Source organism: Halostella sp. PRR32 (genome assembly GCF_034808085.1).
Classification (GTDB): domain Archaea; phylum Halobacteriota; class Halobacteria; order Halobacteriales; family Natronoarchaeaceae; genus Halostella; species Halostella pelagica.
In genome coordinates, this window is the sequence record NZ_JAXHGL010000002.1 from 55,661 (window position 1) to 167,907 (window position 112,247).

A 112,247-nucleotide genomic window follows, 5' to 3' on the forward strand; every position below is an offset into this window, starting at 1 on the left:
CTCCCGGCCTACTCCGTCGGGCTGTTCGCCCGCCTCGCACCGGACGAACCGGCGGCGCTCTACCTCGGGGACGGCGCGGTCCGGGCCGGCATGCCCGAGACGTTCGCGGCGCTGATGACGCCGATGGCCGCCGCCCTCGCGGCGGGCGTCGCCGGCCTGTTCCTGCTGTCGTCGAGCGCCGACGCTGACGCCCGCCTCGTCACCGCGGGCTACCGGCCGACGGAGGTCGTCCTCGCTCGCCTCGGGCAGCTATCGGTCGTCGCGACCGCGGTCAGCGCCGTCGCGGTCGCCGTCGCGCTCACGACGTTCACCCCGGACCACCTCGGGTGGTTCGCCGCGGCCACCCTGCTCGCGGCGCTCGTCTACGGCGCGCTCGGCACGCTCGCCGGGGCCGTGCTGAGCCGAATGGCGGGCGTCTACCTCGTGCTGTTCGGCACCCTCGCCGACCTCTTCCTGTTCCAGAATCCGCTCGCACGGGACGCCCCGGACGGCGCGGCCGCGCTCCCCGGGAACGTCCCGGTCGCGGTCGCGATGGACGCCGCGTTCGCCGGGAGCGCTGACCTCGGCGAGTTCGCCGTCGGCGTGGCGTACCTCCTCGCGGTCGTCGCCGCAGCGGCGGTCGCGTTCTACCGGTCGGCGCGGGGCTGACCGCGCCCACTACCCCAACCGTTTTGCTCTCGCCGTGCGCTCTGGCTCGTATGACGGAGGCCGCGGATCTGATACTCACGAACGCGGAGGTACACACACTGACCGACCCGGACCGGACCGAGGGGGCGGTCGCGGTTCGGGACGGAGAGATCGTCAGAGTCGACAGCGAGTACGAGGTCGAGTTCCTGGAAGGGGTCGAGACGACCGTCGTCGACCTCGACGGCGCGGTCGTTCTCCCCGGGTTCGTCGACGCCCACACCCACATGGAACAGGTCGGGAAGTACGCGGTCCACGCGGACCTCGCGGGGACCGAAAGCAAAGACGACGCCGTCGAACGACTGGCCGACGGGGCTCGCGACGACCGCGAGTGGATACTCGGGTTCGGTTACGACGAGAGCGACTGGGCCGACGAGGGTTATCTCACACGCGAGGATCTCGACGCAGTCAGCGAGGACCGCCCCGTCGCGGCCGTCCGGGTGGACATGCACACGGCGTCACTGAACTCGGCTGCGCTCGACCGACTCTCCGGGGCGATGCCCGACGACGACGTGGTGACTAACGGAGGACGACCGACCGGCGTCGTCGTCGAGGACGCCGTCGAGGCGGTCCGCGACGCGTTCGCGCCGGGACCCGCGGCGACGCGAGAACTGATCGCCGCGGCGCGCGACCGCGCCCACGAACTCGGCGTGACCGGCGTTCACGACATGGTTCGGGACTCGCATGCGCCGCGGGCATACCGCGAACTCGACAGCGCCGGCGTCCTGAACCTCCGGGTCCGGATCAACTACTGGAGCGACCACCTCGACGCGGTCCGGGAGGTCGGTCTGCGGACGAACCACGGGAGCGAGATGGTTCGAACCGGCGGGATCAAATCGTTCACCGACGGCAGCATCGGCGGCCGAACGGCGAAACTATTCGAACCGTACGCGGACGGCGAAGGGACGGGCAAGTGGGTCGTCGACCCCGACGAACTCCGCGAATTCGTCGACGAGGTGTCCGACGCCGGGATGCAGGCGACGATCCACGCCATCGGTGACGCCGCCATCGAGGAAACCCTGTCTGCGCTGGAGGGGACCGGCGATCCGGCGGAAGCGCGCCACCGGATCGAACACCTCGAACTCGCGACGGACGAGCAGATCGAACGGATCGAAGCGGCGGGGATCGTCGCGTCGGTCCAACCGAACTTCCACCGCTGGGCGGACGACGGCGGACTGTACGACCAGCGCCTCGGTCGTGACCGACGGGACCGGTCGAACCGTCTCGGTCGCCTCGTCGAGTCCGATATTCCCGTCGCCTTCGGAAGCGACGTGATGCCGTTCGGCCCGCTGGAAGGGGTCCATCACGCCGTCAACGCATCGAACGCCGAGCAGCGCGTGTCCGTGACTGACGCGCTCTGTGCGTACACGAGCGGCGCGGCCTACGCCGGATTCGACGAGGACCGTCTGGGAACGATCGAGGTCGGCACGGCGGCCGACTTCACGGTTCTCGACCGGTCGCCGTGGGAGCACGAGGACGCCCTACGCGAGATCGACGTGGTCGCGACGGTCGTCGACGGGGAAGTCGTGTACGACGCCCGTTGACTCCACAAGGATTATTTTCTGACCCACCATCATCGGAACGTATGTCCCCCCGCGCCCTCCGTCCCGTCCGCGACAGTCGTGCCCTCGCTCTCGGCATCGCAACGCTCACCGGCCTTGCGGCCGACTACGGTGCGCTCCACGTCAGGGTTCGCGACCTGACGTTGCTCGTGACGCTGTTCGTCGGCGTCGCAGGAACGACGTACTACTCGTTGCATTACGGCTATCCGAACGCGCACTGGACGTTCTCCCGTGGGTTCGTCCGGGCGTTCGGACTCATGTTGCTCATGGGCCTGGTCGCCGCAGACACGCCCGCGCTCCACGACGCCGTCGTCCGGATGGCGACCGTCGTCGCGGTCGGCCTCCTCGTGATGCTCTCGACCTCCGCCGAGGCGATGGCTTCCCCCGCAGACGATCCCCAGACCGGGCAGTAGCCCACGGCGACGCCGCGAGTGTCGTGGCTCCAGATAGTGACCGGCCGCCGTGAGAGCGTGAGAACGCCGTCCGCGGGATCGGCTGGACGTGCCGGATATCGAGTGAGACAGCGTACAGCGCGTGCGAATATTTCCGAACGAATTACTGTCGGAAGATTCTACGCAGGTATATGTTCGAACGCGCCCTCCGGCCAATCCGCCGATCGTACCGACGTGCTCGCCGACCGTTCCGGGAGAGTCAGTTCCTCTCGCTTTCGATATCAGTCGTCCTCGCCGCAGCGGCGGTTAGCCTTTCGCTCCGTGTCGATGTCAACGTCGCGTATCAAATCGCGCTCTTTCTCGGCGTCGCAGGAAGCGCGTACTGCGCGCTCCATCACGGCGGCACGGTACCGTCGCGGGACCGTTCGCACAGCAGGAGGTTCTTCGAATCCTTTAGCGTGAGCCTCATCATGATAGCGGCGGCAAACAGCGTCGACGGGTACTATGCCGGCCTCGTGATACTCAGCGCCGTCGTGTCCGTGTACACGTTCGTCGAGGTGTCGTCCGCCGTCGACACTGCAGTTTCGATGACGCCCGACAATGACTAGCATGCTTCGAAACGGCAGTATCACCGATCAAATCCACTCGGAGTTAGGTTCACCTACTACGGTATGTCATACCCGCCGTGTTTGAACACAAAATTTTTTCAATACGCACTACCGACATAGGATCACCCATAGGATCCAACCAATGCCGGAAATGGAAACTGCGGACATCGAAACCGACCTCAGTCTGTTCAAGTACGACAATCTCGAACAGCTACCGCCGGAGTACCGGGAACTCGAATCAGACGAACGAACGGAGCGTATCGAGGCGGCGCTTTCGACGCTCGGCGACGACGTGGTCATCCTCGGTCACAACTACCAGCGCCGGGAGATAGTCGAGCACGCCGACTTCGTCGGCGACTCCTATCAGCTATCGGTTGAGGCGGCCAATGCTGACGCCGAATACGTCGTCTTCGGCGGCGTGACGTTCATGGCTGAGAGCGCAGACATCATCACCGACGACGACCAGACCGTGATCCTCCCGTCGATGGAGGCGTCGTGTCCGATGGCCGGCATGGCCGAGGCCCTCCAGGTCGATTCGGCGTGGGCGGAGATAACCGCAGCGGCACCAGACGACGACATCGTCCCGATCACGTACATGAACTCCTACGCCGACCTGAAGGCCTTCTGTGCCGAGCAAGGGGGCGCGGTGTGTACGTCGTCGAACGCCCCTGACGTGTTCGAGTGGGCGCTGGAGAAAGGCGACACCGTGCTCTTTCTCCCGGACAAGCACCTCGGCGAGAACACCGCCCACGAACTCGGGATGGAAGACAGCATCGCGGAGTGGGACCCCTGGGACCCCGACGGCAAGGACGCGGCGACGGTCGCCGACAGCGACATCGTGCTCTGGGACGGCTACTGTCAGGTCCACGAGCGGTTCCGCGTCGAACACATCGAGGCGGTTCGCGAGGAGTACAACGGCGCGAAAGCCATCGTCCATCCCGAGTGCCGCCGCGAAGTCGTCGAAGCGGCAGACAAGGCCGGGAGTACGGCGACTATCTGCGAGACCGTCGCCGACGCCGACCCCGGCGAGACGTGGGCCATCGGGACGGAGATCCACCTGACGAACCACCTGCAGCGGTGGCACCCCGAAGTGAACGTCGTCCCCCTCTGCGGGGACGCCTGCATGGACTGTAACGCCATGCGCCAGATCGACCCCAACTACCTGACGTGGGTGCTGGAGGAACTGGTCGCGGGCCGGGAGCGAAACGTCATCGAGGTCGCGCCGGCCGAGAAAGAACTGGCCGAACTGGCCATGGACCGGATGCTCGACATCGCATGACTGACCCGACCACTGCGGACGTCCTCGTCGTCGGAAGCGGGATAGCGGGCTGTAGCGCGGCGCTCGCCGCGGCCCGTGAGGGGGCCGATGTCCTCGTCGTCACGAAAGCCGAGCGACCGGACGGTGCCAGCACGGACTGGGCCCAGGGCGGTATCGCCACCACCCGGGGCGACCCCGAATCGTTCACGGAAGATATCCTCGCCGCGAGCGCGGACACGGCAGACGCAGACGCCGTCGACGTGCTGGTCGAGAACGCGCCCGCGGCCGTCAGCGATGTCCTGGTCGACACGCTCGGTGTCGAGTTCGATACGTCCGGTGCGGGCTATGACTTCGCCCGCGAGGCTGGCCACTCGACGTCCCGGATCCTCCACGTCGACGCGAGTACCGGCGAACACCTTCTCAGACCGTTTCTCCACTACCTCGACGAGCGCGACGGGATCCGGATCCGCGAGGACACCGCCGCGCTCGATCTGATCACGCACGAAGGCCGCGTTCACGGCGCGCTACTGGACAGCGAACCGGGCGGAGAACCGGCGTTCGCGGGAGCGACGGTGCTGGCAACGGGCGGGATCGGCGCGTGTTACCGGCGGTCGACGAACCCGCCCGGCGCGACCGGTGACGGCCTCGCCATGGCGGCGCTCGCCGGGGCCGACGTGGCCGACATGGAGTACGTGCAGTTCCACCCGACGGCGTACGCTGGTCGCGAGGCACAAAGCGAGGGAACGGGAAGCGACGGCACGTTCCTCGTCAGCGAGGCCGTCCGCGGCGAGGGTGCGCACCTCCGCAACGGGGACGGCGAGCGGTTCATGCCCGACTACCACGAGGACGCCGAACTCGCCCCCCGCGACGTCGTCGCCCGCGCCGTCGACGCCGAGCGCACGGAAACGGGGGAAGTAGTCCTTGACGTGTCCCCTCTCGACTTCGCCGGGGAGTTCCCGGATCTAGCCGAGAAGTGCGAGGAACGCGGAGTCGACTGGACCGACGGGATTCCCGTCGCCCCCTGCGAACACTTCCTCTGCGGCGGCATCGACGTGGACGACCGGGGCCGAACCAGCCTCGACCGCCTCTTCGCCGTCGGGGAGTGCGCGCGGACGGGCGTCCACGGCGCGAACCGCCTTGCAAGCACCAGCCTCCTCGAAGGGCTGGTGTGGGGCCTCCGCGCCGGCGAGGCGGCAGTCGGAAACGAGATAATCGAGAGCGAACCGCCCGAACTGCTCGACAGCGACCCGGACCTCCCGGAACGGTTCGCCGACGAGAAGTTCACTCGCCTCCGTCGCGTGATGGAAGAGCAGGTCGGTATCCGCCGGACGCCGGACGGCCTCCGCCGCGCGTCGGCCGTCCTCCGGCGGCTGAAAGGAGAGGTCGACGCCTACGTCCGCACCCGGACCGCTCGGGATCTGTACGAGCTACGCAACGCCAGCGTCACGGCCCTGCTCGTCGCCCGCGCCGCCGCGGAGAACGAGGAGTCCGTCGGCTGTCACTACCTCGAACCGCCGGACGCGACCGCGCCGGTGGACGACTGACCATGCCGGTCACCGACCGGCAGGTCGACCGCTGGCTTCGGGAGGACCTGGGCCATCACGACGTGACGAACGACGTGCCCGGCGAGACGACGGGACGCCTCGTCGCCACGGAAGCGGGCGTCGCGGCCGGTCTCGACGCGGCGACAGCGGTGTTCGAGTATCTCGGCGTCGACGCCGAGCGGCGGGTCGAGAACGGCGACCGCGTCGAACCGGGCGAAACCGTCCTCGTCTCCGAGGGCGACGCCCGGTCCGTCCTCCGCGGGGAGCGCGTCGCGGTCAACGTCGCCGGGCACGCCTCCGGCGTGGCGACGAAGACGCGAGCGGCCGTCGACGCGGCGCGAACGGTAGACGACGAGGTGGCTGTCGCCGGGACCCGCAAAACGACGCCCGGCCTCCGCGGCGTCGAGAAACGCGCGGTCGCCGCGGGCGGCGGTGACACCCACCGACTCGACCTCTCGCACATGGTGATGGTGAAGGAGAACCACGCGGCGGAGATGGGGCTGGAGGACGCTATCGCGCACTTCCGTGAAGAAGCCTCGTTCGCGACGAAGATAGAAGCGGAGGTGGAGACGCCGGCCGACGCGCCTCGCGCCGCCGAGGCGGGTGCCGACATCGTGCTGATGGACAACATGACGCCGGAAGAGACGGCCGAGGCGGTCGAACTGCTTCGCGAGGCGGACCCGGACGCTCTCGCCGAGGCGTCCGGCGGCATCACCGTCGAGGACGTGCCCGCGTACGCTGGGACCGGCGTCGACGTCATCTCGATGGGGTCGTTGACCCACTCCGCGCCGAGTCTCGATTACTCGTTCCGGACGGGGTAGAGCCGTTTCGCCAGCATGATCTCGTCGACGTACGCTTCGCCGACCTTGTAGTGGTCCGTGCGGACGGCTTCGGTTTCCCAGCCCAACGAGTGGAGGAACTCGACGCCGACCTCGTTCGTCGCCGGAAGACTGCTGTACACCTTCTCGTAGTCGTTCGACGCCGCCCACTCCAACGCGCGCTGAAGGAGGTGACTCCCCATACCGTGCCGGCGATACCCGTCGAGGACGCCCAGAGTTACCTCCGCGGTGTGGGCGAGTTTGTCGAACTGGGGCGCTTCGACGTGTGCCCATCCCACCACCTCGTCGTCCACCGTTCCGACGAAGAACACGCGGGTCTGGACGGCGTTGTGCCGGAGCAGCGCGTCCTCGTAGTCGAGTTGTTCCGCGACCGTCTCGGCGACGATGTCCGTCCGCTGGCCGGCCACCGTTCGAATCGCGCCGACCAGTCCGGTCAGGTCGTCCTCTCGGGCCGGACGGATGGTGTAGGCAACGCCCGCCTCACGGTGTTCTTCGGCCTCACCGGGGTCGCGAGCGACCCGCAGTTTCCCGTCTGCGTCCTCCAGATAGCCGTCGCGCTTGAGCACGGTGACGTGATGGTGGAAGCTCTCCGGATCGATGCCGACGGCCGACGCGACCGCGGACGGGTCTGTTTCGCCGTGGCGTTCCACGTATGCGAAGACCCGCTTGCGAGCCTCGGTGTCGAACGCCGGGCGGTCGAACGTCCACATGGACGGGCGATTCGGACCGAGAGAGTATAGAGGTACCCCCACCGCAACCGCTGCGATACAGTCCGAAACTGATTAAGTTCAGAAAAAACGAACGAGAAATCATGAGTGCTGATGCGAACGACGGGCAGGCTGAGCTGGTAGCGAAAGCGTTCGGCGCGTTCGGCGGGGTCCCGTTCGCCTTCGTCGCGTACTTCCTGTTCGAGGACTTCCTGCTCGCGGGAGTACTCCTCCTCGCGGAGGGGATCGCCTCGTATCACATCCTCGCGTACGTTATGTCGCGAGGGGAGGAAGCGGCGAACGTCCCGTCTCTGGGCGGCGTTCACGCGGGAGCACTCGGGTTCGGCCTCTCCGTGGGGACGGTCGCGATGTTCGTGGGGCGCTTCGCCGAGATCAACAGCCCGGTCGCCATCGCCGGTGGCCTGCTCGTCGCGACCGTCGCGTACGTCGTACTCGCCCAGGCACTCCCGCCCGCGGGACGGGAGCGGCCGGCGCTGTAGTCACTTCAGGAGGTTCTCGCCGGTCATCGCGGCCGGCTGCTCGACGCCCAGTAGCGACAGCACCGTCGGCGCGATGTCGCACAGCGACCCGCCACCGCGGATCGCGCGTCCGGCGTCCGTCCCGTCCGGCGAGAGGTAGACGATCGGAACGGCGTTGTAGGTGTGTGCGGTGTGGGGTTCGTCCTCCGTCCCCATGTCGTCCGCGTTGCCGTGGTCCGCGGTGATCAGGACGTTCGCCCCGCGGCCGGTCAGATGTTCGACCAGCCGCCCCAACTGCTCGTCGACGGCCTCGACGGCCGTGATGGCGGCCTCGTAGTTGCCGGTGTGACCGACCATGTCCGGGTTTGCGTAGTTGAGCACGAGCACGTCGGGGTCGTCCGCATCGACGATGCGGATGGCCTCGTCCGTGACGCCTTCGGCGCTCATTTCGGGCTGCATGTCGTAGGTGGCCACTGGCGGGCTCTCGACTATGCTCCGCTTCTCGCCGTCGAACTCCACCTCGTGGCCGCCGTTGAGGAAGTAGGTGACGTGGGGGTACTTCTCGGACTCGGCGATGCGCAGTTGCGTGCGGCCGTGGTCTGCAAGCACCTCGCCGAGCGTGTCCTCGGGCCGGTGGGGCGGGTAGGCGACCGGTAGGTCGAACGTCTCGTCGTACTGGGTCATCGTCACAACCTCGACATCGGGCGGCGATGTCTCGAACTCCCAGACGGGGTCGATGTCGGCCAGCATCCGCGTTAGCTGCCGGGCGCGGTCCGAGCGGTAGTTGAAGAAGACGACCGCGTCGCCGTCCTCCAGCGCCGGTTCGCCCTGGATGAGCGTCGGTTCGACGAACTCGTCGGTATCGCCGCGGTCGTACGACTCCTCGACGGCGGCGATAGCGGAGGCCGACTCGTGGTCGGCCTCACGGTTCACGATGGCGTCGTACGCTCGTTTCGTCCGGTTCCAGTTCTGGTCGCGGTCCATCGCGTAGTACCGTCCGGAGACGGTTGCGACGTCGCCGGTGCCGTGTTCCTCGATGACTTCTTCGAGGTCGCGGAGATAGCCCGCGCCCGCCGTGGGGTCCGTGTCGCGGCCGTCCATGAACGCGTGGGTGACGGCCTCGATGTCCCGCTTTGCCGCCATCTCGATCAGCGCGAACAGGTGTTCGTAATCCGAGTGGACCCCGCCGTCGCTGACCAGTCCCATGAAGTGAACACGTCCGTCGTGTTCCTCGGCGTACGTCGACGCCGACTGGAGCGCGTCGTTCGTGTAGAACGACCCGTCCTCGATAGAGTCCGTGATACGCGTGTACTCCTGTCTGACGACGCGTCCGGCACCGATGTTCAGATGGCCGACCTCGCTGTTACCCATCTGTCCCTCCGGGAGGCCGACCCGCCGCCCCGTGACGTTCAGCGTCCCGTATGCTCCCGCCTCGGCGTAGCCGTCGAAGTTGGGCGTGTCCGCCGCCTTCACGGCGTCTCTCCTCGCGTGATCACCGAGGCCCCACCCGTCGAGAACGATGACTGCAGCGTCCATACGCGACAGGTCAGTGCGGTGCGGTAACTACTCTTCGCTTGCGGCCGATCCGTCTCCGGCCGAAAACGTACAGTATACCACAGGTATCTCCGCTGGCTTTTTCGTAGTGGGGGCGAATCGGGGTGACGAATGACGCTCGACCCGGTGCACTTCGAGGGCATTGCGAAACTCGCCCGCAAGATAAGCCAAGACGTCGACGACGGCGACCACCGGGAACTCGCGGAGCGAGTGTGGACGGACTTCCTCGACCCCCTCGTCGACGACGCGGGTCGGCGGGTGGTGGAACCGATCGGAGAGCGACGCCGCCGCTGTATCGACGTGGAAGCGGCCGCCCTGCAGGACCCGCCGTTCCCGTCGACGCACGGACTCGACTCGGGGACGATCAACCCGACGACGTTCAAGAACGGGCTGGTCCTAGACGTCGCGCAGGCCGCGATGAGCGGTTGCCCCTCGGACCTGGACCTGCACCGCTCGCGGAGCCTCGTGGCGACGGTCCACGCCAGCGACATAACCGTCCAGTTGCCCGAGAACTGGGTGCAGTACGACGACGGGTACAGTCGCCGGCGCGTCCTCCAGGCGCCGCGGGTGAGTCGGTTCACCGAGGGCGTCGTCCACGCGCTCGCGCTGTATCTCGCGGAGAGCGAGCACGCGCTGGAACACGCCGACCGCGTCTCGGATCTGCTTGTGCTCGACGGCCCGCTGTATCCGAAAGAGCTGCTGAACTGGCAGGACCGGGACGCCGAACTCCGCGAGTTGGCTCACGACGCCAAACCGAACGCCATCGTCGAGAACTACGTTCGACTGGTCGAGCAGTTCGTCGACGAGAACACGCCGCTGGTCGGGTTCGTGAAAAACCCCTCCGCCAAGCTGATCACGCGGACGGTCGGTGAGAAAGGTGTCGCCGCGCCCTGGGTCGACGACACCGCCTTCTTCACCCGACTGCTGGAGCGACGAGACGAACCCGGCGGGACGCGCGACGCGTCGAACCGCGAGTCGTCGGACGAGGCCCCCGGATCCAACCGCCGTACCGACCAGTTGACGTTCACCAACTGGTTCGTCTCCCGCGGCGGGTCCGACCGCACGCTCGCCGCGGACGGCGACGCGCTCGGCATCGAGCGCGAACTCGACCCCGAGGCGTACGAGGTGACGTTTTTCGTCGTCTACGACCCTCGTGAGGATGTCCTGTACAAGATCGAAGCGCCGTACGAGTTCACCCGCGACGCCGAGACCCGCGGCCGCCTCGAACGCCAGATACTCGCGGAGGTGGCAGCCGAGCGCGGGCCGCCGGCCGCGGTTCACAAGGCCGACGCGCTGGCGCGGATCAGCCGTGAGGGGAAACAGTCGCTCCGTCGGGCGTTCGAGCGGTCGTTAGGGTCCGAGGAACTCCGGAGGTACGACGACCTGCGGTGGAACGAGGAGTGACCGAGCCCCTCCTTGCCCGTCTCGAGATCGGGATCCGACCTGCGAAACAGATCAGAGCGCCGACGTGATGGCGATACACAGTGCCGGTGACAGGACAGAGCCTCTGTGTGCGAGCGATTCGCCGTGTCTCCGACCCGTCTCTGACGGTCGCAGATCTATCTATGCCAGATTTATACACATATCCGCAGAGAATACTGTACGAATCCAGTTCGATACGGCGATCTACTTTGCTACCTTAAGTTTTATTTCGCCTGGCGGCTTTGCAACGGAGGATGAGCGACGGACTTCGAGCGAGGGGCCCGGACGACGCCACCGCGCCCGGTCTGGCGACACGGTACGCCACCGGGGGCCACATCGCACGTCGTCCTCTCGACACCGACGGCAACGCCCGAAGGGTGAGAGACATCCCCCGTGAACCGGACGTGTCGACGGATCGGACTCGCGCCCGACTAGCGTCCGTCGGACGGCGAGAGGGCGACAGTCGAGTCGCGTCCGGACCGTGGACGTGGGCGACACGCTCGTTCGCGTTTCCGGGAGGGCGGTCACGGTGAGTGAACGGGCCTGTTCGCACGACTCGGCGGACATTCTGCTCGTCGAGGACAATCCGGGCGATATCCGACTCACGAAGGAGGCGTTCAAGGAGGGACAGATATCCAACACGCTCCACGTCGCGACCGATGGGATCGAAGCGCTGGATTATCTGTACCGTCGTGACGGGTACGAGGACGTTCCCATGCCGGATATCGTGCTTCTCGACCTCAATCTCCCGCGCAAGAACGGTGACGAGGTGCTCGAAGAAATCAACGAAGACCCCTCTCTCTCGTCGATTCCCGTGATCATCCTGACGAGTTCGGACGCCGAAGAGGACGTCATCAGGTCCTACGAACTACAGGTGAACGCGTATCTCACGAAACCGGTCGACCCGGACGAATTCATCCGAACCGTACGGTCGTTCAAAGCGTTCTGGCTCTCGGTCGTCCGGCTACCGGCACACGAGGAGGCATAATGCAGGAAAGTGAACTCACAGTCCTCCTGATCGAGGACAACCCCGGCGACGCACGGTTGTTCGAGGAAATGCTTCAGGACTCGGAAGAACTCCTCCAGCGCGTCGACCCTGACGAGGCGGATCCAGTCGTTCCGAACGTACGACACGAAAATCGCCTCTCCGACGGCCTGGAGTTTCTGTCCGAAAACGCTGCCGACGTCGTCCTCCTCGACCTGAACCTACCGGACAGCACCGGACTCGACACCCTGTCCGAGATGGTCGAATCAGCGGAGATGACGCCGGTGATCGTTCTCACGGGGTTAAACGACCGGAGCGTCGGCGTACAGTCGATCCAACACGGCGCGCAGGATTATCTCGTGAAAGACGACGTGACGAGCGACGCGCTGGTTCGCTCGATCCATTACGCTGTCGAACGATCCCGTCAAGCGCGAGAGCGCAGGCGTCGGAACAAGCAACTGGAGTCTCTGAATCGCCTCAACAGGATCAGCCAGGACATCACTCACAGCGTCATCACGACGTCGTCGCGCGACGAACTCGAAGCGGCGGTCTGTGAGCGACTGGTCGAATCGGACGCCTATCATTTCGCGTGGATCGGGTACATCGACCGCGGAACCAACCAGGTCACGCCCCAGGTGGCGGCGGGAGTCGAAGAGGGGTATCTCGACGATATCACCATCACGGTCGATGACGATACTACCGCCCAAGGACCGACGGGAAGGGCCGTCGAGATACACGAGGTACAGGTAATGCAGAACGCACAGACGGACCCCGAGTTCGAACCGTGGCGCGAGCAGGCGAAAGAGCGCGGCTATCGCTCGTCGGCGGCGATCCCGATCGGTCACGAGGACCTGCTCTACGGCGTCCTCAACGTGTACGCCAAATCCGCAAACGCCTTCTCCGAACCGGAGACGCAGATCCTCGGGCGACTTGGCGACGTCGTCGGGCACGCGATCACCGCCATCGAGCGAAAGGACGCCTTGATGAGCGACACCGTCTTCCAACTGGAGTTTCAGGCCGACGGGTTCGCCGAGGAACTGGTTCGTCTCTCTACCGATCAGTCGTGTCAGATAAATATCAGTAACCTGCTGCACAGCAACGAGATTCTCACCGCGTACGGAACGGCGAGCAACGTCTCCCCGGATCAGTTCGGAGACGCGATAGAGCGGTCAGAGACGGTCGACAACTACCGGCTCCTGGCGGAGCGAGCCAACGAGATCGAGTTCGAACTGTCGACTTCCGCAGGTCGCTCACTGTACGAGGCGGTCGCCACCCACGGCGGTCGCCTCCACTCTGTCACGATCAGCGACGGGGAGTTCAGGTTCCTCGTCGAGTTCCCCCCGGGCCGGGACACGCGCAAACTGACCGACCTGGTGGTGGAACACTGTCCCGGAGCGACGCTTCTCGCGAAACGAACAGCCCAGCAACACGACGAGGAGGTGGCTGACCCTCGTTCGATACTCGAAACCCGACTCACGGAGAAGCAACGAACTGCGCTCGAAACAGCGTATTTCGCCGGACACTTCGACTGGCCGCGAGCCAGTACCGGTGAGGAGGTAGCCGAAAAGCTCGACATCTCGCCGTCGACGCTCGCCCAGCACCTTCGGACAGCCGAACGGAAGTTCTTCGACGCCGTGTTCGAAGACGGGGCGGACGAAACAGACTCCGGACAATGACATCCTCCCCAGCGTTCACGCCGGGACTCTCTCGCCGTAGGAGGTCGGTCGTTACACTTCCGCTCCGGGTTCTTCTTTCTCGACTGTGACCTCGACGTCGTCACGGCTGACGCCGATGCGGGCGAACTGCGTGCGGATGTACTCTTTCGCCGCGTCGAGCCCTTGCTCGCGCGTGTCGAACCCGCGCGGCATCGGCGACTCGAAAGCGATCTGGAGTTCGCGCCCGTTTATCTCCTGTGTCGTGCCGCCGCTCTCGACTTCGTAGAACTCGTCGCAAACCCACACGTACGGGGCGTCTTCGTCGGGCGCACCCTTGAACGAGGGTGCGCGCTCGCCGCGCTCGTACAGCGTGCCGGTCAACTCGGTGCCGCCGGCCTGGCCGCGGACCAGTAACATAGCCCGGCGTATGTCAGGGCGAGGAATAAGGCTATGGATGCTCCCGATGCGGTGGCGGTCTCCCCGCTCGGACACCGAGTAACACAGCGCCTGCGGCCCGTGCTGGCGCGACGGCGATACACCCCGCACAGCTGATAGGGTCGTGCGTACCTATCGGAGTCACTGACAGTCACTGCACCCTGATCGCACGACGCCGATGTGATCAGCGTGTAAACCGTTGCAGTGACTACTGTACTTTCGCCCATTTCCACCCGGTGGGCCGCTCGTGTGTCGGATCACGAGTGATCTGACAGCGTGGCCGAAAGAAACACGCAGACCCTATCGCGACGTGAGAAAGGTTTTAACAGAACGTTCGCATGTCAGGGGTATGCCCGACCTGGGAGATTACACGGAGTACGACTCCGCGGAGGACGCGGAGGAAGCGTCTGCGGACGACACTGCCGACGCCGCGGCGGCCGCGGGCGACGAGACGGACGCGTTCGAGGAGGTCGACGCGAGCGTCGCGGGCGAGGACCGCGGCGTCGGAACGGTCGCCGTCTCCGAGGGCCTCTGTATCGGCGAGGAAGCGGACGAAACGACGCTCCGTGCGTACGTGACGGCCGCCAACCGCCCCAACGTTCGCATCGGGAAGTACCTGCTCGTCCCCTACCCCGACGAAGGCGGAGGTCGAGGGACGGCCGGCGAGAAGTTGTTCTGCCGGATCACCGCCCTGGAGTACGTCCAGGAGTACCGGAGCGACGACGCCACGGAGATCCACGCCCGGCGGGCGATGCGTAGCGACGGCATCGACGAGGCGGACTACAAGTTCCTGGCGACGCTGGAACCGGTCGCGATCCTGTACGAAGACGGTGACGAACTGAAGCGCCGGATGACCGACCGCGTGCCGAAACCCGAGACGCCCGTCCGCGAAGCGACCGACGCTTCCGAGATCAAAACGGGTCTGAAGATGCCAGACGACGGCGTGTTTCTCGGCCACCTCTCCGTCGGCGGCGAGAAGGTCCGGACTGCCGCCGAACCGCCGACCATCGACTACCGCCTGAAAGACGATTACGAGGACGGCGACCCCCTCGTCTTCCGGCACACGCTCGTCGCCGGTGGGACAGGGTCCGGGAAGACTCACGCATCGAAGAACGCGCTCCGACAGTTCCTGTCCGAGGAGCGCACGTACGAGATGGACGACGGCCGGCAGGCCCGCGCCGCAGTCGTGCAGTTCGACCCGCAGGACGAGTACGCCCAGATGCACGACGACAACCCGGCCATCGAGGACGCCGACCGCCGCCGCTTCGAACGCGAGGGGATCGCTCACGGCGGTCACGACGACACGAAGGCGCTGGTTCCGGTGGTCGACGGGACGAGTTACGGCGCGGACCACCACCGCGCCGAGCAGGTCGAGTTCACCATCCCGTTCTCGATGGTGAAGGCGAACCGCTGGCTCATCGCGGGCGGACAGTTGAACGACAACCAGTTCAACGCGCTCGACGTGCTGGTCGACCGCTTCTTCCGACAGTACGGTGACGGCGGCACCTACGAGCAGTTCCGCTCGTTCCTCGACGACCCGGCGCTACGCGAGGAACTCCACGAGAGCGGGTCCGTCCACGAAGCGACGTTCGACGCAGTCAAGCGCCGGGTCCGTGGGTTCGGCGACGTGTTCGACGGCGACGCCCGCCCGATCACCGAGCAGATATCGGAACTGGTCCGTCCCGGCGGCCTCACCGTCGTTCCGACGTACCACGTCAACGATACGCGGGCAACCGAGGTCATCGTTCTCGCCGTCTCCAGCCTGCTCATCGACCAGAAACTGTCGAACGCGCCGACGTACGACCGGATCAAGGAGACGCCGCTCGTCGTCGGGATGGACGAGGCCCACAACTTCCTCACGGACGCCGAGAGCGTTCAGGCCCGGAAGGTCATCGGGAAGTTCACCGAAGCGGCGAAGCAGGGCCGCAAGGAACGACTGGGGCTCTTTCTCATCACTCAGGACCCACAGGATATCGCGGACTCCGTGTTCAAGCAGATAAACACGACCGTCGTCCTCAATCTCGGCGACGAGGACGCCATCTCGTCGGTTAACATCCCGTCGAACTTAGAGGGGAAGGTTCCGTACATGGAGAAGGGCCAGATGGTCGTCTACTCGCCCGACAACTCCGAACCCGTCGAACTCATCGGCCTCCCGAAGTGCCTGACCAAACACGGGCGGGAGTAGGGGCTTTTACTTCTCGGAGAGCGTATACGAGTACATGACGAAAAAAATACTCATAGCATACGACGGGTCGCCGCAGTCGGAAAGCGCCCTCGAATACGCGCTTGACGAGCATCGGGACGCGACCCTGGTCATACTGAACGCTATCGACCCGGGAGAGGCAGGGTACGGTTCGCAGGCCGCGGTGCCGAGTTACCCCGAGGAGTGGTACGAACAGGCACGAGACTCGGCCAAAGAGACGCTCTCAGAGGCCGAAAAGCGGGCGAACCGCGCCGGCGTGGACGTCGAGACGACAGTCGAAGTCGGCGGTCCGGCAAACACCGTCGTCGAGTACGCGGAGGAAAACGACATCGACCACATTATCACGGGAAGCCACGGTCGGACCGGCGTTTCCCGTATCCTCCTCGGAAGCGTCGCTGAAACGGTGATCCGGCGCTCACCGGTTCCGGTGACTGTCGTGCGCTAGCCCTGCGGTTTCCAGCTTATCTCCAGCGATATCGTCTCGCGGTCGCCCCGCAACAGCGTCGACCGCTCGACCACCTCGATGTCGCAACTGATGGCCTCCGCGGGGTGAAGTTGGACTCGTCGGTTAGCGACCGGGACGCTTATCGGTCCCTCGTCGGCCATCTGTTCGCCGAGGCGCTGCAGGTACTCCCCCATCTCCTCCCGGTTCATCCGCTGAGTTGCATCCGTCCGCTGAACCATGTCGTGGGATACGACGAAGACCCGGAAAAGAATGGACCCGTTACACGTTGGCTCCGAGGGCTGGCGGGGGTGAACACGGAACGTTGCGGCCGGGAGCGCGGCGCGAGGCAGAGCGCCGAGCGTTGCGCGACTCGGGGGAGGGCAGGCCTGCGAACGAGTCAGGCAATAGATCCGCGAACGAGCGAAGCGAGTGAACGGCCTTTTTTGATCGATGTTCTTTGGCCGAGTGGTGTGCTCGCTGAGCGAGCACGCCCGAGGCGAAAAAAGTCGTCTTAAAAGATATTCGCCTGCCGATACACGCTCAGCCCCTCGCCGGTGATCTCGTAGGGCTTCGTCTCCCGGGAGTGGTTGGCGTCCCGGATCTTCTGTATCTCGATGGCGAGGCGGGTTTCGCGGAAGTCCGAGGGGCGGACGTACTGGAGGACGAAGACGGCGTCGGTGAGGTATTCGACGATGCCGTGACGGGAAGCGTAGTCGTTGTCCTCGCTGGCCTCGCTCGTCATCAGCGTCGTGATTCCGGCGCGTTTCAGGCTCTTGGTGAAGTCGTATATCTCGTTGCGGCGGGTGGCGCGGTCGTCGTACATCATCTCCAGCAGGGAGACTGAGTCGAGGACGAGGCGAGTCGCCTCGAACTCCTCGATGAGTCGCGGCAGTTCGCTCCGGATGGAGGCGAGGCTGTTTGCCATCTCGATAGGGTCGATAGCGACGACCGCTAGCTGTCCGTTCTCGACGTACTCGTCGAATTTGAACCCCTTCTCGGTCGCGCTGTTGACGACGCGTTCGCTGCTCTCTTCGAGCGTGATGTAGACGGCGCGTTCGTCCTGTTCGAGCGCCTGGTGGAGAAACTGTAGCCCGAACGTGGTCTTTCCCGTCCCGGCGCTCCCGATGGTCACCATCAGCGAGCGCTCCGGGACGCCGCCCTGGATCATCTCGTCTAACCCGTCGATTCCGAGGTCGATCCGGTCGAGTTCAGACTCGAACTCCTCGTCGTCGAACTCGTCGCCGAACCCGCCGCCGCTACCGAAGTCGGTACCGCCGAACCCGCCGCCGAGGTCATCGTCCCCGAACTCACCGCCCATACCGAAATCCTGGTCGACCGCTGGGTCGTCATCCACGGCCAGAGATTCGCCGAACCCGGCGGCGTCGTCCGTTTCGCTTTCGCCGGTTACCCCATCCGATTCGGAGCCGGTGAGTGCGGACGCGAAGTCATCCTCGAACAGCGGCTCGTCCGTCTCGTCGTTGTCCGTCTCGTCGTTGTCCGAATCTGTCGACGGATCGTCGGGCGAATCATGGTCCTCGACCGTCGTCGAACTGTCGTCCATCGTGGGTTCGTCGCTGCTCTCCTCGGACTCCCGTTCGTCCGCGTCTGACCCGATGGCTTGCTCGAACCAGTCGTCGGCGTTCTCGGTCACGGCGTCCACCCCGACAGACCGACAAATCCGCAGATGCGGGCACGGTCGTCCGGTCGGACGCGTGAGGTTTCTCTCAGCATGACGGTTCGGGGGACACGAGCGGTTTGGACGTGTCCGTACTACGTAAGCGTAGACTTCTGTAACTAAATAACCCTTGTTGCCAGCGGGGAGTTTTTCACCCAGCGCCGGCAACGGCGATACATGCACGTCGGGTTCGTCGGGCAGAAAGGCAACGATAGCGCCGCGGAACTCGTCGGTGAGATCCGGGACCGGCTGGTCGACGAGGGCGTCGAGTGCTTGATAGACGACGCGACCGCCCAGCGTCTCCGGGTCGAGGGCGTCCCCGCCGAGCGCATGCGCGACTGCGACCTCGTCGTCAGCATCGGCGGCGACGGGACGTTCCTGTTCGCGGCCCGCGGCGCGGGGTCGACGCCTATCATGGGCGTGAACCTCGGTGAAGTCGGGTTCCTCAACGCCGTCTCGCCCGGTGACGCCGTCGATGCCGTCGCGGAGGAGGTGCGGCGGCTTCGGGAGACGGGGACGGTGAGACACCGCGAGGTACCTCGGCTGCAGGCCGAGAGCGAGAACTGGTCGCTCGACCCCGCGATCAACGAGGTCGTCGTTCAGGGGGAGCAACGCGGGCCGGGACAGGGGGCCGATATCACCGTCGAGGTCGACGGGGCGACGTACACGAGCGGTCACGCGGACGGCGTTTTGATCGCCACACAGACCGGGAGTACGGCGTACAACCTGAGCGAGGGCGGGCCGCTCGTCAGGCCCGGCCTGGGCGCGCTCGTCGTCACGGAGATGTGTGCAGCGGACGGGATGCCGCCGCTGGTCACCGGCGACGACAGCGAGGTAACGGTACACGTCGACGACGCGCCAGCGGGATACGCGATAAGCGACGGCCGAACTCAGCGGGAACTGTCGCTGCCCGCGACAGTCCGTGTGTCGAGAGCCGACCGGCCAGTTCGGATCGCCGGGCCCGAAGTCGACTTCTTCCAGGCGCTCGACAAACTCGACTGACCTCGCGCCGCTCGATATAGCAGTCACTGAAACGATTCACACGCTGATCGCATCGCTGTCGTGCGAGCAGGTGTGCAGTGACTTTCAGTGACGGCTATAACAGGGGACTCGACAGAACTCCCGGTTTCGAAAGGCCTAATCGGATACTTTCCTTAGGCGTATTCAATGAGTGAGCAACTGCCGGACGTGCAGGCGTCGCGGCCCGACGTCACTGTCGGCCTGAGTCAGGTCGGCGTCACCGGCGTCGACAAACTCGTGAAGATCGCGCGAAACGGCAAGCGGCCTATCGTTCTGATGGCGGAGTTCGAAGTGTTCGTCGACCTTCCGAGTTGGCGGAAAGGTGCGGACATGTCCCGTAACATGGAAGTCATCGACGAGGTGCTGGAAGAGGCCGTCAGCGAGGAGACGTACCGCACCGAGGACGTCTGCGGCGACGCCGCCGAGCGACTACTGGAGAAACACGACTACACAAGCAAGGCCGAGGTGTCGATGGAGGCCGAGTTCGTCGTCAAGGACGAGACGCCCGAGAGCAAGAAACCCACGCAGGGGACCGTAGACATCATCGCCAGCGCCACGGCGACCGAGGACGGCACGACCGAGGAGATCGGCGCTCGGGTCACGGGCATGACCGTCTGTCCCTGTTCGCAACGCATGATGAGCGAGCGCGCTCGGGAGAAACTGGAAGACCTCGGCGTCGAAGAGAGCGAGGTCAAGGAGTTCCTGCAAGCGGTCCCGCAGGCCGGCCACGCCCAGCGCGGCCACGCCACGCTGACCGTCGAGAGCGAGGGCGCACCCGAAGTCGACCTCATCGACCTCATCGAGGTCGCCCGCGACTCCATGAGCGCCCGCATCTACAACCTCGCGAAGCGGCCCGACGAGGACCACATGACCTACGAGGCCCACGCGAACGCGAAGTTCGTCGAGGACTGCGTCCGCTCGATGGCCGAGGGGGTCGTGACCGAGTTCCCCGACCTGCCCGACGACGCCGTCCTCACGATGAAACAGTCCAACGACGAGTCGATCCACCAGCACAACGCCCACGCCGAGCGACAGGTCGAGATGGGTACCGTCCGCCGCGAGATCGAAGCGATGCAGGAGTAATCCGGTTCTTCTCTCTACCTATCACTGCGGTCGTGTAACGTCGCCCAGCGACAGTCGAACCGTTTTCCAGTTTGGTCTTGACCGTATTGGTCACCAGATCGGTCGCCAATCCATCAGAAGGCGCGGCCACGCTGTCCTGCGCGAACGGAGTGAGCGCGGTCAGAAGACGGGGGAGGGCAGGCACTCAGAGCGTGCGCCAGCGGCCGCCGGCGTCATCGCGAGCGGAGCGAGTGACGGTTCGGGAGAGCGTTGCTCTCCCGGAGACTCGCGCAAACTGGCGGCCCGTAGCGAGAATCGCGAAGCGATTCTGGTGGCGGTGCTGAAAAACGCCGAAGGCGTTTTTCGCATGCCAAAAACGGCGCGGTGCGCCGTTTTTGAGCACATTAAAAGGGCGCAGCGAGGCCTGCCAAGGCCGAGCAAGGGCTTTCTTTAGAACGAGAGAGGTTCCGCCTCCTCCCACCGCGGCAGGAACTTCTCGTGAATGTCGGCGGCGAACTCGGGGTCTTTCAGGTCGATCATCGCGAACGGTTCGTCGGTATCGAGGGGGTTGGGAACCTGAATACAGACCTCGACGCCGTCGAGGAGGTTGAACGTGCCGCTGATGTCGGAGTTAGTCCGAACGCTGAAGTCGGGATGAGTCGATAGCGTCCGGCGGTATCGCTTGCCGACTGTTTCGGGGAGCGAGTCGACGAGGCCTGGCGTCATCAGGAGGTCTATCTCGACGCCGCGGTCGAGCGCCTCTTCGAGTTGGTCCGTGATGAGGACGCCCACGTCGCTGATGTCGAACTGAGGCGAGCGGTGGGTAGCGACCATCACCAGCCGTCGGTCGGCCGCCGTGAGCCGTTCGAGCAGCAGGTCGGTCGTCTCTTCGGGGCCGACGGCGGCGGTCCAGAACTGCTCTTCGACGGGGTCGGCAGCGTCGAGTTCGTCGCTCAGGTCGTCAACGATAGACTCGTACTGTTCGGCCTGTTCGTCCAGTTCGCGCTTCTTGTCCTCCAGCAAGCGGTCGAGCGCCGTCGACGGTTCGACGGCGACGTACTTCTTCGGGCGACTCGCGGTCTGACTCCGGACGAGGTTGTACTGTTCGATCGTGTTGAGAACGTCGTAGATACGTCCCATCGGCACGTCGCTGGCGCGTGACAACTCTTTTGCCGTTGTCGGACCGGTGTTGAGCAAGGCTCGATACGCGCGCGCTTCGTACTCAGATAGCCCGAGATCCCTCAAACTCGACATATTGGAGGAACGGGGCCGGAGAAACATAAACGCACCGGAGGTTTGTATTCGGGATTATGTTTCAGTCGACGCGCTCGGCGACGAGGGCGGCGAGTTCCTCGGGCAACGCCGCGGGGTCGGAGACGCCGTCGTCTGTCACTACGTAGGCGTTACCGCGGTCGTACGCGTCGCCGCTCGCGTCCGGGATCACGACCTTCTCGTGGTCGGCCATCCGAAGGGCAGCACGGTGCAGGTCCGACCCCGCATCGTCCGCGACGGCGATGGTGAGGTCGGGACGCTGCAGGCGGGTCGCGACCGCCGCGTAGTGGGCGGCCTGGGGCCCGAACCGGTCGCTCGCGCCGGCGAAGGCCTCGACGGCGTCGCGGGCGGCGTCACGGTAGCGCTCCGTGCCGGTGAGCGCGTGCAGGTCGAGCAGCGCGTCGGCGAACTCGACGTTCGCGTCGAGCGGCCGAAGCGGTCGGTCGAGGAGCGCAGGTCCGCTCGCGGGACCGTCCGTGAACGACCCCGCTGAACGCAACTCGTCGAGCGCGTAGTCGGCGAGACGCTCGGCCGCGTCGAGGGTGTCCGCGCCGAGAACCTGCCGGGCCGTCGTGAGCGCCGAAACGACGCGGGCGTGGTCCGAGAGAAGGCCGCGTTCGCCCGTCTCGTCGCCGTCGCGGTAGTGGATCACGCGGTCGTCCGCGATCAGTTCCGTCTGGACGTACTCCAGGGTTCGCTCCGCGTACTGTCGGGCCCGGTCGTCGTCGGTGTAGGCGTAGTACGTCAGGAAAGCGTCGACAGCGAGGGCGTTCCAGTCCGCAAACACCGTGTCGTCGACGGACGGTTCCGGCACGTCCTCGCGCTCGGTCGGGTCCAGCGCGTAGTACTCCGCGCTCTCGCCCGCGGCCTGACTGCCGGCGAACGCCTCGCCGGTCCACAGCGTGGTCGTCAGGAACTCCAGAGTCTTCTCGGCGGGGTCGCGATACTCCTCTTTCCCGGTGTAGAGATAGGCGTTGGCGAACGCGCGAACGAGAGACACGTTCGTGTCCAGCACCTTCTCGTACTGGATACCGCTCCAGTCGCTCTCGGTCGCGTACCGGTAGAAGCCGCCCGCGTAATCGTCGAGCAGGTTCGCGCTGATGGCGTTGAGACTGCGCAGCGCCTGGTCGCGCTCCCGCTTCAGCGCGAACTCGACGGTCCGGGGCATCGGGAACTTCGCGTCGCTCCCCCACCCGCCGGCGGTCTCGTCGTACGCGGCGCGGAGCTGGCCGACCATCCGACCCTCGACGTCGTCGGTTATCTCACCCGATGGCGTGTCGTTGCCCTGCACCGAACGTGGGACGCTCCCCGCCGAGATCCCTTTGGCGTCCCACATCTCCCGAACGCTGTCGATGACTTGGCGCATCCCGTCGGAACCGAGATAGCCCGCGCCGGTGAGCACTTCGCCGTCGGGCGTGAGAAACACCGTCGACGGGAACCCGCCCATGTTGTACCGCTCGCTGACCCGGGGGTGGCGGTCAACGTCGACGCGGACCGGAACGAACCCGTCGTTGACGTTCGCGGCGATTCGGGGCTCGGAGTACGTCGTCTCGTCCATCTCGTGACAGTGGGTACACCAGGTCGCGGCGAGCGAGAGCAACACTGGTTTGCCCATGCGGTCGGCCGCCGCGAACGCGTCCGGTCCCCACTCGCGCCACTCGACCCGCGTGGCCGCAGCACTGTCGTCCATATCTCCGGGTTGGTTCGCCGCGGCGTAAGGGCTTCGCACCGCGACCGCTCGCCGCTGGCGCTTCGCGCGACGGTCGGGATAAAGGGTTTTGAGGCCGGCACTGGAAGTAACATGCATGCTCTGGTGGCTGCTGGCCCTGTTGTTGATCCCACTGCTAGATGCGGTGTTTCTCGTATACGTCGCCGTTGCACTGCTCGGCGGCCTGGAGACGGTGCTCCTCGTCGTCCTCACTGCGCTCGTCGGCATGCTCCTCGTCCGCGCGGAGGGGCGACGGACCATGCGGAAACTACAGACGACGCTCGGCAAGGGGAGTCCCCCGACGAACGAACTGCTAGATGGCGGCCTTCTCATCGCCGCCGGAGCCTTCCTGCTCACCCCCGGCCTCGTCACTGACGCCATCGGCTTCCTGCTCGCGATTCCACCGACCCGGGCGCTGATCCGCGGCGCGCTCAAGCGCTGGGTCGTCACGCCGTACATCGAGGACAAAACCGGCGGGTTCGCGACCGGTAACGTGTACACCTTCGGGTTCCCGGATTCCGACGACGGCAACGCGTCCGAGGACACCTACGACCTCGGCAACGACGCTTACGATGTCGATCTCGACGACGACGAGACGGCCCGATAACACACCGACGGCGGACCGGTCAGCGACACTGCAAGAAGGAAACTCTTAAACAATACCACCGACAACCGCTAAATGCGTTCGAACGGGCCAATAGCTCAATTAGGTTGAGCGCTCGGCTGATAACCGGGAGGTTCGCGGTTCAAATCCGCGTTGGCCCATCATTTTCCGTCGAATTACCTCGTGAGTACCGCGTATCATATACTCGCGATACTGAGTCCTCGGGTTGTGTACTTGAACGGATGTGAAGGACCCGTCTCAGCGCAAACGAGGTAAACGACCGTCTGGGTTAGTTCGAATTCGCGTTGGCCGACCGTTCCAGCACCACAACACGGAACTGACACGCCGAAGAGACAAACTCACCGAACACCCTCTGGAACGCCAGCCACACCACCCACACCACTAGTCACTCGCAGGTGCTCCGCCAGCGCGTAGCACATCCACGCCTGGCACCAGCGCATCAGCGTCGTCCGCTTCGTGTAGAAACGCCCTTTCCGGTGGTAGAACCGGCCGTCGCCGGCGTACAGTTCGTCGAGCGTCCAGTCGAGGATCCGCCGGGCGAAGTCAGCCTCGCCAGCGTAGGTGAAGACGAGAATCCCCTGCGAGCAGGCGTGAACGTCGCGGGGGTACGCCGACGACTCGTCCCAGTCCGGCGCGCCGGAGGCGTCGAACAGCGTCCGGTAGAACGCGAGGGCGTCGTCGATAGTGTCGTCGTACCGCGAACCGACGAGGTCAGCGTACCGGAGAAAGCACTCGATGACGAACCCGTTGTGGAAGTTGTCCATCGAGAGGTGGGAGGCGTCGGGCGGGTCGCGGTAGTGCCACCCGCCGCGGTCGGTCTGGAGGTAGGCGACGTGGTCGAGGATAGCGGTCGCCCGTTCCCGGAGTTCGTCGTCGCCGAATCGCTCGTACAGGTCGAGCAGGAGGCGGGCGGCGATAGCGCCGGCGTTGACGGTGTAGTACTCGTCGGAGTCCTGCACGTGGTAGTCGACCACCGCACCGGTGTCGGTGTCGCGGTACCGCAGGTCGTCGACGACGAAGTCGGCGGCGGAGCGCGCGATGTCGGCGTACGAGGGGTCGCGCTCGGCGGCCCCGAGCAGGGCGCGTACGGCGGGCGCAGTCGAGACGACCGAGGGGTCGTTCGGCCGTCCGAGCGCGTCGAGCGTCTGGATGCGGTGCTTGTGACCGCCGCAGAACCCGCTGTAGCCCGTGGACCGGTTGTCGACGAGCCACCGGACGAGCGACTCCGCCTCGGCCCCGTAGTCCACCCCACCCGATACCCGGAGGACGCCGGCGTCGGCCAGGCGTTCGGCGACGAGATTCGCCGTGGCGAACAGGCCGGCACCCATGAAGTTACGCCGCTGCTCGACGAGAAACAGCGGCCGAACGTTGACCGGTGAGCGCTTGACCGTCTCCTGAACTACGACGTTGAGCCACTTGTTCTCGACCGGGAGCGCCCGCAGGAAGCGGCTGCTCAGTCCGTCGCAGTAGTCCCACCCGGTGTACTCTTGCTCTCGGGAGTAGGCGAGCGCGTCGCGGAGCGTCCGAGCGGCGAGTTCGTCGGACGGGACGCGGCCGGTGCGGTCGGTGCGGTCGGTGACCACGGCGTTAGTCATGCTCGGACCTCGGGTCGGTGCCGGTGAGACGGTTCGACGGCCCCTCGTCCGGCGAGGCGGTAGCGTCCTCGTCTGACGTACTCCCGTCCCCGGTCGGTGCGGATCCCACTTCCCCGGTATCGGCCTTGTCGGTCGGGAGCGTGAACCAGGACCGGAAGTCGTGTAAGTGCACGTCCCACTGCGCGGGCGGCCACAGCATCGTCACGGCGGACCTGAACAGCGATTCGTCAGCGTGCGTGAGCGCGAAGTGGAGTTCCCGTAGCGGGAACACCATCTCGCCGGTCTGGTCCGGACTCGTCGGACTGTCCCAGGAAATGTCGAGCGTTTCGGCGACCATCGACGAGACGAACCGGTAGCCGGACTGGCTGGCAAGCGCGTAGGACGCCCACAGCTTCGGATTCACTTCCATCAGAACGTACGAACCGTCGTCCGCGCGCTTGAACTCGACCAGTGCGAACCCGGACCAGTCGAGCGCCCGGAGGAGCCTCAGCGAGGCCGCTTCGAGCCTCGGGTCGCGGAAGATACCGACGCGCGTCCCGCTCCCGCCCTGGCGAGGGACGGACCGTCGTTCCTCGTGTTCGAACAGCATCTGCAACGACCCGTCGACGAAGAGGACGCCGCAGCCGTAGGTTCGCGGGTCGTCGATGCACTCCTGAACCAGAACGTCGTCGTCGGCCCGGGCCGCCAGCTCTTCGTACGTCGACCAGAACGACGACGCGTCGTCGACGACGGCGGTGACGTTCTCTCCGCACTCGTGGCGCGCCTTGAGAAACACCGGATACGGGAGGTCTCGAACTGCGTCGGGGGTTCGTTCGTCTGCGTTCACGACGACGTCGGTGTAGTCGGTCGGGGTGTCGATGCCAAGTTCCGACGCTAGTTCCAGCATTCGCTGCTTGTCGACCGCCGCCGACAGCGCCCGCGATGGCGGGAGACAGCGCGCCACGCCGTCCGGCAGGCGGTCGCAGACCTCGTCGAGCGCCGTCACCGAACGGTAGCCGACCGGGATCACGATGTCGGGGCGGTACTCCCTGACGAGGTCAAGCAGCGCCTCGCCATAGCCCTCGCCCGTCGTCGGAACCGTCGCGCCGACATCGCAGTATTTCGAGCACAGCAACCTGCTCTCCGTCGAGGTCCCGACGCCGATGACGACCGCGTCGAGGTCGGACGAGACCTCCGTCGCGACCTGGATCGCGTTGTCGTAGTCGCCGTCGAGAACCATCACCCGCGGCGCGGTGTCCTGCATAGTCAGAAGCGGTCCTGTTCCGCGAACGTGATCTGCCAGTTGTTCTCGTCTGCGAGGACGGACCGCGGGAGCGGCGGGGTCTCGCCGTCCGAGGAAAGCGGCCGCGCCGCCAGATCCGTCTGCGTGCAAACTCGCGATGCGAGAGGGACGCCGTCCGGAACGAACCCCGATGCCAGCAGGAGATCACGGGGTAGCGTCGACTCGGCAACCGAGAGGACCGCGGCATCACCGTCGTCGTCGATCCAGCTCCGGAGCAGCGCCCGGAACGCGTCCCGGCGGTCGACGGCCAGCGGAAGGGCGTCCAGCAGTTTGACCTTGTCGCCGTTCCGGGTCCGGGTGACGAGAGCGGCGACCGGCCACCCGTCCCGGCGGGCGACGTATGCCGTGTGGTCGAAAGACGGATCCCCGATCCACCACCGATAGAACTCGGCGTCACGCCTGACGTGGATCCCCTCGGGGACAGCGCTCTCGTAGACGGTGGCGAGCGTCGATGGCGGTGCCGACTCGTACGTCTCGACCGTCACCCCCTCCGGCTCCGAACTCGCCGTTTCTCGGACCGCGTCACAGAGTTCGAGGTATCCGCGCGCGAACGGTTTCGCGACGCTGGCGAGAATGCTCGTGGGCCGGTCGGATGAGACGAGCGGCGTCGGGTCGTGTACGCGGTAGGCCGTGCCGACGCTGTCGACGGCCGACCACCCCATCCCCTGCTGAGCGGCCAGCGCACCCGGATTCGGGAAGTTGAAGAAAAAAGACGGTTCACCCGGCTCGTACCGCTCGATCGCCTCACGCGTCATCCGCGTGTACAGGCCGTTCCGGCGATGGTCAGAGTGGACCACGGCATCTGCCGGCTGGAGCGCGAGCGTCTCGCCGTCGCGCCAACGGACCGGGAACGGAACGTACGCCTGCGACCCGACGACATCTCCGTCACGCACAGCGACCGTCACGGGCACGTGTGACAGGTACGGGTCGTCGACGTACTTCCAGTCGAACCACTCGCGAGTCGGCCGCCACCCCCACTCAGTCTCGTACAGGGAACGGATCCCGTCCCGGTCGCACTCGCGGTACCACCGGACGACGTAGTCGTCCGCGTCACGACGCTGAGCCGTCTGGTTCATTCGCTATCCGGCATACCCCGCCCAGGGGTTTTGTAATGCAGACGTTAGATCCGCTTCCGGCGGGTCAGCCGGAACTGAGGCGGCCTTGACTATCCGTCCGCGTCCTCTATCGCGTTCAGAAAGCCCGTGAGCCGACGTAAGGGGGTCCATTCTACCCGGAAGTGATCGGAGAACTGGTGTCTACCACCGCCGTCCGTGGCGACGAGGCAGAGAGCGGATGGCGTCCTCTCTGAGAGACGTGTGGAGTCGGGAAACGTCGGCGGCGGCACGTGGGTACGAACCTCGGTTTCACCGGCGCGCGCAACGGTGAGGTCGGTAAGCGGTATCTATAGTCGCGCTTGCGAGCAGTTCCACCCTCGACCACTAGACACGTACGATCAGATGTGAACACTGTTGCAAGGGCGACTGCGGTTGGTTTGCAAGGGAGACTGTGGTTGGTCTTCGTCTCCGAACGGATATCGCGCCACGGTACAGATAGTCTGTGCGCCCAGTCGACATCTGCGAAATACCAGCCGAGAGCCCACGGAGTGTACTGGCCGCAACCGAACGGTACGCGGCGGTTCGGGCAACGTTATTTGGTCGTGGATATCTAATAACCGGACGGACGCACGTGTCACACGCTCCACGGTGCGTCCACCCCTTTGTGAGACGATACGCGCTCGACGAAACCGGGAGATTCACCTCTCCGGGCGACGAGGAAACAGGTATGTGCGAACCTGTGACCGAGAGCCGGCAAGGAGGTGCCTAACAGTGGTCTCCGATAAGACTGCGTTCGCGGTCGTTCTCGCGACCGGCGTCATCATTCCGGGCCTCGCGAAATACTTCCTCTCAGCGGCAGGCTACCCGGCGCTCGGCACTATCATCTGGGTAACCGGGTTCGGAACGATGGTCTTCGTCGTCTGGTACTTGTGGATCCGACCGCTCGACATCACCGGTCCCGTTGGCTCAGAATAACAAGTTTAAAGACCGAATCGGAGGCAGTATCACCTAGGAATGAACGGGACACTGCTGCAGGCGCTCGATAACTTCCTGCTCGATTACAACATCGGGCACGCCGTATTTCTCCTGTTCGTGCTGTCGGTCCTCGGGACACTCCCGCTGAAATCACAGAAGGTGCTGTCGCTGAACGTACTCGCCTTCGGCCTCATCTTCATGTTGATCCCGAGCAGCGAGGCACCGATACAGTTCACGTACCTCGGTATCGTCTTGCTCATCATCGGACCGGTTCTGTACGCGACAGCCCGCCGATAACGCGTCTCCCGTCTCCGACGGCGACGACGCTTCCGACCCCACAAGTCCGTAATGATTTTGCCGCCAGCCACGTAACACGAGGACACAATGAGCGGTAGCCCCGACGACGACGAACTCGACGAGCTTCGACGCAAGAAGATGGAACAGCTCAAAGAACAGCAACAGCAGGGCGGCAACGAGGAGGCCCAGCGACGCCAGCAACAGCAGGCCGACGCACAGAAGCAGGCGGTCCTCCGCCAACACCTGACTGACGGGGCGCGAAAGCGACTCAACTCCGTGAAGATGAGCAAGCCCGACTTCGGCGAGAAGGTCGAACGTCAGGTCGTCGCGCTCGCCCAGAGCGGCCGGATACAGGGCAAAATAGACGAGGAGAAGATGAAGGATCTCCTCCGCGAGCTAAAGCCCGACTCCCAGAGCTTCGACATCAAGCGCCGGTGAGATGGAGCTCGCGCTGCTCTACAGCGGCGGTAAGGACTCGACTCTCGCCGCGCTTCTCCTCGACGAGTTCTACGACGTGACCCTCGTCACGGGCCATTTCGGCGTCACCGACGAGTGGAAACACGCCCGAGGAACGGCGGCGACGGTCGGCTACGAGTTCCGGCGGATGGAACTCGACCGCGAGGTCGCGGTCGAAGCCGTCGACCGGATGTACGAGGACGGCTACCCCCGAAACGGCATCCAGCGCGTCCACGACCACGCGCTGGAACAGGTCGCCGGCGACGGGTACGACGCCGTGGCGGACGGGAGTCGGCGCGACGACCGCGTCCCGACCGTCTCCCGAGCGGAGGCCCAGAGCCTGGAGGACCGCTACGGCATCGACTACATCGCACCACTGTCCGGCTTCGGCCGCGGCGCGGTCGACCGCCTCGCCGACGCGACGCTCGAACTCGACATCGGTCCGAGCGAAGTCATCCAGCGCGCCGACTACGAGGGCGAACTCCGCGCCTTGCTCGCCGAGCGACACGGCGAGGCTGCCGTCGCCGAAGTGTTCCCCGACCACGACCAGACGCGAGTGACCGGCATTCGGAAGTGAGGTGGGCGATGTTTTGAGATCGAACCGTCGAATTCCTACGAGACGTCCGCGAGAGTCGACGATCTGAAGACCTCGAAAGTCCCGCCCTTTCCGGTAAGTCAATCTACATCAGGTGAACTTTCGAGGTGTTTTCGCCAACGAGTGCAGTAGCCGGTAGCACAGATCACGTCCAGTGGAATCGTGTTCATGTACCTAGCCGCAGATAACAGGTTTCAAGCGCACGCTGGCACAATTCGGGTGTATGTACGACCGACTCAAGGGGTTCAGGGATTTCTACCCCGGCGAAATGAGCGCGCGGCGGGAGACCATCGATACGCTCGAAGAGACCGCCAGCCGGTACGGGTTTCGCGAGGTTGGAACCCCCGCGCTCGAAGGGACGCAGATGTACGTCGACAAAAGCGGCGAGGAGATAGTCGAAGAGCTGTACGCCTTCGAGGACCGAGGCGGGCGCGAGGTTGCGATGACGCCGGAGCTGACGCCGACGGTGGCTCGGATGGTCGTCCAAAAACAACAGGAGCTGTCCAAGCCGATCAAGTGGGTCTCGACGCGGCCGTTCTGGCGCTACGAAGAGCCCCAGCAGGGGCGGTTTCGGGAGTTCTACCAGACGAACGTCGACATCTTCGGCTCCAGCGATCCCGCCGCCGACGCCGAGATCCTCGCGTGGGCGGCCGACGCGCTCACGGGACTGGGCCTCACCGGCGAGCACTTCGAGTTCCGAGTCTCCCACCGAGACATCCTCGGCGGCCTGCTGGAGTCGTTCGATGCGGATGTCGACACCGAGGCGGCCATCCGCGCCGTCGACAAGAGCGACAAGATAGAGAAAGCGGAGTACCACGGGCTGCTGACCGACGCCGGACTCAGCTACGACCAGGCGGAGCAGTTCGACGACCTCCTCGCGGTCGACGCAGACGACCTCGACGAACTGATCACGTTCGCCGACACCGACCGCGTCGAGGCGGCCGTGACGAACCTGCAGGACGTACTCGCCGCCGCGGAGGACTTCGGCGTCCGCGAGTACTGCACGCTCTCGCTGGAGACGGCGCGCGGCCTCGACTACTACACGGGCGTCGTCTTCGAGTGCTTCGACTCCACCGGTGAGGTCTCTCGCTCTATCTTCGGCGGCGGCCGCTACGACGACCTCATCGAGAGCTTCGGCGGCCAGCCCACTCCCGCGGTCGGCGTCGCCCCCGGTCACGCGACGCTATCGCTGCTCTGCCAGCGGGCCGGCGTCTGGCCCGAGGAGGAACTCTCGACGGACTACTACGTGCTACAAGTCGGCGACACGCGACCCGTCGCCGCCCGCGTCGCCCGCGACCTGCGCGAGCGCGGCCACGTCGTCGAGAGCGATGTCGCCGGGCGGAGCTTCGGCGCGCAACTGGACTACGCCGACTCGATCAACGCCGAGACGGTCGTCATCGTCGGCGAACAGGACCTCGAAAACGATGAACTGACGATCAAAGACATGGAGAGCGGCGACCAGACGCAGGTGCCGGTCGACGAGTTCCCCGGCGACGACGACGCGCCGACGTACGAAGACCTCGGGTAGTGCTTCCCGTTACAGGACTGTTCGTCCCGCGACTGGGGTTTTAGCGGTTGCTCAGTTCTCTCCGATGGAACGGAAGACAATGAAAGCCAAGTACGGGCGACGGCTAACCGGGAATTCGGGGACCGTAGTGACGACCAGCCCTCGCCGGATATCGAATGGGGTACCGATCAGGAACGGTCGCTGGCGGTATCGTACTGGATGACGGCTGTTACGAACTGGTAGTTAAATCGTGGGGAGCGCCGGGGTCCGGTTCAGTAACAGCGCGGTGTACGTTCACAGAACCTGATCTGGAGTCCCCAGTGCCCGTTGGAGCGACGGAATTCAGCGACGATTCTGCACTCGGCAGGTTATTTGTCGTATGCGGCAGTATCGCCGGATATGAACGCTCGAAACGCGATAGATCTGGTCCTCGACCCAGACATAATCGTCTTTCTCGTCCTCGGAGTGGGGATCACGGCCGCCTTCTTCGACCTCTGGTTCGCCGGTCTGGTCTTCGCGCTCGGATTCGGGGTGTTACTACCTCTGTCGGATGTCCTTTCGAAAAAACTCGGGACGGACGAGGAGAGCGACACTCATGACAAACGGTGGGACCAGCACGATATCGGGGAGGAAAGCGACGAAGTCGACGAATCGGCCGCCCTCGAAACCCTCCGCGAGCGCTACGCCCACGGAGAGATAGACGAGATCGAGTACGAGCGCCGTCTGGAGGACCTGCTGGCGACCGAGAGCGTCGACGACGCGCGAGAGTACGTCGCGGAGCGGCGCAGTGGCGGGGAGCGTGACCGAACCGTCGACCGCGACAGGAGGACGGAGCGCGAGCGGCGCTGATGGACGCCTACCGGATCGCCTACGACGGCCGGCCGTACTACGGGTTTCAGCGTCAGCCAGACGTTCCCACGGTCGAGGACGCGCTCTTCGACGCCCTGCGCGACCTCGGTGTCCTGTCGGGCGACGCGCCGCCGGGGTACGCCGCCGCGGGGCGCACCGATGCGGGCGTCTCCGCCGTCGCCCAGACCGTCGCGTTCGACGCACCGGAGTGGCTCTCGCCCGCCGCGTTCAACGGTGAACTCCCCGCGAGCGTTCGAGCGTGGGCGCGGGCCGACGCGCCGCCGGGGTTCCACGCGACGCATCACGCGACCGCCCGGGAATACGTCTATCACTGCTTCGCTCCGGACGCGGACGCGGAGCGAGCACGGGCCGCGCTCGACCGACTCCGCGGCGAGCACGACTTCCACAACCTGACGCCGGACGACGACGGGACGGTCAGGGACCTGTCGGCATCGCTGGCGGTCGACGGCGGGTATTTCGAACTCGCGTTCCGCGCCGACGGGTTCGCCCGGCAGTTGGTCCGACGGCTCGTCTCGCTGGTCCGCGCCGTCGCCACGGGCGAGGCGGCGATGGAGAAGATAGACCGCGTTCTCGCGTCCGACCCGCTTCCCGGGCACGAGGGCGTTCCACCCGCACCGGCGTACCCGCTGGTGCTCGTCGACGCTGAGTATCCGGATCTGGAGTTCGCGGTCGATCCGGACGCTGCGGCGAGCGCGCGGGTCGTGTTCGGCGAGAAGCGGGCAGAGTGGCGGACGCGGGCGCGAGTGGCCGGAGAGATAGCGGACCGGATCTAGTCCCACTCGTCGGGCCAGACGCCGGCCGCACGCATCCCGGACTCGTACGCCTGTTCGCGGAACGCCCCGCGGAGCGTCGCCGCGTCGACGCGGGGGAGGGCAGCATCCAGGTCGGCGAGTTCGCGCACGAGCAGAGCGGCGAGCATCGCGTGCGTGCGGAGGTTCCGGCGGTCGACCTTGTCGCGGGTGTCAGCGCGGGTGTGGGTCCACCCGCGACCGCGCTCGCCGACCGTGTCCGCGGACGCGCGGTCGCTGTGTAACTGGAGCGCCGGCACGCCGTCGCGCAGGAACGGCCAGTGGTCGCTGAAGGGGTGCGGCTCCGGGTTCTCCCGGACGGGGTGGCCGGATTCGTCGCCGACGCGCTTGACGACCTCGCTCATCGCGTCGGAGGCGTGCGTGAATGCCCGCAGGTCCCGGAATCGGCCAGCGCCGTCGACGTTGACGACGGCGCGCACGCTATCGAGATCGAGCGCGTCGGCGAGCGCCTCGCTCCCCATCAGGCCGAGTTCCTCGCAGCCGACGCCGGCGACGCACACGCGGCAGTCGAGGTCCAGTTCCGCGAGGATCCGCGCCGCGCCGACCAGCACCGCGACGCCGCAGCCGTTGTCGAGCGCCCCCTCGCCGACGTCGTGGGCGTCGTAGTGGGCGAGGACGACGACCTCCTCGTCGGCGTCAGCGGGGCCGAGGACGCCGCTGACGTTCCGGCTCTCGCCCGAGTCAATCGCCGCGTCGACGTCGAGACGGACGGTCGCGCCGCGGTCAGCGTACTCTGTCAGCCACGCGCCGGCCTCCTTCGAGACGCCGACGCCGGGGACTTCGCCCGCGGCGTCGAACCGGAGCGCGCCTGTCGGCGGCAGTTGCCCCTCGACGTGGTTCGCGAAGACGAACGCCGCCGCACCGGCGTCGACCGCGTGGCCGTACTTCTCCATCCGGTGGAGGAAGCGCCGGTCCGGCGGCGTGTCCGTGCTCGCGACGACGACACTCCCGTCGACCGCAGCCGCGTCGATCTCCTCGGGCGTGCCGTAACCGGCGTCGACCAGGTCGGCCGTCACCTCACCGGCGGGCGAGTACGGGAGCGCGACCGTCTCGAAGGAGCGTTCGACCGGGTCGGTCACCGAGAGCGATGCCGTACCGCGGGTCCAGCGCGTCATCGGGAACGACCGCCGGGTCACGTCGCGGACGCCGGCGTCGTCGAGCGCCTCCGCGACGATGTCGGCGGCGCGACGCTCGCCCTCGTGTCCCCCGAGGCGGGTCGGGAGTTCGGCGAGGCGGGAAAGCACCGTCCACGGGGCGTCGTCGCGCCAGGCGCGACCGAGCGCGCGGTCGAGTTCCGTCTGCGTCACGGGTCGAGATCCGACCGCCGACCGGATAATGATAATGAAAGATAAGCCTTACCTCCCGGGTGCCCTAATTGAAGGTCATGAGTTCGGTACCAGAACGCTCGGAGATAGACGCCGAGTACAAGTGGGACTTAGAGAGCATCTACGCGGACGACGACGAGTGGGAAACCGCCTACGAGAACGTCGCCGAACGCGTGGACGAACTGTCGGCCTACGAGGGCCGAGTCACGGAGGACGGCGACACCCTCCTCGACGTGCTCGAACTTCGGGACTCGATCATGCGGGACGTCTCGATGGTGGCCGCATACGCCCGGATGCGCCGCGACGAGGACACGCGCGACCAGGAGTACCAGGCGCTGACCGCCCGCGCGCAGTCGCTTCACTCCGACGCCGCCAGCGCGGCGAGTTTCATCTCCCCGGAGATCCAGAAACTCTCCCAGGACGACATCGATGAGATGGTCTCGTCCACCGACGGCCTCGAGAAGTACGACCACTATCTCGACGACGTGTTGCGGATGAAAGAACACACTCGCTCGGCCGAGGTGGAAGAACTCCTCGCCGAACTGGGCGAGGTGACCCACGGCACGGGTGAGGTGTACAACATGCTGGCGAACGCCGACATGGAGTTCCCGACCGTCGAGGACCCTGACGGAGACGCCGTCGAGATCACGCTCAGCAACTTCACGAAACTGCAGAAGCGTCCGAACCGCGAGTTTCGGCAGGAAGTGTACGAACTGTTCTACGACGACTGGGCCGACGTGCGCAACGCCGTCGGATCCGCGTACAAAAACAGCGTGAAAGCGGACGTGAAAGAGGCCCAGGCACGCAACTACGACACCGCACGCCAGGCCGCGCTCGACGGTCCGAACGTCCCCGTCGAGGTGTACGATAACCTCGTCGAGACGGTGCGGGACAACCTCGACAAACTCCACCGCCACGCCGAACTCAAGCAGGAGGCGCTGGGCGTCGACGAACTCCAGATGTGGGACGTGTACATGCCCATGACGGAGACCGAGAGCCCGGATGTCGAGTACGAGGAAGCTAAAGAACACATCGTCGAAGCGGTCGGGGCACTCGGTGAAGAGTATCAGTCTCGCGTTGCGGACGGGCTCGAGTCGCGCTGGGTCGACGTGTACGAGAACCAGGGCAAGCAGTCGGGGGCCTACTCCAGCGGCACGTACGACACACAGCCGTTCATCCTGATGAACTATCAGGACGACATCTCGTCGATGTACACCTTGGCCCACGAACTCGGCCATTCGCTGCACTCCCAGTACACCAGCGAGACGCAACCGTACGTGTACAGCGACTACGAGATATTCGTGGCCGAGGTGGCGAGCACCGTCAACGAGGCGCTGCTGACGCACCACCTCCTCGACACGGTCGAGGACCCGCAGTTCCGCCGGCACGTCCTCAACGAGTATCTGGAACGGTTCCGGTCGACGCTGTACCGCCAGACCATGTTCGCGGCGTTCGAACACCGCGCGCATGAACTCGAGGAGCAAGACGAGGCGCTCACGCCGGATCGCCTGGACGAGATCTTCGGCGACCTGAAGGCGGAGTTCTACGAACCCGCCGTCGTCGACGACCGTATCGCGCGCGAGTGGATGCGGATTCCCCACTTCTACCGCGCGTACTACGTCTACCAGTACTCCACGGGCATCAGCGCCGCTGTCGCGCTCGCTCAGGGGATCCTCGACGAAGGAGAGACGAGTTCGGGCGAACCGAACGAGGCGTCTCGTCGCTACATCGAGTTCCTCCAGCGCGGATCGCGCGAGTATCCGCTCGACCTGCTCCGACACGCCGGCGTCGACATGCGCTCGCCAGACCCGATTCAGCGGGCCTTAGACGCCTACGACGAGCATCTGGACGAAATGGCGTCGCTGATCTGACCCCGGACGGCGCACACTCACTATCGACCGCGACCCAAAGGCACATTTAGGGAGCATTTCTTAACCGTTCATAACAGATGTCTCGTAGCCCTTCGCTCCCGGACAGACCACGACTCGAACTCGACCCGGAGATGGACGACGAGGAGCGCCTCGAAGCGCTCCGCGAACACTTCGCGGATATCGTCGGCGTCCACGACGAACTCACCGAACAGCTAGACGCCGCCGACGCGCGCCGCAAGGACCTCAAGGGAGACGTCGACAGGCTCGAACGCGAAAACGAGAAGCTGAAAACCTCCTCGCTGTACGTCGCCACGGTCGAGGAGGTCGCCGACGACGAGATAGTCGTCAAGCAACACGGCAACAACCAGGAGGTTCTGACCGAGGTTTCGTCGCGGATGCAAGAGAAGCTAGAGGCCGGCGACCGCGTCGCGGTCAACGACTCCTTCAGCGTGCAGACGCTGCTCGACAACGAAACCGACGCCCGCGCCCAGGCGATGGAGATAGACGACAGCCCCGAGGTCCGCTACGAGGACATCGGCGGCATCGACGAGCAGGTCCGCGAGGTCCGCGAGGCAGTCGAGGAGCCGCTCGTCCGCCCCGAACAGTTCGAGGAAGCGGGCATCGACCCGCCGAGCGGCGTCCTCCTGCACGGCCCGCCGGGCACCGGTAAGACGATGCTGGCGAAAGCGGTCGCGAACGAGACGGACGCCACGTTCATCAAGATGGCCGGCTCCGAACTCGTCAGGAAGTTCATCGGCGAGGGGTCGCGGCTCGTCCGGGATCTGTTCGAACTCGCCTCCGAGCGCCAGCCCTCTATCATCTTCATCGACGAGATAGACGCGATCGCGGCAAAGCGGACGGAGTCGAAGACCTCCGGCGACGCCGAGGTCCAGCGGACGATGATGCAACTGCTCTCGGAGATGGACGGCTTCGAGGACCGTGGGAACATCCGCATCATCGCGGCGACGAACCGCTTCGACATGCTCGACCGCGCCATCCTCCGGCCCGGCCGCTTCGACCGACTCATCGAAGTGCCGGAGCCGGGACACGAAGGGCGCGTCCAGATCCTCGAGATCCACACTCGTGGCATGAACATCGCCGACAGCGTCGACTTCGACGACCTGGCGAACCGCACCGAGGGGTACAGCGGGGCCGAGATCGAATCGCTGACGACCGAGGCCGGGATGTTCGCCATCCGCGGCGAACGCACCGAAGTCCGCATGGAGGACTTCGAGGAGGCGCTCGACAAGATGGAGGACGAGGACGGTGCCGGCGATACGGTGACGAGCGGCGGCTACCCGGATTACGCCTACTGAACCGACCTTTTGCGCTGTCGTTCGGAAATCGCGGAGTGATTTCCGTGATGACGAGACGACGAAGGCGTCTCGAACCACGCGAGTTGAGTGGTCCGCCACGGGCGGGCACGCTCGCGAGGCTCGGCAACAGCTCGACCGAAATCACACCTCCTTCACTTCGCTTCACTCCGTCCAGTCGTCGGACCGCTCGCTCCCTGCGGTCGCTTACGGATCTACTACTTGCAGATTGCCTGCCCTCCCCCGTCATCGCGCGCCTCGCCGTCGGTCATGGCGAGACGCGCTCTCGGCCGTGGGACTCGCCTCTCGCCGAACCGCAACGCCTTACGTAGTCGGGCGTTATCTCCGGATATGAACACGATTCGCGTCGTCTGGGGGACGGCGACGGGACCCACGGAGATGGCGTCGTACGACGCCGCGCTGGCCGAGGCGAACGTCCACAACTACAACCTCGTCCCCGTTTCGTCGGTGATTCCGGCGGACGCGGAGGTAGAGGCAGTCGGGGACGCGCCGGACCTCGGCCCGGCCGGCGAGCGCCTGACGGTCGTCGAAGCGAAGGCGACGGTGGCCGGACCCGGGCGTGCGAGCGCCGGCCTGGCCTGGTCGCCGTCCGAGGAGGGCCCGGGACTGTTTTACGAGGCCGGCGGCGAGACGGGCACAGAGGACATCCGCGGACGCGTATTGGAGGGTCTTTCGACGGGGCAGGAACTCAGAGACTGGACGTTCGAGTCGACCCATCACGAGGTCGTCACGGCCCCCGCCGAACCCGGCATGTACACCTCGGCGGTCGTACTGGCGGTGTTCGGCGATTCGGACTCGCTGTTCTGACGGCAGAGTACCCCGGCCGATCCCTTTTTACGAGGGAGGACCGTATCACAGATACCGAGATTCTCATGAACGGAAATACGCCGTACGCTGGGAACCCAGGTATGACCCAGGCTGGCAAGCGTGCCACGGCTGATCTCCCCGAACTGACACAGGATCAGCGACGCGCACTACGTCAGGACGTCTCCCGTATCGCGGCGCGAACGCGGGAATATCTCCCCAGCGAGTACATCGTCGACTCCGAAATCTCTCACGGGTCCGGCGGCCCACAGGCGACCGTCGCCGTCCGTCCGCCGGTCGGCCACCCCGTCTCCGCCGGATTCACCCCCGACCAGGACGACCTCGACGGCGAAGACCTCATCGCCGCGGAGGACCGCAACGAAGTCGCCCGCGGTCTCGCCGCGAGTGCCGCCCTGCAGGTCAAACAGGCCATGCAGGAGGGCGTGACGCCGACCGCGCGGTAGATTAGTCCCTTTTGCGAGGAGAGAACGCTTCGTTAGCGACCGCGTCGTTAGCGTGTACTGATGGCCGGGAGCGCGGTGCGAGCCCTCGCGGCGAGCGCCGCGCGACTCGGGGAAGGGCAGGCTTTCGTCAAGCATTGCATCCGCGAGCGAACGAGTGCAACGAGTGAGCGGTCCAAGGAACCGTCGAGGGAACGCAGCGACCGAGGAGGTGACGTAGTCCGAGACGACTTCGTCGTCTCGTCATCACGGAAATCACTCCGCGATTTCCGAACGACAGCGCAAAAGATCGTCGCGTTACTTGCCCCAGAACGGATCCCGCTTCCGCTGCTTGTCGAGGTACTGCTGGAGCGCCTCGAACTCGTCGGCCGGAATGTCGTCGGAGAGTTCCTGTTCCAGTATCTTGGCGTGTTTCTCGGGGAGTTCCACCCAGAGCTCGTCGCCCTCGTGGATCTGGCGGCCGACAGTGGGGCCGTCGATGGCCACGCTGACGCGGTCGCCGCGGCGGGCCTCGTCGACGTCCTCGCCCTGCTCCTGAATGCCTTTGATCTGGCCGATCCTGTCGGGCTCGTTCCCCTCGAACAGGACGACGCGGGAGTTGTTCTTCACGGTGCCCGAGACGACCTCGACGCCGACGACCGCGGGGTCGTTCTGGCGGAAGGTGTGGTCCGGGAGGATCTGGAACCGCGCGGGACGAGTGATGTTTTCGAGGACGGTCTCCTGTTGAGCCTTCTCGATCTCTTCGACGTACTCCTCGTACTCCTCGATGAGTTGATAGATGACGTCGCTTGTAAAGAGGTGGACGTCGTCGCGTTCCGCCTGGTCTTCGGCGTCGTCGAGCACGTCGACGTTGAAGCCGAGGAGGGTGCGGTGTTTGTCCTCGTCGGCGGTGTCCGCGACGCTGATGTCCCGCGGTGCGACGTCGCCGACCTCGGCGCGCATGATCGGAACTTCTGCCTCTTCGAGGGCGTTTGCCATCGCTTCGAGGCTACCGAGCGTGTCGGCTTTGATGACGACGCCCTCCTCGCCGGTGCTGACGGCGATGTCGGAGAGTTCCTCCTGGACCTCGCCGATGACCTCGTCCACGTCGCGGTCGCGGACCACGCGGACCGGCGCGCCGGCCATCGCCTCGTCCAGGTCGGGCGCGGCGATCTTCACGCCTGACGCGGCAGAGATGGAATCGACCGTGTCGAAGCGGCTCTCGGTGCGGATCTCGGCGAGCGGGCGAGGTTTCAGCAGCGCGCGGACCTCCGTGACGATAGGTTCGTTCTCGCCACCGATGACGACAGTGTCGTTCTCGCTGACCGTGCCGTCGTAGAGGACGACGTCTATCGTGGTGCCGAACCCCTTCTCCTCTTTGACTTCGAGGACGGTGCCGACGCCGGGGCCTTCCACGTCGATCTCCATCGCCTCCTTCATGTAGCGCTGGGAGAGGCCCATCATGACGGTGAGGAGGTCGGGAACGCCCTCGCCGGTCATAGCGCTGACCGGGACGACGCCGACGTTGTTCTGGAAGTTCTGGACCCGCCAGTACATGTCCGCGGAGAAGCCCTCGTCGGAGAGGTTACCGATGATCTCGTAGAGGCTCTCGTCCAGGTCCGAGCGGACGCGGTCGCTTTGCTGGTCGTAGGTCTGCTGGATCGGTGTGTCCTCGTTGGGGTTCCAGCCGGGGACCGTGTCGATCTTGTTCGCGGCGACGATAAAGGGGGTCTCCGAGCGCTTGAGGATGTCCAGCGCTTCGAGCGTCTGCGGCTGGAAGCCGTCGTTGACGTCGACGACGAGGATGGCGATGTCAGCCAGCGCGCCGCCGCGGGAGCGCAGCGTCGTAAAGGAGTGGTGCCCCGGCGTGTCGATAAAGAGCAGTCCGGGCAGGTCGAAGTCGTCGGGATCGACGAGTTCGCCGGCGATCTCCGAGATGACGTCGAGCGGAACGGCCGTCGCGCCGATGTGCTGTGTGATCGCCCCGGACTCGCCCTCGATGACGGCGGAGCCGCGGATCTTGTCGAGCAGGCTGGTCTTGCCGTGGTCGACGTGGCCCAGGACGGCGACGATAGGAGTACGAAGGGATTCTGACGGGTCGCGTGTATCGGTATCAGACATAGCTAGCCACCGGAGAAGGTTCTTGTGTAGGACTACTCTGCGCACCATTTAAGCGTATCGTCATCGGTCCCCCGGGACGCGGGAGCGGCCGCTCACGACGGCGGCGTCGGCGACCACGGCGAACGGTACCACCAGAGCGAGCCAATCGACGGTACTCACCCCTGCCATGTTCGTACGTGACAATAAGATCGTGAATAAACGTGCAGGTCGATCGGCGTACGAGACACGAATCTAACAGGTCGGCGGGGTCCGCAGCGTCAGACGGCCCGTGGCGTTTATAGTTCATTAGTTGAAAAGGGATGGTATGTCCGGCATACTCGCCGAAAACCTCTCCGGGAAAGCTGTCATGGGGTCTGACGGCACTGAACTCGGAATGCTGTACAACATCACGATGGACCTTCGTACGGGCGAACTCGACAATATCGTCATCGACCCGACGGAGGACACGCCGACCCGTAGCATCGATCTCGAAACCGACAGTGGCGGCCGATACCGCGTTCCGGTGTCGCGCGTCCAGGCAGTGAAAGACTACATCGTCGTCCAGCGGTAAATGTACGTTCTCGATTCGTCTGCGTTCATCAACGAGTATCACACCGACGAACAGATGGCAACCATCCCGATGGTCCGGGAGGAACTCGAAGACGAGAGCGCCTACCGGTTCGACGCGATGGAGGGGTCGGGGATGCACATTCACATTCCGGGCGACCAGACGACGGAGAAAGTCCGCCGGGCCGCACGGGAACTCGGCGACCTGGCCGAACTCTCCGACACGGACGTTCGCCTCATCGCGGCCGCGTTCGAACTCGACGGGACGCTCGTAACCGACGACTACGCGATGCAAAACGTCGCCGAACGGTTGAACGTCCAGGTAGACGTCATCGCACAGGACGGTATCACAGAACAGCGTTCCTGGCAGTTCCAGTGTCAGGGTTGCGGGCGCGAGTTCGACGACAACAAGGACCGCTGTCCTATCTGCGGCAGTTCACTTTCGCGGAAGAACCCATCGAACGCGTAGCGGTCATCCGTCCGGCCGCTGGTTCTCGGTCCGTTCTAACCCCTGTTCGATCAGCTGCCGCAGAACCTCCTCCTCCGTGAGACCGTACTCGCGGGCGAGCGACTGGACGCGCTCGCCGATGTCGTCCTCGCAGACGATGGAGTACTGTCTGACCATAGACCTGTTTGACCGACGATTAGAATAAAACCCTGTCAGACGGCCGTCAGACGATCAGCCCCGGCGCGTACCCGGATATCTCGACGTAGAGCAACGCGAACTGAACGGCGTTCAGGGTTCCGTGGATGAACGCCGGAACGAGAACGTTGTCGGAGAGCGCGTAGAACGCGCCGAGCACCAGCGAGAGCGTGAAGATGGTCGCGAGACTGCCGATGACGCCCGGCGTGAAACCGCCGTAGGCGGGAATGTGGACGGACGCGAACACCAGGCTTGCGACGACGATAGCGGTCGGACGGGAGAACGCGTCGTACATCGACTTCTGGACGATGTTTCGGAACAGCAACTCCTCGCCCGGTCCGATGATCAGAAACGACACCGGGATGAGCAAAAGGAGGATGTCGGCGTTCCCCTGCCGGGCCTGTTCGACGGTGGAGTGACTGGAGGAGGGGACGCCTATCAGTTGCAGGGCGTAGCTCAGGCCGATGAGGCCGCCGAAGATAACGACGATCCCGAGGACGGCAAGGCCGACATCTCGGGCGGAGGGGACTCGGAGGTCGAGGAAATCGATCTCGCGGTCGGAGAGACGGATGTAGGCGAGCGCGGTCACGCCGGTTCCGATACCCAGTCCGAGCGCGCCGACGAGTTGCTGTCGCATCGCCGTCATCTCCGACCAGACAGTGAGCCAGAGGACGAGATAGACCAGAAGCGAGGCGACGTTGAGCGCCAGGTAGCCGAGAAATCCGACGCCCGAACTGACGACCGTCGTTCGGGTCATGCTGGTGAGGCGGTCGTCGGAGATGGCAAGCCAGTCGGCGACCGCCGCGAGGACGCCGCCGATGCCGCCGACGATGACGCCGAACGAACTGATATCCAGTATCGAAAGGCCGAACGCGAGGTCAGCGGTCGGCGTCCCGCTGACGAGCGCGTACCCGCCGACTCCGACTGCCGCGAGACTTGCGACCGCGGCGATGGGGGCTGCGAGTCGCCGGTCCAGCACGTCGTACCGCCGGGCGAAAAAGGCACCAGCCGCGATAGCTGCGACGGCGACACCGAGCGACGTGACCGTCACTGCGCCGCCGAGCGAACCGATCGACACGTCGTCGGCAACGCCGTCGATCAGCAAGAGCGATGCCGCGAATAGCGCGATTCCCGTGAGCGAGGCCCCGATGTCCGACGCGAGCGACTCCTCGGACCCGCTCGCGTAGTCGCTCGGGGCTGCCGTATCATCCATGTCCAGGTATTCGTGTCCCGAAAGTAAAGCCCTCCCCTTACTCGATGACGAGCCGCTCCTTCTCGGCCACCGCCTCGGCCTCCTCGAAGCGTCCGCCCCCCAGCAGTCCGCGGGCCGCGCGCTTGCCCCACTCGACGGCCGGCTGGACGAACGTGTCGACGTTGTACAGTTCCCCGGCCAGCACGCAGGCGGCCTCCATGCCGTACAGCAGTTCGCCCAGGCCGCGTTCGTCGACGCGGTCGAGTTCGACTCGAACCGACGGGCGGCCGGCGGCGGCGAGGCTGGCCTCGGTCGCCTCGAACTCGGCGTCTAGCAGTTCACCGAGCGAGGACCCCCCGAGATACGACAGGCCCTCAAGGTCCGTTTCGGGGATCGCACGGTCCTCGCGCTCGCGTGCCCGTACCATCGTGACCATCTTGTCCCGCGGCCCGGCGCGGTACAGTTGCAACTGCGAGTGCTGGTCCGTCGCACCGAGGGCGCGGGCCGGGGTCTGCCCAAGCCCGTCTTTCCCGAGGCTCTCGGCCCACAACTGGGCGAACCACTCGGCGTAGGTCTCCAGCGATTCCGCGTACGGCATCACGGCGTTAACCGACGCACCGCGCTGGTCCAGCGCGTACGCGCCGGCACCGTAGGCGTACGCAGGCGACTCGAACAGCGACCCCGAGAGTCGGTTGGCTTCATCGCGAGCGCCGTCGAGGATGGCTTCGATGTCGTGACCCCGGATGGCGGCCGATGCCAGCCCGACCGTCGAGAGCGCCGAGAACCGGCCGGGGACGCCCGCAGGAACGTCGAGCGCCGGCAGGTCGTGTTTCTCGGCCAGGCGTCGGAGCGGCCCCTCCTCGCCGGTGGTGACGAAGGTTCGCTCCGTCCAGTCGACGCCGGCACGCTCCATCGCGTCGCGGACGACCAGGAAGTTCGACAGCGTCTCCGCCGTCGTGCCGGAGCGCGAGACGGCGTTGACGACGGTAGCGGACAGGTCGAGCGAGCCAAGGAGCGAAGCGACGCGCTCGGGGTCGACGTTGTCGAGGACGTACGAGTCGACGCCGGATTCCAGCGCGTCGGCGATCGTCGCCGCGCCGAGGGCGCTGCCGCCGATGCCGACGGTGAGTATGGCCGCGGGGTCGTCGAACCGGTCGACGGCCGTCCTGATCGCGTCCGGGTCCGCCGTCTCGGGCAAGTTAAGCGCGGCGTAGCCGTGGTCGGCGTCGGCGCGGCCCGCTTCGATCCGCTCGTGTGCCGCCGCGACGTCATCGTCCAGTCGTTCCAGCGCCTCCCGGGAGACGCCTGGCGAAGCTACCGACGAGAGCGCGTTGCCGAGGTCGACGTACATACCCGTGATCCCGCCGCCACGGTATAAGTCAGTACCGCGTCGTTTATTCCGATGTCGCCCCAACCGCCGGCAATGCCAGACGCTGACGAGGAGCGGACGTACGGCGGCCTGCCGGGAGCGTTCCCCTACGCCTTCCGGTCGAGCGATTCCCGGGTGTTCCGGAGCTACGCCGTCGTCAGCGCGCTGGTGACGGTCGGCGTCACGCTGCTGCTCGGCCTGGCGCTCGTCGTCCTGATCGGTAACACCGTCGGCGGAGCCGGCGGGTCGCTCACGCTCTCGCGCTCGTTCTACGTCCTCGTCGGCCTGCTCGTCGTCGTTCCGATGGTCGCGCCGGTGCTGCTCGTCGCCCGACGACACCGCCGCACGCGGAGCGAGACGCGGTACGACCGCCGCCTCGCGGCCGCCGGGTACCTCTTTCTCGCGTCGCTGTACGCGGGCCTCGTGATCACCGTCCCGCCGTCCCAACAGACGCCGGCCTCCGGCCCGCTCGCGCCCGTCGTCGACGCCATGTACGCGCTTCCGGGGATGGCCGGCATCGTTCCGCCCCTCGTCGCGGCGCTTCTCATCGGCCTCGTCCACTGGCGGTCGGACGATAGCGGTCACTGAAACGGGTGACACGCTGATCGCATCGCTGTCGTGCGAGCAGGTGTGCAGTGACTGTCAGTGACTGCTATAGGGCGTTTCCGTACCGCGACCGACACGAGCAAAAACCCCGCGAGCGTACCACCGGCCATGTCGGAGAAAACCGGAACGTTCCTCGTCACGCACGCGGACGAGGAGTCGGCCGTGTTACGCAACGTCGAAGACAGCCAGGTTCACACGCTGTCGTCGAACCCGGGCATCGAGGAAGAGGAGGTCCTCTCGGCGACCATCGCGCCGGACCCGCCGCTGGAGGTGACGTGGAAGGTGATCGACGTCGGAGAGCGTCGGACGGTCGAACTGGTCGACAGCGACCTCTCGCCGACCACGCAGGCGATGGAGATCGCAAAGAGACAGGACGTGGGAGAACTGGCCCGCGAGGAGCGGGCCGGCACCGGCGAGATACACGTCCTCACGGTCCCGGAAGGCACCGCCGACGAGGCCGCCGCGGACGTGCTCGACGACGAGGCGACGCTCGCCCGGGCCGCCCGCCTGGACGCCGTTCGCGTCGAAGTCCGGTCGGACGACGACGCCGGCGTGGTGAACGTCCGCTACCTGCCCGACTAGGCGTTCGGCCCGCCCGCGCTCTGGATGCGCCAGTTCCCCTGAATGCCGCAGGCCTCGCGGACGGTGAACTCGACGGCCGTCCCGTCGCCGATCCGTTCGGGGCCGTCTATCTCCTCGACCCGAAGCGGCACGTCCAGTTCGCTCCCGCAGCAGCCGGTGCCGACGAACTCCTCCCAGACGTCGCCGACCGCGACCTCGTCGCGAGTCTTCCGCAGGAACGCGCGAAACGACGGTTTCTCGACCTGAAACCGACCCCAGTCGCTCAGGTCTTCGGGGTACGAAACGACGACCTTGCTCGCGGTGTCCCGGCTCATACTGTCGGATACGTTCTCGACCCGTTTAGACGCTCGGCCGGTGCGTAACCGACCAACGGACTGAGCGTTCGGGCCGTGGTCGTATCGACAGAACACCGCGATCACCCGGTCGTGTTAACCGCTCACAGACCGCAGGAGGGCGTTTTCGAGATAAGAAAGCTTATTCGGGACGGATACGGATTCGCGGCCATGGTAGAGATCGAAGTACCGGAGATCGATTACACCCGGTACACGAATCGCCAGTTGGCGGCCATCCCTCTCGCCGTTCTCGCGGTCGCGCTGGCGATCCTTCTCGGGTGGTATCTGTTCACTGGGGCACCCGTCAACCCCGGCACTGCGTTCACTGGCGGGGCGGAACTCACGATTCAGACGGATCAGTCCGAAGACGCAATCCGTACGGCGTTCGACCAGGAACCGTCGAACGTGCGGTCGATCCGCGGCGAAGAGGACACGTATATCGTCGAGTTCCCGCCGTCCGACATCGGAGCTCTGGAATCCCAGGCTGACGACGCGGGCTTCGAGGTCCTCTCTAGTTCCTCGACGTCGCCCAGCTTCGGCTCTCAAGCTCAGACCGAGGCGCTGTACGGCGTCGTCATCGCCTTCGTCGGGATGAGCGTTCTCGCGTTCGCCTTCTTCCGAACGTTCGTCCCCAGCATCGCTATCGTCATCTCCGCGTTCAGCGACATCGTGATCCCGCTTGCACTGATGAACGTGTTCGGGATCGATCTCACGCTCGGGACTATCGCCGCACTCCTGATGCTCATCGGTTACAGCGTGGACTCGGACATCCTGTTGAACAACCACATCCTGCGACGGTCCGGCGAGTTCTACGACAGCACCCATCGTGCGATGCGGACCGGTGTGACGATGACGCTCACCTCTATCTCCGCGATGGCGGTGATGGCCATCGTGGCCACGCTGTTCGGGATCGACCTGCTCAGCGACATCGGTCTCATCCTCGTCTTCGGGCTCACCGCGGACCTGATGAACACGTACATGCTCAATCTTAGCCTGCTTCGATGGTACAAGTTCGAGGGGGTCGCTCGATGAGCGCACTCAGCGCTATTCGGTCGAACTGGCGCGTCGTGATGCTCGTCATCCTCCTGTTGCTCAGCGTGTTCGCCCTGTTTGTTCCCGGCGCGACCGTCGGCGACGACAGCGCGAACGTCCAGAGCGACGGCCCGACCAATCTCCAGTACGGCATCGAGCTAGACGGCGGTGCCCGGATCCGCGCGCCGGTGATCGGCATGACCGCTGAAGACGCGGAGTTCGAAAACAAGGCCCAGGTCGAACGGGACGTAGCTACCGAACTCGGAATCGAAACCATCGACGTCAGCGCCAGTCGCACCTCCGACGCGACGACCGTCGAAGTGTTCGACGAGAACGTCAGCGAGAGCGAGTTCGAGAGCGCACTCGCCGCGGCGAACGTCACCCACGGCGAGATCCGCAACGGCGTCACCGCAGATACGAGACAGACGATAGTCGAAGTCCTCGACAGGAAGATAAGCGAGTCCGGCCTCGCCGGCGGGACGGTAACGCAGTCGACGACGGCCGGCGGCGAACGGTACATCGTCGTCACCGCTCCGAACCGCGACCGCGAGGAACTCCGGAGCCTCATTCAGAGCCGCGGCGAAGTGCGGATCGACGCGCTGTACCCCGAGCAGAACAACGGCTCGACGGAGTACCGCCAGGAGTTGGTGCTCCGCGGCGAGGACATCGACCCGGCAAGCACCGTCAAGCAAGACGAGCGCACCGGCGAGTACTTCGTCTCGGTGACGGTCAACAACGACGAGGCGGCCAACGAGATGGCCACCACGCTCGACGAGGCCGGATTCACGAACCGGCAGGCGTTCAGCAACTGTCAGTACGACGCCCAGCGCGAGAACAACACGGATCCCGGCTACTGTCTGCTGACCGTCGTCGACAACGAAACCGTCTACGGTGCGGGCGTCCGCCGGGACCTCGCGACGAGTTGGCGTCCCGACGGCGACTTCACCCGGGACCCGCAGTTCCGGATGACGGCGAACACGCAGGAGGAGGCCCGCAACCTGCATCTGAGCCTCCAGGCCGGTCGCCTTCCCGCGCCGCTCGACTTCGAGCAAGCGCAGACGCAGTTCGTCGAACCGTCGCTCGGTGACCGGTTCAAGACCAACTCGCTGATCACAGGGATCATCGCGGTCATCGCGGTCTCGCTCACGGTGTATCTCCGCTACGGCAACGCCCGCGTCGCGGCACCGATGGTCGTCACCGCACTCTCGGAGGTCGTTATCCTCCTCGGGTTCTCGGCGGCGATCCAGTATCCGCTCGACCTCTCGGTGATCGCCGGGTTCATCGCCGTCATCGGTACGGGGGTGGACGACCTGATAATCATCGCCGACGGGGTGATGTCCGAGGGCGATGTCAACTCCAGTCGCATCTTCCAGAACCGCTTCCGGAAGGCGTTCTGGGTCATCGGTGCGGCCGCCGCGACGACCATCGTGGCGATGAGTCCGCTCGCGGTGCTCTCGCTCGGCCAGCTACAGGGCTTCGCTATCATCACCATCCTGGGCGTCCTGGTCGGCGTTCTCGTCACCCGGCCCGCCTACGGTGACATCCTCCGCGCGCTGGTGACGGACCGCTAGAACTCCTCTAGCCCCGCCTGCTCGGCCGCCGCGAGGATATCGTCGCAGGTCGACCACGACTCTCGTGCGAACGGCGGCAGACAGCCCGTTTTCTCCACGTGGGACGCGAGAAACTCCCGCGTCGTCGCGTCGCTCGGATAGCCGCTGCCGACCGCGCCGTACTCCTCGGCGTACGCCGCCATCTGGGCGTCGCGTTCGACCTTCGCGACGACGCTCGCCGCGCCCGCGGCCGCGTGGGCCTCGTCGGCACCGTGTTCCGCAGTCAGGTCGACCGCCGCCGGAAGCCGGTCCGCGACGCGGCGACCGAACCGCGATTCGCTCGTGTCCCCGGCGTCGACGACCCCGCTCATTCCGTCCGCGACGACGCCCGCGAGTGCTTCCGCCTGGGCGACGACGGTGAGCGTGTTCATATCCGTCTCCGGCGCGTCGATCCGTTCGGGCGTGATCTCGGCGACAGCGATGTCGACGCGGTCGTCCTCGCGGAGCGATTCGGCGAGTGACTCGCGCCGTGACGGCGACAGTTTCTTCGAGTCGTCGATCCCGTCCGGTAGAACCGCAGGGTCGTCGACGGCTACAGCCGCCGCGAACATCGATCCGAGGACGGGTCCCTTGCCCGCTTCGTCAGCGCCGAACACGGCAGTCATAGCCCATCGTCCGGCGGGCGAGAGAAAACAGTTTGCGGTGTCGCACCGCGCTCAGCCCGTGAGGTCGGCAAGCACCTGCTTCAGTTTCGAGCCCTCCGCGCGGCTCTTGAGTTTCTGCAGGGCATCTTTCTCGTCGTTCAGGTTGGCCTCAAGCGCGTCCGTCACGTCGTCGTCGACGTCCATCTCATCGGCGAGTTGGATCATCCCCTCGTACATCGATATCTCCATGCGCTCGGTTTTGATGCCCGCACCGACGAGAGCGACGTTCCGGAGTTCGTCGTCCCGGATCTCCGTCGACAGTTCGTTTTTCTCTTCGACGAGGCCGTCGAGGGCTGCCGATTCACTCATCGTCGGTTCCCTGCCGATCGACTCGAAGACGGTTTCGAGCCGCTTGACGTGTTGTTGTGTCTCTTCCTCGTGTTCCTGGAAGTCCTCGAACAGTTGCTCTTCGGTCACCTCGTCGGCCATCACCGCGAGGTTGTCGACGAGTTCGTTCTCGACGTAGTAGGCTTCTTTCAGGTGGTGCTCGAACAGGTCGTGCGGTGTTTCGATAGCCATTGTCCCCCAGTGATCGATCCGGACGACCGCTCATAATCACCCCGGGTAAACCACAGGAGTGCAATACGATCGTTGACGGACCTATATAAAAACGAACGGGTGAGCGAACTCAGTCGTCGGCCGGCGGAACGGCGGGACCGATCTCTTCGAACTCCTCGCTCTCGTCGAGGTCTGCGACCTCGTCGTCGTCGTCCGATTCCTCTTTCTCGGTTTCGTACGCGAACTCGTACTCGGTCAGGCGTTCACTCTCGTAGTGGTGGCACATGGACTATCCCCCATGATATGCTAGGACGTACCGCGCAAAAAGTTTCGGCCGACTACCCGGACGATGGTTCGGAGGCCGGTCCCGTCCGCGAACGCCGGAACCCGCTCACTCCCGGAGGTACTCGGGGTCGTCGAAGGGTTCGTCCTCGCCCTGCACGTCGACCACGTCAAGCGCCGTCACCTCGGCGTCGACGCCGAGCAGGTCGGCGAGACTCGGCTCCGTCCGTCCGTTGTCGCCGCTGACGAGTTCCTTGACGTAGAGGCCCCCCTCGCCGTGGAGTTCGATGGTGGCGCGGGTGTCATCTTCCAAGGACCCCTCGATATCGTACACCTGTCGCGTCCGCGTGACGCTCGCCCGGCGATGGTCGACGCGCTCGGGCGTGTACTGCTCGATCGTCGCACCGTCGAGGTCGTCGAGTGCGCCGTCCAGTTCCTCGGCGGAAACCGGTTCCGCGAACTCGACGTCCATCCGGTAGGTCTTGCTCGCGTCGAGTTCCTTGACGCGTTCGACCATCCCGTGTGTCGCGAGCGCGAGGTCGGTCACCTCGACCGACCCCTCGGCGGCGTCGTTGATCGCCGCTTCGAGTTCGTCGACATCGGGCGAGCGGAACCCTGGTTCCTTCACTTCGACGACGAACGGGCGGCCGCGTTCTATCATCCGCGCGTCGACGTCCTCGCGGCCCGCGCCGTGGAAGACGGCCTCCTCGCCGTCCATAGCCTTGCGGACGTGTGGCGCGACGAGTTCTTCGACGCTCTCGTCGTACAGATAGCCGCTCCCGCCGCAGTAGTCACAGGGCTCCTCGCCGGCGTCGCCGAGTTGCTTGCCGCTGCCACCGCACTCTCTGCAGGGCCACTCCGTCTGTGGAATGTCACGCTCTAACTTGCGGTAGCGACCGTAGACGAACGCGGGGTTGACCTGGATCTCCACGTCGCCCTCGCGTTCGAGGTTCAGAAGCGCCAGCACGTCCGGACGGTTGAAGTCGACCATCGTATCGGTGAGTTCCCCCACGCGCTTGCCGACCTCGCGGTTGAACTCCGATTTGAACCGTTCGCCGGCGTCGTCCGTCTGGGTGGGCGATTCGACTTCGTCAGCGGTGTCGTCGAGGCCCGCCTCCTCGCGGAGCAGTCGCTCGTTCTCCTCGATGAGCGGCGGCGTGCGCGTGCCGACCTGATATGTCTCGAAGTGGAGGCCTTCGACGGCCTCCGCGACGCGTTCGGCCCACTCGTCAAACTCGCCGGAGCGGCCCTCGCAAACCCAGCACTCCTCGGGGCTCACCGGGTCGTACTCCTCGTCGTCTTCCAGAGCGGCGGTCACACGCAGCGCCTTCCCTCGTTCGCCGTTCGTCAGGCCGAAACTCCGGTCCGCGAAACAGCGGCCGAGGCAGGCGTCGCAGACGGGGCCGGCGTCGATGACCCCGCGGGCGTCCTCGATGACGGTCATGTGTCCCACCAGGCCCGGCGGGGGTAATTGCCTTGCCATTCCGATGAACGTATGGACGATCACCCGTACGTCACGGTATGCGCCAGTTCGTTATTCTCGGTCACGACGCTCCGACGACGCCCGACTTCCCACTCGACGACATCACCGGCGGTGCGGGCCGCCTCGACGTGCTCTGTCGCTGTGTCAACTCCGCGTTTTTCCTCTCGCACGACATCCGCGAAGACGTTCGGGTCCACCTCGTACTGGCGGACGAGTTCACCGTCACGTTCGAGGGGAGCGACCTGCGCCGACTCAACCCCGACGAGCGCTCCACCGCGGCCCTGATACGAAACGCCCTCGACGAACGTGAGGAAGCTATCGGACACATGCCCGTCGAGTCCAGCCCCGGCGTCTCGCTCACGCGACGCGGGTTCGAACCGGTTCTTGAGGACGTTGCCGCCGAAAGCACCGTCGTCCAACTGCACGAAGACGGCGAACCCGTGGTGGACGTTTCCCCGCCGGAAAACCCCGCGTTCGTTCTCTCGGACCATCACGACTTCGAGGCGGACGAAGCGGACCTGCTTGCCGACGCGGCGGACCACCGCGTCCGCCTCGGTCCCGAGCGACTCCACGCCGACCACGCTATCACCGTCGCGCAGAACTACCTCGACACCGGCGGATACGAGTCCTACTGATCGCCGGCCGTCACCCGTTTCGGAACTGTTAAAAACGACACCGCCCTTGTCTCTCGTGCGGGCCGGTGGGGTAGCTTGGTATCCTTCGGCCTTCGGGTGGCCGTAACCGCGATTCGAATTCGCGCCGGCCCACTTTTCCCGCACTTCGCAACGGCGAGCGTAGCGAGTCGTCCGTAGTGCGTGGAAAATTAACGCCAAGCGAATTCGAGCAGACGAGACGCGCGCAGCGAAGCGAGCACGTCTCGGCAAGTTCGACATTCGCGCCGGCCCACTGCCTACTTAATCCTTTCCCTGACAGTTAGCGGCCGCTTTGTCGCGGTGGGACGAGGCTGAAACCTCGTCCTTCGGGGTTCCGGATTCTGCGTGGACTGCGAAGGATCTCCTGCGGTTCTTTTCTTTGATTGCGCCTGTTGAAACCTTTTGTAGGCGATAGATTCAGCGCCCTCGGTGGTAGATACAGAGTAAGCACTGACCATTGGAGAAACCAAATTTCAAGTCTGTTATCGACATAAGATATTTATCTGATCGTCGGAGACTGCTATACAGTATGGCTCAGTCCTCACCGTGGCGCGTTTTCTTTGGTCAAGAGGTGTGGATCGCCTTTCTCCTCATACTTGGCGCGTATTTTCTCCCACCCTTACTTTTCGGCACTCAGTTGTTATACGGTTCACCGGACACCTATCTGGAATTTATCACAACAAACAAGCAGCATCCTAGGATGTGGATCACTTTCGTGTGTGCCATTGGTTCTAACGATGTTTGTCATATACACGTATCTGCTGGCGGTTGCCGTCAGCACCGTGTACCGAGTAGAATCGAATAGATCCCAATATAGTGTCTAAGCTTGAAGAGAAATCATGTCTCTTACTAATAAACTCATGCTCCGAGGAATACTCTTTATAAGATATTGACTGTATTCCGCAGAATTCGTTTTTTGACCAGCGTACTTGGGTTCCTTCTAAAGAAGGGTTGTGCACGGCATGACCGTGTTAACGCGATTCCCGTGACCGATCATTCATACAGAGTGTCGCATAGGTGTGTACAAAACGAAATTACTCGGTACCGACCCACTTCCACGTAAGTGCGGCGTCAGATGCGATGTGGATCGTCCAGACGTATTGCGTTGGGATGTCGATCCACCGTTCGATCGTCTCTCCCGTTTCCAGTTCTCCTGTCGCCTTCACGCGACCGCTGCCTTCGGATTGAGCAATGGACCCCACCTTCGTGACAGAGTCCGGGGCTACGGTGTAGCGGTCGTTGATACGGAACTCCGACATCGCGTCTGCCGTCGGCGTGTTCGAGGTGGTTTCAGCACCCTGGACAAACTCGGAGATTCTTACGTGGACCGTGTGCTCGATCGTATCCTCGTTTTCTATCCGCACATCTCCCCTCTCACCTTGTTCGCTGTCCGTGCAACCAGCGAACGAGCCGACACCGGTCGCCAACAGGCTTTGGCAGAACGTCCGGCGTGTTGTTCTGAACATACGAGGGGGAAGAGTTTAGTCTATTGTAGAATCGATATTGCTGATCGCTTCAACGGAGTAAGAGTAGTCGTGGTGGTCCTGGAAGTCGTCTGTGTCGTTTTTATAATTGGACTTTTGGGACGCCCCGCAGTCGAAATGGGAGAAGTTATCCCAACCAGAGGTGCTGTACTGCACATCGTTGTTTCCGTTTTCGCCGTACACGTATCCAGTGGCCATCGGAGTGATATTATCAGTCATGGGTTCATCGTGATGATTGTCCCAGCGGATATCATAACAGCCATCATTGTGTTCATTCCCCATTATATGTCCAAGTTCGTGCCAGACGAAATGCCGACTCTCATTGTCGTTCACGTATGCACCGGAGTACACCGCGACACCATGAATATCAAGGCCATCATAGGTGATGTGGGTTTCTGCACCACCATAACCGTAATTCCAGTACCCGTGAGCGATAATTACGTGATCGCCGTGCAGAAGATCACCGTTGTCCACGAGGTTTTTCAGACTTCTTTCGACGAATTCTTCTTCACTCCTTCCCCATCTGGCGTTTACGCCTGTACTCCCCCTATTCACCATTGTCATACGGTGGGAGGTATTGTTCGTGATATAATTGGTAGCCGATTGGGCCTGTGTTTCGACGAGTGGGTAGCTCCCACCCTGGCTTGAGTGTGCGAAAACAGTACGCTCGCGATGATACATAATCACTCACCCCCACTTTGGGGTTGAATGATCGGCATTTCTCCTAGATTCCGAGCGGTGACGATGGGTGTTACTGGACGCGACATAGATTCCCCTTCACCGCTGTAATCCCTGCCTCTCACGTTTCGAGGCTCCAACTCCAGCGTTCCGGCCGAGCCACCCTGTAGATTAAGTGATCTATCGGCCACGGATACGATAGCGGTCACGCCGTCGAACCGCACTCTGGGTCTCGGCCCCCGATACGCCTCTTCCAGCATCATCCGATATCCTCGCCTTACGGGAAGGAACTCCTGTGGGTTAGGCCCGGTCACCGTCGCAGGAGCCTCATATATGGATTGTCCATTCACACTCACGAGGGGATTATCACTGAGGAACTTCTGCTTTTGTTCTTCTGTCACGGTTTCAGAGACATACACCTCATCTTCGTGGGAATTGTACTGATATGGTGCGAAGTTATCGGTGTGAGAGGGTGGGAAATTCGGAACATCCCCGTGTTATATATCGATTTCGACGAAGGGTCGCCCACCGGAACTCGCTGAGGCGGGCTTGGCGATACCGAGTGTTACTGCACCGGCAGCACCAGCGGTCGCCAGTAATTCCCTTCTATTCTGCATCCAGTTACTATCCTCTTTTTCTCTTTATAGCAACAATATTATTTGTATTTAATATATATAAAAAAAATACCGTTAATGATTAATTGGATATAATTTTAAATGTGTTAATATGATCTTGACCGTTGGTTTAATCTATCGATTTACCTCGACTAACAGGCCGAGTTGTTATTCTGAGCAATCTAAACAGAAGGCTGAAATACGGCATAAGGGAGGCACCCATCTTTGCCCCCCTCACATGGGGGTAAACACGGAAGGCCGACCGTTCGCCCCCGAGCGGAGCGACGGGGGCACGACCTTGCTGTCGCTGTCAGCATGAATGAGCGAGCGGAATACCCGTTTGGGACCCCCGGAGGCGCGAGAATACGGCGTTTCTTGCGCGAGTGAGTGATTCAATGTTTCTGTTCGTATCCCCGCACCGCGTGGGCAATCTGCTCAATTGAAGCATCCTTTGTTGCGAACGAGTATGTCTTATTAGGGGTGTGTAAGTAGAGCACCCTTCGACGGAAGAGTAATCCCAGTATAAACGTGATTCCAGCAATTACAATAACAAACAACCCGAGCTCCTCCCCTATTCCCATGGGAATTCTATCAGATAAAGAATACAATATCAGTCCGATTAACAACTCTATCAACCCATAATTCAGATATTCTTCTGGATATGATGGCAGTTTATATTCGACCGAATTGATTGCATTTAGAGATATATCAACTACCTTTTTATCCCGAGTGAACACAAGACGATTTGTTGTACAGGCAAGAGTTCCCTTTTTATCATTTGAGATTGCGTCTTTTCCCTCGTATGCAGAAGATTCAACTACAATATCTTCGGTGTCCTTGGTGTAATTATCAAGGTCCATGTGTCACAATTAGGTATATGACAAAGACGTTCACAAAACTGTTCTCTTTCTGGGATATGGCTGATGAGCTGCATCAATCTCCCCTTCAAGGTACAGCCGGCCCCATGTAGTAATCTCGTATGCGTTCCGATGGATCGGTGCAATCAGTCCAGCGTCGGCCAGCAGTTTACATCGGTCCCTGATTGTCCCTTCCGGTGCTTCGATATACACAGAAGAGGCTATCAGGGACGGCGAGGACCACGATTCGTCTGCGAGGTGTTCGAGTATCCGGTCGTCTAGGAGGGTCATCCACGTATCCGACCGTCGGAAGGGCATTATTCAGTTGTCTCGTTGGTTCCGTTCGCGTTTCCATTTCCGTTGCCGTTCTCGACCTCTATCGGGTCGTCCTGTGAATCTCCACTGGTGATGTCGACTATCTCGACACCTTCAGGTTACAACTACGGCCACACTCGCGTGAGCGTTCAGCGGGTTCGATACCGGGAATCTCAATCACGAGTGTTCTCGATAGCGATCCAGCTTTCCTGCTTAACGAAGGTCTCGATCCCGTCACGTCGGTCGAAATCGCAGTATCCGACTCCTTCATCGAGTTGAGCGACAGTCTGGGCTTCGATGCGGGTTACGTTCTCAGCGTTGAGGACACAGTGGTTCGCCGCCGTATCCGGACGTAATGCATAGAGCCAATTCGAGCCATACGGTCTCACGACGACGTTGTAGGCCTCCGTTGTTCCATCAACGAAGTGGACCGTCGTCGGGTCGTCTTCGTCACCGTTTGAATCACTCATTTGTATCAGCCCTCCTCTGTTGAAGTTCGTCGTGTCGCGGCTTAGTAGTTCCCACCGCTGTAGAACACAGTCCGTCGACGACAGTCGGTACACCATTCGATTCCACCGATGCTGACTGAGTAAGGGTTGATTCGCGAACTGTTCGACCTTCTGTACAGCCCTGTTCCGACTCGGATCGAAAATTACAGCCTGTTAGGCATGTTTTCCGGCGGTAAGACTCCTCCGCCGTTCCGGGCGATAACAACACTGCGGATCCGACCACTTTCAACTGGGTAGCTATAGTACTGCTAGAGAATGCCCGGAACGCTGACGCAGGCGCTGTCGTACACGATGATAGCCGTCGTGGCCGCACTCGTCGGCGGACTCGTCGCAGTCTATCGTCCACCGGGAGCACAGATGGAGAGTAACGTACAGCACTTCGCCGCGGGCGTGGTGTTCGCCGCTGTCGCCGCCGAACTTCTGCCGGACGTTCACACGCGAGCGCCGAGCGTGGTCGTCGTCGGCTTCGCGATCGGCGTCGCAACGATGCTCGGCATCCATCAACTCAGCAAGTACGTGGAGAAACGCGGTATCGGCGGGAAGGCCGCGGGGGCGTCCGGTCTGCTCATCACCGTGAGTATCGACATGCTCATCGACGGCGTCCTGATCGGCGTGACGTTCCTGGCCGAGGCGGCCACTGGGATCCTCATCGTCGTTGCGCTGGCGATAGAGGTCCTCTTTCTCGGCGTGACCGGCGTCATCGCGCTCCCGGAGAAGACTGGGACGCTCAAGAAACTCGCCGTCCCCGCCGCGTTCGGACTCCTGTTACTCGGCGGGGTAGCCGCCGGCGTGCTCGTCTTCGACGGCGTCACGGGAACGCCGATCGCTCTCGTGCTCGCGTTCGGGTCGGCCGCCCTCCTCTATCTGGTGACCGAGGAGCTCCTGGTCAAGGCCCAGAAGGTGCCCGAGACGCCGACCTCGACGACGCTGTTTTTCGCCGGGTTCCTCCTCATCTTCCTGCTCGACATGCTCCACTGAGAGGTCGAAACGGAGGTATTTCGGCCGCGACAGATATCCCGTCGAGCCGTACCGCTCAGTCTCCGCCGTCGACCGCTCCCGATACTGATATGTAAGTCCCGTCTGATCGTAGAGAGGAATGAGTGTCGACCGCGTTTTCGAGGGGCCAACCGAGGATGGTACCGATGGCTGACACCGGATCCGCGACGGCGAGAGAGACGGCGGCCGACCATCCGCAACTGGTGGTCGTCTGCGGGCCACCGGGCGTCGGGAAGACGACCGTTTCTGAGGGGGTTGCCGACCGGATCGACGGGGAGTTACTCCGGACCGACGTGGTTCGTGAAGACGTCGCTCCTGACCCGGAGTACACTGATGCGGAGCGAAAGCGCGTGTACGATGAACTGTTCGCTCGCGGCCGTAAAGCGGTCCGGCGCGGCGAGAACGCGGTGCTCGACGGGACGTTCCAGTACCGCCCTGTTCGGGAGCGGGCGCAGTCGCTGGCTGACGAACTGGGGGCGGAGTTTCGGTCAGTGAAAGTCGAATGCGCCGAACCCGTCGTCAGAGAGCGGATAGCGGGGCGAACCGACGACGAAAGCGACGCCGACTTCGAGGTACATGCGATGATCCGCGAGCAGTTCGACCCCCTCTCGGTCGACCACGTGACGGTCGATAACTCCGAGACGCTGGCCGAGACCCAGCGGCAACTCGACCGACTCTTCTGAGCCGTGTATCGGCGGACGCCGCCGCCGGACGATGCCAGAAAACCTTTGCACCGACAGTAACTGGTCGAGCTATGAGCCAGACGTTGAACGAACTGTCGAGAGCGCGTGCCGCGACCGACCGAGAGGTAGTCCGAGGCCCGTGATCGACCCGGGAAACCTGTCCCGTCGCGACCTGCTGAAAGCCGCCGCCGGAACGGGAGCGGTCGGCGCTGGTGCGCTCGCCGGCCTGCAGTTCCTCGGCGGTGAGGACGCGCCGACGACCGAAGTCGACGACGACCGGGCACGTGAACTGGCGGAGCGGTTCGCGCCGACGCTCTACTTCGACGCCGCCGAGCGGTGGTTCCCGACGGACCCGCGGCCGTACGAGAGCGAATTAAACGGTGAGACGGTCGTCGACGGGTTCGATGCGCTCGACGGCTACACTGAGCGGTTCACCGACTCCGAGGCCCCGCCGGACCCGACCGTGTTCTACCGCGCGATCCGGTACGAAAGCTCGCCGCTTGCGGTCGTGCAGTTCTGGCTGTACTCGGCGTTCGACCAGTTCTCGACGAACTTTCACTGGCACGACTGGGAGGCGGTTCACGTTTTCGTCGACGTCGAGGCGGAGACGCCGCAGCTGTTCGTCGCCAGCGCCCACTCGCGGAAAGTGCCGAACAACGAGTTCCTCGACCCGGATCCGGACGCGTTCCCGCGCATCCTGCCGGAACTCGGCTCGCACTCCAGCGGCCTCTCTGTCAACGAGAACCGCGATAGCTTCCAGCGGTTTCCACTGCCTGACGCCGTCGCCGACGTGACGAACCAGGTGTTAGCCGGCGTCGAGGTCGTCGACGAACTGCCCATCGCCTACGGACTCCCGCGGGACGAAGGGACACGGCTCCCGTTCGTCGTCCCCGAACTCGATGGCGAACCCATCTACGACCACGACCGCTTGCCGGCGGTCGGCCGGTCCGACCTGATCCCCGCCGGCCTCACCGTCCGATCGTTCGAGGACCTGGCGTCCCCGCCGAACGACCTCCCTCAGCGGGAGACGGGGCTGGTGTTCGGCCACGACCACGAGGACGCCGCGGACGTCCGATACGCGCTGGAACCGACTGCCGACGTGGAACACGTCGGCGAGTTCACCGGTCCGCAGTTGAGTTTCGAGTTCGCCGTCCCCGAGTTCGCGGAGGACAGGGTCGCCGGTCACATCACGTCGACGGGCGTGCCCTGGGACCAGCCACGGTACGACAACCCCGCGGCGGATATATCCGACCCCTCGCACCGGTCTACGCTTGCGGATCGATACGACGCCATCGCCGGCCCTGACGGGGCGGGTCTGGTCGTCGCCGCGGTGCAGGAAGCCGTCGAAAGCGCTGACGCGCCCGACGGCGAGGGCGTGACCACGGCGGACCTCGGTACCGAGGCCGTGGTGCTGGTCGAGAGCGACCCGGAGGCAGTCCCGACGTTCGGCGGCGTCGCAGTCGCCGCGGACGTGCCCGCCGGCGACCATCGAGTCACGGTCAACGGCGCGGGGGTCGCCCCGCACAGCGAGCGCGTGACGGTAGACGAGAGCGACACGGCGACGACGGCGGGCGTCGACGGCCGGATAGCGGTCACGGCCCGCGAGGACGCCGTCAAACTTCGCGTCGATGCGGACGGGACGGACGCGGATCTGCGGGCGCTCGCGGTGGAAGACGACTTCGGGGGTCGGCTGTACGATGCACCGCTTTCGGGGCGGGACTCAGTGTACGTCCACGGCGGCGGCGCGTACACGACGGAGGTTCGGGACGCGGACGACGAGGTCGGCGCGTTCCGTGTCAATCCCGGCGAGGAGAGCGAGGTGACGATCGACCGGCCGCGGACCGGCAAAGCCTCGCTCGCGTCGTTTCTCGCCGCCCTCTCAGAGGAGACGGCGAGACGGGTGCGGGCGGAACTCGACGACGATGACGACGGAGATGACCGAGACGAACCGGGCGACAACGGCCGGGGAGTAGCGCGAGCGCTAGAGGCGGTGGCCGACGCCGCGTCCCGCGCCGCCGAGCGGGCAGAGGACGGCGACGGGAACGGTGCGGACCAGCGTCTCGAAGCGGTCCGAGACCGACTCCACCGCGTCGCGGAACGGCTGACAGAGACGGACGACGACCTTCCGGACGCCGTGACCGCCGCCGTCGGGCGGCGGGTCGAACAGGCACGGCGGCGCAACGAGCAGGCGCTCGACGCCGGGAGCCTCTGAACAGGAGTTCGAACCGTCGGCCGGCGAGGAGACCGGTCGCCGCAGAGAGCCGGTCGCCCAGCGGAACCCGTGGCAGCGGCACCCGCGTTCGACGCGCTTTAGCCGCCGAGTGAGGGACGGTACGGTAGATGCCACGGGCGATCGAGACGCAGGACCTGGTGAAGGAGTACGGCGACTTGCGCGCCCTCGACGAGCTCTCGATCAGCGTCGAGGACGGCGAGTTCTTCGGCTTGCTCGGCCCGAACGGGGCCGGAAAGACGACGTTCATCGAGATACTCGTCGGGCTGGTCCGGAAGTCGGGCGGCGAAGCCCGGGTGTTCGGCCACGACGTCGTCGACGACTACCGCGAGGTCCGCGACGCCATCGGCCTCGCACCGCAGGAGTACAACGTCGACCGCTTCTTCCCGATCCGCGAGGTGTTACAGCACAAAGCCGGCTATCACGGTATCCCCGAAGACGAGGCCGAGCGCCGCGCGGACGAGGCGCTGAAGACAGTGGGGATCTACGACAAACGCGACGAGCGCTTCGACTGGCTCTCCGGCGGGATGAAGCGACGGCTACTGCTCGCGCGGGCACTGGTCACGGACCCGGACCTGCTCATCCTCGACGAGCCGACGGCGGGCGTCGACGTCCAGTTGCGCCACGACCTCTGGAACATCGTCCAGGAACTCAACGAGGGGGGTACTACCGTCCTGTTGACGACGCACTACATCGAAGAGGCGGAACGGCTCTGCGACCGCGTGGCGATCATCAACGAGGGGCGGAAACTGGAGGTCGCCAGTCCGGACGAACTGATGGACCGCGGGACCGACACGATTTACGTCCGGACGCAGACGACGCCGTCGACAGCGCCCGACCTCACCCATCTGGACAGGGTCGAGGGCGTGACGATAGAGGACGGCCGGCTTGCGGTGCGGGCGAAACAGGGCGGCCGCGTCGCGCCGCAGGTCCTGAACGAACTAGAGGCTCGCGGCCACGAGATCGTCGACCTGGAGATCACCCGTACGTCGCTGGAAGAGGTGTTCGTCGAGTTGACGAACGACGACGGAGAGGGGGTACGGAGCGGCGAGGAGTCCGCCGGGATCCCGGGAGGTGACTCGGCGTGAGGTTCCTGTCCGTGAGCACGTACGCGCTCGTAAAGCGGGAGATACTCCGGTACGTCCGTCGGCCGTCGAACACCTTCCTCCCGCCGCTGATCACGAACGTACTGTATTTCTCCGTGTTCGGCGTCATCCTGGGGGACCGCATCGACAAGATTCAGGGGTTCGATTACATCGTGTTCATCCTCCCCGGCCTCATCGTGCTCGGAGCCATCTCGAACGCGTTCGAGAACGCCTCGTTTTCGATCTTCCACGGGCGGTGGAACGAGTACATCCACGAAACGCTCACGTCGCCGATGTCGTACACGGAGATGGTGCTCGCCTACATCGGCGCGAGCGCGCTCCGCGGACTGGTAGTCGGGGTCATCATCGCGTTCGTGGGGTACGCCTTCGAACCGGTCGGCGTCGCGCGACCGTTCTACCTCGTCGCCTTCCTCGTCGTTATCTCCGTGCTGTTCGCCAGCCTCGGCGTCGTGGGTGGCCTCTGGGCGGAGGACTTCGACTACCTGACGGTGATGAATCAGTTCATCGTTCGTCCGCTCGTGTTCTTCGGCGGCGTGTTCTACTCACTGGAGATCCTTCCGCCGCTTTACAGGACGCTGTCGCTACTGAACCCGATGGTGTACATGGTCAACGGCGTCCGGTACGGCTTCCTGGCGTACTCGGACATCGACCACAACGTCGCTCTGGCCGTCCTGTCGGCGTTGACGCTGGCGGTCGTGCTGGTAGACATTGCGCTGTTCAAACGCGGCTACGGACTCACCGACTAGCGGCCGAGCGACGGACCGTTCGGCGCACTTTTGCGGGCAGTAGCCGTACTGGCGTGCATGGACGCTGACGACGGCTCACGTGACGGGACGAACGACAGCGGGTCTGCCGACGACTGGGACAGTGACAGCGGTTCTGTCGACAGCGACGGTGACAGCGGTTCTGTCGACGACGGTCTGGCGTGGGAGACGCTCGATTCCGGCGTCGCCTACTCCTGTCCCGGGTTCGACGTTATCAAGGAAGACGCGCGTCTCCCGGACGGCACCGAGACGGACTTCGACTACCTCACGGAGGGCGAGAGCGTCGTCGTTCTCCCCTTCACCGCCGACGGCGACGTCGTTCTGGTCGAGGAGTGGCGTCAGGCCGTGAAACGAGTCAACCGCGCGCTCCCCGCGGGCGGTCTGGAACCGAGCGACGACGACCTGACCGCCGCGGTCCGACGCGAACTGACCGAGGAGACGGGCTACGAGGCCGGCGAGGTCGAACATCTTACCTCGGTCGAACCCGCAAACGGCATCTCGGACGTCGTCTTCCACTACTTCCTCGCGCGCGAGTGCGCGCCGACCGCCGAGCAGGACCTGGACGACAACGAGACGATCCGCGTGACGACGGCGGAGTTCGACGACCTCCGGGAGGCCGTCCGCGAGGGGGAGATATCCGACGGCCGAACGGCGCTCGGCGTGCTGTACTACGCGCTGTTCGAATAGGCCGGCGGCCGCACGCCGACAGCGGGACACGTTACCCGAGCGCCGGAGCGAGCGCGTGGGTAAACGCCGCGACCAGCAGCGTCGCGTAGCCCGCCGCGACAAGTTGGACGGCCCGCACAGGTCGCGCAAGTCGGCCGTTCTCGCTCGCTTCGGACGCGAGATAGCCGGCAAGCGGGAGCGCCTGGAGCGCGTGGAGTCCGAGGAAATGCGCCGCTCGGAAATCCCCGCCGGCGTTCCAGCCGACCACCGGAATCGCCGGACTGGTGCCGACCGCGCTGGCCTCCAGCGCGACCATCGCGCCGCCCTCGTACGACCCGACGACGAACAGCGCGATGCCGAGGCGGATGCCCCATTCGTACGCCGGGGCGACGGAGAACTCCCGCCTCCAAGCCCGGACGAGTAGCCACGCGACGACCGCGACCATGGCGACGATAGTCAGTCCCATGACGGCGTATACGGCCGTGTCGAACGCCGTCGACTGGTTGAAATGCGATTCGACCCCGCGTGCCGCCTGCCCGGCGATGAGCGTTATCTCGACGACGCTTGCCGTCGCCACGACGAGCGACGCGCGCCGCAGGGTGCTATCGGCGACAGGGAGGTGGTGACCTATCCAGCCGAGCGTCGCGGTGAACAGCGCTATCGAGCCCGCGAACTTCGCGGGTTTGAGCCAGACCGGCTCCCCGCCGACGGTCCGCGGATCGAGGGCGATTCCGGCGGCGAATCCAAGGAACAACGCGGCGTTGAGCGCGGCGACGGCGAACAGGAGCGAGTTTCGTCGGCGGAGCTCCGCGACGACGGTTGCGGGACGGTTCCAGCGAGCGTACGCGGCAGTGTTGCGGATCACTGCGTGAAGATCCGGCCGAAGCCGAGGAATCAATTTGCCCAACATCTTGGTGTTGGACGCCGATAGCGACAGATGATACGAGATGATCAGAGCTCAGTTCCACGTTCAACTCCCCGAGGGCACCTGGGTCGCTGAAGTGTCGCGCTCGTTTCCGGAGGCGACGTTCCGGCTTCTGACGGGGTTCAGGGCCGGTTCGACGGCGATCGAGCTCGGCGAGGTGGAGGCAGACGACCCCGACGCCGTGTCCGCTGCCATCGACGACCACCCGTCTATCGTCGCGTACCAGCGTCTGGAGCGCGCCGACGAGACGGTCGTAGCGAGATACGAGACGACGGACATCGGACTCTACGAGGCCGTCGAGCGGTCGTCGGTGCCGCCCGAGTATCCGATCACGGTTCGGAACGGCTGGATCGAGTACGAGTTCACCGGCTCGCGGGAGGTGCTGGACCGCTTCCGGACGGCGGTCGAAGCGGCCGGCCTCTCGTACGAGCTACGCTCCGTGGTCGGAAACGAGAACTCGTCCGGGCTCCTGACCGACCGACAGCGGGAGGTGCTCGCCGCGGCCGTCCGGGAGGGGTACTTCGAGGTGCCGCGGGAGTGTACGCTCGCGGACCTCGCGGCCACGCTGGAGGCGGACAAGTCCACGGTGAGCGAGATCCTGCGGCGCGGCGAAGGGAGCGTCGTCAAGTGGTTTCTCACTGGAACGGACGGTGACACCGAGTTCTGACCGCAACGACGCGGAACGGAATCCTTACCCACGCGCCGGGGCTACCGCGAACCAATGCGCGATCACTTCGAACTCCGCGACGCGGACGCCGCGGGCCGCATCGGGGAACTGACCGTCCCCCGGGCGGGGGTGACAGTCGAGACGCCGGCGCTGCTGCCGGTGATAAACCCCAATCTGGATACGATCTCCCCGTCGCGACTCGCCGAGGAGTTCGGCGCGGAGATACTCATCACCAACTCCTACATCATCCACGGGAACGAGGAACTCCGCGAGCAGGCACTGGCCGAGGGCCTGCACGAACTGCTTGATTTCGACGGCGCGATCATGACCGATTCGGGGTCGTTCCAGCTGTCGGTGTACGGCGAGATAGACGTGACGCCGCCCGAGATCCTCGAGTTCCAGCGCGACATCGGCTCGGACATCGGCACGCCGGTCGACATCCCGACGCCGCCGGACGCCTCGCGCGAGACCGCCGAGATCGACCTGGAGACGACCGAGGAGCGCATCGCCGAAGCCGAGACGATAGACACCGGCGACATGCTCGTCACCGCGCCGATACAGGGGTCGACCTACGCGGACCTGCGCGAGGAAGCGGCCCGGACCGCCGACGCGTCGTCGCTCGACGTGTTCCCCGTGGGCGCGGTCGTGCCGTTGATGAACGACTACCGGTTCGACGACATGGTCGACGTGGTCGCCGCGTGCAAGCGCGGCCTCTCGGCGGACGCGCCGGTCCACCTGTTCGGCGCGGGCCACCCGATGATGTTCGCGCTCGCCGCGGCGCTCGGTTGCGACCTGTTCGACTCCGCGGCGTACGCGCTGTACGCACGCGACGACCGCTACCTCACCGTCCGCGGCACGCAGCAGTTAGACGACCTCGATTACTTCCCCTGCTCGTGTCCGGTCTGCGCCGAGTACACCCCCGACGAGGTCCGCGCGCTCGGCCGAAACGCCCGCGAGGAGGAACTCGCCGCGCACAACCTCCACGTCACGTTCGCCGAGATACGGCGGATCAAGCAGGCGATCCGGACGGGGAACCTGCTCGAACTCGTCGAGACACGCGCTCGCGGCCACCCGGCGATGCTGGACGGCTACCGCGCACTGCTGGACCACGCCGAGCAACTGGAGCGCGAGGACCCGACCTCAAAAGGCACGTTCTTCTACGTCTCCTCGGAGAGCGCGCGCCGGCCGGAGGTGCTTCGCCACCGCGAGCGCCTCGACCGGATCGACGCGCCGGCGGGCGACCTACTGCTCACGGAGGGGGCGGACGTAACCGGCTACGACGAGACGTGGCGGCTCGTCCCACCGTTCGGCCCCGTACCGCCGGCGCTCGCCCAGACGTATCCGCTGACCGCGGAGACGCCGAGCAGGGCCGACGACGAGGCCCGCCGCGCCGCCGCCGAGGCCGTGGCGCGATTCGCCGAACTGAACCCCGAGACGGCGGTCACCGTCGCCCACTACGACTGGCCGGACCACGTCGTCCGGCGGTTGCCGGACGGCGTCGAGCGGATCGACCTGGCCGAGCGACAGTAGTTCGCCGAAGCGCGGCCGGCGAGCGCGCCGAGCGGAGCTACGTTTCGGCCCGCATCCGCTCGTGGGCGCGCTGGAGGAACGAGTCCGGCAGCGCCTCCACGTCGCCGACCTGTACCCGCCAGAGGTTAGCGTAGAGGCCGTCCGCGGCAAGCAGTTCCTCGTGACTGCCGCGCTCGACTATCTCGCCGTCGTCGAACACGAGGATGGTGTCGGCGTCACGCACTGTCGAGAGGCGGTGGGCGATGGCGAACGTCGTGCGGTCCGCGGTGAGGTCGCCGAGGCGCTCCTGGATGACCGCCTCCGTCTCGTTGTCGACGTGGCTGGTCGCCTCGTCGAGCACGAGGACCTCGGGGTCCTTCAGGAGGGCGCGGGCCAGCGCGACGCGCTGTTTCTGGCCGCCGGAGAGCTTCACGCCGCGCTCGCCGACCGCCGTCTCGTAGCCGTCGTCGAGGTCGGTGACGAACTCGTGCGCGCCGGCGTTTTTCGCCGCGGCGACTACCTCGTCCCGCGTCGCGTCGATCCCGTAGGCGATGTTCTCCTCGACCGACCCCGTGAACAGGTACGGCTCCTGCGAGACGTAGCCGACGTGCTCGCGGAGGCTGTCCAGAGTCACGTCGCGCACGTCCCGCCCGTCGATCCGCACCGCGCCATCGTCCACGTCGTACAGGCGCGGGAGCAACTTCATCGTCGTCGACTTGCCGGCCCCCGTCGGACCGACGAGGCCGACGAACGACCCCGGTTCGGCCGCGAAGGAGACGCCGTCGAGTGCCGGTTCCTCGCTCCCCTCGTAGCTGAACGTCACGCCGTCGTACTCGACGCGGCCCTCGCGGACGGTGAGGTCGTCGGCGTCCGGGCGCGTCCGCACGTCGCTTTCGCCCTCCAGCAGGGTGACCACCCGCGCCGCCGCGGCGCGGGCGTTCTGGTAGCCGTCGAGGACGCCCGCGAACTGGTACATCGGGAACTGGAACCGGTTGCTGTACAGCAGGAACGTGACGAGCGTCCCGACCGACAGCGACGCCGTGAAGAAAAGCGGCGGGCCGAACAGCACCCAGTAGCCGCCGACGAGGAAGGTGACGGCGTACCCGACGGAGGTCAGCCCCGAGATGGCCCCGATCAGGCCGACGCGTTCGAGGAAGGCGCTCCACGCGATGTCGCGGTAGCCCGCCGAGGAGTCCTGCACGCGCTCTCGCTCCTCGTCCTCGGTGCTGTAGGACTTGATCGTCTGGATGCCGCCGACGTTGTTCTCCAGCCGGCCGTTCAGCTTGCCGACGCGGGACCGTTTCTCCTCGTACTTCGGCGAGACGCGGCGCTCGAACAGCCGCGTCACGCCGAAGAGAACGGGCAACACGAGCAGCGCGACTGATGCGAGTTGCGGATGGATCCAGAGCATGAACGCCGAGATGCCCGCGGTCATCACCAACACCCGGATTCCCATCGAGACGATCTGGGTGAAGAAGTTCTCCAGTTTGTTCACGTCGTTGTTCAGCACGCTCATCACCTCACCCGTCTGCGTGTCGTCGTAGAACGCGAGTTCGCGCTCCTGTGCGGCCTCGTAGGCGTCGACCCGCACCTCGTGTTGCATGTGCTGGGCGAAGTTGCCCCAGAGGTAGTCCGCCGTGGTGCCGAAGACGAGCGCCGCCGTCGACAGCACGACGATGAGGCTGAGCGTGAACCAGAACTGGCCGGTCCGTTCGGCGGGTATCCACGCGTCGGGGAGAAACCGGATCGAGTACTGCTGCGTGCCGGTAAACAGCGCGTCGATAGCGACGCCGAGAATGTACGGCATCACCTGCGACACGGCTACGGTGAAGACCGTCAACGCGATGCCGAGAGTAAGGTGGACTCGGTAGCCGTCGCCGTACCGCCTGACGAGGGCGAGGAGAGCGCGACGGCCGTCCCTGTCCGTGTCTAATTCGTCCATAGATAGGGACGCGCTACCGGTTCAAAAAACCTTGTGGGGGTGTGCGAACTTCTGGCAACCGAACCGCGGCCGCGTCGACAGCGCCCGGGCCGTAACGACACGCTCATTCCGGCGGGGCCACTCTCGACGGGTATGACCGACTACTTCGAGGTCCACGAGCGCGACGGGGCCGCCCGGGTGGCGGAACTCCGCCTCTCGGACCCGGTGACGACGCCGGCATTAGTCGACGAAGTGGACCGCGGCGGCGACCCGAGCGCCCGCTCTCACGGGATCATCGAGGACGCCGGGAGCCTCTGGCCCGAGGAGCGCGAACTACCCGAGGGCGACGAGTCGACGCTCACCGTCCTCCCGCACCGCGCGTTTCCCGGCGGCACCGCGGACGAGGTGCAGGAATCGTTCGCCGTCGACCACCCCGAGGTCGAGTATCCGAACGCCGTCGTCGTCTCGCCGGACACCGCGGCGGACCACGCGGCGGACGCCTACGTCGTCTCGGGCGCGCCGGGGTTCGTCGGTCACGGCGCGGCGTTTCGCGAGGCGATAGTCGACATCCGCGAGGCTATCCCCGCAGACAGTGCGCTGTATCTGCCCGGCGCGGCCACGCCGAAAAACGTCGCCGTCCTCGCCTACGCCGGCGTCGATCTGGTTGACCCGGACAGGGCCGTCGTGAAGGGGACGCAAGGGAAGTACCTCACCAACGACGGCGAGGCGTTCCTCGAAGACCTGACTGAACTCCCCTGTGCCTGTCCCGCCTGCCAGCGGTCGGTCGAGGAGTTCGACCGCGAGGACTGCGCCCGGCACAACGTCAACGCACTCGCCGCGGAACTCGGACGCGTCCGCGAGCGCATCCGCGCCGGTCGCCTCCGGGACTACGTCGAGGGGCAGGCCCGTCACGAGCAGTGGCTCACCGCGGCGTTTCGCGAGTTCGACCAGCAGTGGGGGTACGTCGAGGAGCGCACACCAGTCTATCGAACAGCGGAGATCACCGCCGCGACGGAAGACACCATGCGCCGCGTGGAGATCCAGCGCTTCGCCGAGCGCGTCACCTCGCGATACCGCAACCGGTTCGACAACCCGCTGGTCCTCGTGCCGTGTTCGGCCCGCAAACCGTACAGCGAGTCCCAGAGCCACGGGCAGTTCCACGACGCTACCCAGTTCCGCGCCCACACGGTGTCGATGACCTCTCCGATCGGCGTCGTCCCGCAGGAACTCGAACTCACGTACCCCGCCCAGCACTACGATTCGGTCGTGACCGGGCGGTGGTCGGCCGAGGAGAAACAGTTCGTGAGTACGATCCTCCGGCAGTATCTCGAACGGAACGAGTACCCCCGCGTCATCGCACACGTCCCCGGTGAGGGGTACCGCGACATCTGCGAGCGGGTCGAGGAGTCGCTCGACGTGGAGTTCGAGTACACCGTCGAGGACCACCCCACGACGACCGAGTCGCTGGCCAATCTCTCGTCGACGCTGTCGGGCGAACTCAAGTTCTCGAAGCGGGAGCGCGAACACAACACCGTCCGCGCTATCGCCGACTACCAGTTCGGTCCCGGTGCCGGCGACGACCTGTTTGGCGACATCTCGACGCAGAGCCGCTACCCCAAACTCCGCGTACACGACGACGGGGGAGAGCAACTCGCGGCCATGGTCCCGCAGTACGGCGTGCTCGCGTTCACCCTCGCCGGCGCGCGCCGCTGGGTTGACAGCGACGCGGCGACGAAACGGGTCGAGATAGATGGGTTCACCCCGCACGGAAGCGTTCTCGCACCGGGCGTGCTAAACGCCGACGACGACATCCGCGTCGGCGACGAGGTCGTCATCGAGGGCCCGGCGGCGTTCGCGGTCGGCCGCGCGCAGATGACGGGACCGGAGATGGCAGAGAGCACTCGCGGCATCGCATGCTCGGTTCGTCACGTCGACGAAAAGTAGCGCCGGTCGGCGAGAACACGCCGAACTGGACAGTCACTGAACGATATGTTCCATCGTCGCGGCGTCGCGCGTACAGACGCCGTCGACGACCTCCGGGAGGCAGATCCGCCTGTCCCACCCCACCCGTTCGAGTTCCGCGTTTACCTGTTCCATACACGACAGTACCCGTCGCATCGCGTCGTCGCGGGTCGAGACGGCCCCGATATCGGTCACGTGGTGCGCCTCGCCGCTTCGCTGGTGGCCGCGTATCTTCCAGATGCCCCTTTCGCGGGTCACGCTCAGAGCGAGGTCGCCGCCATCGTGGGCGACGACCAACTCGTCGTCGCCCTCCTTCCGCACCGCCCAGCCCGACGGCAGATCCGGGCCGTCGTTTCCCGCGGCGACGGTCCGCTCCTCCGAGTGGTCGCGGCGTGTCATCGCGCGTCGCCACCGGTCGGAGCCGGGGTCGTCGTGTCGATCACGTTTTCGTTCGATCGCCGCGTCTTCTGTGAATTTCACGCCGGTAGGAAGTATACGTAGATGAGTGATAAACTGCTGATACCGTTACGGACCGTTTCGATCCGGTGGAATCAGCCTACCGATGGGGACCGCCCGACCAGGGAACTGCGAACGGATGCCATCGCCGATTACTATCGTGTCAGTTCGGTGAATGCAGTGATTCGAACAGGCGCAGAGAGGCGTTTAAGCGGCAGTTAGTTTCGGAGGCTCACGGAAAGCGCGACTTACGAACATATCGCGAAGGGAAGCGAAGCCCTCGCCCGGTAAGCCGTTCGTAATTGGGAGCAGTGAACCGAGTCGATCACTACCGAACACGTCGTTCGTTTTTCGCCCGCGGCGAGCGTTTTTGGTGTAGCGGTCCGGAACGTACGGCATGGACGAAGTGTCACTCGCGGTTCCGAAGCCGATCGTCGACTCGCTGCCGGAGGACGGCCAGAGCGCCGCGACGGACATGCAGCGGGCGGTCGAAGGATGGGAGTCACGGATAAACCGAGCGATAGCGGAGGCCGACGACGACCGCGAGGCGGCGGGGTACGTCGCCGACGCAGTCGAGCAGTTCGACGACCGCGCGGAGACGTTCGACGAGTTCGTGCCCGAACTCCGGGCGTGGGGCCAGTCGCCGATCTACGCCATCGGCTGGCGAAACCTCTACGCAGACCTGATAGAGCAGATCTACGAACGCGACGACATCGCCGACGAACTCGACCGGGAGCGAAACGCCCGACTCGTCGAAGACGGTATCCGCCTCAGCGACAAGTACTGAGAGAGACTGTTTTCCTTTAGTTCGGTCGTTCGCCGACCACACGTCGGCGGACACCGGCAAACGGTTACAGAACACCGACACAGCATGCGGGCGACCAATAGCGGCCAATACGGCTCTGCGGCGGAGGTTTAAGCGCGTCGCACACTAGTGCCGCGACATGGAGATCGAGTTGCGGACCTTCGCTACCTTCCGGGACGCCGTCGGGCAGAAGGAAGTCGCCATGGACGTCGACGGCGACCGGACCACCGTTGGGTCGGTCCTCGCGACGCTAGAGGACGAGTACGACGGCCTTACCGGACAACTGCTTGAGGACGGAGATATCCGACCGCAGTTGAGCATACTCAAGAACGGCCGGGAGGTGATCCACATGGACGGGACGGAGACGGTCCTCGAGGACGGCGACGAGTTGTCGCTGTTCCCGCCGGTCGCCGGCGGAAGCGAGCGGGTAACGCGCACGCGTTCGTTCCGCGGCATATCGCGCCGCTTGGCGGTCCGGTATCTGGAGAACCTCGACGGGGAGCGGGTGGACGACGACGCCGTCGAGGGCGGGGACTGGCGCGCGACCCTGTCGGCCGACGACGTGGCTATCGGGCCGTCGCTGACGCTGACGGAGGTGACCGTCGAGTTCGAGGGCGACCCCGCGACGCTCGATTCGCTCGTCGACGAGTTCGCACAGAAAGCGATGCGGGCCGGCGGATGACCAACGCTCGCGCTCGCTCCGGAGGGATGCCGTGACGGCGGACCCTATCGAGGGGCAGGTGCTTCTCGTCGCCGGCGCGAAAGCGAGCGTCGCGCCCGAACGCCTGCCGGCGCTCGTCGACCAGGTGCAGGCGGCGCTCGAACCCAGGGCCGACCGCTACCGACGACAGTTCGAGTGCGTCCACGAGGACGAGGACCGTGCCGTGTTTCTGGCCGACCCCGACCACTGGACGACGCTCGGCGAGGACCTGGGCTTGCGAGAGCGAGAGCGCGACGCGATCCGACGCGCACACGAGGAGCAGGTTCACCGGATCGGCCGCCGGACCGACCGCGAAGCCGAGTTCGAGACCGCTCTGGAGATCCGGACACCCGTCGTCATCGGACTGTAACGGCGCTCGCGCGTCGGCCGAGAACTCCCGTCACAGGTCTGGCTGTTCGACGGTGGCCTCCCAGAACTCGTCGCGGAGATATCGCTCGTCGACAGCGCAGTGACCGAAGGCCTTGGCGACGCGGCCGACAGTGGCCCACAACACACGCTGGACGGCAAACGGTGCGGACGGGATCTTCGTTCCCTCGCGGATGGCTTCCGCCATCACGAGTCCGTGAACGAACCCTGGCTCTCCGTACCCGCCGTCTGTACCGAACTCGCCGTCGTGGTCCTTCCCGCAGACGGTACACAGCGTCTCGGCGGTTTTCATCCACGGGAGTTCCACGTACGTCGCAACGAAGTCGTCAGTGTCGTTCCGGAAGGAATGCGACTGCCCTGGCTGTACCGTGACCTCCTCACCGGGGCCGAGACGCTGCGGTTCCCCCTCGACGACGACCGTGATCTCGCCCTCGACCGTCCGGAAGTACTCCGCTTCGTCTGGATGGCGATGGGGAGGAAGTGCAGTCGCGTCGGGAGCAAGCCACAGCAGGATCGCCGGGCGCTCGTCCGAATTCTCGTCGGGAGTACGCAACAGGGTGAACCACTGACCAAGTCCGGGACTGGAGACCAGAGGGCGCGAAGCGTTTCGGAGCAGGTCGGCCACGGGCCCGTTGGGTTCGACCTCTATTCCCCGGCCGTCGGTCGGTTCGCCGTTTTCGTCAAGCGGCCGTCCGATGATCGTTCCCATTCGGGAACGTGTGATATAAAACGTCATAACGCTGACGGAACGTGCCGCAGTTAGTCGACGGGATGGTACGTGCCGGTGATTCGACCGGGAGAAAGAGGCTCTCCGCGCGACCAGGCGTACTTGAACCACCGAGGTTCCCGTCGCCCGGAGTACACATTAGGGCAGAAGACGACGTTAATCGTGGGTTCTGACGGATGGCTCGGACGGCGTTTGGACCCCCTCGACGGCCAGCGATTCCTCGAGCGAAGCGACTTCCTCGCGGAGTGCGTCGATGCGGGCCTCCAGACGCTGGAACTCCTCGCTGTTTTCGAGTTCGGCCGCCGTTTTCTCCACGGTGAGAACGTTCCGACGGACGAGTTTCGCGGAGAGTTCTCGCTGCCGCTCGTCGTACTCGCCCCGCGTGCGGAACCGTTCGACGGTCCGGATCAGTTCCTCGCTGGTGACCGGTTTGACGACGTAGTCGTCGACCGGTAGTTCCACGATGTCGAAGTCGGGGTCGACGGCAGTGACCATCGCCACGTGAGCGTGATAGTTCCGGTTCTGCATCCAGTAGAGAACCTCCTCCCCGGAGGTGTTCGGCAGTTTTCGGTCGAGGAGGACGATGTCTACTTCCGGCCCCATCAGTTCGCGCGCCTCCGCCTCGTCGGAAGCCGTTCTCACGGCGTACTCGTCGTCCAGATACGAAGCGTAGAGGGACGCGAGACTGTCGTTGTCTTCGACCACGAGCACCGTGGCGAGATCGGGCATTGTCGAATAGTTGATCGTCCTCCGATATGTTTCCTGCGGCCAGAATCCGACCGAACCCGGCGACTGAAGTGGGATGGGTCTACTGAAACGAAATACATCGAATCTCCGGTTGGACCCTCGGTCAGCCGTCTCCTCGCACCGGAGAAACCGCTGCCTCGGGATGAAACCCTCGGCCGATCAGTCGTCTCCTCGCACCGGACACACTGCTGCCTCGGGATGAAACCCTCGGCCGATCAGTCGTCTCCGGTGGCCGCCGCTCCACCGCTACTGACGCCCGTTCCGGGACCGATATCGATGCCGAGTTCGTCGAGTTTCTCGTCCGGCACGACGCCGTACTCCCAGTCGCGCACGTCGTAGTACTCCTCTTTCATCTGTTCTAGTTCGCAGAACTCGCCTTCGCTTGCGCCCTGTCCGGGGATGCCCTCGTCGCCCGGCAGGAACCGTTCGGGCAGGGAGTCGTCATCGCCGTCGAAGCCGACGAGGTTGTTGTAGTACCGCTCCAGATTGTAGATACGCTCACCGGCCTCCAGCAGGTCGTCTTCCGAGTAGTCCAGGCCGGTCATGCCGTTGTACTGGAGGACGTACTCCTCGATGCCTTCGGCGAAGGCGTTGAACTTGCAGATGTCGAACGAGTCGGAGATAGCGTGCATGTCCTGGAACGTCGCGGCCAGTTCACCCTTGCCCTCCCACTCGTAGGGGTCGACCTTCTCGGGGATCCCGAGGATCTCCGCCGCTGGGGTGTACGCACGGAGGTGACAGGCGCCGCGGTTCGAGGTGGCGTAGCCGATGCCCATCCCCTTCATGCAGCGAGGGTCGTACGCGGCGATAGCCTGGCCCTTCACGTCCAGACGACAGTCGTGTGCGCCGATCTCCTCGGCCATGCGGCGCTGGCCCTCCGCGAGCAGGTCCGCGAGGTCGTCCTCGCGCTTCGCGACGCGTTCGATCATGTCGATCATGGTCTCCTCGTCGCCCCACTCCAGCCCTTCACCGAGGTCGTCGAGATAGCCTTTCTCTGTCGCCTCCATCGCCATCGCCATGATGTTGCCTATCTCGATGGTGTCGACGCCGTAGTCGTTACACCGGTCGATCATGACGGCGACTCTGTCGCGGTCGTCGTTCATCGAGTTCGGCCCGAGCGCCCACGCCGACTCGTACTCGTAGGACTCCATCCGGACGTTCATGTCCTCGCCCTTGTGGTTGACGTCGACCTCGACCTCCTTCTTGCACGCGACCGGACAGGAGTGACAGGTCGGTTCGTCGACGAGGATGTTCTCGCGGACGTTCTCGCCCGAGACGTTCTCGGAGTCGATATTGGGCTCGTCGGGGGATTCGCTCGCCTCGGACCCGGTAGAGGTGTACCGGGCGTTCTGCGTCGGGAGGCCGTCCATCTCCTCCGTGATGTTCATCAGGACGTTCGTCCCGAACTGCGAGAGGCCGCCCTCGTTCGGCGCGGTGACGTCCGACTCCTGGATGGCCTGCATCGCCTGCTTGTGGCCCTCCATGAACGTCTCCTTGTCTTTCGGCTTCGGCATGTCCGTCCCCGATTTGACGACGACCGCCTTGAGGTTCTTCGACCCCATCACACAGCCCGTGCCGCCGCGGCCCGACGCGCGGTCGTCCTCGTTGACGATGCAGGCGTAGCGGACCTCGTTTTCGCCACCCTGGCCGATAGCCATGGCCGAGAGGTTCTTTCCGTACGCGCCCTCGACCTCGTCTTCGAGGGCCTCTATCGTATCGTGGACGCCCTGTCCCCACAGGCTCGACGCGTCGCGGAGTTCCACGTTTCCGTCCTCGACGTACGCGTACACGGGGTCCTCTGCTTCGCCTTCGAACAGCAGCCCGTCGAAGCCGGCCCACTTCAGACGCGCGCCGGACCAACCGCCGTGGTGCGAGTCCGTCACGGTTCCCGTCAGCGGCGATTTCGTACAGATCGCGATTCGGCCGCTCATCGTCGTCTGGGTCCCCGTGAGCGGGCCGTTCGTGAACGCTAGCAGGTTCTCCGGACCAGTGGGGTCGACATCCGGGCCTTGCTCGAAGACGTATTTCACCCCCAGACCTCGCGCGCCGATGTACTTCTCGGCGTCCTCTCCGTCGATACCCTCGTACCGTACGTCGCCTTCGGACAGGTCGACCCTGGCGACTCTGTCCTGAAATCCTCCGATATCAGTCATTGTAATTCACGTTCATTACATACGGACTATAACGTGTTAGACGTTCCCATACTAACGTAACCGAAACCAGTTACTCCGACGCCGCCAGGCGGTCGGTTGCCATCGGGGACGGCGGAAGTCGAACTGACACGGCATCAGTCGCCTTTTGCCGACGGACGCCCCGAGTGGAGGGTGTGTCCCGACGCTGGTATCCGGCGGTCGCCGTCGCGGTCGCGCTGTTTGTCGCCTCGGTCGTACCGGTCGATGCCGGCGGCGGTAGCGGCCCCGTCGGCGCGGATAAAATCGCCCACGTGGTCGGCTACGCCGTCCTGACCGGCGCGCTCGTCGTTGCCTTCCAGGTCCGACACCGAACGGAGGAGAGCGCCGCCGCCAGCGCCGCCGTGGGAGCGGTCGCTTACGGTATCGGCATCGAACTAGTGCAGGCCGGGATCACGTACAGGGCGTTCTCGGTCGCGGACATCGCGGCGAACGGGGCGGGAGCGATCGCCGCAGGGATCGCGTGGGTCGCAGCGCGTCGGTTCGGATAACCGTCACACCTCGTTTCTCTCGTCGGCGTTCGGGTCCGACCATTCGAACTCGTCCGATTCGCCCTGCCACTCGAACTCCTCCGCCAGGTCGCCGTTCGACCCGGTCCCGTCCGATGCCTCGTCGCGTTCCGGCGTCGAACCATCGTCGTCGGACGGAGCGCTTGACGGTGTCGCGTGGCCGACCCTCGGACCGTCAAGGGCGTCGTGGCTCGTCGCACGTTCCGAGTGATACACGTACACCACGCCGTCGTCGACGACGTAGAACGCCCCGGTTCGTTCGTCCTCGATCACTCGCCTGTCGCTGTCGATTCCCACGTCGACAAGCCCCGAGAGCGACGAGACGGTCACCGTCGGCCCGGTCCGGTGTTCGGCCGGAACTCGACCGGTCGTGATCCACTCGTCGAGGGCGTCGCGCTCGCGGGCGGTCGTAACGGCGCGGTGAACGCTCTGCGGCGGGCGAAGCGAGTCCGTCGCAGTCAGACCGACGACGAGAGCGAGCGAACCGAGGGCACCGGCGAAAAGCAGTACGCTGCCGTACGACGCGAGGGGGCCGTACTCCCGCGAAACGCGACCGGTTTCGGTGACTCGCTCCGACGCTGATCTGCCCGCGCCCTCTACGGTGTACGTCGACCCGGTCGGGACGATCGAAAGGACGTGCGTCTCGGTAGTGGTGACGCGCTCGCCCTCGACGGTCGCGGTGACGCTCGTCTCCGCGACGACCGCGATCTCCGGGTCCCCCGGTGAGCCGCCGAGTTCGTTGTCCGTCCGGGCGATGGTCCACGCCGCCTCGCTGACGTTCACCTCGAACGGCACGGCGACCGTACCGCTGTCCCCGGTGTCCACGCGGGGGTCAGTCAGTGGTTCGGTAGTGCTCCAGTACTCCCCGCCGTCGTCGGCGGAGCGGAGGCGGAGGCGGAGCGTCGTCTCGGCTTCGATGTCCTCGCCCGTGGCCGCGTACTCGTGGGTGAACGTCCCGTTGAGAACCGGGGCGACGGAGCGGAAATACCGATGCCGGTCGGTGAGTACGCTCCCGTCGGGATAGACGGGGTTCTCCGAACGAACCACGGCACCGTGCTCGTACGAGCCCTCGGTCTCGACGCTTCCGACCGTCTGCTCGGTCGGTTGCATCGGCGGGTTCACGTGCGCGCCGTATGCGACCCACCCGCCGACGGCGGTCAGGAGAACGAGAGCAACGACGACGAGCCCCAGGTTGTCGGCGACGCGCGAGCGAACGGCGGCCGCTGTCCCCGGCCCTGCGTCGCGGCCCTCGTCGACGTCGTCGGGTCGGTCGGTGTGAGTCATGTGCAGTCGATAGATAGCTTCTGGTTGGTCGTCCGTTGCAGGTCGACGGTTTCGTCGCCGGTCGCAGTCACGGAGACGGTGACGTATCCCGTCCCCTGGTCCGTCGCCCCGTCTTTGCACTCTAACTGGAGCACGTAGTCGTGCGAAGTCGTCAGCCCGACTGCGTCCGTATCTCGAACGGTCGCGTACACGCCGGGATCGGTGTCGGTCGTCCCGTCGTCGTAATCGATCCGGTCGACCGCGGTATCGAACGCCGAAGCGCCCCCGAACGCGGCGGCGTTGTCGTCGAGGAAGTAGGCGTTCCCCGTGTCGTTCCCGCCGCTGATGCTCGCCGCGGAGTCAGCCGAATTGTCGGTCACACCTAGATACGCGTCCGGATCGTTTGCGACCGTTATATTGCCCGGTCGGTCGGCCATCACGTCGGCGAAACCGACGGAACCAGTAACGAGTAGCGCCGCGCCGCAGAGCAGCAACACCGCGCCCAGGCGCTGCCGCCGGTCAACCACGGTCGACGACTCCCGCGCGTCGCTCGTTCCAGTCTCGCGCGCGCCGACCGACTCGCGGTCCGATACCCTCGGTTCCAGTCACTACCGAAGGGGTACGAATCCACGCCCCTTTAACGACTCGGCCAAACATCATGTTGGATTTTTAATAACCCAAACTATATAGGCCCGGTCCCGGCCTCCACCCTTCTCAGTTGGGCATCACCCTATTACCGGGAGACTGTCAATCCAGGTATGTGACATCGGACGGAAAACAATTGCGCGAAGTCGAACCTCGAACGGAACGGCGCGTTCCGACGAGGAGGACTGTATCCGTCCGGTCGAGCGGAAAACACAATGAATCGTAGAACATTCGTCATCAGCGTAGGTAGCATCGCAGCGACGGGCGGCGCGGCACTCGGATCGGGCGCGTTCGACCTGATCGAGGCCGACCGTACCGCCGATATCACACTCGCAAGCGACTCTGCGGCCTTGCTCGAACTCACGGACAACGGTACCAGTCAGTTCGTTGACTCAACCGGCGGTACGGACGGCGACCTGTTACAGCTCAAGTACACGGGCTCCGGCAACGCGTCCGGTGCCAACAAGAGCGCCGTTACTACCATCGAAGCCGGGTTCAAGATCGGAAACAACGCCTCCCAGGGCGTCGGCGTGAAGATAGCACACGACGCAGCGGACCCCTCCGCGGTCAACCTCTACGGCGATACCGGGAAAACGACAGCGGTCGAGTCGTTACCCACTGCGAACGGCGATCCGCACAACCTAGACGCGTACGATAGCGCGAACAGCACCCAGGATAGTTTCGACGTGACAATAGAACTCGACACGACCGTCACGGATCTCAGCGGCCTGACGACGATCACTGTCACCGCGGATCCGTCCGCCTACACCTCCTCCGCCTAACGTGACCGCACGCGTCCCGCGACGGCCAACACACGGTGTGTGGGAGCACTGGGGTACGAGGGTTGGGCCGTCGGGGACGGTATCGGTCGCACACGCGACATGAAGGACCGACTCGAAACCGCACTTCAGTTGGCGCTCGTTTTGCTCGTCGTCGCTCTCATCGCGGGGCAGGCGATCGGACAGCCAGTTCTCCTGAGTTACGTCGAAACCGGGAGCATGGAGCCGACGATAGAGGCCGGGGACGGCTTTCTCGTGGTCCCGGCGGTACTCGCCGGGTCGGTCGAAACGGGCGACGTGGTCGTCTTTCAGGCTAAAACGCTCGACGGAGGGTCGGTGACGACTCACCGCGTGGTCGGAGAGACAAGAAACGGATACGTTACGCAAGGGGACGCGAACACCTTCCCGGACCAGGAGGGAGACGAACCGCCGGTGAGCGAGGACCGGATCCTCGGAAAAGCGGTCACTGTCAACGGCGACGTGGTCGTGGTTCCAGGGATCGGTCGGGTCATCCAGAGCAGCGAAGAGGCGGTGGCAAGCGCCGTTCCGTCTGGCTCCGGCCTGCCGGGCGACGCCGGCGGAACCGCTATCGCGTTTCTGGGAGTCGGACTCTGTCTCGTCGGCGGCGGCCTGTTGCTGGGGTACGGCGGTTCGAAGAAACGAGAGGCAAACAGGCCAAGCCGCCGCGCCGAGAGTTACGAGGGGAGGCGAGTCGTTCTCGTCGTAACCGTCGCTATCGTTCTCGCGGCGACGGCCGGAATGATGTTTGCCTCGGGCGGCGTCCAGTACACTCTCGTCGCGGCGGACGACCCGGCCGACGACCCGTTCGTTCTCGAACGTGGAACGACGGGGACGGTCACGCACGACGTGAAAAACGGGGCGTTCGCGCCGGTCGTCGTCGTTCGCGAGTCGACGAGCGAAGACGTTCGTGTAACGCGGCGATCCACGGTCATCGGGCCGCGGTCCGCGGGCGAGACGACGCTCCGAGTCGATGCGCCTGACGGCCAGCAGCAGTTCGAGCGGACGGTCTCCGAGCGGCGGTACGTGGCGGTCCTGCCGCCGTCGCTGCTGGTCGCGCTTCACTCGATCCACCCCTGGCTCGCTATCGTCGCAGTCGACGCTGTGATCGCTGTCTGTGTCTTACTCGCGGGAGCATTCCTGTTTCCGGGCCGATACGTTCGGGTTCGGACCGACGCCGGCCGGTCGCCGTGGCGGCGGATCGAACGGCTCTGGGAGCGACAAGGTTGAAAAGGTCGCCGCTCAGAGAGGTAATGAGAATGGGACATCCGATCCGCGTCCTCTGTGTCGACGACGATCCGTCCCTCGCGGAACTCGTCGCGACGTACTTACAGGAGGACTACGACGATATCGCTGCGGTTCCGGAGACGGACCCGCACGTCGCACTCGATCGGGTCCGCTCGGAGACGTTCGACTGTATCGTCAGCGACTACCAGATGCCGGGGATGAACGGCCTCGAACTCCTCGACGAGGCCCGGGATCTCCGTCCCGAGATCCCGTTTATCCTCTTTACCGGGCAGGGGAGCGAAACCGTCGCGAGCGACGCCGTTTCCGCAGGCGTGACGGACTACATTCGGAAAGCGACGGGCACCGAACAGTACGACCTGCTGGTCAACCGCGTCAGAAACGCCGTCGACAGACACCGCGCCGAACTCGACTATCAGACTATCTTCGACGGCGTCACTGACGCGATACTCGTCGTCGACCCGTCGACCGGTTCGGTCATCGACGTCAACCGAGCGTTCTGTGAACTCTGGGGGTACGACGAGACGAACGCTCGCTCGCTCTCACCCGCGGACCTGACAGTGGAAGACGCCGGGGCGGAGCGGTTGTGTGACCCGTCGAACGAGAAGCGGGATATCGAATGCGTCACCGCCGAAGGCGAACGGTTCTGGGCCTCGGTGAGCGTCAAACGGGCCGACATACGCGGCACGGAGCGGATACTGGCGATCGTCCGGGATGTGACCGAGCGCCACGAACGCGAGGAGGCGCTCTCAGCGCTGGTCGGAGCCGAACAGACGCTGTTGGAGGCCGAAACGTCCGCTGCCGTCTGCGAGCGAGCGACCGAACTCGCCACGGATGCTCTCGGGTTCGATGCTGTGCAGTTGTTGCTCCGTGACGAGACCGGGACGTTACGAACGGCGGCGTCCGTCGGACCGGTCCCGGTCGACGACGAGGTGTTTGCCGCCGCGCGTCGTCAGATAGCGGCCGACGTGCTCGGAACCGCCGAACTTCAGACCCGGCGCGACATCAGCGCCGTCGGACGGTATCCGAACGACTTCCCGATGCGCTCGGAGCTCCGCGTCCCGATCGGAGACCACGGCGTTCTGGTCGGCAATACGAGCGACGAACGGGCGTTCGGCCCGTACGAGCACGACCTGGCGCGGGTGCTTTCGACCAACGTCACCGCCGCACTCGAACGGACGGACAGAGAGGAACTACTCCGGGAGCGGGAGTCGGAACTCGAACGCCAGCGCGACGAACTCACGTCGCTGAATCACACCAACAGGGTGATCCGGAAGATAAACCAGACGCTCGTCGAAGTGTCGAGTCGGGACGAGATCGAACGGGTCGTCTGCGAGCAACTCGCTGCCGCCGACCAGTATCGGATGGCGTGGATCGGGGAGTACGACCTCGTTACCCGGGAGCTAGATCCGAAAGTCTGGGCCGGGATCGAGGACGGCTACCTCCGCGGACGAACCGTCTCGGTCGACGAGTACGAGTCCAACCCGTACCGAACCGCGGTCGACCAGCGGTCTATCGCCGTCCAGCCGCTAACGCCGGACACAGTGCCCCAGGCGGAGTACGAGAGAGCGACCGAACGCGGCTACCGCGCGGTCGCGGTGATACCGCTCGTCCATCAGGGGACGCTGTACGACGTTCTCGGCGTGTACGCCGGCCAGAGCGACGCGTTCGGGGAGACGGAACGGGCCGTCCTCTCGGAACTCGGAGAGACCATCGGCTACGCGATGCACGCCGTCGAACAGCGGCGGACCATTCTCACAGACAACGTCACCGAACTGGAGATCGAACTGCGGAGCGAGGAGTCGCTACTCGTCCAGTTAGCGGCCGCGACGGGGTGTCGCGTGGAACTCGACGGACTGATCGCCCAGTCCGACGGGTCCTTGAAGCTGTTCGTAACTGTCGAAGGCAACCCGTCGGCCGACGCCGTAACGACGGCGGAAGACGTTGACGCGGAGTGGACCGCGATCACGGAGACCGAAACTTCTTCGCTGTACGAACTCACTCTTAGTCGAGCGCCGATCATCGATTTCCTCGCCGAAAACGGCGCGACCCTCAGAACGGCCAGCGCGGAGGGCACCACGGGCCGCCTGGTGATTCAACTCCCCTCACAGACGGACAGCAGGGAGCTACTGGACCTACTCGCGGACGTGTACGGTGATGTAAACCTTCTTACACAGCGCGAGCGCAGCCGAAAGCCACAGACGACGACGGAGTTCAAATCGGCTCTCCAGGCCGACCTCACCGACCGCCAGCACGAGGTCCTCCGGACGGCACATCACGCCGGCTTTTTCGAGTGGCCGCGCGTTACGTCCGGCGAGGAACTCGCGTCGTCGCTCGGCATCTCGCAGTCGACGTTCCACGAACACCTCCGAGCGGGCGAGCGAAAACTCGTCGGAACGTTCTTCGACGGAGACGAGAGCGACTACACCTGAACGAAGCGGATTTACGCCCCCGACGACTACGGACCGCCAATGAGCAAGCCGAGCCCCGACGTGTACGAGCAGGGCAAGGGGATGGACGCCCACAACAAGGTGATGCGAGGTATCCGTGCCGAGAAGGAGGCGTCCTACGATCCTCACGAGCCCACGCGGGTGTGGATCGACGAGGACAACACGCCCGACGGAGTCTACCAGAGCCTCACGATCATCCTGAACACCGGCGGGTGTCGCTGGGCGCGGGCCGGCGGCTGCACGATGTGTGGCTACGTCGCCGAATCCGTCGAAGGCGGGAGCGTCGCCCACGACGCGCTGATGGACCAGATCGACGCCTGTCTGGAACACGAAGCGGAGAACGCGGAGGAGCAGTCCGGTCTCATCAAGATCTACACGAGCGGCTCCTTCCTCGACGAGCGAGAGGTCGCAGCCGAATCGCGCCAGGCCATCGCCGAGGCGTTCGCCGACCGCGAGCGGATCGTCGTCGAGAGCCTGCCCGACTTCGTCGACCGCGAGAAACTGGCCGACTTCACGGACGTGGGCCTCGAAACCGACGTGGCGGTCGGCCTCGAAACCGGCACCGACCGCGTGCGCCACGACTGCGTGAACAAGTACTTCGACTTCGAGGCGTTCGTCGAGGCCAGCGAAGAAGCCGACGCGGCCGGGGCCGGCATCAAGGCGTACCTGCTGATGAAGCCGCCGTTTCTCAGCGAACCAGAGGCCGTCGAGGACATGAAGCGGTCGGTCCGCAAGTGTGCGGAGTATGCCCACACCGTCTCGATGAACCCCTGTAACGTCCAGCGGTACACGATGGTCGACGAACTCTACTTCCGGGACGGCTATCGGCCGCCCTGGCTCTGGAGCGTCGCCGAGGTGCTCGAAGACACTGCTGACGCCGACGCCATCGTCGTCTCCGACCCCGTCGGCCACGGCAGCGACCGCGGCCCGCACAACTGCGGCGAGTGCGACGACCGCGTCCAGAAAGCGATCAAGGACTTCGACCTGCGGCAGGACCCGACCGTCTTCGAGCAGGTGTCCTGCGAGTGCGAACGGACCTGGGACGCCGTGATGGCTCGCGAGAAGAGTTACAGCCAGCCGCTGACGCGATAGGCGTCGGTTTCTCATACTGTCGGCTGTACCTTCGGAACGATACTCGGATCTCCGGGGAGCCGATATTCTGCAAGGGAGTACAGCCGACAGTATCAGGCGTCGGACTCCTCCGAACTCGTTTCGGCGGCATTCACGTCCAGTTTCGCCCGCGGGACCCGCAGTGTCACGATGCTGCCCCGCGGATCGTTGTCGTCGAACGAGAGCGTTCCGCCGGACTGCTGGATGACCCAGTTGACCAGCCAGAGACCCAGGCCGCCGGCGTGTCGTAACTGCGTTATCTCGCGGTTCTCGACGAGCAACTCCCGTTCCGTCCGCGGGAGTCCCGGGCCGTCGTCGCGGACTTCGACCGCCACCGAATCGTCCTCGCGACGAACCGTCACGTCGACCTGCGGCGCGTCAGAGTCGTTGTGGATGACGGCGTTCTGGACGACGTGGTAGACGGCGGTCTGGAGGAGCGTGTCGGCGTTCGCGGACGCGCTATCCGGATGCGAGTATTCGACGGTCGACTCGGGGAACTCGTCTTGCACTCTCTCGACGACGGCCGTGACTGCCTCGATGACGTCGACGGGACTGCCCGTTCGGTTCTCGTTTCCGAGCGTCTGTTCGACCAGCCGCGTTTTCTCCGCCAGTTCGATCAGGTCCGTCGCTCGCTCTTCGATGGCATCGACCGGCGTAGAGAGCGTCTCCCGAACTTCCCCGCGGAGCATCTCGGCGTTCCCCCTGACGATGTTCATCCCGTTCCGGAGGTCGTGGCGGAGGACTCGATTCAACACTTCGACCCGCTTTCTGCGCTGCTTACGCTCCGTGATGTCGGTGAACACCGCGTACCGCTCGGTGTCGTTCGCGCCGACGTCGACTGGAACGACGGTCAACAGGAACTCCCGCAGTCCGTCGGCAGTCCTGCGCGTGACCTCCCGCTCGACCGTCTCACCGGCGGTCGACTTCTGGTTTATCTCCCGGTGGGTTTCTATCCTGTCCGGCGGAACGAGGTACTCCTCGACCGGACAGCCGCGTATCTCGTCGGCGGTGTAGCCGAAGACGCGCTCGAAGGCTTCGTTTACGTCGGCGATCACTGCCTGACAGTTCTCCGTACGGACGTTCGCAACCGGGTCGGGGACGTTCTCGAACAGCGCCGCGAACCGGTCCCGTTCCTCCCGGAGTTCGCTTTCGAACTGGACGCGGTCGAGAGCGTTTTCCACGTGAGAGACCATCAGTTCCGCCAGTTCCTCGTCGCTTTCGTCGAACGCTCCGGTCGAGGTCGAGATGGCCTGAAACACGCCCATATCGCCTATCGGGACGCTCAGGGCGGAGTGGTACTCGTCCGAGATGGGAGTTGCGACGGCGTCCTCTCTGACATCGTCGACGCGATAGGTTTCTCCGGTTCGGTGGGTCAGCGCCGTGAGATCGTTGCCGAGTTCCCGGCGTCGCTCCTCCCCGACCGGCAGCGACTCCGACGAGAAGGACTCTATTACGACTTCGTCGCCGTCTATCCGCTGCGTCGCACAGAGATCGAAGTTGAGAACCTGCTGTGCGGCCCTGACGGTGTACTCGTAGATCGCAGAGGGCGTCGCGCAGGTGTCTAACTGTGACGCGACCTCGTGGAGGTTGCGCACCTTCCGCTTTTGCCGCCGCAAGGCCTCCTCGACGGTCTTGCGGTCGCTGATATCTCGGACCGTTCCGACGGTACCGACGAATTCGTCGTCTGCCGGTAGTAGCGACAGGTTCACCTCGCACGGTATCCGTTCGCCGTCTTTCGATCGTATCGCTAACTCGTACGTGACGACGGACCGGTCTTCGGAATCGCGCAACTCGGAGATGAGGCGGCGACCGCGTTCGACGTCGTCCGGGTCCATCAGAACGGAGACGTGTTCGCCGAGCAGTTCGTCGCGAGTGTAACCGGTGTACGACAGCAGACTATCGTTGACCGCGGTGTATCGCCCGTCGGCGTCCAGAGCGTACACGCCGTCGCCGACCGCCTCGACGACAGATTCCATCTGACGGAGTTCCGGCCGCCATTCCGACCGGCCTTCCGCCGTCTCGTCGTCGAAGAGAGCCTCGACCCGGTCGAGGAGTGTCTCGACGCCGTCGCACTTCGGAACGTATCCGTCGGCACCGCTCTCGATAGCCCGCCCAGCGGCCGATTCATCGCCGGAGTCGGTGTAGAAGACGAACGGTAGATCCGCGGCGTCCAGCAGGTCGAAACCGGTCCCGTCCGGCAGTTCGGTTTCGCTGACGATGCAGTCCACCCCGTCGCTTTCGAGTACGTCGAGCCCCGTCTCGTAGTCCGTGACGGCTTTCAGCGACGCTGATGCCGATTCGAACGCCGCTGCGACGGACTCCCGGTCAGCGGCGGACGGGTCGACGTGGAGCACCGTTATTTCCTCTGACATCGGTCTATCGTTCGAAAACGGCCTATCCGAGAGACGAAGGCCTGGTTCTTTAATCTTCCACCAAAAAGTTTAAACCGATTGTTACTCTGCGGCGCGTTCGAATCCGCGGAGGATCCCCGCTCCATCAGTCCCGCCGATGTCGGGGAGAGTCGCACGTTCGGGGTGCGGCATCAGGACTGCGACCGTGTCGTCCGCGCCGAGGACTCCCGCGACGCTGTGTTTCGAACCGTTGGGGTTTGCGTCCTCGGTGAGTTCGCCGTCGGCGTCGCAGTACCGAAAGAGGACGCGCCCGTCCGCCTCTAGTTCCGTCAACCGCTCGTCGGTCACCTCGTAGCGCCCCTCGCCGTGGGCGATAGGCACCTCGATCACGTCGCCCTCCTCGTACGCGGCCGTCCACGGCGTGTCGGCGTTCTCGACACGGAGGTGGACGCGTTCGCACTGGAACCGCGCGCTCCGGTTCGTGGTGAACGCGCCCTCGGTCAGCCCGGACTCGCATCCGATCTGGGCACCGTTACAGACGCCGAGGACGGGAACGCCGTCGGCGGCGGCCGCGCGGACCTCCTCCAGTATCGGCGACTGTGCGGCCATCGCTCCGGCCCGCAGGTAGTCGCCGTACGAGAACCCGCCGGGGAGTACCACGCCGGTCGTCTCCGCGGGGAGACCGTCCTCGTGCCAGACGATCTCCGCGTCGATGTCGAGGTTGTCAAGCGCACGAGCGGCGTCGCGGTCGCAGTTCGACCCGCCGAATCTGATGATGGCGACCGTCATCGCTCGTCGACGGTGATATCGTAGTCGTGGATGGTCGGATTCGCCAGCAACCGCTCCGCCATCTCGTCGACGCGGTCGGTCGCGTCCTCGGCCGATTCCGCATCGACGTCGATCTCGAACCGGTCTGCCGAGCGGAGGTCTTCGAGTTCGAAGCCGAGTCGTTCCAGCGAACGCTGGGTCGTCTCGGCCTCGGGGTCAAGCACGCCGCGTTTCAGTCGCACCGTCACCGTGGCGGTGTAGGCGGTCATTATCTGAACTCCCGTATTCGTGTTCAAAAACTCTTGTGACTCGGCGCCGGTGTCCACGTTCGTGGATAGGCAGTAGCTACACGGAAACGAAGGCTTTTGCCCTCGGATGGCGGAGAACTCCCCGATGACGCCGCTCGACACCGACAGGAGGGAGTTACGATGACGACCGATCTGACCGAGATCACGGTTATCGGAGACGACGACACCGGACTCATCGCGCGAGTGACGACGCTTCTGTTCGAGCGGGGAGCAAACATCGAGGACCTGGACCAGGCCGTTCGCGACGGCCTGTTCCGCATGACGATGTCCGTCGACACGACGGGGATGGTGTGTACCGACGCGACGCTCAGGTCGGACCTACACGACCTCGGCGACGAACTCGGCGTCGACGTACAGGTCCGGTTCCCGACCGACCGCGAGACACAGCAGATAGCCGTCCTCGTCACCAAGGAGTCGCACTGCCTCGAAGCGCTGTTCGAGGCCTGGGCCAACGGCGATCTCGGCGCGGACATCGGCGTCGTCATCGGCAATCACGACGACCTTCAACCGCTCGCCGAGCAGTACGGCGTCCCGTTCCACGACATCGGCGACGGGAAGGGCCAACCGGACGAGGGCGAACTGTTGGACGTGCTGGCGGAGTACGACACAGACCTCATCGTGCTGGCGCGGTACATGCGGATCCTCAGCCCGAACGTAGTGTTCCGATACGAGGACCGGATCATCAACATTCACCCGAGCCTGCTACCGGCCTTCCCCGGCGCGAAGGCCTACCGACAGGCGAAAGAGGAGGGCGTCCGCATCGCAGGCGTCACCGCCCACTACGTGACGACGGACCTGGATCAGGGGCCGATCATCACTCAGCGCGCCTTCGACGTTCCCGACGACGCTGTAGTCGATGACCTCAAACGTCGCGGCCAGCCGCTGGAAGCCGACGCGCTGCTGGAGGCGGTCAAACTCCACCTCGAAGACGGCGTGAGCGTCCACCGCGGCCGCACCAGCCTCCGGGACGAGGCCGAGGGCTATCAGCTCGGCCTCACCGACGCCGCGTCCGAGGCCAACCCGGACCGACCGCTCGACGGCATCGGCGAGGCTGTGGCGGAGAACGGGTCGGTGGAGGAATCCGCCGACGATTGATCGGCGACGAGTGTCTTTCGTCGCTGCGATCGCGGCGGATACAGCCGACGATTGATCGGCGACGAGTGTCTTTCGTCGCTGCGGTCGTCGCCGATGAACGTCGAACGGGTGCTCACTCGTTCCGCCACTCGTCCAGACAGGCCTCGCTGCAGAACTGCCGACGGTCGACGGCACCGTCGACTATCGTCGTGTGAACGCGGCGGTCCGCCGCCGGGACTGTCGACTCGCCGCAGTTCGCACAGTTCGGCGCGTCGTCCGCGCTGACCGCTTCGCCGAGATCCGACGTTGGGTCGACCATAGGCACGAACGGTAGCGAGGGTCACACTTCAAACGTCGTGTTGGTGCAGATGACGACGGGACTCGTCGAACCGGCCGTTACAGCCGCCAGACCTCGCCGACGGCCGAATCGAGCTGGGGCGCGTCGAACAGTTCCCGGCCGACGTACGCGTTCGCACCGGCGGCGTACAGGTCGCGAGCGATCTGGATCACGTCGTCGTCGAGCGGTTCGGGCGCGGACTCGCACAGCGATTTCCAGTCGGCGATGTCCCGGCGCTTCGCTTTTGCCTTCGCGTCCTGGACGGCTTCGACCCACTCCGGTTGGGTTCGCTTGTGGTACTGGCGGATAACTTCCTTCGATATCTGCGTGCCCTCGTAACTGAAGCGGTTCTCGTCGAACGTGCCGACGACGTCCGCGACGCGGATCTCTCCCCGGTAGTAGAGACACTCGATCTTCCCGTCCTCGTGGGTCAGGCCGGCGTCCTCGGCGCGGTCGGTGACGGTCCGGTTGACCCCGAGCGCGGTCGCTTCGAGGTCGTCGATCGACGCCGTGCCGGCTATCGCGTCGGCCTCCTCGCGGGAAAGGTAGCGGTCGCTCTCCTCGTATTTCGTCGAGAACTCGACGATGGGGTCATCAAGGTCGACCCCGTCGTCGGGCCACGTTTCCATGTCGAGACCGTGGTCCGCGGGGTCGGTCCTGCGGCGCAGACTGGATCCGACGGGGACGCGATTGCGGAAGACGATTTCGAGCGGGACGAGGTAGTTCTCGCCCGCCGCCTCGTGGTACGCGTCGTAGTCGTACTCCCGGCCTTCGTGCGGGAGCTCCGGTACCTGCGTCAGATCGATGGCCATCTCGCGCGGCGGCTCGTCGACGTCGGCGAGCGGAACCGGGTCGTCCGAACCGGCGGGGATCACCCCCCGGTAATGAGTCGGAATGCCCTCGTCTTCCAGCAGTTCGAAGTTGTACGCGCCCATCGAGCAGAGGCTAGCGCCCTTCTCCGGGATGGTGTCGGGCATCTTCCCCCAGTCGAACACGGAGTAGTCGTCCGTGAACACGAACGACCCCGCGCCGAGTTCGTCGTCGCTCGCCGGTTCCTCGATACGGAACTCCTTGACGCTTGTCACGCGTCGACCACCACGGTCATAGTTCCATTGCCGGGGGCGCGGATTATGAAGGTTTCAATCGGCGCGCCCGCGGAGCGGTCGTCGGCTCGGGAATGACCGGCGTCGACGCCGGCTTCGTCCGTCTCGTGTGGTTCCAGCACGAAGTGCCGGACCCGCTACCCTTTTGCACTACGGGAGTAGAGAGACGACAATGACCGACGGACCCGCGACTGGACCGGGCGGCCGCGAGACGATCCGGTTCGAACACCGCCCGGAGACGGACCAGTCGTTCGAGAACGCGTTGCGAAAAGCCCGCGACGGCGAACGGCTCACAGTCGCCGACGGCGTCGAACTCATGACCACGGGCACCGACACCGACGGGATCGACCGAGAGCGCAGAGAGCGCGTGCTGGCGGCCGCGGACCGCCGCCGCGCCGAAGAGGTCGGCGAGGAGGTGACGTTCGTCGCGAACGTCAACAATAACGTCACGACTGCCTGCAACACCGGATGCCTGTTCTGTAACTTCAAAAACACCGCGGAGAACTTCGAGAACGGGAGCGAAGGGGAGCACGCGGGGTTTACCAAACGCCCCGCCGAGTCTCGCGAGATAGTCCGCGACGCCGTCGAGATGGGCATCTACGAGGTCACTTCCGTCTCCGGCCTTCACCCGGGGTTCGCGCTGGACGAGGAACATCTGGAGATACTGGAGACGAGCGACCGCGGCGACCTCAACTACAAGTCTCCGAACAGGTACGAAACCGACCCCGGCACGTACTGCGAACAGATCCGGGCGATGAACGTCGACGGCGTCCACGTCCACTCCATGACGCCGGAGGAAGCGTACCACGGTCGCCGCGGCACGGACTGGTCGTACGAGGAGGTGTACGGTCGCCTCGCGGACGCCGGTCTCGACAGCGTCCCCGGCACCGCCGCCGAGATCCTCGTCGACGAGGTCCGCGACGTGATCTGTCCCGGCAAGATCGGCACCGACGAGTGGATAGAGGCGATCGAAGCCGCCGCGACCGTCGGCCTCGACACCACAGCGACGATCATGTACGGCCACGTCGAAAACGAGATGCACCGCGTCATGCATCTAAAGCGGATACGCGACCTGCAGGACCGCACCGACAACATCACCGAGTTCGTCCCCCTCTCGTTCATCCACGAGAACACGCCGCTGTACGAGTACGACATGGTGGAAGGCGGCGCGAGCGACGCCGAGGACGAACTGATGATCGCCGTCTCGCGGCTCTTCCTCGACAACGTCGACCACATTCAGGCGTCGTGGGTGAAATCCGGCGACGCGAAAGGACTGAAACTGCTCAACTGCGGAGCCGACGACTTCATGGGCACCATCCTCTCCGAGGAGATAACGAAACGCGCCGGCGGCGAGTACGGCGAGTACCGCTCGTTCGACGAGTACGTCGACATGATCACCGCCATCGGGCGCACGCCGGTCGAGCGCTCGACGGACTACCGGCAGCGCCGCGTCATCGACCCCGACGACCGACCGCACGGGCCGAAGCTAGGGCCGAAAGCTGACGGAACGCCGATGCTAAGCGGCGAAGCGCGGGCGGCGGACGACTGAAAAAGGGAGTCGCGTTCCCTGTAGAGGAAACCGGCGACCGCACACGTGGGGGTCCCCTGGTCCGAGCGAGCGGCCGTGAGTGTACCGCGGCGAGATGTCAGGAGGTATGTCGCTCCTCGGAAGAGCCTGGCATCCGGGAGAGGAGGAGCGGGTAGCCGCCCCCGAGTACGGCCCCAAAGACGACGTGGCCGGCGAGGAAGGCCAGGTCGAAGTTCGGTATCGGTGGAGAGCGCGACGTTACCGCGCTGATCCAGGTCGGCATGAGAACCGATGCCGCGACCAGCCAGACGACGACGCTGAACGCGATCCCGACGGCAACTCCGGGCCCCACCCGGGTAGCGAACCCGTGCAGTGGCTCGTAACTGACCACTCGCGCGTAGACGATTCCGAATACGATACTGTGGTTGAGATGTAGGAACAGACCGATTCTCGGACTCCCTGCCAGCCCGTACAGTAGTCCGACCTTTTGTAGCTGCTCGGGCGTGGTCCTCGCGGTCAGCACGGCGAAGGCGATTCCCCCGATCAAGCCTGCGACCCCTGCACTGATGAGGTCGTCCGGCCCCATTCGGGACGACCATTCGCGCCGGGAGTTGCTGGCCATGCTGTACGGAGGTCGTTCATACGTATACGAAGATCCCAACCTGTCCCTGAGACAGCATCCCAGTCGCGCGTCGCGTCGCCGACTGTAGGTCGCTACTGAACCGAAATCGGTCGATCTGTCGGAGTTCGGCTGCCGGTGCAAACTGACACCCGATCACCGCGTTCGCCAGCAACCGGATCTACGAACCCCCGTCTCCGGAGTCGTCCGTCAGAACCCCGCCCCACGCGAAAGGTTTAGTCGACGCTGGTAGTATAAGACGCATGAACAAACTCGCTCCTGCGGGCGAAAACGCGTGGGAACTCCCGCGACACGCCCGAATCGTCGTGTACGACGAGCGAGAGCGCGGATTACTCACTATTTACGACTGCGCGGCGGCGCAGAAACCGCCGACTGCGCAACTGCTAGGCCGCCTTAACCGGGTAAGCGCCGATTGCGAGCGCGAGGCGACGCCGACGGGCGAACGCGTCACCCTGCGCGAACCGGCCGTGCTGGAGAGAACGGGCGAGGACTGCTGGAACGTCGAGCGCGGGAGCGGAGCGAACGGCTGAGCCGATCCTGTCGACGGCAGCGACTCGTCAGCGGGACTGGCTGCCCGCACTTGTCAGTGTTGCCGCCGATGGCGTGCGGTGACGTGGTGCGAAGGCACCTCCGGCCGTAGACGGGGTCGTCCGGACTTTCGAGAGTTCCTCTATAGCATCGGACTGGCGAAATATAGGCGCGAGAAACGCTATAGGCACCCCCGACGGTTTGAGGTTGGCGAGTGTCGAGAAGGTATGGCGGACGAACACGCCACTCGATGTGAATACCAACTCGAGATCGGACTGATCGACGACGATTTCTCCAGCGAACCTTGCGACCGCCCCACCTGGGAAGACCACGATTACTGCGTCTGGCACGCCAAGGTCGACGGGAAAACCAAGGAGACAATCGAGGAGGCCCAAGAGGAATCATCGGTGGACGTCGACGGGGCGTATCTCCAGGGAGCGGAGCTCGCCGGCGTGGACTGGTTCGCCGAGTCGTCGATCGTCGGCGCCGACCTGACCGGTGCCGACCTGCGCGGGGCCGATTTCTCCGAGGCGGACATGATGCTCACGACCCTGACGAACGTGAGCGCGATAAATACGGACTTCTCGGAGGCGAATCTCGAAGGGGCCATCTTCACCAACGCCGACCTCCGTCGGGCGACGCTCCAGAACGCGCTCCTCAACGACGCAGTTCTCACCGACGTCCACATCGGGGGGTCGACGGACCTGGGGGACGTATCTGCCTACGAGCACGATTCCGTCGAGCCGAAGCTGAGCAACGTCCATCGGTTAGAGGCCGCCGCCTGGGCGTATCGCCAACTCGAACAGCTGTATCAAGACAACGCGCTCCCGAGGTTGGCCCAGCGGAGCTACAACCAGGAGAAAGACGCCCGCCGTAGGCTCGCGTGGCAGGAGGGCGACTACGGGGAGGCGATCAAGTGGTCGGCCTCCAAGTGGGTGATGAAGTACGGGAGCAGCCCGTATCGGATCCTGCTGGTGTCGCTCATCGTGATCACCGCGTCCGCGCTGCTGTACCCCCTCACCGGCGGCATACGGGAGGTCGGGGACGAGTCATCGATAACGTACTCGATCGATAATCCGCAAGAGGCGCCCACCTGGTGGATCGCCAGGGTCATGTTCAAGAGCTTCTACTTCAGCGTGGTGACGTTCGCCACGCTCGGCTACGGCGACATACAGCCTATCGGCATACTGGCACGCTTGCTGGCCGGCGTCGAGACTATCCTCGGGACGCTCTTGGCTGCGCTTCTGGTGTTCGTGCTCGCCCGGATCGTGACGTGGTGAACGGACCGCGTCAGGTGGGTCGGCCGACGACCTATCGCTCGCGGACGGTCATCTCGGCATCGCCCTTCGGCTGGAGCGTCACGGCGGCCGACAGGTCGAGGTCGTCGTACTCGCGTTCGAATTCGAACGCGGAACAAAGCGTCGCAAGCACCAGTTGCGCCTCAGTCATCGCGAACTGCTGGCCGATACACCGGCGCTTCCCGCCCCCGAACGGGAAGTACGCGAAGTCCGGGCGGTCGTCGCCGTCGAGCCATCGCTCGGGGCGGAACGCCTCGGGGTCGTCCCAGTAGCGGTCGTCGCGATGGAGCACCCACGTCGGCAGGACGAGCAGCGCGCCTTCGGGTACGCGGTACTCGCCGAACGTCACGTCCCGAACGGGTTCCCTGCGGATCTCGTGGGCCGGCGGATAGAGCCGCATCGACTCTCTGACCGCCGCGTTCGTGAATTCGAGCGCGTGGAGGTCCGTCATCTCGGGGCGGCCGTCGACCGCGGCGTCTATCTCGGAGCGTACGCGGTCGGCCGCTTCCGGATTGCGCGTCAGCAGGTCGAGGGTGAAGGTGAGTGTCAGGGCGGTGGTCTCGTGGCCGGCAAACAGAAAGGTGAGCATCTCGTCGCGGATCTGCTCGTCGTCCATCGCCGCGTCGGCCGAGAGCAGCATCGACAGGAGGTCGTCGCGGTCCTCGTCGGCCGCTCGGCGCGTATCGACGATGTCGTATATCTCGTTTTCGAGGTGTTCGAGCGCGCGGTTCCCCCGGCGGATCATCGGGATCGGGGCCCAGTCGGGCGCGAGGAACGTGATCGGCTGGTTCTGCGGCTGCATCGGTTCGCGAAGCGTCTCGGCGGCGTCGAAGATCCCCCGGTCGTCGAGGTCGATGTCGGACCCGAACATCGCCGCGGTGAGTATCTCCATCGTTAGACGCATCATCTCGGGTTTCATCGCGCGGGTCTCTCCGTCGGCCCAGTTAGCCGTGCGCGCCGCCGTCCGGTCGACCATGATGTCGGCGTACCGCTTGATGTGGTCCATGTAGAACGCCGGCTGGATGGCCTCGCGCTGGCGCTCCCACAGGTCACCCTCGCTGGTGATGAGCCCGTTGCCAACTATATCGCGCAGCTGGTCGGAGCTGCCCTGATGCTTGCGAAACTGGTCGTCCTCGTTCAGTAGCACGCGTTCGATGTCGTCCGGGTCCGTCAGCATGTACGCGTCCATCCCGATTATCTCGTAGTTGACGACGCGGCCGTACCGATCCGCGCAGCGCTCTTTGAACGCGCAGGGACCGCGAACCCACTGGTGGGTGTTTCCCACGAGCGGCAGTCCCCGCGGTCCGGGTGGGTCCCGCACGGGCGGTCTCTCGGGGTCGGTAGCGTCGCGTGGCGCACCCTCGGACGACAGCCTCGTTTCGGGCATACAGTGATATCTACGCGCCGAACGCGGGTAAGGAGACTGCGCGGCATTCGGGGCCGGTTTAAGTTCGGCACCGAGGACCGACCGCAGACCACGTAGATATTTGACACCGAACGAGGAACTGCCGGGTATGCGTTACGTCACGGTCAGGATCACGCCGAAGGAGGGGACGGCGTTCCATCCGCTCGGACAGGCGTTATCTGACGAACCATCGGTGACGCGGGAGGCGGTCCACCGAAACGAACTGCTGGACGACGGTACGTGTGCCATGCTCGCGGAGGCGCGCGGCGACCGCAACCGGTACGAGGAGATCTTGGAGGAGTCGCTTCACGTCCTCGACTACGCGGTCACCGGGACGGACTGCTGGTGGTACTCCTACACACACTACGAGCCGACGGACCTCACCCGCAGGATGCTAGAGCAGCGGGGCGAATCTGAGGTGATGATGGAGATGCCGTACGACGTCGCCGAGGACGGGTCGATGGAGATCACGTTCGTCGGGGACGAGCAGACGTTCGCCGGCGCGATGCCGATGGGCGGTGACGCGTTCACCATCGAAGTGTTAGAGACCGGCGACCACCACCCCGAGGTCGACGACCTGTTTGGAACCCTCACCGCCCGGCAACAGGAGATACTCGACACCGCCGTCCGTCTCGGCTACTATCAGAACCCTCGCAAAGCGACTCACGAGGAGATCGCCGACCAGGTCGACGCCTCGCCGAGCACCGTGGGCGAACACCTCCGAAAGATCGAATCCCACGTGTTCTCCGAGTTCGTACAGACCGGTGCTGCGGGCGACACGCGGCGACGGCCTAAATCATAACGGCCATCAGCAGGGCCGTCAGCACCAGGTTGGCGAACGAGAGCACCAGCATCCCCTTCCACCCGACGCCGATCAGTTGGTCGATCCGCATGCGCGGCATCGCCGACCGGGCCCACTGCGTGAACAGGAACACGGCCCACAGTTTGATCAGGAACCAGACGATCCCCGGGAGGACGGGCCCGGCGGGACCGCCGAGAAACAGCGTGATGATGAGGCCGGCCCCGAGAAAGATGTGCAGGAACTCGCCGAGGTACAGGAGGACGAAATACACCGACGAGTACTCGGTCTGAAACCCGGCGATGATCTCCGTCGGCGCTTCCGGCGTGTCGAAGGGGTTGCGACCGACCTCCGCGAGGTTTGCGACGACGAAGAGGACGAACGCGAACGGGTTGACAAAGGCGTACCACGCCGGGATCGAGAGACCGGCGACGGAGACGAGCGTCCCCTGTTGTGCGGCAACTATCTCGCTCGTTTGCATCGTCCCCGCGAGCAACACGATCGAGGCAGCGGTGACGACCAGCGGGATCTCGTACGCGATGTTCTGTGCAACGGCGCGTAAACTGCCGAGCAGAGAGAACTTGTTGTTCGAGGCGTACCCCGCCATCGTCATCCCCAGCGTCGCCAGCGAAGCGACTGCGAAAGCGAAGACGATCCCGGTGGCCGGGTCGGCCACCTGGATCCCGCTTCCCATCGGTATCACGGCGAAGCCGAACAGCGCCGAGAACGTGACGAGCAACGGCGCAACGTCGTACGCCGGACGGTCGGCGCGCTCCGGTACGATCAGTTCCTTCGAGATGAGACGGACCACGTCGGCGACGATGATCAGGAGCCCCAGCGGCCCCATCCGGTTCGGCCCTTTCTTCCCCCAGATGGTCGCCAGTACTCGGCGCTTAGCCCACGGTCCGGCGACCGCGGCGTTCGTCAGAAGGATGACGGCGACTGTGGCGGCGGCGAGCAGTCCGCCCACGGCAGTCCCGGCGGGCCCCGGGTCCGCGCCGAATCCGAGGTCGCGTGCGAGCCTCTCGGTAAGCGTCAGTATCGACATTGTCCGAGAGTTCGCAGGCCAGGTGCGTAATCCCGGTGCAGGGGATACGCGGCGGATTTAAGTCGGCCGTGTCGTCGACCCGCCTCGGCGGGACTCAGTCCGCCGCCAGCGAGGTGCCGCCGACGACCGCACGGTAGCGTTCGCCCGCGGCGTCGTCCGCGTTCAACGCTCGCCGGATCGGGTCGGGGAGCCAGTCGTCGCCCGGCGCGGGGTTGCCGTCGAACCCGGGCGACCGGAGATCCTCGGGGAGATATCGCTCGTACACCGGTAGCCGTTCGTGGAGCGGCACGTCCGCATCCGCGGCAATGTCTTTCAGTTCGCGCAGCGCGGGCCACTCGTAGTCCGGGTTGATGTGGTCGTCGGTGATCGGCGAGACACCGCCCAGGTCGTCGATGCCGCAGTCGACCACGTCCCGTGCCGGCGCGAGGTTCGGCGGGACCTGGACGGATATCTCCTCGGGGAGACAGTGCCGGGCCATCGCCACCGTGCGCCGGAGCGTCTCGACGTCCGGCGACCCGCCGTGCCAGCGCTCGTTTTCCACCACCGGCTGGACGATCAGTTCCTGTATGTGGCCGTACCGCTCGTGCATCTCCCGGATGGCGAGCAGGCTCTCCGCACGGTCGCGCCAGTCCTCGCCGACGCCAACGAGGATCCCGGTCGTGAACGCAACGTCGAGTTCGCCCGCGTTTCGGATCGTGTTCAGGCGCTGACCGGGGGTTTTCGTCCGGGGACCGCCGTGGGCTCCCACGTCGGCCGTCGTCTCCAGCATCACGCCCATGCTGGCGTTTACCTCTGCGACCGTCGCCATCTGTTCGTACGTCTGGTCGCCGGGATTGGCATGGGGGAGCAGGCCCTCCTCCAGCGCTATTTCGCAGACTTCGCGGAGATACTCGTGGATGGAGTCGTGACCCCACTCGTCCAGTTGCCCGTGGATCGCTTCGTAGCGGTCGTCCGGGTCGTCGCCGAAGGTGAACAGCGCCTCGGTACAGCCGGCGTCAGCGCCCGTTCGAAGCGTCTCGCGGACCGCCTCCGTGCTCATCAGCGTCGCTTCGCCCGGCGGGTCGAAGTAGGTGCAGTAGGTGCAGGTGTACCGGCAGGCGGTCGTCAGCGGAACGAACACGTTCCGACAGAAGGATAGTTCGTCCGCCGGAGAAACGTCGTCCGGGGAGACCCCGAGTAGTTCTTCGACTGCAGCGTCCGCTATCGCGAGGTCGATATCGTACTCGTCGATCCCCGGTATCATAGCCACCGGTTGCACGCGTGACGATAAAAACATGTTACTCTCAACTTGTGTATTCTCTCTAATTCCGGTAAGATTAAGTCCAGGCCTCGTATTCGAAACCGTATGTCAGAAGGAAATAAGGTCGCGGAGCAGCAGGCGGCCGACACCGCGGGGGAGCGCCGCCGTCAACCAACGACAGACCAGGGGTTCTTCTCGAAACCGGTGGTTCGCCGCACGCTCGTCACCCACGTCGCGGCGTACCTGCTCGTCGTGGTCGGCATCCTGTTGCTCACTCGGTTCGTCCCCGACCTCGCTGTGTTACTCGGCGTGGAAGGTGAACTGGCGTCGGTCAGCGACCGCGTTCCCGCCGTGGCGAACGCCGTCGGCGGCCCAGCCATGATCGTCCTCGGTCTGTTCGCGTTCCTGCTGTCGGTGTTTGCGGGTCCGGTCGTCGCCGGCATCGTCGGAGTCGCAGTCGGACTGAAAGAACGCGCCGAGCGGAAGACGCTGACGCTCGCGTCCGGTCTGGGCGGGTTCGTCGGCTACCTGCTCCCGATCGTCACGCTGTTTCTGCTCGTGGATTCGCAAGTTCCGACGGCGAGCATCGGCTTCGGTGACGCCCTCACCAACGGCATCGCGATGAGTCTCCCGAGCGCGCTCGTCGCCGCCGGAATGACGTATCTCACCACCTGGAACTAGCGGGTGACGGTCACGCGACCATCCGTCGCGACGAGTTCGAATCCGGCGTCGCGTAGCCACGCTGACGCGTCGCCCTCGCCGTGAAGCAGGAGTTCCGCAAGGTCGGCACGCTCGTCGATGTCCGTCGCGAGGCGATGCGAGTCGACCACGGAAAACGCAGCGCCGAGGTCGCCGGCGCGCCGTCGGTGGTCGCGGAATGAAACGCCGTGATAGTCGACGCGGAACTCGGGGTGGCGCACGACGAGCGCGTTCGTCCCACCGCCGCGACCCGGCGCGGCGACGACATCGCCGCCTGTCGCGTAGAGGCGTTCCAGCGCCGCCGGCGAGGCGAGGCCGAGGTCGGCCATGACGACGGCGACCGGGCCGTCGGCCTCGCCCAGAACGGCGTTGACCGCGGTCGAGAGCGACCGGTCGTCGACGGTGACTGGCGCGTCCGCGTCGACGGGGGCGGTCGACAGTATCGTCGGGTCGCCGCCGGCGGCCCGGACGCTCCTTAGCACGTCCGAGAGCATCGTCCGGGCGAACGCCGACCGCTCAGCGGACGAGAGGACATCGGCGAGACGGGTCTTCGGGTCGCCGGCGGCGAACGGAACCACGGTACGCATGGCTCGGCGTTACGTGTGCAGAGAGAAAAGTCGGGCGTTCGCCGACGGATCGTCGTCAGCCCAGTTTGTCGTAGTCGTCCTGCTGTCGCTGGTAGAGAACGTACCCGCCGCCGGCGAGTACTATCAGAGCGACTAGTCCGACGACGCCGTACAGGAGCATGCTACGGGTTTCGGCGCTCGATTCCGACTGTTCGGCCGCGTCCTGTGCGGAGTTCGCGTTCTCTATCGCCTTGTCGAACTCCCCCGCCTCGTAGAACCCGATGGCGTTGTCGAGGTCCGACTTCGCGTCGGATACGTCCGCACCGTTGCTCTCGGCGTCGTCGATGGTGGTCGCCGCCTCGTCGATGGCCGTTCGCGCATCGGCGCTTTCCTCCGTGTAGTGGTGGGTGTCCCAGCTATCGATGGTGGACGTCCCGCCACCGTCGCGGACTTCGGTGAACTCGGTCAGGAGGAAGGTTTCCGCGGGGTCGTAGCTGAAGTTCTGGACCTCGGGAACGGTCCCGGAGACAGTCACTTCTACCTCTGCGACGTCGTCGTCAGCGCTGACCTGTTGCTCGAACGTGTCCCCGCCGTAACTCTCGGTCTCGCCAACCTGGTCGCCGGCGTTGTCGTACATCGTTATCGACCAGGACGCGTTCGTCAGGTTCGTTTCGCCCTGCAGTGTCCACTGCCGGGGGGTATCGCCCTCGTAGAGGTCCGAGAACGTGTACGTAACGGAGACGTCTTCACCGACCTGTGCCTCTTCGGGAGCGTCGTCGGCCTGAACGGTCGCGAGTGCTGCAGCGGGGGCAACCGCAGCGAGCAAGACGGCCAGAGCGACGAGCAGCGTCGTTAGTTTAGAAGAGCGGCTCAAGTTCATCATCGTCATCTTCGACTAGGCTCTCTAAGTTATCTTCGCTTTCCTCCCGGATCTCCTCGATGTTGTCCTGCGCTTCGATGGCGACCTGCTGGAGTTCCTTGATGCGCGGAACGTCGTTGACGCCCGACAGCAGGATCACACTCGCCACGAAGTTCGAGGACGGGACCGGGTAGTCGCCGCCGCGGACCTCCATCGATCCGGTCTGCTCTTCGAGCCACTTGCGCCCGCGCTCTATCCCTTTCCGGTTGAGATGCTGGGGTGGACCGCTCATGACGAGGAGGGCACGCTCGGTCCCCTCGATCTCGCACGGGAGAGTCAGACGGCCGAGCGCGGCCTTCCGGACGAGACTCGTGATCCGGTTAGTGGTGTGTGCGGTGTCGATCCCGTCGTCCTCGTCGCCGGTGAAACGGGAGAGGAGTCCGCCGCTGTCGCTCTCGTTTTCGACCTCTTCGCGGGCGTATCCGACCGTGGAGACGCCGCCGCCGGAGAGCGTGTTGATTATCTCGCTGGAGTCGACGACGCTCTCGGCGACTTCGTCACCCTGGCCGACCTCGCCCGCACCGAACAGGATGCCGAAGCGCCTGACTATCTCGTCGTTTATCTCCTCGTAGCCGCCCTCGACCGATTCCCCAGCCTTGCGCCACGAATCGTTGTCGAAGACGAGGAGGTTGTCTACCTCGCGCACGAACGTCTGGAACGAGCGCGCGGCGTTTAACGTGTATATTCCCCCTTCGTCGCTGCCCGGGAGGACGCCGAGTCCGTAGACCGGTTCAGTGTAGATGCGCTTGAGGTGTTTCGCGAGGACGGGAGCGCCGCCGCTGCCGGTCCCGCCGCCCATCCCGGCGATAATGAGGAATGCGTCGACCTCGTGAACCGGAATGTTGTCTATCGCGCCCTGTACTTCGTCGATATCCTCTTCAGCCACTTCCGCGCCGAGTTCGTTGTCGGCACCGACGCCGTGGCCTTTCACCCGCGACTGTCCGATGAGTACGCGGTTGTCCTGAGGGATCCGCTCCAACCCCATCAGGTCCGCTTTCGCCGTGTTTACCGCTACGGCCGACCGGACGATGCCGCTGCCCGATCGCTCGTCGTATTCGAGGAATTTATCGACGATTTTCCCGCCAGCCTGTCCAAAACCGATCATCGCCAGTTTCATGCTTAGTATCCGGGGCCCCGTTGCACAGAAACGAGTGCGATGATGAATATAAGTTTTGTGATGGTGCAAACCGCTGTCGCAGGACTAGTCACCGACTAAATCCGGGCACGGAAGCGTTGTATAAGCCTTCATTAACACTCCCGCTGATAATTTCACCACGCAAAGTTAGTCCATTTTAAGTTTCGTACGATCTGCTTACTCGGTCAATCCGAGATACGACGACAGCGTAGTGAGCGACGCCTCGTCTCGCCCGAAGGCGTCAACGCCGTTATCGTTCGTCGTGTTGTCGAACTTGAGCGACCGGTACTGGTCCGCGCCCATCGGGAAGCCGGGGATCGCCCCGGCAACCGTCAGTCCGACACCGGCGAGCGCCATCGGAACCGGAACGACGGTGACGCTCTGGCCCGCGGCGCGGCGGGCCCGCTTGGCGACATCCGCGAGCGTTAGCACTTCTGGTCCGCCGATTTCGTACGTCTCGCCGACGTGAGACTCGTCTTCGACCGCGTCCGCGAGTATCGGAACCATGTCGCCGACCCATATCGGCTGGAACCTGCTTTTGCCGCCGCCGGGAAGCGGCGCGAGATACGGCGGCGTGAGCTTTTTCGTGAACGAAACGAACTCGCCGCCCTCGCCGAAGACGACGGACGGCCGGATGATCGTCCAATCGAGGTCGGAGTCCTTGACGACCGTCTCGGCCTTGCCTTTCGCGCGAATGTAGGCGGTCGGACCGTCCGGGTCCGCGCCAAGCGCGCTCATCTGGACGAGACGGCCGACGCCGTGATCTTCGGCCGCTCGGACGACGTTTTCCGTTCCGCCGAGGTGGACGCTCTCGTGGGTCGCACCGCCCTTGGGCTTGAAAAGCGGTGACAGCGCGACGAGATTCACGACCGCGTCCTGGTCCGTAAACGCCCCTTCTATCGAGTCGTACGCGGTTACGTCACCCATCGCCAGTTCGACTGTCTCCGGGAGATCCGCCTCGTCGGGACTGCGTGCGAGGGCGGTCACGTCGTGGCCGCGGTCGTCGAGTTCACGGCACAGTTTCTCGCCGATGAATCCCGTACCGCCCGTGACCAGAATCTTCATGTGTCGAAGTAGCCGCGGAATCGTCCTAAAGGTACCGGGGGAAACATGTGTGAATCTATGGGTCAGAGGCCCGCGCGCCCCAAGCCGGACGACTGATATGCCAGCGCCCGGAACTCCCGCGCATGCTCGTGACGCTGGAGGGGTTAGACGGGAGCGGCAAGACCACTGTATGGGAAGCCCTCCACGACGCGTATCCGGACGCGACGTTTACCCGCGAACCGACCGAAAGCTGGTACGGCGAGGCCGTCGAACGGTCGATAGCCGACGACGACGCGGACCCGCTCGCCGAACTGTTCCTGTACACGGCCGACCACGCGGCCCACCTCGCGAACACCGTTCGGCCGGCGCTCGCCGACGGCGGACTGGTCGTCTCGGACCGCTACTCCGACTCGCGCTACGCCTACCAGGGTGCGACGCTCGAGGGTGAGATCAAACGACCGATGGAGTACATCCGCGGCGTCCATCAGCCGTTTACCGTCGAACCGGACCTGACGATCTATCTGGACGTAGACCCCGGGACGGCGGCGGAGCGAAGCGGCGGCACGAACAAGTTCGAACGGACGGAGTATCTCTCTCGGGTACGGGAGAACTACGAGACCCTTATCGAGAACGACCCTCAACGGTTCGTTCGGATCGATGCCACTCGCTCGCCCGAACACGTCGTCGACGCGGCCGAGGACGCCGTCCGGACGATGCTCGACGCCGGTAACAGTCGATAGCGGCCCAGCTTTGTGCAGAACTCTCTGAGAAACTCGCGGTCAGTACAGGGGCCCCTATTCAAGCGGATCCAGTGTCTGTGCGAATAGATCTCAAACAGGGAGAATCTTCATACTGATCGGCTTGATTGTACGAATCCGTGAGATGATAACCGTTCATTCGAGTATCCCGATCGACCCGGACCACTTTGACGAGGCGAAAGAGTTGATCGCTACTCTCACAGAGCGGTCACGAGCGGAGGACGGAACGGTCCGGTACCGGGCAATGATCGACATCGAGGACTCCACCACCGTCCGGTTCTTTGAACAGTACGAGGACAAAGCAGCGTGGAAAGCACATACCGAATCCAAGCATTACGAGGAGTTCACGAGTAAACTTCCGGATCTGGTCGACGGCCGGATGGAAACGATCAACGTCGTGGACGGAGAAACCCACGTTCACCGCTTTACTGTGGAGGACCTCGACGAGAATTCGTCCTGACGTGCAGTTGCGATCCCCAGCGAACGGCTGCCGTTCGCTATTTCGGCGTTCACAACGCTAGTTGGAAATCGACGGGGTCACACACCGACTTACCGAATACGGCTGTTCTCTTCCGAGGGCACCACCGAACACGAAAACCGCAGTACTGCCGTCCGATATCGAGTCTCTCCTGCCTGAACTCGCCCTCTAACCCGTTACCGCCGGTCGCGCGTGGTGTCCGGAAGATCGATCTCCTCCGGCGACGGCAGCCAGAACAGGTCGATCGAGTACCCGAGCGCGAGCGGCAGCAAGACGACGACGAACAGCGCGGTGTTGCGGTCGCCCAGGTTCCCACCGAGACCGAGCATCCCGGACAGAAACAGCGTTGAGACGACGAGGACGAGCGGAGTGAGTAGGAGAGCGAAGATAGCCGATCCCCACTGGGTTTTCATCCGAACGCGGAAGAATCGCGTTGCGACCGTCGCGATGAGGGTGTGGAGGCCGGCGATGACGAGGAAGCCGACGAGTGAGGCGACCGAAACCATACCGGGCGTTCGGACCGGACGGCCTTTGGCGTATCGGAACGGCTTTCAGGAGTGCGGTCGAGTCGGCGTCCATGCACCGAGTTATCGGCGAGCGAGACCTGTCGTCGACCTCGTTCGACCCCGAGACGGCACGGACGATGTACCGCGATATGGTGCGCGCACGGCGGTTCGACGAACGGGCAATAGCGCTCCAGCGGCGGGGATGGATGAGCGGCTACCCGCCCTTCGAAGGTCAGGAGGCGTCGCAGATCGGCGCGGCCCACGCCCTGGAAGAAGACGACTGGCTCTTCCCGACCTACCGCTCGAACGCCATGCAGATCGCTCGCGACGTACCGATGAGCGACATCCTTCTCTTTCGCCGCGGGCGGGCGGAGTATCACTCCGACCACGACATGCCGGTGTTTCCGCAGGCGGTCCCGATCGCCACCCAGATCCCCCACGCCGTGGGGGCGGGGATGGCGGCGAACTACCGCGGGGCCGACCACGGAGTCCTCTGTTACTTCGGCGACGGAGCGACGAGCGAGGGTGATTTCCACGAGGGACTGAACTTCGCCGGCGTGTTCGAAACCCCGACGGTGTTTTTCTGCGAGAACAACAACTGGGCGATCAGCCTCCCGCGACAGCAACAGACCGCAAGCGACACCATCGCGGAGAAAGCCAAGGCGTACGGGTTCGGCGGCGTTCAGGTCGACGGGATGGACCCGCTCGCGGTCCACGAAGCGGTCGAACAGGGGCTGGAACGCGCCCGTGACGGCGATCCCGTCCTGATCGAGAGCCTCACCTATCGGGTCGGCGCACACACGACGAGCGATGACCCGAGTCGATACCGGGAAGACGAAGAGGACCTACCGGAGTGGCGGACCCGCGACCCCATCGAACGATTCGAGGAGTACCTCCGCGAACAGGGCGTCGTCGACGACGCCTTCGTCGAAACCGCCCGCGAAGAGGCCAACGCGGAGTTAGACGAGGCCGTCGAGACGGCCGAAGCCGTCGCTGAGGCAAACCCCGACGACGTGTTCGACTACGTGTACGCGGATATTCCGGCCGAACTCGAAGCGCAGAAGCAAGCGGTTCGCTCGCACGCCGAGCGGAGCGAATGAGAGACGCGAAGGTCGTGGCCGTGGGTTACCCCATCGAGATGTAGGTTTTGGTGTCTGCGACCCCGTCTAGCCCCCGGATACCGGCCGAGGTCGTATGCAGGACGTCGTACACCTCGTCGACGTCCACCTCCGAGATGATATCGTAATCGCCCGCGACGATGTGGGCCTCCACGACCTGCTCCAGACCGCGGATCGAACTGAGTAGATCTTCCGACTTCCCGGCCGCCGTCTTGACCATGATGAACGCGTGGACCATGTGATGTGTGGTACTCTATGCCACGTCAAAAACCTTTGGCCACCAGGGGGAGGATGGATTAATCCGGTCATAAGATGCCGTTTTCTCCTTATACTTTTATCTTACTTAATGATTTTAACCATATATTATAATATTAAAATTATATAGCTTATTAGATCTTATATATTATATTCAATAAAAAATTTTAATAGCTCGAAGATTATTTTATAATTTATGGTTAATAAAATCAACCGCAGAAAAGTACTCTCGATGTCTGGTGCATCAATTAGTGCAGTCTCATTTGGTATCGGGAAAGCAAGAGCTGACAGTTGTACGGAACCTGACTGGTTAGAAGACGGATCTAGATGGAACTATGATAATCCAGATCTAGTTGATTCAGATGACTTAGATGACGGGTGGGTATATAGCACTACATACATGTTGCCGATGTTTACAAATGGTAATGGGGAGTCATTGTTCCACGGGGCTACAGCTGTATTCGGATTTGATGACTGTGGGACCGGTAATTATGAAGCTATGATAAAAGGCCAAGGAACAAAAATTGAGGTAAATGATGGTAGTCTATATGCTAGTATGGATCCTGAAAGAGTCTGTGTATGGCCAGATACCGCAGGGCCTGCCGAACAAACAAATGTCGAAGCAAATATTGCTTGGACAGCTATCAAAGGTGCTGTAGGATTAGCTAATATGAAAGTTGGTGCAGCCATTCTTGCCGCTGATCTATTTGAATCTGCTGTGTTTACAGATGGTCATTCAGATGAATTAAATAATGGTATGTACTATGCATGGGGGCATACAAATAATAAGTGGTTATCGACACTTAGACACAATATTGTCGGACATTTCATAGATTTCTTTATAATGCCTGAGACCACGGTAGAGCCTGTAAAATTCAACCTCCACCATTATATAAACACCCATCAGAGGAACATTTATGATTCTTCTCGTGATCCGCTGCATGAATGTGAAGAAAACTATGAATTCACTTGTGGAGCAGGTATCTCTACTCAAAATTTAAACAACCGTTTGACAAAGGGTGAAATCGAATCATTAGGCCTCCCGGAAGAATTTGTCCAAGGCGGTCCTGTCTACCGTGTTCCCCCAGATAGAATCTCCATGAGGACTACAAATTAGTATCTTTCAGGTTGACTGAAAGATTAGTAGTATTGGCGTATTATTTCGGTTAGTCTGTGTTGGTTTTAATAGTCCTTCCCAGCGTCTGTTCATTATCAACAGTATGTACTATAAATAATTCTGTTATATTTATGCCCGTATACTCTATTGAAACTGAATAATTTACACTACCAGAACACTCTACTGAGGGTGGAGACCACTGCTTTGATGCTCTAATTTCACAAATTGCACTTTCACCATCGACCTCAGTCGTGATGGCTGAACTGATTCCATATCCTTTTGGAACATTGTAAATTCGACCCTGGATTTTGATTTTCTCCTGTTTGTGTTGTTTTATTCTTGTATACTCATCTTTATTTCTGCATATTGCATTTTCTATTTTAACATCTGAAGAGGCTTGTCGGCTTTCCTTAGGAGGATTTATAATTGAACATCCTGATATAAAAGCCACTCCCCCTGTGATCAAACTAATGTATCTTCTACGGTGCATAGTACCACTATACTGGCTAATGAGTAATGGCTTTTGGTAACAAATATTAGAATATATTATGTAGAATAATCTGTGAAATATTATACACACATACGGTGGTCCGCAATCGGGCTGGAGTAAACTTATTCAGGGGGCCTCACGTATACGTAAACATGCGGTTCGTTATCATTGGAACGGGACGGGTAGGTTTGCGGACCGGCCGCGTGTTGCGCGAGGAAGGCCACGAGGTGACGCTCATCGAGCGGGACGCGAAGAAGGCAAAGCGCGCCCGCGATCAGGGGTACGAAGTCATCGAGGGCGACGGCTCCCGCGAGGATATCCTCGAACAGGCTGACCTCCAATCTGCCGACGCGATCGGGGCGCTCACGGGCGATCTCAACGTCAACTTCGCGGCCTGCATGATCGGCAAGCACTACGGCTGTCGAACGGTACTTCGCATCGACGAGGACTACCGCGAGGAGATATACCGAAAGTACGCCGAGGAAGTCGACGAGATCATCTACCCCGAGCGCCTGGGTGCGATAGGCGCGAAGAACGCGCTGCTCGGCGGTGACATTCGGGCTATCGCCGACATCGCCCAGAACCTCCAGGTCGTCGAGCTAACCGTCACGAACAACGCGCCGACCCGCGGATACACGATCAGCGAACTGCAGTTACCGGCGAACGCACGGGTGCTCGCGTTCGGGAAAGCCGACGAAGCGCTGTCGATCCCCAGCCCGGACGAATCGCTCGAAACCGGCGACCGGGTCGTCGTCCTGGCGGACTTCGACGTGCTCGGCGACGTGAGACAGATCCTCGTCGGCGAATCTGGCCGCGCAGCGGCCGGTGGTGTGTGAATGGTTACTGCGTACATCATGGTGAAAGCGAACACGGGCGAAGCTGACCGGTTGCGAGACGACATCAAAGCTATCGACGGCGTCGAATCCGCCTACATCGTCGCCGGCGACGTCGACATCATCACGAAAGTGGTCGTCGACTCGCCGGCCGAGGTCAAGGGGATCGCCGCGACGGAGATCCAGTCGACGAACGGCGTCGAGGACACGCAGACGTACATCGCGATGGAATAAGACGCGTCCCTCTTTTTCGCCGAGGTGGCATCGGTCAGAGCGGCGTTCCGCCGCGTTCGCTGCCGTCGTCGCCCTCGGTCGCCTGGTCACCGCGTCGGCGGGCCGCCGAGAGGAGTTGAGCAACGGGGTCGCCGTAGTCGTAACCGGGAACGATCCCCTGGAGATAGGTACCCTCGACGAACTCGATCAGCGCCTTGGCGTCGTCGACGCCCTGTCCCGCGTTCGCGGCGGTGAATTCGAGTTCGACCCGCACAGTACCGTTCTCTCGCTCGACAGTCACGTGTTCGTTCGACGACGCTTGCGCCACGTCGAAGGTGTCTTCGAGACGGAGGGAGAGCGTGTCGTACCAGCCGTCTTCGACCGCATCGGCCACTTGCTCGCCGTCGACAGCGGCGTCGAGCGTCGGTAGCTTAACAGTTACCTCGAAGCCGCCGGCGCGCTGTCCGTCGGCCGGGCGGGCCCCGACGGTCGCGTCGAACGGCGTGGTGGTGCAGGCGAAGACGCCGTCGCGTTTCTCGAACGCTCCGTGAGACGAGAGCGCAGTACGGATCGCAGAGATGTCCTCGTCGCTCATGAACTGTCGCTACGCGCTCGCGTGGGAAGGCCTTACCGTTTCGTCAACCCCGTACGCGACGTTCGACTGCGTTTCGCTGTCGTTTCCGGAGTCTCCACCGAACCCAACTGTGGCGTTCGAGCGCAGGGTAGTACCAGTGCAGGTACTGTCGCACTACCAATGACGGAAAGGGTCTCGTGTCGACTGCAGTGTACGAAAGGGAAGGCCGAGGTTACCGTATTGCAAGTTTGTATTACCGAGGCCGTTGAAGCAATGAAGCGGTGTCGAGTCCGGATAAGCGGATCACTATCTGGCAACAAGAAAACGGTGTCCCGTGATCGCTGAGATGAAACCCGCCTCAATGAACTAACGGCGGTATTAGTAGTCAGGAAACGGTTTACACGCTGATCGAATCGCTATCGAGCGATCAGGTGCGCATCGAGTTTCAGTGACTACTAACCACCAGTTCGATGGGGGAAGTGGACGGACCACTCCCGGGTCACGTCGGACGGTTTCGCGATCCGTCGAACGGGACCCTAACCTATCTGCCGTCGGTGTTTTTCAGCCGAGAATCCCGGCCGAGTGTGCCAGAGAGAGTGCGAGGGATGCGATTCGAACGCATGAACCCCTACGGGAGCGGGTCTTAAGCCCGCCGCCTTTGGCCTAGCTCAGCCACCCTCGCGCACCTGTATCTTCCCGTCTGCAGTGAAGTTGTTTACGGTCCGTCAGTCCGACACGGTCGACCGGCCGGCAAAAATTCAATGGGAAATGTTATATTATAATCGGATACAAAACAATATCGCGGAATAATCTTCCCATAATATAATTAATCATTTTGTATAACCGGTAGTTTTTTGGACGAGTGTGTGATATTGAGATCAACCCTGGGTGGGGTTCACTAATGACAGAACGTACGCTTTCGGGCCTGAGCCGACGACGGTTTCTTGAGAGCATCGGTGCGGTAGGTGCGCTCGGTCTGGCCGGCTGTTCCGGTCTGGGGGGTGGGCCGGGCGGAAACGGGGGCGACGGGAATCGCCTGACGATGGCGCAGGTGAAATCGCCGATCGAGTTCGACCCGATCGTCCTCAACGACGTCCCGTCCGATCAGATAACGAGTCAGGTAGTCGAGGGGCTGTACACCTACAACCAGGAGGGGACAGACATCGTTCCCGAACTCGCAGCGGGCGATCCCGAGCAAAACGACGACGGAACGCAGTGGACGGTCGAGCTAGACGAGAACGCGACGTTCCAGAACGGCGACCCGGTCACGGCGGAAGACGTGAAGTACTCCTTCGAAGCGCCGGTCAAAGAGGAGACGGAAAACGCCGCGGAACTGAACATGATAGACAACGTCGAGGTCGTCGACGAGCGGACGGCCAGGTTCAACCTCTCCTTTCCCTTCGCGCCGTTCAAACAGGTGCTGACCTGGTACGTCATCCCGAAGGCGGTACGGGAGGACGATCCGGACGAATTCAACCAGAACCCGGTCGGCTCCGGGCCGTTCGAGTTCGACGATTGGCAGGAGGGTGATTTCGCGCGGATCACGAGATGGGACGACTACTGGGGCGACCCGCAACCGAACCTCGAACAGGTGGAGTTCGTCCCGGTCGAGGAACCGACGACGCGGGTGACGAGCATCACGACCGGTGAGAACGACGTGATAGAGGAGATCCCGCCGAAGCTCTGGGATCAGGTCGAAGGCGAGGACAACATCTCCATCGAGGAGGTCAACGCGATGGGGTACTTCTATCTCGCGTTCAACTGTAACGAAGGGCCGACCACGGACCGGGAGGTCCGCGAGGCGATAGATTACACCTTCTCGATGGACCAGGCGGTCGAGAACTTCGTCGAGCCGACCGGCGTGCGTCAGTACAGTCCGCTCCCGGACACCGTCGCCGAGGACTGGGACATGCCGATAGAGGAGTGGCAGGGCATTCCGCACGACAAGGACATCGACCAGGCGAAAGACCTCCTCGACGGCAACGACAACGTGCCCGACGACTGGACCGCCAGAATCATCGTCCCGCCGGACGACAAGCGCGAACAGCTCGGAATCACAGTCGCAAACGGTATCGAGGAAGCCGGATACAGCGCCAACGTCCAGCGCCTCGACTGGGGCGCGTTCCTCGACCAGTACATCAGCGGGGACCCCAGCGACTACAACATGTACACGCTCGGGTGGTCGGCGGCTATCGACCCCGACGACTACCTCTACTACTTCTTCGCCGAGGAGTCCCACGGCGTCACGGACGGGACG

General features: G+C 64.2%; 115 protein-coding genes, 3 tRNA genes and 1 pseudogene (2 of these 119 running past the window's edge). 68 read left to right on the top strand and 51 right to left on the bottom strand.

Annotated features, from left to right (window positions below; all coding sequences use genetic code 11):
• The 7 genes from SM753_RS05480 to nadC form a co-directional block, all read left to right on the top strand.
• On the top strand, positions 1–648 hold the 3' portion of the coding sequence (locus SM753_RS05480; RefSeq protein WP_323190849.1) for a hypothetical protein. 81 nt of this gene lie to the left of the window's left edge; 648 of the gene's 729 nt are visible here — the last part of the coding sequence; the start codon falls outside the window, past its left edge; the stop codon is at positions 646–648.
• A 50-nt stretch (positions 649–698) separates the two neighbouring features.
• Positions 699–2,228: an amidohydrolase gene (locus SM753_RS05485; RefSeq protein WP_323190850.1), complete on the top strand. Its 1,530-nt coding sequence runs from the start codon at positions 699–701 to the stop codon at positions 2,226–2,228.
• Between the two features lie 41 nt (positions 2,229–2,269).
• Entirely contained in the window at positions 2,270–2,659 is a 390-nt protein-coding gene (locus SM753_RS05490; protein WP_323190851.1) for a hypothetical protein, read from the top strand.
• Between the two features lie 170 nt (positions 2,660–2,829).
• Positions 2,830–3,246, top strand: coding sequence for a hypothetical protein (locus SM753_RS05495; RefSeq protein WP_323190852.1), 417 nt, complete (start codon positions 2,830–2,832; stop codon positions 3,244–3,246).
• 142 nt (positions 3,247–3,388) lie between these two features.
• Positions 3,389–4,525 (top strand): quinolinate synthase NadA, encoded by a 1,137-nt coding sequence (gene nadA, locus SM753_RS05500; RefSeq protein WP_135535650.1) that lies wholly within the window; start codon positions 3,389–3,391, stop codon positions 4,523–4,525.
• Positions 4,522–6,048 (top strand): FAD-dependent oxidoreductase, encoded by a 1,527-nt coding sequence (locus SM753_RS05505; protein WP_323190853.1) that lies wholly within the window; start codon positions 4,522–4,524, stop codon positions 6,046–6,048. Before nadA ends, SM753_RS05505 begins: the two co-directional genes overlap by 4 nt.
• A 2-nt stretch (positions 6,049–6,050) precedes the next feature.
• The gene (gene nadC / locus SM753_RS05510) at positions 6,051–6,869 is read left to right on the top strand and encodes a carboxylating nicotinate-nucleotide diphosphorylase (RefSeq protein ID WP_323190854.1); all 819 of its coding nucleotides are present in this window, start codon (positions 6,051–6,053) and stop codon (positions 6,867–6,869) included.
• On the opposite strand, the gene SM753_RS05515 is transcribed toward nadC, so the two are convergent.
• Entirely contained in the window at positions 6,848–7,597 is a 750-nt protein-coding gene (locus SM753_RS05515; RefSeq protein ID WP_323190855.1) for a bifunctional helix-turn-helix transcriptional regulator/GNAT family N-acetyltransferase, read from the bottom strand. The two genes, nadC and SM753_RS05515, sit on opposite strands and share 22 nt — an antisense overlap.
• Positions 7,598–7,698: 101 nt before the next feature.
• Between SM753_RS05515 and SM753_RS05520 the strand changes: the two genes are divergently transcribed.
• Positions 7,699–8,094 carry a hypothetical protein gene (locus SM753_RS05520; RefSeq protein WP_323190856.1) on the top strand — a complete coding sequence of 132 codons (396 nt, stop codon included), beginning with the start codon at positions 7,699–7,701 and terminating at the stop codon, positions 8,092–8,094.
• Here the strand turns inward: SM753_RS05520 and gpmI are convergent, their stop codons facing one another.
• A complete protein-coding gene (gpmI, locus tag SM753_RS05525) occupies positions 8,095–9,609 on the bottom strand; it encodes a 2,3-bisphosphoglycerate-independent phosphoglycerate mutase (protein ID WP_323190857.1) in 1,515 nt (504 codons plus the stop codon).
• Positions 9,610–9,738: 129 nt separating this feature from the next.
• Here gpmI and SM753_RS05530 point away from each other — a divergent pair, with 129 nt between their 5' ends.
• The 4 genes from SM753_RS05530 to SM753_RS05545 all read left to right on the top strand — a co-directional run bounded on the left by SM753_RS05530 (position 9,739) and on the right by SM753_RS05545 (position 13,710).
• Positions 9,739–11,031, top strand: a complete 1,293-nt coding sequence (locus tag SM753_RS05530; protein ID WP_323190858.1) for a DNA double-strand break repair nuclease NurA — start codon at positions 9,739–9,741, stop codon at positions 11,029–11,031.
• A gap of 272 nt (positions 11,032–11,303) precedes the next feature.
• Positions 11,304–11,582 carry a hypothetical protein gene (locus SM753_RS05535; RefSeq protein ID WP_323190859.1) on the top strand — a complete coding sequence of 93 codons (279 nt, stop codon included), beginning with the start codon at positions 11,304–11,306 and terminating at the stop codon, positions 11,580–11,582.
• Positions 11,579–12,037 (top strand): response regulator, encoded by a 459-nt coding sequence (locus SM753_RS05540; protein ID WP_323190860.1) that lies wholly within the window; start codon positions 11,579–11,581, stop codon positions 12,035–12,037. Before SM753_RS05535 ends, SM753_RS05540 begins: the two co-directional genes overlap by 4 nt.
• Entirely contained in the window at positions 12,037–13,710 is a 1,674-nt protein-coding gene (locus SM753_RS05545) for a bacterio-opsin activator domain-containing protein (protein ID WP_323190861.1), read from the top strand. Before SM753_RS05540 ends, SM753_RS05545 begins: the two co-directional genes overlap by 1 nt.
• 51 nt (positions 13,711–13,761) lie before the next feature.
• On the opposite strand, the gene SM753_RS05550 is transcribed toward SM753_RS05545, so the two are convergent.
• Positions 13,762–14,106 (bottom strand): hypothetical protein, encoded by a 345-nt coding sequence (locus tag SM753_RS05550; protein WP_135535640.1) that lies wholly within the window; start codon positions 14,104–14,106, stop codon positions 13,762–13,764.
• A 367-nt stretch (positions 14,107–14,473) separates the two neighbouring features.
• Between SM753_RS05550 and SM753_RS05555 the strand changes: the two genes are divergently transcribed.
• Both SM753_RS05555 and SM753_RS05560 read left to right on the top strand, forming a co-directional pair.
• On the top strand, positions 14,474–16,309 hold the full coding sequence (locus SM753_RS05555) for an ATP-binding protein (protein WP_323190862.1): 1,836 nt from the start codon (positions 14,474–14,476) through the stop codon (positions 16,307–16,309).
• Positions 16,310–16,343: 34 nt separating this feature from the next.
• Positions 16,344–16,772, top strand: a complete 429-nt coding sequence (locus SM753_RS05560) for a universal stress protein (protein ID WP_323190863.1) — start codon at positions 16,344–16,346, stop codon at positions 16,770–16,772.
• On the opposite strand, the gene SM753_RS05565 is transcribed toward SM753_RS05560, so the two are convergent.
• The gene (locus SM753_RS05565) at positions 16,769–17,011 is read right to left on the bottom strand and encodes an amphi-Trp domain-containing protein (protein WP_323190864.1); all 243 of its coding nucleotides are present in this window, start codon (positions 17,009–17,011) and stop codon (positions 16,769–16,771) included. The two genes, SM753_RS05560 and SM753_RS05565, sit on opposite strands and share 4 nt — an antisense overlap.
• A gap of 272 nt (positions 17,012–17,283) precedes the next feature.
• Entirely contained in the window at positions 17,284–18,423 is a 1,140-nt protein-coding gene (locus tag SM753_RS05570) for a KaiC domain-containing protein (protein ID WP_323190865.1), read from the bottom strand.
• Positions 18,424–18,624: 201 nt separating this feature from the next.
• Here SM753_RS05570 and SM753_RS05575 point away from each other — a divergent pair, with 201 nt between their 5' ends.
• Positions 18,625–19,449, top strand: coding sequence for an NAD(+)/NADH kinase (locus tag SM753_RS05575; protein ID WP_135535636.1), 825 nt, complete (start codon positions 18,625–18,627; stop codon positions 19,447–19,449).
• Between the two features lie 165 nt (positions 19,450–19,614).
• Positions 19,615–20,550, top strand: a complete 936-nt coding sequence (gene mptA, locus SM753_RS05580; protein ID WP_323190866.1) for a GTP cyclohydrolase MptA — start codon at positions 19,615–19,617, stop codon at positions 20,548–20,550.
• Positions 20,551–20,979: 429 nt separating this feature from the next.
• On the opposite strand, the gene SM753_RS05585 is transcribed toward mptA, so the two are convergent.
• Together SM753_RS05585 and SM753_RS05590 are read right to left on the bottom strand one after the other, a co-directional pair.
• Positions 20,980–21,783, bottom strand: a complete 804-nt coding sequence (locus tag SM753_RS05585) for a TrmB family transcriptional regulator (RefSeq protein WP_135535634.1) — start codon at positions 21,781–21,783, stop codon at positions 20,980–20,982.
• A 61-nt stretch (positions 21,784–21,844) separates the two neighbouring features.
• Positions 21,845–23,491, bottom strand: a complete 1,647-nt coding sequence (locus SM753_RS05590; RefSeq protein WP_323190867.1) for a DUF255 domain-containing protein — start codon at positions 23,489–23,491, stop codon at positions 21,845–21,847.
• 115 nt (positions 23,492–23,606) lie between these two features.
• Here SM753_RS05590 and SM753_RS05595 point away from each other — a divergent pair, with 115 nt between their 5' ends.
• Positions 23,607–24,116, top strand: a complete 510-nt coding sequence (locus SM753_RS05595) for an FxsA family protein (RefSeq protein WP_138798105.1) — start codon at positions 23,607–23,609, stop codon at positions 24,114–24,116.
• Between the two features lie 84 nt (positions 24,117–24,200).
• A tRNA-Ile gene (locus SM753_RS05600) sits at positions 24,201–24,274 on the top strand.
• A 198-nt stretch (positions 24,275–24,472) separates the two neighbouring features.
• Here SM753_RS05600 and SM753_RS05605 read toward each other — a convergent pair.
• Genes SM753_RS05605 through SM753_RS05615 form a run of 3 tightly spaced genes read right to left on the bottom strand, consistent with a single transcriptional unit; the run spans position 24,473 to position 28,087 of the window.
• Positions 24,473–25,729 (bottom strand): antibiotic ABC transporter permease, encoded by a 1,257-nt coding sequence (locus SM753_RS05605; RefSeq protein WP_323190868.1) that lies wholly within the window; start codon positions 25,727–25,729, stop codon positions 24,473–24,475.
• Positions 25,722–26,972, bottom strand: coding sequence for a hypothetical protein (locus SM753_RS05610; RefSeq protein ID WP_323190869.1), 1,251 nt, complete (start codon positions 26,970–26,972; stop codon positions 25,722–25,724). The genes SM753_RS05605 and SM753_RS05610 overlap by 8 nt, the downstream gene beginning before the upstream one ends.
• A gap of 2 nt (positions 26,973–26,974) precedes the next feature.
• Complete coding sequence (locus SM753_RS05615; protein WP_323190870.1) at positions 26,975–28,087, bottom strand: GNAT family N-acetyltransferase; 1,113 nt, start codon at positions 28,085–28,087, stop codon at positions 26,975–26,977.
• A gap of 750 nt (positions 28,088–28,837) precedes the next feature.
• Here SM753_RS05615 and SM753_RS05620 point away from each other — a divergent pair.
• The 7 genes from SM753_RS05620 to truA all read left to right on the top strand — a co-directional run bounded on the left by SM753_RS05620 (position 28,838) and on the right by truA (position 33,539).
• Complete coding sequence (locus tag SM753_RS05620; protein WP_138798108.1) at positions 28,838–29,041, top strand: hypothetical protein; 204 nt, start codon at positions 28,838–28,840, stop codon at positions 29,039–29,041.
• A gap of 39 nt (positions 29,042–29,080) precedes the next feature.
• The gene (locus tag SM753_RS05625; protein ID WP_323190871.1) at positions 29,081–29,338 is read left to right on the top strand and encodes a hypothetical protein; all 258 of its coding nucleotides are present in this window, start codon (positions 29,081–29,083) and stop codon (positions 29,336–29,338) included.
• 87 nt (positions 29,339–29,425) lie between these two features.
• Positions 29,426–29,776: a DNA-binding protein gene (locus SM753_RS05630; RefSeq protein ID WP_135536339.1), complete on the top strand. Its 351-nt coding sequence runs from the start codon at positions 29,426–29,428 to the stop codon at positions 29,774–29,776.
• A gap of 1 nt (position 29,777) precedes the next feature.
• Positions 29,778–30,371, top strand: coding sequence for an alpha hydrolase (locus tag SM753_RS05635; RefSeq protein ID WP_135536337.1), 594 nt, complete (start codon positions 29,778–29,780; stop codon positions 30,369–30,371).
• A gap of 241 nt (positions 30,372–30,612) precedes the next feature.
• On the top strand, positions 30,613–31,917 hold the full coding sequence (hisS, locus tag SM753_RS05640) for a histidine--tRNA ligase (RefSeq protein ID WP_323190872.1): 1,305 nt from the start codon (positions 30,613–30,615) through the stop codon (positions 31,915–31,917).
• 378 nt (positions 31,918–32,295) lie between these two features.
• Positions 32,296–32,745: an SHOCT domain-containing protein gene (locus SM753_RS05645; protein ID WP_323190873.1), complete on the top strand. Its 450-nt coding sequence runs from the start codon at positions 32,296–32,298 to the stop codon at positions 32,743–32,745.
• Positions 32,745–33,539: a tRNA pseudouridine(38-40) synthase TruA gene (truA, locus tag SM753_RS05650; RefSeq protein ID WP_323190874.1), complete on the top strand. Its 795-nt coding sequence runs from the start codon at positions 32,745–32,747 to the stop codon at positions 33,537–33,539. The genes SM753_RS05645 and truA overlap by 1 nt, the downstream gene beginning before the upstream one ends.
• Here the strand turns inward: truA and SM753_RS05655 are convergent.
• Complete coding sequence (locus tag SM753_RS05655; protein ID WP_323190875.1) at positions 33,536–34,882, bottom strand: M28 family metallopeptidase; 1,347 nt, start codon at positions 34,880–34,882, stop codon at positions 33,536–33,538. The genes truA and SM753_RS05655 overlap by 4 nt on opposite strands.
• Positions 34,883–34,959: 77 nt before the next feature.
• On the opposite strand from SM753_RS05655, the gene pepF reads away from it, so the two are divergent.
• The 4 genes from pepF (at position 34,960) to SM753_RS05675 (ending at position 39,373) form a co-directional block, all read left to right on the top strand.
• Positions 34,960–36,771, top strand: a complete 1,812-nt coding sequence (gene pepF / locus SM753_RS05660) for an oligoendopeptidase F (protein ID WP_138798114.1) — start codon at positions 34,960–34,962, stop codon at positions 36,769–36,771.
• A 77-nt stretch (positions 36,772–36,848) separates the two neighbouring features.
• Positions 36,849–38,087, top strand: coding sequence for a proteasome-activating nucleotidase (locus tag SM753_RS05665; RefSeq protein WP_135536327.1), 1,239 nt, complete (start codon positions 36,849–36,851; stop codon positions 38,085–38,087).
• A gap of 348 nt (positions 38,088–38,435) precedes the next feature.
• Positions 38,436–38,912 carry a pyruvoyl-dependent arginine decarboxylase gene (locus SM753_RS05670; protein ID WP_323190876.1) on the top strand — a complete coding sequence of 159 codons (477 nt, stop codon included), beginning with the start codon at positions 38,436–38,438 and terminating at the stop codon, positions 38,910–38,912.
• A gap of 65 nt (positions 38,913–38,977) precedes the next feature.
• Positions 38,978–39,373, top strand: coding sequence for a DUF5811 family protein (locus SM753_RS05675; protein ID WP_135536323.1), 396 nt, complete (start codon positions 38,978–38,980; stop codon positions 39,371–39,373).
• Between the two features lie 294 nt (positions 39,374–39,667).
• Here the strand turns inward: SM753_RS05675 and infB are convergent, their stop codons facing one another.
• Positions 39,668–41,470 (bottom strand): translation initiation factor IF-2, encoded by a 1,803-nt coding sequence (gene infB, locus SM753_RS05680; protein WP_138798116.1) that lies wholly within the window; start codon positions 41,468–41,470, stop codon positions 39,668–39,670.
• A 304-nt stretch (positions 41,471–41,774) separates the two neighbouring features.
• On the opposite strand from infB, the gene SM753_RS05685 reads away from it, so the two are divergent.
• Together SM753_RS05685 and SM753_RS05690 are read left to right on the top strand one after the other, a co-directional pair.
• Positions 41,775–42,020: a PRC-barrel domain-containing protein gene (locus SM753_RS05685; protein ID WP_135536319.1), complete on the top strand. Its 246-nt coding sequence runs from the start codon at positions 41,775–41,777 to the stop codon at positions 42,018–42,020.
• On the top strand, positions 42,021–42,485 hold the full coding sequence (locus SM753_RS05690; protein ID WP_135536317.1) for an NOB1 family endonuclease: 465 nt from the start codon (positions 42,021–42,023) through the stop codon (positions 42,483–42,485).
• A gap of 3 nt (positions 42,486–42,488) precedes the next feature.
• On the opposite strand, the gene SM753_RS05695 is transcribed toward SM753_RS05690, so the two are convergent.
• From SM753_RS05695 to SM753_RS05705, 3 genes are read right to left on the bottom strand one after another with little or no spacing between them, the layout of a single operon-like run.
• On the bottom strand, positions 42,489–42,641 hold the full coding sequence (locus SM753_RS05695) for a CopG family transcriptional regulator (protein WP_135536315.1): 153 nt from the start codon (positions 42,639–42,641) through the stop codon (positions 42,489–42,491).
• Between the two features lie 46 nt (positions 42,642–42,687).
• A complete protein-coding gene (locus SM753_RS05700) occupies positions 42,688–43,872 on the bottom strand; it encodes a type II CAAX endopeptidase family protein (protein ID WP_323190877.1) in 1,185 nt (394 codons plus the stop codon).
• Positions 43,873–43,909: 37 nt separating this feature from the next.
• Complete coding sequence (locus tag SM753_RS05705; protein ID WP_323190878.1) at positions 43,910–45,202, bottom strand: glucose-6-phosphate isomerase; 1,293 nt, start codon at positions 45,200–45,202, stop codon at positions 43,910–43,912.
• Positions 45,203–45,274: 72 nt separating this feature from the next.
• Between SM753_RS05705 and SM753_RS05710 the strand changes: the two genes are divergently transcribed.
• The gene (locus tag SM753_RS05710; RefSeq protein ID WP_135536308.1) at positions 45,275–45,808 is read left to right on the top strand and encodes a hypothetical protein; all 534 of its coding nucleotides are present in this window, start codon (positions 45,275–45,277) and stop codon (positions 45,806–45,808) included.
• Between the two features lie 126 nt (positions 45,809–45,934).
• Positions 45,935–46,408, top strand: a complete 474-nt coding sequence (locus SM753_RS05715) for a DUF5812 family protein (RefSeq protein ID WP_135536306.1) — start codon at positions 45,935–45,937, stop codon at positions 46,406–46,408.
• Here the strand turns inward: SM753_RS05715 and SM753_RS05720 are convergent.
• Entirely contained in the window at positions 46,405–46,722 is a 318-nt protein-coding gene (locus tag SM753_RS05720; protein ID WP_135536304.1) for a hypothetical protein, read from the bottom strand. The genes SM753_RS05715 and SM753_RS05720 overlap by 4 nt on opposite strands.
• 189 nt (positions 46,723–46,911) lie before the next feature.
• Here SM753_RS05720 and secF point away from each other — a divergent pair, with 189 nt between their 5' ends.
• Complete coding sequence (gene secF / locus SM753_RS05725) at positions 46,912–47,772, top strand: protein translocase subunit SecF (protein ID WP_323190879.1); 861 nt, start codon at positions 46,912–46,914, stop codon at positions 47,770–47,772.
• The gene (locus tag SM753_RS05730; protein WP_138798120.1) at positions 47,769–49,343 is read left to right on the top strand and encodes a preprotein translocase subunit SecD; all 1,575 of its coding nucleotides are present in this window, start codon (positions 47,769–47,771) and stop codon (positions 49,341–49,343) included. Before secF ends, SM753_RS05730 begins: the two co-directional genes overlap by 4 nt.
• On the opposite strand, the gene rnhB is transcribed toward SM753_RS05730, so the two are convergent.
• From rnhB to SM753_RS05750, 4 genes are all read right to left on the bottom strand, one after another.
• Positions 49,340–49,987: a ribonuclease HII gene (gene rnhB / locus SM753_RS05735; protein ID WP_323190880.1), complete on the bottom strand. Its 648-nt coding sequence runs from the start codon at positions 49,985–49,987 to the stop codon at positions 49,340–49,342. The genes SM753_RS05730 and rnhB overlap by 4 nt on opposite strands.
• A gap of 51 nt (positions 49,988–50,038) precedes the next feature.
• On the bottom strand, positions 50,039–50,545 hold the full coding sequence (locus SM753_RS05740) for a DUF892 family protein (protein WP_323190881.1): 507 nt from the start codon (positions 50,543–50,545) through the stop codon (positions 50,039–50,041).
• 109 nt (positions 50,546–50,654) lie between these two features.
• A complete protein-coding gene (locus tag SM753_RS05745; RefSeq protein WP_323190882.1) occupies positions 50,655–50,810 on the bottom strand; it encodes a hypothetical protein in 156 nt (51 codons plus the stop codon).
• A gap of 105 nt (positions 50,811–50,915) precedes the next feature.
• Positions 50,916–52,250, bottom strand: a complete 1,335-nt coding sequence (locus SM753_RS05750; protein WP_323190883.1) for a tRNA pseudouridine(54/55) synthase Pus10 — start codon at positions 52,248–52,250, stop codon at positions 50,916–50,918.
• Positions 52,251–52,327: 77 nt separating this feature from the next.
• On the opposite strand from SM753_RS05750, the gene trmY reads away from it, so the two are divergent.
• Together trmY and SM753_RS05760 are read left to right on the top strand one after the other, a co-directional pair.
• Positions 52,328–52,924, top strand: coding sequence for a tRNA (pseudouridine(54)-N(1))-methyltransferase TrmY (gene trmY / locus SM753_RS05755; RefSeq protein WP_323190884.1), 597 nt, complete (start codon positions 52,328–52,330; stop codon positions 52,922–52,924).
• Between the two features lie 59 nt (positions 52,925–52,983).
• Positions 52,984–53,056: transfer RNA gene (locus tag SM753_RS05760), tRNA-Pro, on the top strand.
• A gap of 920 nt (positions 53,057–53,976) precedes the next feature.
• Here the strand turns inward: SM753_RS05760 and SM753_RS05765 are convergent.
• The 5 genes from SM753_RS05765 to SM753_RS05785 form a co-directional block, all read right to left on the bottom strand.
• Positions 53,977–54,306: a hypothetical protein gene (locus SM753_RS05765; RefSeq protein WP_323190885.1), complete on the bottom strand. Its 330-nt coding sequence runs from the start codon at positions 54,304–54,306 to the stop codon at positions 53,977–53,979.
• A gap of 117 nt (positions 54,307–54,423) precedes the next feature.
• Positions 54,424–54,990, bottom strand: coding sequence for a hypothetical protein (locus SM753_RS05770; protein ID WP_323190886.1), 567 nt, complete (start codon positions 54,988–54,990; stop codon positions 54,424–54,426).
• 1,120 nt (positions 54,991–56,110) lie between these two features.
• Positions 56,111–56,578 (bottom strand): hypothetical protein, encoded by a 468-nt coding sequence (locus SM753_RS05775; RefSeq protein ID WP_323190887.1) that lies wholly within the window; start codon positions 56,576–56,578, stop codon positions 56,111–56,113.
• 30 nt (positions 56,579–56,608) lie between these two features.
• Entirely contained in the window at positions 56,609–56,866 is a 258-nt protein-coding gene (locus tag SM753_RS05780) for a hypothetical protein (protein WP_323190888.1), read from the bottom strand.
• Positions 56,867–57,063: 197 nt separating this feature from the next.
• Positions 57,064–57,456, bottom strand: coding sequence for a hypothetical protein (locus SM753_RS05785; RefSeq protein ID WP_323190889.1), 393 nt, complete (start codon positions 57,454–57,456; stop codon positions 57,064–57,066).
• A 198-nt stretch (positions 57,457–57,654) separates the two neighbouring features.
• Between SM753_RS05785 and SM753_RS05790 the strand changes: the two genes are divergently transcribed.
• The 6 genes from SM753_RS05790 to SM753_RS05815 all read left to right on the top strand — a co-directional run bounded on the left by SM753_RS05790 (position 57,655) and on the right by SM753_RS05815 (position 63,865).
• Entirely contained in the window at positions 57,655–58,377 is a 723-nt protein-coding gene (locus SM753_RS05790) for a hypothetical protein (protein WP_210416408.1), read from the top strand.
• A gap of 164 nt (positions 58,378–58,541) precedes the next feature.
• Entirely contained in the window at positions 58,542–59,078 is a 537-nt protein-coding gene (locus SM753_RS05795) for an AAA family ATPase (protein ID WP_135536287.1), read from the top strand.
• 139 nt (positions 59,079–59,217) lie between these two features.
• Entirely contained in the window at positions 59,218–61,290 is a 2,073-nt protein-coding gene (locus tag SM753_RS05800) for a hypothetical protein (RefSeq protein ID WP_323190890.1), read from the top strand.
• A gap of 128 nt (positions 61,291–61,418) precedes the next feature.
• Positions 61,419–62,396 carry an ATP-binding cassette domain-containing protein gene (locus SM753_RS05805; protein WP_323190891.1) on the top strand — a complete coding sequence of 326 codons (978 nt, stop codon included), beginning with the start codon at positions 61,419–61,421 and terminating at the stop codon, positions 62,394–62,396.
• On the top strand, positions 62,393–63,160 hold the full coding sequence (locus SM753_RS05810; RefSeq protein WP_135536281.1) for an ABC transporter permease: 768 nt from the start codon (positions 62,393–62,395) through the stop codon (positions 63,158–63,160). The genes SM753_RS05805 and SM753_RS05810 overlap by 4 nt, the downstream gene beginning before the upstream one ends.
• Positions 63,161–63,217: 57 nt before the next feature.
• Complete coding sequence (locus tag SM753_RS05815) at positions 63,218–63,865, top strand: NUDIX hydrolase (protein ID WP_323190892.1); 648 nt, start codon at positions 63,218–63,220, stop codon at positions 63,863–63,865.
• Positions 63,866–63,896: 31 nt separating this feature from the next.
• On the opposite strand, the gene SM753_RS05820 is transcribed toward SM753_RS05815, so the two are convergent.
• Positions 63,897–64,709 carry a hypothetical protein gene (locus SM753_RS05820; protein WP_323190893.1) on the bottom strand — a complete coding sequence of 271 codons (813 nt, stop codon included), beginning with the start codon at positions 64,707–64,709 and terminating at the stop codon, positions 63,897–63,899.
• An 82-nt stretch (positions 64,710–64,791) separates the two neighbouring features.
• On the opposite strand from SM753_RS05820, the gene SM753_RS05825 reads away from it, so the two are divergent.
• Positions 64,792–65,436 (top strand): helix-turn-helix domain-containing protein, encoded by a 645-nt coding sequence (locus SM753_RS05825; RefSeq protein ID WP_323190894.1) that lies wholly within the window; start codon positions 64,792–64,794, stop codon positions 65,434–65,436.
• A 54-nt stretch (positions 65,437–65,490) separates the two neighbouring features.
• A complete protein-coding gene (gene tgtA / locus SM753_RS05830) occupies positions 65,491–66,966 on the top strand; it encodes a tRNA guanosine(15) transglycosylase TgtA (protein WP_135536274.1) in 1,476 nt (491 codons plus the stop codon).
• A gap of 37 nt (positions 66,967–67,003) precedes the next feature.
• Here tgtA and SM753_RS05835 read toward each other — a convergent pair whose 3' ends face one another.
• Entirely contained in the window at positions 67,004–68,887 is a 1,884-nt protein-coding gene (locus SM753_RS05835) for an ABC transporter ATP-binding protein (RefSeq protein ID WP_323190895.1), read from the bottom strand.
• Between the two features lie 132 nt (positions 68,888–69,019).
• Between SM753_RS05835 and arcS the strand changes: the two genes are divergently transcribed.
• Entirely contained in the window at positions 69,020–70,810 is a 1,791-nt protein-coding gene (arcS, locus tag SM753_RS05840) for an archaeosine synthase subunit alpha (protein ID WP_323190896.1), read from the top strand.
• A gap of 33 nt (positions 70,811–70,843) precedes the next feature.
• Here the strand turns inward: arcS and SM753_RS05845 are convergent, their stop codons facing one another.
• The gene (locus tag SM753_RS05845; RefSeq protein WP_323190897.1) at positions 70,844–71,308 is read right to left on the bottom strand and encodes a hypothetical protein; all 465 of its coding nucleotides are present in this window, start codon (positions 71,306–71,308) and stop codon (positions 70,844–70,846) included.
• Positions 71,309–71,681: 373 nt separating this feature from the next.
• Here SM753_RS05845 and SM753_RS05850 point away from each other — a divergent pair, with 373 nt between their 5' ends.
• The 4 genes and pseudogenes from SM753_RS05850 to SM753_RS05860 all read left to right on the top strand — a co-directional run bounded on the left by SM753_RS05850 (position 71,682) and on the right by SM753_RS05860 (position 73,159).
• The gene (locus SM753_RS05850; protein ID WP_323190898.1) at positions 71,682–72,071 is read left to right on the top strand and encodes a hypothetical protein; all 390 of its coding nucleotides are present in this window, start codon (positions 71,682–71,684) and stop codon (positions 72,069–72,071) included.
• 157 nt (positions 72,072–72,228) lie between these two features.
• A pseudogene (locus tag SM753_RS21325) lies at positions 72,229–72,507 on the top strand (ubiquitin-like small modifier protein 1); the annotation flags it as partial.
• Positions 72,484–72,771 carry a hypothetical protein gene (locus SM753_RS21330; protein WP_369335341.1) on the top strand — a complete coding sequence of 96 codons (288 nt, stop codon included), beginning with the start codon at positions 72,484–72,486 and terminating at the stop codon, positions 72,769–72,771. The pseudogene SM753_RS21325 and the gene SM753_RS21330, both read left to right, overlap by 24 nt.
• 31 nt (positions 72,772–72,802) lie before the next feature.
• The gene (locus SM753_RS05860; RefSeq protein WP_323190900.1) at positions 72,803–73,159 is read left to right on the top strand and encodes a hypothetical protein; all 357 of its coding nucleotides are present in this window, start codon (positions 72,803–72,805) and stop codon (positions 73,157–73,159) included.
• A 30-nt stretch (positions 73,160–73,189) separates the two neighbouring features.
• Here the strand turns inward: SM753_RS05860 and SM753_RS05865 are convergent, their stop codons facing one another.
• The 3 genes from SM753_RS05865 to SM753_RS05875 all read right to left on the bottom strand — a co-directional run bounded on the left by SM753_RS05865 (position 73,190) and on the right by SM753_RS05875 (position 76,803).
• Entirely contained in the window at positions 73,190–73,885 is a 696-nt protein-coding gene (locus SM753_RS05865; RefSeq protein WP_138798146.1) for a cupin domain-containing protein, read from the bottom strand.
• Between the two features lie 174 nt (positions 73,886–74,059).
• Positions 74,060–74,632, bottom strand: coding sequence for a response regulator (locus SM753_RS05870; protein WP_323190901.1), 573 nt, complete (start codon positions 74,630–74,632; stop codon positions 74,060–74,062).
• Positions 74,633–74,865: 233 nt separating this feature from the next.
• A complete protein-coding gene (locus SM753_RS05875) occupies positions 74,866–76,803 on the bottom strand; it encodes an aldehyde ferredoxin oxidoreductase family protein (protein ID WP_135536255.1) in 1,938 nt (645 codons plus the stop codon).
• Between the two features lie 173 nt (positions 76,804–76,976).
• Between SM753_RS05875 and SM753_RS05880 the strand changes: the two genes are divergently transcribed.
• Positions 76,977–77,330, top strand: coding sequence for a VanZ family protein (locus tag SM753_RS05880; RefSeq protein WP_210416410.1), 354 nt, complete (start codon positions 76,977–76,979; stop codon positions 77,328–77,330).
• Between the two features lie 3 nt (positions 77,331–77,333).
• Here the strand turns inward: SM753_RS05880 and SM753_RS05885 are convergent, their stop codons facing one another.
• Together SM753_RS05885 and SM753_RS05890 are read right to left on the bottom strand one after the other, a co-directional pair.
• Positions 77,334–78,632 (bottom strand): DUF5305 family protein, encoded by a 1,299-nt coding sequence (locus SM753_RS05885; protein WP_323190902.1) that lies wholly within the window; start codon positions 78,630–78,632, stop codon positions 77,334–77,336.
• Entirely contained in the window at positions 78,629–79,138 is a 510-nt protein-coding gene (locus SM753_RS05890; RefSeq protein WP_138798150.1) for a hypothetical protein, read from the bottom strand. The genes SM753_RS05885 and SM753_RS05890 overlap by 4 nt, the downstream gene beginning before the upstream one ends.
• Positions 79,139–79,471: 333 nt before the next feature.
• Here SM753_RS05890 and SM753_RS05895 point away from each other — a divergent pair, with 333 nt between their 5' ends.
• The 4 genes from SM753_RS05895 (at position 79,472) to SM753_RS05910 (ending at position 84,840) form a co-directional block, all read left to right on the top strand.
• Positions 79,472–80,038, top strand: coding sequence for a hypothetical protein (locus tag SM753_RS05895; RefSeq protein WP_323190903.1), 567 nt, complete (start codon positions 79,472–79,474; stop codon positions 80,036–80,038).
• 99 nt (positions 80,039–80,137) lie between these two features.
• The gene (locus SM753_RS05900; protein ID WP_323190904.1) at positions 80,138–81,283 is read left to right on the top strand and encodes a signal peptidase I; all 1,146 of its coding nucleotides are present in this window, start codon (positions 80,138–80,140) and stop codon (positions 81,281–81,283) included.
• Between the two features lie 29 nt (positions 81,284–81,312).
• Positions 81,313–83,730 carry a bacterio-opsin activator domain-containing protein gene (locus SM753_RS05905; RefSeq protein ID WP_323190905.1) on the top strand — a complete coding sequence of 806 codons (2,418 nt, stop codon included), beginning with the start codon at positions 81,313–81,315 and terminating at the stop codon, positions 83,728–83,730.
• Positions 83,731–83,769: 39 nt separating this feature from the next.
• Complete coding sequence (locus tag SM753_RS05910) at positions 83,770–84,840, top strand: archaeosine biosynthesis radical SAM protein RaSEA (protein WP_323190906.1); 1,071 nt, start codon at positions 83,770–83,772, stop codon at positions 84,838–84,840.
• A gap of 92 nt (positions 84,841–84,932) precedes the next feature.
• Here SM753_RS05910 and SM753_RS05915 read toward each other — a convergent pair whose 3' ends face one another.
• The 3 genes from SM753_RS05915 to purS form a co-directional block, all read right to left on the bottom strand.
• Complete coding sequence (locus tag SM753_RS05915; RefSeq protein WP_323190907.1) at positions 84,933–87,230, bottom strand: PAS domain S-box protein; 2,298 nt, start codon at positions 87,228–87,230, stop codon at positions 84,933–84,935.
• Between the two features lie 81 nt (positions 87,231–87,311).
• The gene (purQ, locus tag SM753_RS05920; protein ID WP_323190908.1) at positions 87,312–87,998 is read right to left on the bottom strand and encodes a phosphoribosylformylglycinamidine synthase I; all 687 of its coding nucleotides are present in this window, start codon (positions 87,996–87,998) and stop codon (positions 87,312–87,314) included.
• The gene (gene purS, locus SM753_RS05925) at positions 87,995–88,246 is read right to left on the bottom strand and encodes a phosphoribosylformylglycinamidine synthase subunit PurS (protein ID WP_138798156.1); all 252 of its coding nucleotides are present in this window, start codon (positions 88,244–88,246) and stop codon (positions 87,995–87,997) included. Before purS ends, purQ begins: the two co-directional genes overlap by 4 nt.
• 159 nt (positions 88,247–88,405) lie before the next feature.
• Between purS and SM753_RS05930 the strand changes: the two genes are divergently transcribed.
• Complete coding sequence (locus SM753_RS05930; RefSeq protein WP_135536244.1) at positions 88,406–89,380, top strand: formyltetrahydrofolate deformylase; 975 nt, start codon at positions 88,406–88,408, stop codon at positions 89,378–89,380.
• Between the two features lie 112 nt (positions 89,381–89,492).
• Here SM753_RS05930 and SM753_RS05935 read toward each other — a convergent pair whose 3' ends face one another.
• The gene (locus tag SM753_RS05935; protein WP_323190909.1) at positions 89,493–89,678 is read right to left on the bottom strand and encodes a hypothetical protein; all 186 of its coding nucleotides are present in this window, start codon (positions 89,676–89,678) and stop codon (positions 89,493–89,495) included.
• A gap of 77 nt (positions 89,679–89,755) precedes the next feature.
• Positions 89,756–90,781 (bottom strand): phosphoribosylaminoimidazolesuccinocarboxamide synthase, encoded by a 1,026-nt coding sequence (locus tag SM753_RS05940; protein ID WP_323190910.1) that lies wholly within the window; start codon positions 90,779–90,781, stop codon positions 89,756–89,758.
• Positions 90,782–90,971: 190 nt separating this feature from the next.
• On the opposite strand from SM753_RS05940, the gene cofH reads away from it, so the two are divergent.
• On the top strand, positions 90,972–92,348 hold the full coding sequence (cofH, locus tag SM753_RS05945; RefSeq protein WP_323190911.1) for a 7,8-didemethyl-8-hydroxy-5-deazariboflavin synthase subunit CofH: 1,377 nt from the start codon (positions 90,972–90,974) through the stop codon (positions 92,346–92,348).
• A gap of 97 nt (positions 92,349–92,445) precedes the next feature.
• Here cofH and SM753_RS05950 read toward each other — a convergent pair whose 3' ends face one another.
• Positions 92,446–92,949: a histidine kinase gene (locus SM753_RS05950; protein ID WP_323190912.1), complete on the bottom strand. Its 504-nt coding sequence runs from the start codon at positions 92,947–92,949 to the stop codon at positions 92,446–92,448.
• Positions 92,950–93,209: 260 nt separating this feature from the next.
• Here SM753_RS05950 and SM753_RS05955 point away from each other — a divergent pair, with 260 nt between their 5' ends.
• Both SM753_RS05955 and SM753_RS05960 read left to right on the top strand, forming a co-directional pair.
• On the top strand, positions 93,210–93,497 hold the full coding sequence (locus tag SM753_RS05955) for a hypothetical protein (RefSeq protein WP_323190913.1): 288 nt from the start codon (positions 93,210–93,212) through the stop codon (positions 93,495–93,497).
• Between the two features lie 225 nt (positions 93,498–93,722).
• Positions 93,723–94,775: a pentapeptide repeat-containing protein gene (locus tag SM753_RS05960; protein ID WP_323190914.1), complete on the top strand. Its 1,053-nt coding sequence runs from the start codon at positions 93,723–93,725 to the stop codon at positions 94,773–94,775.
• 31 nt (positions 94,776–94,806) lie between these two features.
• Here SM753_RS05960 and SM753_RS05965 read toward each other — a convergent pair whose 3' ends face one another.
• Complete coding sequence (locus SM753_RS05965) at positions 94,807–96,180, bottom strand: cytochrome P450 (protein WP_323190915.1); 1,374 nt, start codon at positions 96,178–96,180, stop codon at positions 94,807–94,809.
• Between the two features lie 127 nt (positions 96,181–96,307).
• Between SM753_RS05965 and SM753_RS05970 the strand changes: the two genes are divergently transcribed.
• Complete coding sequence (locus SM753_RS05970) at positions 96,308–97,000, top strand: helix-turn-helix domain-containing protein (protein WP_323190916.1); 693 nt, start codon at positions 96,308–96,310, stop codon at positions 96,998–97,000.
• Here SM753_RS05970 and SM753_RS05975 read toward each other — a convergent pair.
• The gene (locus tag SM753_RS05975; protein ID WP_323190917.1) at positions 96,990–98,045 is read right to left on the bottom strand and encodes a complex I subunit 1 family protein; all 1,056 of its coding nucleotides are present in this window, start codon (positions 98,043–98,045) and stop codon (positions 96,990–96,992) included. The genes SM753_RS05970 and SM753_RS05975 overlap by 11 nt on opposite strands.
• A gap of 94 nt (positions 98,046–98,139) precedes the next feature.
• On the bottom strand, positions 98,140–99,288 hold the full coding sequence (gene cofG / locus SM753_RS05980) for a 7,8-didemethyl-8-hydroxy-5-deazariboflavin synthase subunit CofG (RefSeq protein ID WP_323190918.1): 1,149 nt from the start codon (positions 99,286–99,288) through the stop codon (positions 98,140–98,142).
• 102 nt (positions 99,289–99,390) lie between these two features.
• Here cofG and SM753_RS05985 point away from each other — a divergent pair, with 102 nt between their 5' ends.
• The gene (locus SM753_RS05985; RefSeq protein WP_323190919.1) at positions 99,391–99,966 is read left to right on the top strand and encodes a hypothetical protein; all 576 of its coding nucleotides are present in this window, start codon (positions 99,391–99,393) and stop codon (positions 99,964–99,966) included.
• Here the strand turns inward: SM753_RS05985 and cofC are convergent.
• The 4 genes from cofC to SM753_RS06005 form a co-directional block, all read right to left on the bottom strand.
• The gene (gene cofC, locus SM753_RS05990; protein ID WP_323190920.1) at positions 99,963–100,571 is read right to left on the bottom strand and encodes a 2-phospho-L-lactate guanylyltransferase; all 609 of its coding nucleotides are present in this window, start codon (positions 100,569–100,571) and stop codon (positions 99,963–99,965) included. The genes SM753_RS05985 and cofC overlap by 4 nt on opposite strands.
• A 55-nt stretch (positions 100,572–100,626) precedes the next feature.
• Positions 100,627–101,424 (bottom strand): hypothetical protein, encoded by a 798-nt coding sequence (locus SM753_RS05995; protein WP_168192991.1) that lies wholly within the window; start codon positions 101,422–101,424, stop codon positions 100,627–100,629.
• Positions 101,408–102,586, bottom strand: a complete 1,179-nt coding sequence (locus SM753_RS06000; RefSeq protein ID WP_135536230.1) for a tubulin/FtsZ family protein — start codon at positions 102,584–102,586, stop codon at positions 101,408–101,410. The genes SM753_RS05995 and SM753_RS06000 overlap by 17 nt, the downstream gene beginning before the upstream one ends.
• Before the next feature lie 195 nt (positions 102,587–102,781).
• Positions 102,782–103,669: a complex I NDUFA9 subunit family protein gene (locus tag SM753_RS06005; RefSeq protein ID WP_323190921.1), complete on the bottom strand. Its 888-nt coding sequence runs from the start codon at positions 103,667–103,669 to the stop codon at positions 102,782–102,784.
• A 122-nt stretch (positions 103,670–103,791) separates the two neighbouring features.
• Between SM753_RS06005 and tmk the strand changes: the two genes are divergently transcribed.
• Positions 103,792–104,388 (top strand): dTMP kinase, encoded by a 597-nt coding sequence (tmk, locus tag SM753_RS06010; RefSeq protein ID WP_323190922.1) that lies wholly within the window; start codon positions 103,792–103,794, stop codon positions 104,386–104,388.
• Between the two features lie 142 nt (positions 104,389–104,530).
• Positions 104,531–104,866 (top strand): putative quinol monooxygenase, encoded by a 336-nt coding sequence (locus SM753_RS06015; protein ID WP_138798169.1) that lies wholly within the window; start codon positions 104,531–104,533, stop codon positions 104,864–104,866.
• Between the two features lie 194 nt (positions 104,867–105,060).
• Here the strand turns inward: SM753_RS06015 and SM753_RS06020 are convergent, their stop codons facing one another.
• Positions 105,061–105,390 (bottom strand): hypothetical protein, encoded by a 330-nt coding sequence (locus SM753_RS06020; RefSeq protein ID WP_323190923.1) that lies wholly within the window; start codon positions 105,388–105,390, stop codon positions 105,061–105,063.
• Between the two features lie 71 nt (positions 105,391–105,461).
• On the opposite strand from SM753_RS06020, the gene pdhA reads away from it, so the two are divergent.
• On the top strand, positions 105,462–106,490 hold the full coding sequence (gene pdhA / locus SM753_RS06025; protein ID WP_323190924.1) for a pyruvate dehydrogenase (acetyl-transferring) E1 component subunit alpha: 1,029 nt from the start codon (positions 105,462–105,464) through the stop codon (positions 106,488–106,490).
• Positions 106,491–106,515: 25 nt separating this feature from the next.
• Here pdhA and SM753_RS06030 read toward each other — a convergent pair whose 3' ends face one another.
• Positions 106,516–106,746 (bottom strand): Lrp/AsnC family transcriptional regulator, encoded by a 231-nt coding sequence (locus SM753_RS06030; RefSeq protein WP_135536224.1) that lies wholly within the window; start codon positions 106,744–106,746, stop codon positions 106,516–106,518.
• Between the two features lie 213 nt (positions 106,747–106,959).
• On the opposite strand from SM753_RS06030, the gene SM753_RS06035 reads away from it, so the two are divergent.
• Entirely contained in the window at positions 106,960–107,880 is a 921-nt protein-coding gene (locus SM753_RS06035) for a hypothetical protein (RefSeq protein ID WP_323190925.1), read from the top strand.
• Between the two features lie 49 nt (positions 107,881–107,929).
• Here the strand turns inward: SM753_RS06035 and SM753_RS06040 are convergent, their stop codons facing one another.
• On the bottom strand, positions 107,930–108,370 hold the full coding sequence (locus tag SM753_RS06040; RefSeq protein ID WP_323190926.1) for a hypothetical protein: 441 nt from the start codon (positions 108,368–108,370) through the stop codon (positions 107,930–107,932).
• 152 nt (positions 108,371–108,522) lie between these two features.
• On the opposite strand from SM753_RS06040, the gene SM753_RS06045 reads away from it, so the two are divergent.
• Complete coding sequence (locus SM753_RS06045) at positions 108,523–109,206, top strand: TrkA family potassium uptake protein (protein ID WP_135536223.1); 684 nt, start codon at positions 108,523–108,525, stop codon at positions 109,204–109,206.
• Positions 109,207–109,437 (top strand): Lrp/AsnC family transcriptional regulator, encoded by a 231-nt coding sequence (locus tag SM753_RS06050; protein WP_135536222.1) that lies wholly within the window; start codon positions 109,207–109,209, stop codon positions 109,435–109,437. It abuts the gene before it with no gap.
• Positions 109,438–109,471: 34 nt separating this feature from the next.
• Here SM753_RS06050 and SM753_RS06055 read toward each other — a convergent pair whose 3' ends face one another.
• Together SM753_RS06055 and SM753_RS06060 are read right to left on the bottom strand one after the other, a co-directional pair.
• The gene (locus tag SM753_RS06055) at positions 109,472–110,011 is read right to left on the bottom strand and encodes a DUF5813 family protein (RefSeq protein WP_323190927.1); all 540 of its coding nucleotides are present in this window, start codon (positions 110,009–110,011) and stop codon (positions 109,472–109,474) included.
• A 576-nt stretch (positions 110,012–110,587) separates the two neighbouring features.
• Positions 110,588–110,672 (bottom strand) — tRNA-Leu (locus SM753_RS06060).
• 219 nt (positions 110,673–110,891) lie between these two features.
• Here SM753_RS06060 and SM753_RS06065 point away from each other — a divergent pair.
• Positions 110,892–112,247: the 5' portion of an ABC transporter substrate-binding protein gene (locus tag SM753_RS06065; protein WP_138798172.1), read on the top strand. 231 nt of this gene lie beyond the right edge of the window; 1,356 of the gene's 1,587 nt are visible here — the first part of the coding sequence; the start codon lies at positions 110,892–110,894; its stop codon lies off the right edge, out of view.

Excerpts from the sequence above, each read along its gene's own strand:
- SM753_RS05485 (WP_323190850.1), top strand. The coding sequence starts at position 699 with ATGACGGAGGCCGCGGATCTGATACTCACGAACGCGGAGGTACACACA.
- SM753_RS05490 (WP_323190851.1), top strand. The coding sequence starts at position 2,270 with ATGTCCCCCCGCGCCCTCCGTCCCGTCCGCGACAGTCGTGCCCTCGCT.
- SM753_RS05495 (WP_323190852.1), top strand. The coding sequence starts at position 2,830 with ATGTTCGAACGCGCCCTCCGGCCAATCCGCCGATCGTACCGACGTGCT.
- nadA (WP_135535650.1), top strand. The coding sequence starts at position 3,389 with ATGCCGGAAATGGAAACTGCGGACATCGAAACCGACCTCAGTCTGTTC.
- SM753_RS05505 (WP_323190853.1), top strand. The coding sequence starts at position 4,522 with ATGACTGACCCGACCACTGCGGACGTCCTCGTCGTCGGAAGCGGGATA.
- nadC (WP_323190854.1), top strand. The coding sequence starts at position 6,051 with ATGCCGGTCACCGACCGGCAGGTCGACCGCTGGCTTCGGGAGGACCTG.
- SM753_RS05515 (WP_323190855.1), bottom strand. The coding sequence starts at position 7,597 with ATGTGGACGTTCGACCGCCCGGCGTTCGACACCGAGGCTCGCAAGCGG.
- SM753_RS05520 (WP_323190856.1), top strand. The coding sequence starts at position 7,699 with ATGAGTGCTGATGCGAACGACGGGCAGGCTGAGCTGGTAGCGAAAGCG.
- gpmI (WP_323190857.1), bottom strand. The coding sequence starts at position 9,609 with ATGGACGCTGCAGTCATCGTTCTCGACGGGTGGGGCCTCGGTGATCAC.
- SM753_RS05530 (WP_323190858.1), top strand. The coding sequence starts at position 9,739 with ATGACGCTCGACCCGGTGCACTTCGAGGGCATTGCGAAACTCGCCCGC.
- SM753_RS05535 (WP_323190859.1), top strand. The coding sequence starts at position 11,304 with ATGAGCGACGGACTTCGAGCGAGGGGCCCGGACGACGCCACCGCGCCC.
- SM753_RS05545 (WP_323190861.1), top strand. The coding sequence starts at position 12,037 with ATGCAGGAAAGTGAACTCACAGTCCTCCTGATCGAGGACAACCCCGGC.
- SM753_RS05550 (WP_135535640.1), bottom strand. The coding sequence starts at position 14,106 with ATGTTACTGGTCCGCGGCCAGGCCGGCGGCACCGAGTTGACCGGCACG.
- SM753_RS05555 (WP_323190862.1), top strand. The coding sequence starts at position 14,474 with ATGCCCGACCTGGGAGATTACACGGAGTACGACTCCGCGGAGGACGCG.
- SM753_RS05560 (WP_323190863.1), top strand. The coding sequence starts at position 16,344 with ATGACGAAAAAAATACTCATAGCATACGACGGGTCGCCGCAGTCGGAA.
- SM753_RS05565 (WP_323190864.1), bottom strand. The coding sequence starts at position 17,011 with ATGGTTCAGCGGACGGATGCAACTCAGCGGATGAACCGGGAGGAGATG.
- SM753_RS05575 (WP_135535636.1), top strand. The coding sequence starts at position 18,625 with ATGCACGTCGGGTTCGTCGGGCAGAAAGGCAACGATAGCGCCGCGGAA.
- mptA (WP_323190866.1), top strand. The coding sequence starts at position 19,615 with ATGAGTGAGCAACTGCCGGACGTGCAGGCGTCGCGGCCCGACGTCACT.
- SM753_RS05585 (WP_135535634.1), bottom strand. The coding sequence starts at position 21,783 with ATGTCGAGTTTGAGGGATCTCGGGCTATCTGAGTACGAAGCGCGCGCG.
- SM753_RS05590 (WP_323190867.1), bottom strand. The coding sequence starts at position 23,491 with ATGGACGACAGTGCTGCGGCCACGCGGGTCGAGTGGCGCGAGTGGGGA.
- SM753_RS05595 (WP_138798105.1), top strand. The coding sequence starts at position 23,607 with ATGCTCTGGTGGCTGCTGGCCCTGTTGTTGATCCCACTGCTAGATGCG.
- SM753_RS05605 (WP_323190868.1), bottom strand. The coding sequence starts at position 25,729 with ATGACTAACGCCGTGGTCACCGACCGCACCGACCGCACCGGCCGCGTC.
- SM753_RS05610 (WP_323190869.1), bottom strand. The coding sequence starts at position 26,972 with ATGCAGGACACCGCGCCGCGGGTGATGGTTCTCGACGGCGACTACGAC.
- SM753_RS05615 (WP_323190870.1), bottom strand. The coding sequence starts at position 28,087 with ATGAACCAGACGGCTCAGCGTCGTGACGCGGACGACTACGTCGTCCGG.
- SM753_RS05625 (WP_323190871.1), top strand. The coding sequence starts at position 29,081 with ATGAACGGGACACTGCTGCAGGCGCTCGATAACTTCCTGCTCGATTAC.
- SM753_RS05630 (WP_135536339.1), top strand. The coding sequence starts at position 29,426 with ATGAGCGGTAGCCCCGACGACGACGAACTCGACGAGCTTCGACGCAAG.
- SM753_RS05635 (WP_135536337.1), top strand. The coding sequence starts at position 29,778 with ATGGAGCTCGCGCTGCTCTACAGCGGCGGTAAGGACTCGACTCTCGCC.
- hisS (WP_323190872.1), top strand. The coding sequence starts at position 30,613 with ATGTACGACCGACTCAAGGGGTTCAGGGATTTCTACCCCGGCGAAATG.
- SM753_RS05645 (WP_323190873.1), top strand. The coding sequence starts at position 32,296 with ATGAACGCTCGAAACGCGATAGATCTGGTCCTCGACCCAGACATAATC.
- truA (WP_323190874.1), top strand. The coding sequence starts at position 32,745 with ATGGACGCCTACCGGATCGCCTACGACGGCCGGCCGTACTACGGGTTT.
- pepF (WP_138798114.1), top strand. The coding sequence starts at position 34,960 with ATGAGTTCGGTACCAGAACGCTCGGAGATAGACGCCGAGTACAAGTGG.
- SM753_RS05665 (WP_135536327.1), top strand. The coding sequence starts at position 36,849 with ATGTCTCGTAGCCCTTCGCTCCCGGACAGACCACGACTCGAACTCGAC.
- SM753_RS05670 (WP_323190876.1), top strand. The coding sequence starts at position 38,436 with ATGAACACGATTCGCGTCGTCTGGGGGACGGCGACGGGACCCACGGAG.
- SM753_RS05675 (WP_135536323.1), top strand. The coding sequence starts at position 38,978 with ATGAACGGAAATACGCCGTACGCTGGGAACCCAGGTATGACCCAGGCT.
- infB (WP_138798116.1), bottom strand. The coding sequence starts at position 41,470 with ATGTCTGATACCGATACACGCGACCCGTCAGAATCCCTTCGTACTCCT.
- SM753_RS05685 (WP_135536319.1), top strand. The coding sequence starts at position 41,775 with ATGTCCGGCATACTCGCCGAAAACCTCTCCGGGAAAGCTGTCATGGGG.
- SM753_RS05690 (WP_135536317.1), top strand. The coding sequence starts at position 42,021 with ATGTACGTTCTCGATTCGTCTGCGTTCATCAACGAGTATCACACCGAC.
- SM753_RS05695 (WP_135536315.1), bottom strand. The coding sequence starts at position 42,641 with ATGGTCAGACAGTACTCCATCGTCTGCGAGGACGACATCGGCGAGCGC.
- SM753_RS05700 (WP_323190877.1), bottom strand. The coding sequence starts at position 43,872 with ATGGATGATACGGCAGCCCCGAGCGACTACGCGAGCGGGTCCGAGGAG.
- SM753_RS05705 (WP_323190878.1), bottom strand. The coding sequence starts at position 45,202 with ATGTACGTCGACCTCGGCAACGCGCTCTCGTCGGTAGCTTCGCCAGGC.
- SM753_RS05710 (WP_135536308.1), top strand. The coding sequence starts at position 45,275 with ATGCCAGACGCTGACGAGGAGCGGACGTACGGCGGCCTGCCGGGAGCG.
- SM753_RS05715 (WP_135536306.1), top strand. The coding sequence starts at position 45,935 with ATGTCGGAGAAAACCGGAACGTTCCTCGTCACGCACGCGGACGAGGAG.
- SM753_RS05720 (WP_135536304.1), bottom strand. The coding sequence starts at position 46,722 with ATGAGCCGGGACACCGCGAGCAAGGTCGTCGTTTCGTACCCCGAAGAC.
- secF (WP_323190879.1), top strand. The coding sequence starts at position 46,912 with ATGGTAGAGATCGAAGTACCGGAGATCGATTACACCCGGTACACGAAT.
- SM753_RS05730 (WP_138798120.1), top strand. The coding sequence starts at position 47,769 with ATGAGCGCACTCAGCGCTATTCGGTCGAACTGGCGCGTCGTGATGCTC.
- rnhB (WP_323190880.1), bottom strand. The coding sequence starts at position 49,987 with ATGACTGCCGTGTTCGGCGCTGACGAAGCGGGCAAGGGACCCGTCCTC.
- SM753_RS05740 (WP_323190881.1), bottom strand. The coding sequence starts at position 50,545 with ATGGCTATCGAAACACCGCACGACCTGTTCGAGCACCACCTGAAAGAA.
- SM753_RS05745 (WP_323190882.1), bottom strand. The coding sequence starts at position 50,810 with ATGTGCCACCACTACGAGAGTGAACGCCTGACCGAGTACGAGTTCGCG.
- SM753_RS05750 (WP_323190883.1), bottom strand. The coding sequence starts at position 52,250 with ATGACCGTCATCGAGGACGCCCGCGGGGTCATCGACGCCGGCCCCGTC.
- trmY (WP_323190884.1), top strand. The coding sequence starts at position 52,328 with ATGCGCCAGTTCGTTATTCTCGGTCACGACGCTCCGACGACGCCCGAC.
- SM753_RS05770 (WP_323190886.1), bottom strand. The coding sequence starts at position 54,990 with ATGACAATGGTGAATAGGGGGAGTACAGGCGTAAACGCCAGATGGGGA.
- SM753_RS05775 (WP_323190887.1), bottom strand. The coding sequence starts at position 56,578 with ATGGACCTTGATAATTACACCAAGGACACCGAAGATATTGTAGTTGAA.
- SM753_RS05780 (WP_323190888.1), bottom strand. The coding sequence starts at position 56,866 with ATGACCCTCCTAGACGACCGGATACTCGAACACCTCGCAGACGAATCG.
- SM753_RS05785 (WP_323190889.1), bottom strand. The coding sequence starts at position 57,456 with ATGGTGTACCGACTGTCGTCGACGGACTGTGTTCTACAGCGGTGGGAA.
- SM753_RS05790 (WP_210416408.1), top strand. The coding sequence starts at position 57,655 with ATGCCCGGAACGCTGACGCAGGCGCTGTCGTACACGATGATAGCCGTC.
- SM753_RS05795 (WP_135536287.1), top strand. The coding sequence starts at position 58,542 with ATGGCTGACACCGGATCCGCGACGGCGAGAGAGACGGCGGCCGACCAT.
- SM753_RS05805 (WP_323190891.1), top strand. The coding sequence starts at position 61,419 with ATGCCACGGGCGATCGAGACGCAGGACCTGGTGAAGGAGTACGGCGAC.
- SM753_RS05815 (WP_323190892.1), top strand. The coding sequence starts at position 63,218 with ATGGACGCTGACGACGGCTCACGTGACGGGACGAACGACAGCGGGTCT.
- SM753_RS05825 (WP_323190894.1), top strand. The coding sequence starts at position 64,792 with ATGATCAGAGCTCAGTTCCACGTTCAACTCCCCGAGGGCACCTGGGTC.
- tgtA (WP_135536274.1), top strand. The coding sequence starts at position 65,491 with ATGCGCGATCACTTCGAACTCCGCGACGCGGACGCCGCGGGCCGCATC.
- SM753_RS05835 (WP_323190895.1), bottom strand. The coding sequence starts at position 68,887 with ATGGACGAATTAGACACGGACAGGGACGGCCGTCGCGCTCTCCTCGCC.
- arcS (WP_323190896.1), top strand. The coding sequence starts at position 69,020 with ATGACCGACTACTTCGAGGTCCACGAGCGCGACGGGGCCGCCCGGGTG.
- SM753_RS05850 (WP_323190898.1), top strand. The coding sequence starts at position 71,682 with ATGGACGAAGTGTCACTCGCGGTTCCGAAGCCGATCGTCGACTCGCTG.
- SM753_RS05865 (WP_138798146.1), bottom strand. The coding sequence starts at position 73,885 with ATGGGAACGATCATCGGACGGCCGCTTGACGAAAACGGCGAACCGACC.
- SM753_RS05870 (WP_323190901.1), bottom strand. The coding sequence starts at position 74,632 with ATGCCCGATCTCGCCACGGTGCTCGTGGTCGAAGACAACGACAGTCTC.
- SM753_RS05875 (WP_135536255.1), bottom strand. The coding sequence starts at position 76,803 with ATGACTGATATCGGAGGATTTCAGGACAGAGTCGCCAGGGTCGACCTG.
- SM753_RS05885 (WP_323190902.1), bottom strand. The coding sequence starts at position 78,632 with ATGACTCACACCGACCGACCCGACGACGTCGACGAGGGCCGCGACGCA.
- SM753_RS05895 (WP_323190903.1), top strand. The coding sequence starts at position 79,472 with ATGAATCGTAGAACATTCGTCATCAGCGTAGGTAGCATCGCAGCGACG.
- SM753_RS05900 (WP_323190904.1), top strand. The coding sequence starts at position 80,138 with ATGAAGGACCGACTCGAAACCGCACTTCAGTTGGCGCTCGTTTTGCTC.
- SM753_RS05905 (WP_323190905.1), top strand. The coding sequence starts at position 81,313 with ATGGGACATCCGATCCGCGTCCTCTGTGTCGACGACGATCCGTCCCTC.
- SM753_RS05910 (WP_323190906.1), top strand. The coding sequence starts at position 83,770 with ATGAGCAAGCCGAGCCCCGACGTGTACGAGCAGGGCAAGGGGATGGAC.
- SM753_RS05915 (WP_323190907.1), bottom strand. The coding sequence starts at position 87,230 with ATGTCAGAGGAAATAACGGTGCTCCACGTCGACCCGTCCGCCGCTGAC.
- purQ (WP_323190908.1), bottom strand. The coding sequence starts at position 87,998 with ATGACGGTCGCCATCATCAGATTCGGCGGGTCGAACTGCGACCGCGAC.
- purS (WP_138798156.1), bottom strand. The coding sequence starts at position 88,246 with ATGACCGCCTACACCGCCACGGTGACGGTGCGACTGAAACGCGGCGTG.
- SM753_RS05930 (WP_135536244.1), top strand. The coding sequence starts at position 88,406 with ATGACGACCGATCTGACCGAGATCACGGTTATCGGAGACGACGACACC.
- SM753_RS05935 (WP_323190909.1), bottom strand. The coding sequence starts at position 89,678 with ATGGTCGACCCAACGTCGGATCTCGGCGAAGCGGTCAGCGCGGACGAC.
- cofH (WP_323190911.1), top strand. The coding sequence starts at position 90,972 with ATGACCGACGGACCCGCGACTGGACCGGGCGGCCGCGAGACGATCCGG.
- SM753_RS05950 (WP_323190912.1), bottom strand. The coding sequence starts at position 92,949 with ATGGCCAGCAACTCCCGGCGCGAATGGTCGTCCCGAATGGGGCCGGAC.
- SM753_RS05955 (WP_323190913.1), top strand. The coding sequence starts at position 93,210 with ATGAACAAACTCGCTCCTGCGGGCGAAAACGCGTGGGAACTCCCGCGA.
- SM753_RS05960 (WP_323190914.1), top strand. The coding sequence starts at position 93,723 with ATGGCGGACGAACACGCCACTCGATGTGAATACCAACTCGAGATCGGA.
- SM753_RS05965 (WP_323190915.1), bottom strand. The coding sequence starts at position 96,180 with ATGCCCGAAACGAGGCTGTCGTCCGAGGGTGCGCCACGCGACGCTACC.
- SM753_RS05970 (WP_323190916.1), top strand. The coding sequence starts at position 96,308 with ATGCGTTACGTCACGGTCAGGATCACGCCGAAGGAGGGGACGGCGTTC.
- SM753_RS05975 (WP_323190917.1), bottom strand. The coding sequence starts at position 98,045 with ATGTCGATACTGACGCTTACCGAGAGGCTCGCACGCGACCTCGGATTC.
- cofG (WP_323190918.1), bottom strand. The coding sequence starts at position 99,288 with ATGATACCGGGGATCGACGAGTACGATATCGACCTCGCGATAGCGGAC.
- SM753_RS05985 (WP_323190919.1), top strand. The coding sequence starts at position 99,391 with ATGTCAGAAGGAAATAAGGTCGCGGAGCAGCAGGCGGCCGACACCGCG.
- cofC (WP_323190920.1), bottom strand. The coding sequence starts at position 100,571 with ATGCGTACCGTGGTTCCGTTCGCCGCCGGCGACCCGAAGACCCGTCTC.
- SM753_RS06000 (WP_135536230.1), bottom strand. The coding sequence starts at position 102,586 with ATGAAACTGGCGATGATCGGTTTTGGACAGGCTGGCGGGAAAATCGTC.
- SM753_RS06005 (WP_323190921.1), bottom strand. The coding sequence starts at position 103,669 with ATGAAGATTCTGGTCACGGGCGGTACGGGATTCATCGGCGAGAAACTG.
- tmk (WP_323190922.1), top strand. The coding sequence starts at position 103,792 with ATGCTCGTGACGCTGGAGGGGTTAGACGGGAGCGGCAAGACCACTGTA.
- SM753_RS06015 (WP_138798169.1), top strand. The coding sequence starts at position 104,531 with ATGATAACCGTTCATTCGAGTATCCCGATCGACCCGGACCACTTTGAC.
- SM753_RS06020 (WP_323190923.1), bottom strand. The coding sequence starts at position 105,390 with ATGGTTTCGGTCGCCTCACTCGTCGGCTTCCTCGTCATCGCCGGCCTC.
- pdhA (WP_323190924.1), top strand. The coding sequence starts at position 105,462 with ATGCACCGAGTTATCGGCGAGCGAGACCTGTCGTCGACCTCGTTCGAC.
- SM753_RS06030 (WP_135536224.1), bottom strand. The coding sequence starts at position 106,746 with ATGGTCCACGCGTTCATCATGGTCAAGACGGCGGCCGGGAAGTCGGAA.
- SM753_RS06035 (WP_323190925.1), top strand. The coding sequence starts at position 106,960 with ATGGTTAATAAAATCAACCGCAGAAAAGTACTCTCGATGTCTGGTGCA.
- SM753_RS06040 (WP_323190926.1), bottom strand. The coding sequence starts at position 108,370 with ATGCACCGTAGAAGATACATTAGTTTGATCACAGGGGGAGTGGCTTTT.
- SM753_RS06045 (WP_135536223.1), top strand. The coding sequence starts at position 108,523 with ATGCGGTTCGTTATCATTGGAACGGGACGGGTAGGTTTGCGGACCGGC.
- SM753_RS06050 (WP_135536222.1), top strand. The coding sequence starts at position 109,207 with ATGGTTACTGCGTACATCATGGTGAAAGCGAACACGGGCGAAGCTGAC.
- SM753_RS06055 (WP_323190927.1), bottom strand. The coding sequence starts at position 110,011 with ATGAGCGACGAGGACATCTCTGCGATCCGTACTGCGCTCTCGTCTCAC.